This window comes from Jannaschia sp. R86511, from assembly GCF_042466345.1.
GTDB lineage: Bacteria > Actinomycetota > Actinomycetes > Actinomycetales > JBBAYJ01 > Aquipuribacter.
On sequence record NZ_JAXHCD010000001.1, the window covers coordinates 4,575,858 to 4,682,146 of the forward strand.

Consider the following 106,289-nt stretch of genomic DNA (forward strand, 5'->3'; position numbering starts at 1 on the left):
GATGCCGTTCTCGGCGAAGTACGCCGTCAGGGCCTCGATGACGAAGCTGTCGGCCTCGCCGAAGGGCGCGAGCGGGCCGGTCTGCGGGGTGACGTAGCCGATCTTGATGGTGCGGGCCTCGGCGGTGGGCTCGCCCGAGGCGGCCGGAGCGGCGGAGGCCCCGGCGTCGCCGCCGGTGTCGTCGGTGCGGAGCTGGTCGGCGCAGCCGGCCAGGCCGAGCGCTCCCACCGCGGCGACCGCGGTGGTGCCGTGCAGGACCGCGCGACGCGGCGGGCCGGCGGGCGAGGACGGGGATGCGGGGGTGGTCGAGCGCATGGGTTGCCTCCATTGGCAACGGTTCGCTGAGCGAACGTGTGTGCGGCTGAAGAACAGCAGACACCTCGCCTGCTTCACCTGTCAACCACTCCGGGGCGATCAGGTCCCGTTCCGCCCCCGGCTACCGCCCCGAACCACCACGGATGCGTCGACAACCGCGGTGATCAAGACGCCATCGACGCATCCAGCCCCGACGACGTCGACAACCACGGCGATCAAGGCGCTGTCGACCGCTGACGCCGGATCCTGCGTCCGCCCTCTGGCGCAGGAGCCCGCAGGACCGCCTGCTCCCCGGCTCCGACCAGCCAATTCGTCGGGGCGGGTGGGTGATCTCACTCACCGTGACGGGGGTCTCATCCACGGCCCGGGGGCGGTCGGACGGACCTAGCGTCGGCACACCCCGGCCACCACCCAGGGCCCGGCACGACCCACCGGCACGGCCGACCAGGAGGACGAGAGCGATGACCGTCGACACCCCCACCACGCCCGCCACCACCACCGGCGGGACCACCGCCCACCCCGACCGCGCCTCGGCCTCCCCGCGCTGGAGCCGCCACGAGCGGCTGCAGGCCTGGATCGAGGAGGTCGTCGCCCTCACCACCCCCGACGCCGTCCGGGTCTGCGACGGCAGCGACTCCGAGTGGACCGAGCTCACCGACTCGATGGTCGACGCCGGCACGCTCACGCGGCTGCAGGCGACACCCAACAGCTTCCTCGCCGCCTCCGACCCGACCGACGTCGCCCGCGTGGAGGACCGGACGTTCATCTGTTCCGTCGACCCCGCCGACGCCGGCCCGACCAACAACTGGATGGCCCCGGCCGAGATGAAGGCCGTCCTCACCGAGCTCTACGACGGCTGCATGCAGGGCCGGACGATGTACGTCGTCCCGTTCGTCATGGGTCGGCTCGACATGCAGCCGACCATGTTCGGGGTCGAGATCACCGACTCCCCCTACGTCGTGGCCTCGATGCGGATCATGACGCGGATGGGGGCGGAGGTGCTCGCGGCGCTGGAGGAGCGCGAGGCCGAGTTCGTGCCGTGCCTGCACTCGGTCGGCATGCCGCTGGGCGAGGGCGAGACCGACGTCGCGTGGCCCAGCAACGAGACCAAGTACATCGTCCAGTTCCCCGAGGAGCGGATGGTCTGGTCCTTCGGCTCCGGCTACGGCGGCAACGCCCTGCTGGGCAAGAAGTGCTACTCGCTGCGGATCGCTTCGGTGATGGCCCGCGACGAGGGCTGGCTCGCCGAGCACATGCTCATCCTCAAGCTGACCAGCCCGCAGCAGGAGACCCACTACGTCGCGGCCGCGTTCCCCAGCGCCTGCGGCAAGACCAACCTGGCCATGCTCGAGCCCACGATCCCGGGCTGGACGGTGCAGACCCTGGGCGACGACATCGCCTGGATGCGGTTCGGCGAGGACGGCCGGCTGTGGGCGAGCAACCCCGAGTTCGGCCTGTTCGGCGTGGCGCCGGGCACCGGCTGGCACACCAACCCCAACGCGATGCGGACCATCGCCAAGGGCAACTCGCTGTTCACCAACGTGGCCCTGACCGACGACGGCGACGTGTGGTGGGAGGGGATGACCGAGCAGCCGCCGGCGCACCTCGTCGACTGGCACGGCCAGGACTGGACGCCGGCGAGCGGCACCCCCTCCTCGCACCCCAACAGCCGGTTCTGCACGCCGATCAGCCAGTGCCCCGTGCTGGCGGACGAGTACGAGGACCCCCGCGGGGTGCCGATCTCGGCCATCCTGTTCGGCGGCCGCCGGCGGACCACGATCCCCCTGGTCACCGAGGCCCGGGACTGGGCGCACGGCGTGTTCTTGGGGGCCACGCTGTCGAGCGAGACGACCGCCGCCGCGACGGGCAAGGTCGGCGTCGTACGACGTGACCCGATGGCGATGCTGCCGTTCATCGGCTACGACGCGGGCGACTACTTCGGGCACTGGCTGGACATGGCCAAGAACGCCGACGCCGAGAAGATGCCGCGGATCTTCTACGTCAACTGGTTCCGGCGCGGGGCGGACGGGTCGTTCCTGTGGCCGGGCTTCGGCGAGAACGGCCGCGTGCTCAAGTGGGTCGTCGACCGGCTCGAGGGCCGGGCCGCCGCCAAGGACACCCCGATCGGCCGGGTGCCCGCCTACGGCACCCTCGACACCACCGGCCTCGACCTGGACGACGAGACCCTGGCCGCCGCGCTGCGGGTCGACGTCGACGAGTGGGCCCGCGAGCTGCCCGAGATCCAGCGCTGGTTCGACACCTTCGGCGACACCCTGCCCACCACCCTGCGCACCGAGCTCGACACCCTGCGCCAGCGCCTCACCGGCTGACTGCACGCCGCCTGTCGCGGCCCCGTGGCAGCATCGCCCGCGTGATGGGGTCTCGGGGCTGGGTGTGGTGGGTCGTCGGCGTGGTCGTGATCCTGGCGGGCGGGGCGGTGGCGGCGTACGCGGTCGCGGTCGTGCCCGGCCAGCGGGAGGACAACCGGGACGCCGCGGCCCGGCAGGCCCTGGGGGGGCTGGCTCGGGCCTGGCAGGGCCAGGACCTGGCCGGGCTCGGCGACGAGGTCGACTACACCGCCCTGACCACCGGGCTGACCGAGGTGGTGGGGTCGCAGGACGAGGCCGCACGCGCGGGCGGGGCGAGCGAGCCGACGGGTGAGGCGTCCGCGTCCGCCGGGCCGGGCGAGTCGGGTGGGTCGGAGGACGAGGTCGAGGCCCCGGCCGAGGACTCCGACGAGCCGCGGCCCGTCTGGCCGACCTCGGTCGAGGTCGTCGAGGTCGTCCGGACCGACGACACCGCCACGGCGACGCTGACCGTCACCTGGCCGTTCGGGTGGGCCTACGACACCACGGTCGAGGCCCGGCAGATGGGGAACACCGACGCGGGCAGCGTGCGGGGCGCGTTCGACACCTCGGGCGGGCAGTGGGCCACGACGTTCACCGCGGCCCAGGTCGCTCCCGGCCTGACCGACGACGCGGTGCTGGCCGCCGAGCGCGAGACCGCCGAGCGCGGCACCGTCCTGGGTCGCGACGGCGAGCCCCTGGTCGAGGAGCGCGCCGTCGTCGACATCGGGATCCAGCCGTCGCGGGTGGCCGACCTCGGCGACCTCACCGCGACGCTGGCCGACGTGCTCGGCGTCGACGGGGCCGGGCTGGCCGAGCGGGTGCAGGCGGCCGGCGAGGACGAGTTCGTGCCGGTCATCACGCTGCGCCGAGAGGCCTACGACCGGGTCCGGGACGACGTCCGGACCCAGGAGGGCGTCGTGTTCCAGGAGGGCACCCTGCCGCTGGCCCCGACGACGGAGTTCGCCCGCGCCACCCTGGGCCGCAGCGGGCAGGCCACGGCCGAGATCGTCGAGGCGAGCGAGGGCCGGGTGCTGCCCGGTGACGTCGTGGGCCTGTCGGGCCTGCAGCGCCGCTACGACGAGCACCTGGCCGGGCAGGCCGGGTTCACGGTCGTCGCCGTGGTCGGCGAGCAGACGACCGGGCTGTTCACCGCCGAGCCGACCGCCGGGGCCGACCTCGCCCTGACCCTGGACGAGGACGTCCAGGTCGCCGCCGACCAGGCGCTGAGCAGCGTGAGCGACGGCAACGGCAACGCCGCGCTGGTCGCGCTCGACGTGCCCAGCGGTGACGTCCTCGCCGTGGCCAACACCCCCGCCACCGGTACCGACCGGGCCCTGACCGGCACCTACCCGCCGGGCTCGACGTTCAAGTCGGTGAGCACGCTCGCCCTGCTGGGCACCGGTCTGACCCCCGACGAGGTGGTCCCCTGCCCGCAGACCGCCACCGTGCAGGGCCGCGCCTTCGGCAACGTCGAGGACAGCCAGCTGGGCGACGTGCCGTTCTCGACCGACTTCGCCCGCTCCTGCAACACCGCGTTCGTCGGGCTCTCGGACCGGCTGCAGCCGGGCGACCTGGGCGCGGCGGCCGCGACCGTCGGGCTGGGGGGCGAGTGGTCCGTCGGGACGCCCGTGGCCACCGGCGACGTGCCGGACGAGGAGTCCGCCGTCGACCTGGCCGCGGCCAGCATTGGCCAGGGTCGCGTCCTGGCCAGCCCGATGGCCATGGCGCAGGTGGCGGCCTCGTTCGCCGACGGCACCTGGACGGCACCGCGGCTGGTGCTCGAGCCGGCCCCCCAGCCCGCCGCCGAGCCCCCGGCCCTGGACGCCGAGCGGGCCGCGACCGTGCGCGAGCTGATGCGCGCCGTGGTCACCGACGGCACCGCCTCGGCCCTGGCCGACGTGCCCGGTGACCCGGTCCACGCCAAGACGGGCACCGCCGAGTACGGCACCGAGGTCCCGCCGGGCACGCACGCCTGGGTGATCGGGTTCCAGGGCGACGTAGCCTTCGCGGTGCTGGTGGAGGACGGCGGCTCCGGCAGCCGGGTCGCGGTCCCCGTGGCCGAGACGTTCCTGCGGCTGCTGCAGTGACCGACGTGACCGACGCGGTACCGCCGGGCGAGCGGGTGCGCCGCGCGGCCGTCCGGCTGGCGGCGCTGGCCCAGGACGGCCTGACCTTCGCCGTCAGCGACTACGACACCGACCGGTACCGCGCGATGGGCGGGCTCGCGGCCGAGCTGCTGGCCGCCGTGTCGGGCCGCGACGCCGACGACCTGGCGGTCGAGCTCGGCCGGGACAGCGGGTACGCCACCCCCAAGGTGGACGTCCGCGCGGCCTGCTTCGACACCGACGAGCGGGTGCTGCTGATGCGTGAGCGCGTCGACGGGTTGTGGTCGCTGCCCGGCGGCTGGGCCGACCCCGGTGACAGCCCCACCGACGCGGTCCTGCGCGAGCTGCGCGAGGAGGCCGGCGCGGTGGGCGAGGTCGTCAAGCTGGTGGCCTGCTGGGACCGCGACCGGCAGGGCAACGTCCCGCCGCTGCCCGTGGCGGTGGTCAAGCTGTTCGTCCTGTGCCGGGTGGTCGAGCTGGGCGAACCGGACGCGCTGGAGACCCTGGACGTCGGCTGGTTCGACCTGGACGACCTGCCGCCGCTGTCGCTCGGGCGGGTGAACGAGCGGCAGCTGCGCCGCTGCCTGGCCCACCACCGCGACCCGACGCTGCCGACGGAGCTCGACTAAGCCGTCCTGCGTCCTGCCGGGACGAGGTCCCGGCGAACAGGGTCCGGCCCGGCCCCCGTGACGGGGACCGGGCCGGACCTTCGGTGCGGAGGCGGCGGGATTTGAACCCGCGAGAGGGCTTATACCCTCAACCCGCTTAGCAGGCGGGCGCCATAGGCCACTAGGCGACGCCTCCTCGGGGAGCAGCCTAACGGGTGCGGAGGGGTGCCCCCACCGGCGTCAGCCGCAGATGTCCTCGTCGGCGGCCCGCACCTCGATGCTGGGGGTCGGGGCCTCGGGCAGGGTCCGCTCGGGCAGCGGCACGGTGCCCAGCCGGTTCTCGACCTCCTGCACGAAGCCGGCCCCGTCACCCAGCTGCACGGTGATGGTGGCGACGTCGCCGTCGCGGACCAGCTCGGCGTCGGGGAACGCCGCGGCGACGGTGCGGGCGGCCTCGTCCTGGCCGGTCGGCACGAGGACGCGGATGCCGTCGACGTCCTCCTCGCCGTTCAGGACGGCACCGACCTGGAAGCCCTGCGTGCGCAGGTCGGTGGCGGTGTCGGTGGCCCAGCCGCCGGGAGCGCCGGCGTTGACCACGTCGACCACGAACTCGTCGGGCGAGACCGTGAGCGGCTCCTCCGGGGCGGCGCTGGTCGCGGCCGGGCTCGGCTCGGGCTCGGGCTCCTCCTCGCCGGGCAGCGGCGTGTCGTTGCGGAGGGCCTCCCACACCAGGTCGGCGTCGGGGGTCCAGACCACGCGGTTCTCGTCCTCGGGCCAGGGCTCGTTGGGGATGGTCAGGAACGACACGTCCTCCGGCGGCAGCGCCTGCACCGACCGGGCGATGCCGGCCAGCTCCGTCACGCTGGCGAGCTCCGGGTCGGTGGTCAGGGACTTGGTGCCGGCGTCCAGCACCCCGATGAGCCGGTCGGGGCGGGTCAGCAGCCCGGTGCTGGTGACCTCCTGGATCATGGAGGACAGGAACGCCTGCTGGCGCTCGATGCGGCCGAGGTCGGAGCCGTCACCGACGTTGCGGAGCCGGACGTAGGCCAGGGCCTGCTCACCGGCCACGACCTGCTCACCGGCCGGCAGCGCCAGCCCCGACTTCGAGTCCTCCACGGCCTCCGGCAGGCAGACCCTGACCCCACCCACGGCGTCGACGATGGCCATGAAGCCGTCGTAATCCACGACCACGTAGTGGTTGATGCGGACGTCGGTGACGGCCTCGACGGTGGCGATGGTGCAGGCGGCGCCGCCGGTCGCGAACGCCGAGTTGAACTGCACCAGCCCGCCCGGCGACGTGGTGCCGTCGGCCAGGTCGCAGTCCGGCCGGGTGACCATCGAGTCGCGGGGGATGCTCACCAGGTTGGCCCGGCTGCGGTCGGCCGCCAGGTGCAGCAGGATCGTGGTGTCGGCCCGCCGGTCCTGCGCGCCCTGGCCCAGCTCGTCGGTCTCCTGACCCGCGCGGTCGGCGCCCATGACGAGGATGTTCAGGGCCTTCTCGGCCTCGGCCACCGGCGTGGGGCGGTTCTCGCCGATCAGGTCGGTCACGTCCGCGGCCTGGATGTTGCCGTCGAGCTGGCGCATCAGCACGGCCCCGGCGGTCACCCCGACGACGAGCACCGCGGCCAGACCCGTGGCGACCCCACGGACCAGCACGGTCACGACGGGGTGCCGCGGGTCACGGACGTGCCGTCCGCGCGCGATCGTGCTCATCTCACCGCCGTATCCCTGCCTCGCCGGGACCTCCGGGAGGCTGCTCGTGCTGGTCGCTGGCCGGGCCGTCCGCGCCCCGACCGGTGATCACGGTAACAACCCCGCGACCGTCCCCCGGTACGACGAGCCAGGACCGCGCCCGGTTCCCGCGCGCCCCGGTCTCGTTCCGACGCAACGGCACACGGCGTCGGTCGGGTTGCGACGCAACGGCACACGGCGTCGGTCTATCCGACGCAACGGCACATGGCGTCGGGCGGGATCCGGCGCGGGCAGCCGGCGGGCACCTGGCACCGGGCGGTGCAGCTCGACGTGGAGAGGGTGCCGTCCATCTCGTCCCGCCCGGTCGGGGGCGAGGTCACCCCCCTGCTGCGGCTGCTGCTGGACCGCCTCGGCGAGCCCGGCCTGGTGAAGGCCTCGCGGGCCGCCACCGAGGCCGTGCTGGACCTCCTTCGGCACGGCCTTCCGCCGGGTCACCGGCCTGACCCGGGCCAGCTCCGCGCCTGAGACCCGCCCCGGCTGTTCGTTCCGCGACAGCCGGTGTCGCCCGGGCACGCTTGCGCCCCGACGAACTGGGCCCCTAGTTTGGTTAGGCACGCCTAACTGACATCCGTCCCGCCCGTGGGATCGAACCGCGGCGGCCCCGGCTCCCCGAGAGGACACCATGTCCCCCGCACCACGTCTGCTCGTCCTGTCCACCGCGGCGCTGCTGGCCACCGGCCTCGCGGCGTGCGGCTCGTCCACGGCCACGGGCTCGGACGCCGCGAGCCCCGCGGCCGCCGCGAGCCCCGCAGCCGCCGGCGCCACAGAAGCCGCCACCGACACCGACACCGCCGCGACCGGTTCCGCTGCGGCCGGGGAGTGGGCGCCGGTGACCATCGAGCACGCCCTGGGCACGACCACGATCGACGAGCGTCCCGAGCGCGTCGCCACCGTCAACTGGGCCAACCACGAGGTCCCGCTGGCGCTGGGTGTCGTCCCGGTCGGCATGGCCGCCGCCAACTTCGGCGACGACGACGGCGACGGCGTCCTTCCCTGGGTCGACGAGGCCCTCACCGACCTGGGCGCGCAGACGCCGGTGCTGTTCGACGAGACCGACGGCATCGACTTCGAGGGCGTCGCCGACACGGATCCCGACGTGATCCTGGCCGCCTACTCCGGCCTGACGCAGGAGGACTACGACACCCTGAGCCAGATCGCTCCCGTGGTCGCCTACCCCGAGACCGCCTGGGGCACGCCGTGGCGCGAGATGATCCAGCTCAACAGCGAGGCCATCGGCATGGCCGCCGAGGGCGAGGAGCTGATCGCGGGCATCGAGGCCGAGATCGACGAGGCCGTCGCGGCTCACCCGCAGATCGAGGGGGCCGCGGTGGCGTTCCTGACCCACGTGGACACCACCGACCTGAGCGAGGTCAGCTTCTACACCACGCACGACACGCGCACCATGTTCTTCGAGGACCTGGGCATGACGATGCCGGACAGCATCGCCACCGCGTCCGAGACCACCGAGGCGTTCTCGCTGAGCCAGAGCGCCGAGCAGGCCGACGCGTTCTCCGACGTGGAGGTGATAGTCACCTACGGCGGCGAGGAGCTGGTGCCGGCGCTCGAGGGCGACCCCCTGCTGGCGCAGATGCCGGCCGTGGCCAGCGGCGCGGTGGTCAGCCTGCCGGGCAGCGACCCGCTCGGCACCGCGGCCAACCCGACCCCCCTGGCCATCTCGTGGGTGCTGGACGACTACGTGCAGCTGCTGGCGGACGCGGTCGACAAGGCCGAGTGACCGACCACCGGATGAGCTCCACCACCGCCGTCGAGGCACCGACCACCGGGGGCGCCGCCGCGCTACGGCGCCCCCGGCGCGTGCTCGCCCTGTGGCTGGTCGTGGTCCTGCTCGTGACGGTCGGCGTCGCGCTCGCTTCGGTGCTGGTGGGCTCCCGCGACGTCGCCTGGGCCGACGTGGTCGCCGCGCTGGGCGGGTCGACCGACGGCTTCGCGGAGGCCGCGGTGGCCAAGCGGATACCCCGCACCCTGCTGGCCCTGCTGGTGGGGGCCGCGCTGGGCGTGTCCGGCGCCGTGATGCAGGGCGTCACCCGCAACCCGCTGGCCGACCCCGGCATCCTGGGTGTCAGCACCGGCGCGTCCCTCGGCGTCGTGGTCGGGCTGGCCTTCTTCGGGATGGCCACCGCGGCCACCGTGGTCTGGGTCGCGATCGTCAGCGCCGGGGTGACCGCCGTCCTCGTCTACGTCGTGGGGTCCCTGGGCCGCGGCGGGGCCACGCCCCTCAAGCTGGCGCTGGCCGGGGCGACGACGTCCGCGGCGTTGTCGTCGCTGGTCAGCGCCGTCGTGCTGCCGCGCAACGACATCGCGGGCGGGGTCCGGTCCTGGCTGGTGGGCGGGGTCGGCGGCGGGACCTACGCGAGCATCCGGCAGGTGCTGCCGTTCCTGCTGGTCGGTGTCGTCGTGTGCCTGCTGTCGGCGCGTGGGCTGAACTCCCTGGCCCTGGGCGACGACCTGGCCGCCGGGCTGGGCGAGAACGTCGCGCTGACGCGGGGGACGGCCGCCGTCGGGGCCGTCGTGCTGTGCGGTGCGTCCGTCGCCGTCACCGGTCCCATCGGGTTCGTCGGGCTGGTCGTGCCGCACGCCTGCCGCCTGCTGGTCGGCGTGGACCACCGCTGGCTGCTGCCGTTCTCCGCGCTGGTGGGCGCCGCCCTGCTCACCGCCGCGGACGTGCTGGGCCGGGTCGTGGCCCGGCCGGCCGAGGTCGACGTCGGCATCATCACCGCGCTGGTCGGGGCGCCGTTCTTCATCTACCTGGTCCGCCGGCGGAAGCTGCGCGAGCTGTGACCGCGCTGGCCGGCACCGGGGAGCGCGGTGCGGCCCCGGCCACCGTCGAGGCCGTCCGGCGCGGGCGCGCCCGCCGCTCGGCCCGCCGCCGGGTGGTGGTCGCCGTCCTGGCGGGCGTCGTGGTCGTCGGGTTCTGCGTCACGCTGGTGCTCGGCCAGACCACGTACCCGCCCGCCGAGGTGCTGCGGGTGCTGCTCGGCCAGGACGTGCCGGGGGCGTCGTTCACCGTGGGCACGCTGCGGCTGCCGCGGGCGGTGCTCGCCGTCGCGGCGGGGCTGTGCTTCGGCCTGGCCGGCGTGACGTTCCAGACCATGCTGCGCAACCCGCTGGCCAGCCCCGACGTCATCGGGATCAGCTCCGGCGCCAGCGCGGCCGCGGCGTTCGCGATCGTCGTGCTGCGGCTCGGCCCGACGGCGGTGTCCGTGGTCGCCATCGGGGCCGGCCTGGCCGTCGCGCTGCTGGTGTACGCCCTGTCGTCGCGGGGCGGCGTGGCCGGGACCCGGCTGATCCTGGTCGGCATCGGCGTCGCGGCCATGCTCGACAGCCTCACCGCCTACGTGCTGTCGCAGGCGGCCGAGTGGGACCTGCAGGTGGCGATGCGCTGGCTGACGGGCAGCCTGAACGGCGCCCGCTGGGAGCAGGTCGTCCCCGTGCTGGTCGCGCTCGCGGTCCTGGGTCCGCTGCTGCTTGCGCAGTCGCGCGACCTGGCTGCGACCCGGCTCGGCGACGACACCGCCTCGGCCCTGGGCGTGCGGGTCGAGCGCAACCGGCTGCTGCTGATCGTCGCCGCGGTGGGCCTGATCTGCTTCGCGACCGCCGCCGCGGGCCCGGTCGCGTTCGTCGCGTTCCTGGCCGGGCCGATCGCCGCCCGCCTGGTCGGACCGGGCGCCTCGCTGCTCGTGCCGGCCGCGCTCGTGGGCGCCGTGCTCGTCCTGCTGGGTGACTTCGCGGGGCAGTTCCTGCTCGGCGCCCGCTACCCCGTCGGGGTCGTCACCGGGGTGCTCGGCGCCCCGTACCTCGTCTACCTGATCGTCCGCACCAACCGCGCCGGAGGCTCCCTGTGACGTCCACCCACACCCTCTCCGTGCAGGACCTGACCCTGGGCTACGGCGACCGCACGGTCATCCAGGGCCTGGACCTGACGCTGCTGCCGGGCAAGGTCACCGCCGTGGTCGGGGCCAACGCCTGCGGCAAGTCCACCCTGCTGCGCTCCATGTCGCGGCTGCTGGCCCCGCGCCACGGCCGGGTCGTGCTGGACGGGCGCGAGGTGCACCGCACCCCGGCCAGACAGCTGGCCCGCACGCTCGGCCTGCTGCCGCAGTCCCCCGTCGCCCCGGACGGCATCACGGTCGCCGACCTGGTCGGCCGGGGCCGCCACCCGCACCAGGGGTTCCTGTCGCGCTGGAGCGAGGCCGACGACGTCGCCGTGGCCGCGGCCCTGGACGCCACCGACACCGCCGCCCTGGCCGACCGGCCCGTCGACGAGCTGTCCGGCGGGCAGCGGCAGCGGGTGTGGATCGCCATGGCGCTGGCCCAGCAGACCGACCTGCTGCTGCTCGACGAGCCGACGACGTTCCTGGACGTCAGCCACCAGGTCGAGGTGCTGGACCTGCTGACGGACCTCAACCACGTCCGCGGCACAACCGTGGTCATGGTGCTGCACGACCTGAACATGGCGGCGCGCTACGCCGACCACCTGGTCGCGCTGGCCGACGGCCGGCTGCACGCGGCCGGCCCGCCGGAGCAGGTGCTGACCGAGGACACGGTCCGCGCCGTCTTCGGCCTGGACAGCCGGGTGGTCACCGACCCGACGTCGGGACGGCCGATCATGCTGCCGCTGGGCCGTCACCACGTGGCCGCCGGCGCGGCCGGAGGAGTCCGGCCGGTCAGGCCGGCGGGGGGCCACTGACGGCCGGCGCCCGGTCCGCCCGCCCCGGGACCGGGGCGGACGGTCCTAGCATCGAGCGGTGGGGCACAAGCACTCCCGGGACGGGGTCCTGGACGCGGCGGTGGCCGTCGCGGGACGCGTCGGCCTCGGCGGCCTGTCGTACCGGCTGGTCGCGCAGGAGGCCGGCACCAGCGACCGCATGGTCGTCTACTACTTCGCGGACAAGACGGCCCTGCTCGGCGGGGTCCTCGCCCGGGTGGGCGACGAGCTGCGGGCCATCCTCGAGCAGTCGCTGCCGGCCGCCGGCCCGGACGGCCTGACCCGGGCGCAGGTGCTGCGGGCGTCCCGGTCGGTGTTCACCGACCCGGACCGGCAGCCCGTGCTGCGGCTGCTGGTCGAGGCCGTCGGCCTCGGCGCGGCGGGCCGGGAGCCGTTCGCGACCGTGGTGCCGCAGCTGCTGCAGGGCTGGGTGGTGTGGCTGGAGGGGCGCATGGGACCGGCCGGGCCGGGCGAGGCCGTGGCCACCGTCGCCACGGTCGAGGGCCTGGTCATCGTGGGCGGCCTGCTGGGCCCCGACGCCCGCGCGGCGGCGTGGGACGCGCTCACGAGGGACGGCACCACGCGGGCCGGCACCGGTTGAGGACACCCTTGTCCACCGAGGCTCCCCGGACTATTTTGTAGCGACCACTACAAACAGTCCTGGAGGCAGTCATGAGGTCGCACCGCGCGCACAAGGCCTGGCTCGTCGTCTCGGCCCTCGTCATCGGCGGGTTCGGCCCGGTCTTCGCCCTGGGCAGCACCGAGGCCACCTCGGGAGCTGCGGCCTGGACCCTGGACCTGCTGGCCTGGCCCGTGGACGGGTCCCAGGACCTCACGGCCGGGACCACGCGCTTCCTGTCCGCGCTGACCGGGGGGTTCCTGCTCGGCTGGGGCGTCATGGTGCTGGCCCTGCGGTCCTGGGTGTACGACCAGGCCCCCGAGGGCGTCCGGCGGTCGCTGCTGGCCGGGGCGCTGGCCTGGTTCGTGCTGGACAGCCTCGGGTCGATCGCCTCGGGCACCCCGTCCAACGCCGGGTTCAACGTCGCCGTCCTGCTGCTGGTCGTGGGCCCGCTCTGGTGGCCGGCGACGAGCCGGGCCGCCGAGCCCACCGGCTCGCTACCGTGATGTCGATCGAGCCGGTCCTCGGGTGTCGGGAGGGGTAGAGGCCCGACCGCCGGGTCCCCAGCCACGAGGAGCGAACATGTCGAAGTACCTGATCCTGATCTACGAGGCCGAGGCCTCCTACGCGACCGCGACGCCCGACGTGATGGCCGACGTCATGCGCGAGCACGACGTGTTCACGTCGGGTGTGCCGGCGCTCGGCGCCAGCATCGTCGGCGGCGAGGCCCTGCACCCCACGTCGACGGCGACCAGCGTCCGCGGCGGGTCGGAGGTGACCGACGGCCCCTTCGCGGAGACCAAGGAGGCCCTGGGCGGCTTCTACGTGGTGGAGGCCCCGGATCTCGACACGGCCCTGGCCGTGGCCCGGACCGTGCCGGCCCGCTTCGGCGGCGTCGAGGTGCGGCCGGTCATGTCGTTCGACGGCTGAGCCACCGCGACCGGGCATGGGCAGCACCGACCCGGCCGCCGTCGCGGCGGCCGTGGCCGACGCGCACCGCCGCGAGTGGGCCTTCGTGCTCGCCGCGACGGTGCGCGTCACCCGCGACCTGGACCTGGCGCAGGAGTGCGCGCAGGACGCCTTCGCCGCCGCGCTCACCAACTGGCGTCGCAGCGGGGTGCCCACGCGGCCCGGCGCCTGGCTGACCACGGCCGCCCGGCGCCGCGCGCTCAACGCCGTCCGGCACCGCGGGGTCGAGGCCAGGTACCTGCCCCTGCTGGTCGAGGACGACGCGCAGCCCGGCCCGGAGGACCTGGTCCTCGACCGGGACGGCGTCATCCCGGACGACCGGCTGCGCCTGGTCGCCACCTGCTGCCACCCCGCGCTCGACCGACCGGCGCAGGTGGCCCTGACGCTGCGGCTGGTGTGCGGGCTGTCGACCGCCGAGGTGGCCCGGGCCTTCCTGGTCGGCGAGTCGACCATGGCGGCCCGGATCACCCGGGCCAAGAAGAAGATCGCCCTCGCCCGCATCCCCTACCGGGTCCCGGCGGCCGCCGAGCTGCCCGAGCGGGTGGAGGCGGTGCTCATGGTCGTGCACACCCTGTTCACCACCGGGCACACGGCACCGTCCGGGGACGAGCTGGTGCGCCGCGACCTGGTGGAACGGTCGTTCGAGCTGTGCCGGCTGCTGCGGCGGCTGCTGCCCCGGGACCCGGCGGTCGCCGGTCTGCTCGCGCTGCTGCTGCTGACCGACGCCCGCCGCGAGACCCGCACCGGTCCCGACGGCCGCCTGCTGCTGCTGCAGGAGCAGGACCGGTCCCGCTGGGACCGGGCGGCCGTCGCCGAGGGCGTGGCGCTGGTCCGTGAGGCGCTGCGGGCGCGGCCACCGTCGCGGTACGCGCTGCAGGCCGCCATCGCCGCCGTCCACGCCGAGGCGCCGCGCTGGCAGGACACCGACTGGCGCGAGGTGCTCGCGCTCTACGACGTGCTCGTCCGGGTGTGGCCCTCACCCGTGGTGCGGCTCAACCGGGCCGCGGCCGTGGGGTTCGCCGAGGGCCCGGCCGCCGGGCTGGCCGAGCTCGACGCGCTGGCCACCGAGCCGCAGCTGGCCGGCTACGGGTACCTGCCCGCCGCCCGGGCCGAGCTGCTGCACCGGCTGGGGCGGGCGGACGAGGCCCGGCAGGCCTGGACCGAGGCGCTGCTGCTGACCGAGAACACGGTCGAGCGGGGCTTCCTCGACCAGCGGCTGACGGCCCTGGACGACCCCGCCGGGGCCGGCGGTGGGGCAGGCTGACGGGGTGCGCTCCCACGCCTACGGGCTGACGGCGGTCTGGACGGGCAACACGGGCACCGGCACGTCCGGCTACCGCGACTACGCCCGATCCGTCGACGTGACGGCCGACGGGGTCCCCGACCTCGCGCTGTCGGCCGACCGGGCGTTCCGGGGGGACCGGACGCGCTGGAACCCCGAGCTGCTGCTGCTGGCCGCGCTGAGCGAGTGCCACCTGCTGTCGTACCTGCACGTGTGCGTCGAGGCCGGCGTGGTGGTGACGGCCTACCGCGACACCGCGAGCGGCACGATGGTGCAGGACACCGCCGGCGGTGGGCGGTTCACCGAGGCGCTGCTGCGTCCCCGGGTCACCGTCACGCAGCCGGGGATGGTCGAGGCGGCCACGGTCGCGCACGCCGAGGCGTCGCGGCGCTGCTTCATCGCGGCGTCGGTCGCGTTCCCCGTCCGGCACGAACCGCAGGTGTCCGTCGGCTCCTCCTAGGCGTCCTCGGCGGGGGCGACCACCCGGTTGCGGCCGGACCGCTTGGCCTCGTACATCCTGGCGTCGGCCTCGCTCAGCAACCGCGGCAGCGGGTCGTCGCCCCCGGCCCCCGGCCAGGTCCAGCTCCAGCCGACGCTCACCGTGACCTGCCACCGCGCGGCGTCCTGCTCGACCCGGGTCCGGACCGTCTCTGCCAGCCGTCGGACCTCGTCCGTCGACCCCACCACCACCACGGCCAGCTCCTCACCACCCAGCCTCACCACGAGCGAGCCGCTGCTGACCGCCCGCACGGTGTCGGCCACCAGCTGCAGGACCTCGTCCCCGACGACGTGGCCCAGCTGGTCGTTGACCTGCTTGAAGTGGTCGATGTCGACCATGAGCAGAGCCAGCGGCGAACGGGTCCGGCGGGCCCGCGCCAGCAGGTCCGGCACGGCCGCCACCAGACCGCGCCGGTTCAGCAGTCCGGTCAGCGGGTCGGTGAGGACGGCCCGGTCGAGGTGGGCGCGAAGCAGGGCGACGATGACGGCCGGGCACATGCAGGCGACTACGAGCACGCTGGTTCGGATGAGCAGCACCAGGGGTGGCGCGGGCACCAGGGCCACCACGACCCACGCGCAGCCGGCCGCCAGCAGACCCTGGACCGGCAGCCAGCGCCGGGGCAGGAACGTCGCCGTGAACAGGACCGGCAGGCTGAGCAGCGCGCCGGCGGTCGTTCCGACGCGGTCGGAGGAGGCGTAGGCGGACAGGACGATGGCCCCGTGGCCGTAGAGGACGACGGCGGCCATGCCGGGGGCGCTCAGGCCCCGGCGCACCAGGAGGACCGCCGGGACGACCAGGCACGGGACCCCGCTGAGGGCGAAGGCCGTCGACCAGCCGGGGCGGATGTACCCCGACACCATCAGCGAGAGGTAGATGAGACTCGCCGAGGACAACAGGAACGCGGCCGCGGCCAGGGCCGCCACCTCCTCGCGCTCGACGGGCCGACGCAGCAGCGCCCCGACGCGGGCACGGCCCAGCGCCTCCGTGGTCATGGCCAGGACATCGGCGTTGGCACCGCGGCGCTTGAGGTGGACGACGCCGGAGGGCGGCGGCGTCCGGGCCGACGGGCCGCGGCCTCAGCCCTGAGGCCGCGGCTGCCAGTCCGGGTCGTCCTCCGGCCCCCGCGGCCGCTCGCTCTCGGGGAAGCCGCCGCCGATCCGCCAGGTGGATCGTGGGCGCGGCTCGCGGCCCTTCATGACCAGCCAGGCGACCCCGCCGACCACCGGGAAGAACAGCACGATGACGGCCCACAGCGCCTTGGGCAGACCCCGCGGGTCGTCCGACGGGTGCAGCAGCACGTCGAGGAAGCAGTACAGCGAGAACCCCAGGACCAGGATCGTCGGCAGCATGCGGAGCACGGTGGACCCCCAACCGGTGGGCGTCCCTCGCCCCCGACCGACGAGGGTGCCAGTGGGCGGGCGTCGCCGGAGGGTGTTTCGCCTGCTTTCAGCAGGCGACGTCGCCCGTCAGGCGTACCGGCGCGCCACCCGACCCCCGGCTCAGGCCGGCTCGACCCGGTCGGCCTGCGGGCCGCGGTCGCTCTGCCGCACCTTGTACCGGACCCGGTCGCCCTCGAGCAGCGCGTCGGCGCCGTTCAGGGACGACACGTGGACGAACAGGTCGGCGCCACCCGCGTCGGGGGTGATGAACCCGAACCCGCGCTCGGCGTCGTAGCGCGCGACCACGCCCTCGCCGCCCCGCACCGGCGCCCCCCGGTCCGGGACGTCCCGGCCCGACGGCCGCGAGGGCCGACCCCGCTCCGGGGCGCCCCGCCCGCCCGCGCCCCGTCCGCCTGCGTCCCGCCCGGCCGCGTCCCGACCGGCCGCACCGCGCAGAGGCTGCACGTCGCGGGCCTGCGGCCCGCGGTCGCCCTGGACGACGTCGAAGCGCACGCGGTCACCCTCGGCGAGCAGCGCCACCCCGCCGGCCAGGGACCGGACGTGGACGAACACGTCCTCGCTGCCGACGTCCGGGGTGATGAACCCGAAGCCCTTGTCCTCGTCGTACCAGGACACGGTGCCGTCGGCCCCGTCCGCCGCGGCGACCGGGGCGGTGGCGGCGGCGGCGGCGGCCAGCGGCAGCACGTGCTCGGCCTGGGGCCCCTTCTCGCCGGGGACGACCAGGAACGCGACGCGCTGCCCCTCGGTGACCACGGCCCCGGCCACGACGGCCGAGCTGTGCACGAAGACCTCGGGCCCGCCGTCGTCCGGCGTGACGAACCCGTAGCCCTTGCCCGGCTCGTACCAGGCGACGGTCCCGAGCACGCCGAGCGGGGCGTCGGGGGCCGTGTCGGCGGTGACCCGGACGCGGCGCGCCTGCGGCCCGCGGTCGTTCTCGCCGACCTCGAACTCGACCGCCTGCCCCTCCCGGAGCAGCCGGGCCCCACCGTCACCGACGATCTCGGAGGCGTGGACGAACAGGTCCTCGCTGCCGTCCTGCGGCGCGAGGAACCCGAAGCCCCGGTCGGCGTCGAACCAGCGGACAGTCCCCTGGGGCACGTGAAACTCCAAGTCGGGTGGGTGGGTGGTGCGCCTAGTCTCGCTGACGCAGCGGCCACCGCGCTCCGGCGGACCGACGACGAGGGGACAGACATGTTCGTGGACGAGCTCCGAGCGGACCTGACCGCGGCCCTGCGGGCGGGGCGGACGCAGCAGGTCGGCACGATCCGGATGGTCCTCACCGCGATCCGGGAGGCCGAGGTGGCCGGCAAGGTGCAGCGCACGCTGACCGACGACGAGGCCCGCGCGGTGCTGGCCAAGGAGGCCAAGAAGCGTCGGGAGTCCGCCCGGGTCTACGCCGACGCCGGGCGGGCCGAGCTCGCCGGCGCCGAGGACGCGGAGGCGGAGATCCTCGAGGCCTACCTGCCCCGGCCGCTGACCGAGGAGGAGCTCACCGCCCTGGTCGAGGAGGTCCTGGCCGCGGAGGGGCTGACGGAGCGGTCGCAGATGGGCGCCGCGATGAAGGCGGTCAACGGTCGCGTCGCCGGCCGCGCCGACGGCGGGGCGGTGGCGGCGCTGGTGCGGGCCCGGCTGGCCTGACCCGGCTCAGCCGTCGAAGCGGTCCCGGGCGGCCTCCACCTCGGCCAGGTGCGTCTCGCTCCAGCGCAGCAGGACGTCGACCGGTTCGCGCAGGGTCTTGCCCAGCGCGCTGATCCGGTACTCCACGGCCACGGGCCGCGAGCTGATGACCGCGCGGGTCACGATGCCGTTGCGCTCCAGCCGACGCAGCGTCGCCGCCAGGGACTTGCCGGTGACCGCCGGGACGGCACGACGCAGCTCGTTGAACCGGCAGGGCCGCTCGCACAGCTCCTCCAGGACCTGCAGCGACCACTTGTCGAGGACCTGGTCCAGCAGCTCCCGGTGCGGTGCGGCGAGGTCGAGGGTGGTGGGGGTGGTTTCCGGCACGACACCTAGTCTCGTTGAAGTTCCTTCTCGACACCAGGTATCACTGGCATACCACTCCGGGGAGACGGTGGTCGCCGACCGACCCGCTGCCCGGACCTACCGAGGAGTGCCATGACCGTCCAGCTGCTGAGCCCGCCCGAGCTGATGCAACCCGTGCCGTACCACCACGTGGCGATCGGGACCGGGACCCGTCAGGTCCACGTCGCCGGTCAGATCGCCCGCGACGCCGCATCCCGACCGACGTCCCCCGGCGACCTCGCCGGCCAGGTGGCCGACGCCCTGCGCAGCACCGCCGTCGGGCTGCGGGCCGCCGGCGCCGGGTTCGCCGACGTGGTGCGGCTGACGTTCTACGTCGTCGACTGGACCCCGGAGGCCATCGGGCCGTTCATGGCCGGCGTCGAGCGGGTCACCGAGGAGCTCGGGTTGCCCCGACCGATGCCGCCGGCCTCGCTCATCGGCGTGGCGTACCTGTTCGAGCCCGACGTGCTCGTCGAGGTCGAGGCCACCGCGGTGCTCGACTGAGGGCACGAGCGGACGACGCCTGCGCCCGGGCCTTGCCCCTGACACGGTGTCAGGTCCTACCGTTCGGAGGTGCCCGCGCCCACCGACCTCACCGTGGGTGAGGTGGCGCGGGCGACGGGTCTGTCGGTCCGGGTGCTGCGCCACTGGGAGGCGGTCGGGCTCGTCAGCCCGTCCCGGTCCGGCTCGGGCCACCGCCGCTACACCGGTGACGACGTGACCCGGGTCGCACGGGCGGTCGCGCTGCGCCGCACCGGTCTGTCGCTGGCCGAGGTCGCGACGCTCCTGGACGGTGACAGCGGCGCGACGCAGCGGCTGCTCGCCGAGCACCTGCGGCTGCTGGACGCGGACCTGAGGCGCCGCTCGGCCCTGCGCGACCGGCTGGCGGCCGCGCTCGACCAGGTCGGCTCGGACGAGGCGGGCCCGGCCGGGCCCGCCCTGATGGAGGTGGTCAGGGCCATGGTCCTGCGAGACGACTACGTGCACGGCTACCACGAGACGGAGGGGCACCGGCTGGGCGACCAGGCCCGGACCCTCGCCGACCTGCTGCACCACGACACGAGCTTCGCCCCCGACACCTCGGTGCTCGAGCTCGGCTGCGGTGTCGGGGCCCAGAGCCTCGAGCTGCTGCGCCGCAGCCCCGGCGTCCGGCTGACCTGCGTGGACCGCTCGGCGGACTCGCTGCGCACCGCCGGGGAGCGGCTGCACGCGGCGGGCCACCGGTCGGTGAGCCTCGTCGAGGCCGACCTGTTCGACCTGCCCCGCCCCGACGGACCGCTGGCCGCGGGCCGCCACGACCACGTCGTCGTCTGCTTCGTGCTGGAGCACCTGACCGCGCCCGACGACGCCCTGCGGCGCGCCCGCCGCCTGCTGCGGCCGGGCGGCACGCTCACCGTCATCGAGGGCGACCACGGCTCGACGGCGTTCCACCCCGACAGCCCCGCCGCCCACGAGGCCATCGCGTGCCAGACCCGGTTGCAGCGCTCGGCCGGTGGCGACCCCGACATCGGCCGCCGGCTCTACCCGCTGCTTACCGCCGCCGGCTTCGCCGACGTCGAGGTGACCCCCCGGCAGGTGTACGTGGACGGCAGCCGTCCCGACCTGGCCGAGGGGTTCGTCCGCCGGACCTTCACCGCGATGGTCGCCGGCGTCCGCACCCCGGCCCTCGCCGCCGGTCTCACCAGCCCCCACCGGTTCGACGCCGGGATCTCCGACCTGCTGCGCACCGCCGAGCCCGACGGCGTGTTCAGCTACACCTTCTACAAGGCGACGGCCACGGCCGCGTGAGCCGGCCCGCAGCGGCCGGACGGGGCCTCAGCCGACGCTGACGTGGACGTGGTCGTAGTGGTTGGCCGTGGCGCCGCCACGGTCCTCCATCTGCTCCCACGACCCGCTGCCGGCCATCCAGAATCTTCTGCTCGTAGATCAGGTAGGTGATGCCGAGCTCGCCCGCGCGGTCCTGCAGGAACCGGGAGATCTCCCAGCCGGCCTCGCCGGAGACCATGACGTCGACCGCGCGGCCGCTGCCGTGGTCGCCGCCGTCGCCGGGACGCAGGCCGCCGAAGCCGGAGACCGAGCCGCCGTAGGCGGCGCAGACGGCGCGGTAGACGGCGCGGGCGTTGCCGGTCAGACCCGACTCGATCCCCGGGTTGATGGCGCAGGGCTCGTCGGACGTGCCGGCCGCCGTGGCGGCGCCCGCCTCCGGGTCCGGGTCGGCGGCGGGCTCCGGCTCGGGCTCGCTGTCCGACAGGTAGGCGTCGTTGACCCAGCCGACGGCGTCCTCGAGCACGACCTGGGTCCAGCCGTCCTCGGTCGTGCCGGTGACGTCGACCTGGTCCAGCGCCGTGAGGTAGCCGACGCGCTCGGAGTCGGCCGACGCCTCGGCCCGGACGTTGACGTCGCTGGTCGCCCACAGCTGGCCGACCACCTCGGGCGGCGCGGCGGGCTCGGGCGTCTCGGAAGGCTCCGGCTCCGGCTCCGCGGACGCGGGTGCCGACGGCTCGGCGGACGGCTCGGCGGACGGCGCGACGGACGGCTCGGCCTCGACGGTGGGCGGGGTCGAGCGGACCTGGCCGCGGCTGGCCTGCGCCTCGTCGCGCGCCGCCACGGCGGACAGCTGCAGGGCCTCGGCCAGCCCGGCCGTGCTGGGCGCCGCCACCGTCGGGGCGGTGTCCGGGGCGGGCGGGACCATGGCCAGCAGAGCGGGTCCGGACAGCATCGTCGCGGCGACGGCGACGGCCACGACCGGGCGGGCGACGGGTCGCCGAACGGGCGCGACGCGGTGACGGCCTCGGCTCACGAGTACTCCGGGATGGGCGGCAGGGGAACGGGTCATGGTAACCAGACCACCCCCGGTGGTGTCGTCCCTGCAGGTCGGAGCCGGTCCGCAGCGCTAGGTTGCCACCGTGGCCGACCGATCAGCGAGGCACGGCCGAGCGCCGGAGCGCCGGGGTCGCGGCGGGTTCTCCGCCGACGTCCTGACGGTGGGCGTCGACATCGGCGGCACCAAGATCGCGGCCGGCTGCGTGACCGCGGCCGGGGTGGTCGTGGACCGCACCCGCCGGGACACCCCCGGGCGCAGCACGGCGGCCTCGGTGGTGGAGGACACCATCCTGGACGCGGTCGCCGAGCTCGCCGGTCGGCACCGGGTCCACGCCGTGGGGGTGGCCGCCGCCGGCTTCGTCGCGGCCGACCGTCGCACCGTGCTGTTCGCGCCGCACCTGTCGTGGCGGCGGGAGCCGCTGCGCGACGCGCTCTACCGGCGCCTGCGCCTGCCCGTCGTGGTCGAGAACGACGCCAACGCGTCGGCCTGGGGCGAGTGGCGCTTCGGCGCCGGACGCGGGGAGGACCACCTGGTCGTCGTCAACCTCGGCACGGGCATCGGCGGGGCGGTCCTGCAGGGCGGCGTCCTGCAGCGGGGCCGGTTCGGCCTGGCCGGGGAGTTCGGGCACATGCAGGTGGTCTCCGGCGGCCGGCGGTGCGAGTGCGGCAACCGGGGGTGCTGGGAGCAGTACGCCAGCGGCAACGCGCTGGTGCGCGAGGCCCGGTCGCTGGCCGCCAGCGGCTCCCCCATGGCCCACGCCCTGCTGAGCGCCGCGGGGGGTGACGTCGACGGCATCACGGGACCGCTGGTGACCGACGTCGCCGGTTCGGGTGACCCGGCCGCGGCCGAGCTGTTCGCCGAGGTCGGGCAGTGGCTGGGGGTCGGGGTGGCGAACCTCGTCGCGGCCTACGACCCGGGGCGGGTGGTGATCGGCGGGGGCGTCTCGGAGGCCGGCGACCTGCTGCTCGCCCCGACCCGGCGGGCGTTCCGCGCGGCGCTGACCGGTCGCGGCTTCCGACCCGAGGCCGAGCTCGTCGCGGCGAGCCTGGGCAACGACGCCGGGGTGGTCGGGGTGGCCGACCTGGCCCGCCCGTTCGCCCGGCGGCTGGCCCGGGCGAGGTACCGCCGCGAGCAGGCCCGCGCCGCCGACCCCCGAGGGCCGTCCTGACAACCCCGGAGCCGAGCGCGGTGTCATGAAGGGCGTGGGTGACGATGGGCAGCCGTGAGCGCGGCGCCGACTTCGACCGGTTCGTCGCCGGGTCGGGGTCGCGGCTGCTGCGCACCGCGTACCTGCTCACCGGCGACCGCAGCGCGGCCGAGGACCTGCTCCAGGACGTGCTGGAGCGCATGTTCGTGGCCTGGCCCCGCGTGCAGGACCCGCTCCCCTACGCCCGGCGGGCGCTGGTGCACGGCGCCGGGAACCGCTGGCGCAACCGGTCACGGCGACCGGAGGCCCGCCTGACCGGTGAGCACGACGCCGTGGTGGTCGACGCCGGCGACGCCCACGCCGAGCGTGACCGGCTCGTGCGCGCGCTGGCCAAGCTGCCCGCCCGGCAACGGGCGGTCGTGGTTGAGTCGCGATGCACCGGCTGCGCGAGCTCCTGCGCGAGCCGGACCCGACCCACCCGAGGGGGACGCGATGACCACGGACGGCGAGCAGCTCGCAGCCCGGCTGCGACGGGCCGGAGCCGACCTGGCCGCACCCCCCGAGCTGCTGGCCGAGGTGCGCGCCGGTGGCCGCCGGAGGCTGCGGCGACGGCGCGCGGCGAGCGCGGCCGCGGCGGCCGCGCTGGTCGCCGTGGTCCTGGGCGTCCCCGCGCTGTGGCCGTCGGTCCCGGACCGGCTGCTGCAGGTCGCGGGCTGGTCCGGGAGCGACAGCGCCACCGAGCAGCCGTCGCCCCGGGCGGTCGTACCGGCCCGCATGGCCGGGTACTCCTACCTCACCGGCTCCGTCCGGGCCTCGCCTCCCGGCCCCGCGCTGGCCCTGTACCAGCAGGGGTTCGGGGTCGAGCTCATCGACTTCCCGCAGGCGCTGGTGATGTCGGTCGACGGTGAGACCTACCGGCGGGTCGACCTGGCCGAGCGCCGCGCCGGGGGCGAGAGCCAGGGCGACCCGGCCCCCATGCTGCTGTCACCGGACGGCCGGCAGGTCGCCGTCGGCCGCTACAGCGCCCGGGACGCCGACGTGGCCCTGCTCGACCTCACCACGGGGGCGGTGGTGCGTCACGCGGTCCCCGACGCCCGCAGCGTCCTGCCGGTGGCCTGGTCCGCCGACGGCCGCTGGCTGGCCTACCTGGCGGACGAGCAGCCCACCAACCCCCACAGCGGACGCGCCGCCTCCGGGGAACCGGGACTGCTGGACCTGACGACAGGACAGGTGCGGACGCTGCCCGGACGCGGGTCGGCCCAGGTGATGGCGTTCGCGCCGGACGGCTCGGAGGTCCTGGTGCAGCGCCCGGGCGGTGGGTCGCAGGTGGTGGGCACGACCACGTCACGGACCCGCGACCTGGGCACCTCCCGCCCGGCCGCCGGCCCGGCCGCCTGGTCCCCGGACGGCCGGCGCCTGGTGGTGACGAGGACCGACGGCGGGCTGGACCTGCTGGACGTCACCGGGCGGGAGCCGGAGGTGGTCCGGACCGTGCCCGCCGACGCGGGCCTGCAGCAGGACGTGCTCGGCTGGACCGCGCCCGACCGGCTGGTGCTGGCGGCGACCGTCACGGACGAGGGCGAGGGCGACTTCCGGGTGGTGGAGGTCGACCTGGCCGACGGGCAGCAGCGACGGCTCACCACGGTGCCCACCGACGGCAACTTCGCCGTCAGCCGGTTCCAGCTGGCGACGGCCCTGCTGCCCGAGCTGCAGGTGCAGCCCGGCGGACAGGTCGACCGCGGGCCGTGGCCGGTCTGGTTGCAGCTCTGCACCGCGCTGGCCGTCCTCCTCGTGCCGGCCCTCGCCCTCCGGTGGCGTCGGCGGCGCCAGGAGGGACCGGCCGCCGGGCCCTCGTCACCGCACCCCTCGTCGTCGTGAGCACCGTCGGGTGGTCCGGTCGGCCGTGCGGCACCCGGGTGAGCGCTCTCAAGTGCGTCGCCGGCGAGGCCGACCAGCGCGTGTGACCGCTCGAGAGATGGACGCCGACGCCGCCGCCTGGGCCCGCAGCCTCGCTGACGCCGGGTGCGTCAGCGAGGCGCTGTCCCTCGACCGGGACGACTCGGCGGCCGCGGACCTCGACCGCGCCCTGCTCGCCCTCTCCGGAGGCCGAGCCGAGGAGGCGACCCCGTCGCTGACGCGCCTGCGCGAGGACCCCGGGCCCGTCGACCCCGACCTGGTGGCGTGGCTGTCCTCGGTGCTCGCGGCCGTGCACGGGATCGGCACCGCCCTGCCGAAGGTCATCGAGGGCGCCGGCACGCTGAGCGCCTCCGCCGCGGTGGACCGCCTCGTCGTCCGGGCCGCCGCCGGCGTCGGCGCCCTCGACGTCGTGGGGTCCGCGGGGTCGTCCCTGCCCTCGGCCTACCCGCTGGACACCGACCTGCTGACCGTCGTGGCGGCGGGACTCGCCGGCGTGGGTGACCCGGCCGACGCCTACGCCCTGTGCCGGCACTGCGAGTCGCTCGGTGACGCCGAGGCGGGCGCGAGGGCCGTCGGCCTGCTGCTGGCCGCGGGTCGACGCGACGCGGCGGTCCAGCTCGCCGTCGTCGGCAGCCACCTGGCGACGCCCGGGTCCGACCGCAGACGCTGGCGCGCCCTGGCCAAGGGTGTCGTCCCCCCGCGGGACGCCCGCGACTGGGCGGAGCTCGGCGGCGCCGTCGTCCTCACCGTCACGCTGGTCGCCCTGTTCGCCCTGCCCGGCGCGCTGGTGGCGGCCGGGACGTCCTGGCTCTACCACCGCTTCGTGCGCCGCCCCGACCGGGACCCGGTGACCGCCGACCTGCTGCGCGCCCACCGGTCCGGCACGGCCGCCCAGGTCCGCATCCCCGCCGTCGACGGCCTGCTGGCCACGGTCGGGGGAGTCCTGGGGCTCGGGGCCGGGATCGCCCTCACGGGCAGCGGCGAGCCGACGGGCGTCGAGTACGCCGGCGTCGCCGCGGCCACCCTGCTGGTGCCCGCGGCCCTGGTGGGTGCGAGGCGGTGGGTGGCACGACGGCTGGGCGCAGCGGCCGACGAACGGAACCGGGCGGTCGTGGACCGGACCTGCCGCTGCTACGGGACGGTCGGTTTCCGCGGCCCGTCCGCACGCCGCTACCTGACCGCGCACCTGCACCCGGCCGGGAACGTCCACGGCTGCGGCGACGTCGTCACGCTGTTCCGGTGCCCGTCCACCGGTAGGCACTTCCTCGACGCCGCGCGGCCCGGCGTGACGGTGGCCGTGCCGCCGCGGACGGTGCCGGAGCCGGCGGACGACGTGCCGGTCGGCCAGTACCTGTAGGTGTCCGCGCCGCCCGCCGCCCTCAGGCGTCCTCGGGCAGGGGCGGGCCCAGCACCTCCAGCCCGTAGCGGCCGGCGACGGCGTTCCAGCGGGGGACCTCCTCCGCCGCGCTCGGCCCGTCGGGGCCCGGGGGCCGGCGCTCCGCGGCGGGCACCCCGACCTCCTCGTACAGGTGGAAGAGGCGACCGGGCGCGGCCAGCCCCAGGAACCGGACGGGCTCGGAGCCGGTGACGCGGAAGGCGTGGGGCATGCCCTGCGGCAGGTGGACGAAGTCCCCCTCACCCAGGTGCAGCACGTCGTCACCGGCCCGGTACGTCATGGTCCCGGAGAGCACGAAGAACACCTCCGACTCGCGGCTGTGCCGGTGCAGCGGGGACGCGACCCCCGGCGGCTGCGTGACCAGGGCGACGCCCAGGCGACCGGCGCTGTCCTCGTCGTGCAGCAGGTGCTCGAACAGCGAGCCCATCGCCCACGTCGACGGGGCGGTCCCGGCCCGGTGGTGGACGAGGCGGCCGGTGACCGGGGCGGAGGGGGTGTGGGTGTCGGTGGTCGGCATGGCGCCTCAGTTCACCAGAATGCGTTTCGGATGAATGTAGGCTAGACCGGGTGACGACACCGGTCAACGGCGATCCGGCGCCGCGGGCGTACCGCTCCACCGTCCGGTCGCAGCGGGCGGCCGCCACGCGCAGCGCCGTCCTGCGGGCCGCGCGCGAGCTGTTCACAGGGCAGGGCTACGCCGCGACCACGGTCACCGACGTCGCCCGCCGGGCGGGGGTCGCCGTCGACACCGTCTACGCCGCAGTCGGCCGCAAGCCCGAGCTGGCCCGCGCCGTGGTGGACATGGTCCTGGCCAGCGGGGACGAGCCCCTGCCGGCCGAGCAGCGCGACTACGTCCGACGGATCCGGTCCACCCCCGGGGCCCGGGCCAAGCTGGCCGTCTACGCCGAGGCGCTCGGGCACCTGCTGCCCGTGTTCGCGCCGCTGCAGGAGGCGCTGCGCGAGGCCGCCGCCACCGACCCCGGGTGCGCGACCGCCTGGCGGGGCCTTGTGGAACGCCGGGCGGCCAACATGCTGCTGCTCGCCCACGACCTGCGTGCCACCGGCGAGCTGCGGGACGACCTGGACGACCGCACGGTGGCCGACATCGTCTGGGCGACCAACAGCGCCGAGTACTACGGCCTGCTCCGGCAGCGCGGCTGGGACGACGCCGCGGTCGCGGCCCACCTGGTCGACCTGTGGTCGCGCGTCCTGCTCCGGTGGCCCTGAGCGTCGGCCGACGCCGCCGCGGTCCCAGCTGACCAGACGCCCACCCCCGGGGCCGGCCCCCTCCCGCTGCTGCCGGAGGGGAGCCGTTCCCGCGGGTCGGCGTCGGACTCAGGACAGCGAGACGATGACCTCCTGGAGGCGTCGGGCCAGGTCCGCCCGCGCCTCCGGGGTCACCTGGTCGCCCTTCGCCCCCGCCAGGCTGTCCGCCGCCTTCTGCAGCGGCGTCACGGCCCGGTCCGGACGACCGCCGGTCACGTGACGCTCCGCCACTCGGAGCTCGGTGTCGATGCGCTGGCCGACCGGCCTGGACACCTCGCCGGAGTCCATGTGCGCCTCGAGGGCGTCGCGCAGCAGGCCGAGCTGCTCGCGCGCGTCGGGCTCCTCGACCGGCGCCTCGACCGCCGTGAACGTCGCGACCGCGGACCGGTCGACGGCACCGTGCACGTCGCTCGTCAGCACGTACCAGGAGTGCTCGCCGACACCGACGTCGGTCCAGGTGCCGCTCATCTCGGTGCCGCTGGCCACGTCGGAGGACGCGACGATGGTCCGGTCGGTCAGCACCTCGACGCTCAGGGCGTCGGTGGCCAGCACCTTGGTCCGCGGGGTGATGCCCAGGTCGGCGTAGGAGACGTCGAACTCCTGGTGCACCAGGTCCAGCGCCGGGTCCTCGGAGTTGTACCGGTCGAGGTACGGCGAGAACGTCCGGACCATCATCCGGCCGCCCTCGTTGTCGAAGTGCAGCAGGCGCAGGAACGCCTGACCGCCCTCCGGCAGGCCCTGGTAGTCGAAGAGCATCTGCGTGACGGTGCGGTCCGGCGTCCCGTCGCCGTCGTCGTCGAAGTCGTCGGTCCGGGTGAAGGCGTCGTGGTAGTGCCCGCCCGTGACCATCATGACGTTGGGGTTGGTGGCGACGACCTCGTCCTGGATCTGCTGCGGGATCGGCCCGAGCCCACCGTTGGTCAGCATGTACTCGTGCAGGTTGACGATCGCCTTGCGCTCGGGGAAGCGGGCCAGGACGTCGTTCATCCAGGCGATCTCCTCGTCACCGGCGCCCCAGCCCTGGTACAGCAGGACCAGGTCGACCCCACCCGCGGTGACCAGGTCGTAGTGGCCGCGGTTGTCCTGGTACGACTCGCCGTACCAGGGGTTGGCCGCGAACCGGTCGGCGCCGAACCACCGCGAGTAGGGCCCGTAGTCCTCCTGCGCCCCGCCGACGTCGTGGTTGCCCGCCAGCACGCCGTACGGCAGGCCCGCGTCGTCGAACGCGGCGTACGCCGGGTCGGCGTTGAGCCACTGGTACTCCTGGTCCCAGTCGTCGACGATGTCACCGGTGTGGATGACGTACTGGAGGTTGAGCTCGTCCCGGCGGTCCAGGAAGTAGTCGTGGATGTCGAGCTGCCGCTGGTAGAACGTCTCGTTGTAGTACTGCGTGTCCGACTCCCAGCCGATCGTGAAGTCGTAGTCCGAGCGGGGGACGTCGTCCACGTGCGCGGGCTCGACGTCGCTGTCGCGGTCGCTCAGGTCGGTCCCCGCGAAGCCCTCGGAGTGCTGCACGAGGACCGTCATCACACCGTCGGCGCTGTGGTCGGCCACCGGGACGGTGGCCTCCAGGGTGATGTCCGTCGGACGGTCACCGGTGGTGAGCTCCCGGTCGACCTCCTGCCACGACCCGGTCGCCACATCGAGCACGTGCAGCAGGACCTTGGCGTCGGGGTTCGCCCGGCCGTCCCAACCGATCCGGACCTGCGTCCCCGCGCCGGCGCCCTCCGGCACAGCCACCTCGAAGAGCTGGTACGGGAACGCGTCGTCCGAGGCGACCTCGGTGTCCACGCCGTCGTCGGTGACCATGGCCGCCAGGTCGGCCTCGGTGAGCAGCACCTTGTCCCCGCGGTCCGTGCCGGCCGCGACGTCCGTCTCGCCGCTGTAGGCCGTGACCTCGGCGTCGGTGACGTCGTAGCGGTACCCCTCACGCAGCTCGACGTCGAGCACGTCGCCCACCGGGTCCTCCACCAGCGCCCGGAGCTCGACGTCGCCGGCCTCGACGGTGGCCCCGTCGGCCGGACTCAGCACGGTGCCGGTCGGCTGCTCCTCCGGCGTGGTGAAGACGACCTCGCGGGTGCTGGAGTTGCCCACCTCGTCCCGGGCGGTCAGCACGACGCGGTGCTCGCCCGCCGGCAGGTCCAGCGACGACGTGGTGTGGGGCAGCGCCACGTCCTCCCCGTCCAGCTGTGCGGTCAGCGACGCGACCCCGGCGCCGGCGTCCGTGGCCTGGGCGTCGACGACGATCTCGCCCTGGTACCGACGCCCGTCCTCCAGCGCGGTGGTGATGGCGGGTGCGGTGTTGTCCACCCGGGCGGTCCGGCTGACCGTGGTGCTGCCGTCGGTCGCGGTGACGACGTGCTCACCGTCGGGCAGCGCGGTGGTGTCCCAGTCGTGGGCGATCGCGGTGAAGGCGTCCGCGGGCAGCTCGAACACCGCGTCGACGAAGTCGAGCTTGCCGGCGCTGTCGCCCATGGCGAGCCACTGGGTGGGGTCCACGCCGCCGGCACCGGACGGGCGCAGCGTGCGCCCGTCCGGCAGGACCAGGCGCAGGTTGCGCACCTGGAAGTCGTCGTTGTTCTCCACCGGGTCGATCTGCGGCCACGCCTTGGTGCCGGCGTAGATGCTCACGACGGTGTCCTGCCCCTGCTCCACGAGCCGCAGCGGGACCTCGGTGGCCACGGTCACCTCCTCGGCGTAGAAGCCCTCGTCGAAGACGTGGAGCACCTCCTCGCCCACGAGGACCCCGTTGCGGAAGAACGCGTCGGTGGCGGTGGCCTCGAAGGCGAACACCGGTGCCGCCTCCAGCGACGGGGTGGTCGGACCGACCACGGCACCGTCCACGCTCAGCTCGAGCGCGACCGGGTGGTCGTCCCCCGCGGCGGACAGCCGCGTCGTGCCGGCCACGAACTGGCCCTCCTGCAGGTCCAGGCGCACGGGGCTGGCGTCGACACCGGCGACGGAGACGCGGCGCACCTCGGTCGCCGTGGTGCGTGTGCCGTCCGAGGCGACGACCCGGTACTCCAGCCACCGCTTGCCGGTGAGGTCGACGACGGGGACGACGTACCGGTAGCGGTCACCGTCCTCGGCCTCGAGGTTGAACGACTGCGTCTCGTCGTCGGCGCTGCTGCCGAGCTCGAGGGTCACGGTGCGCACCTGGACGTCGTCGGTGACGGTGACGTCGACCGCGAAGTCCTGCGCCGGGTCGATCTGGTCCGCGGTGCGGTCCTCGACCACCGGCGCGTCGGGTCCCGCGGGCGGGACCACGGGTGCCGTGGGCACCTGGTCCGCGGTGACGGAGCCGGGGGACGCCGGGGCCAGGCCGAGCAGGCGCTGCCGGCCCGGGTTCTCGACGTCGAGGCCGTACCGGATGCCCTGGTCCGCCGCGGTGTCGTCGGCGCCGTCGAGGTTGTAGTAGGCCGTGCTGACCGCGAAGCCGGTGTTGGTGACGACCTGCAGGCCGCGCGGGCTGCCGTTGGCCATGCCGGCGGTGAACACCTCGACGAGGTCGGTGCCCATGGTCAGCTCGGTGCCGAACTGGGCGTTGAAGTCCGCGTCGGTGAGGGCGTCGTTCTGCCCGTTCTTGACCCAGAGCACCAGCGTCCCGGACGGCGGGACGACCACGGAGCGGGGACTGCTCGGCCACTGCACGACGTTGGTGTTGGTCAGGTCGGCGGCCGGGTAGAGGTAGTCGAGGGTGAAGTCGCCGAAGTCGACCGGCTCGGTGCTCGCGTTGTGGACCTCGATGAACTCGTAGCCATCCGCCGTCCCCACGTTGGTGCTGTCCGGCAGGAGCTCGGTCACCTGCAGCAGCGGGGTGCCGGCCGGCGCGGGCTCCGCGCTCGGCTCCGGGCTCGGCTCGGGCTCCGGGCTCGGCTCGGGCTCCGGGCTGGGCTCCGGGTCCGGGCTCGGCTCGGGGGTCTGCGCCTCCGGGGAGACCGCCCCCGGCGTGGGCCGGCCCTGGCCCTGCAGCAAGGTGGTCGCGGCGGCACCGTCGGCGCCGACGCGGAAGTGCGCGGTGGCGTCCACCGCGACCGACCCGGCGGGGTAGTACGACCAGCTCGTGGCCCCGGTTCCGTCACCGACGCGGATGCCACGACCGCCGCCGTTCGCCATCCCCGGTTGACCGGTCACGCGCACCAGCGGGTAGTCGGCCGCGGGCTCCCCCACGCCGGCCCAGTGGTCGCGGAACTCCTGCTCGGAACGCGCGAAGCTGTCCACCGTCGAGCTGGTGTAGGACAGCCAGAACACCGTCGTGCCGCCGGCCGGCACCACGGTCCCCGCCGGGACGTCGAGGGGCACGTCGCGCGTCCGGTCGTCGGAGTCCACGTAGGTGTACGCCAGCCCGGCCGGGTCGGCCGACACGTCGACGTCGACCGTGCCGGTGTTGGTGACCTCGACGAACTCGAAGTCGTCGTAGCCGGCGTTGTCGGGGGCGATCTCGGTGACCACCAGCAGGGGCGGCGCCACGGCGGCCTGGGCGCCGACCGCCCCCGCCCCGGTACCCAGGGCCGCCACGGCCACGGTGGTGAGGACGGCCGACGTGGACCTCCGCTGACGAGATCCGGTATGGAACGGCATAGGGCACCTTCGGAACGCTGGGTGGCTGGTCGCCCCCACGCAACACGGCCCGGGTACGCCCAGGTGAACAGAACGCGTCCGGCGGGCGGCGCGCACCCGAACGTTGGCCCGCGCCACACCGGTCCGGTCGCAGACGGCCGGGACGATCCCGCGGCAGCGGCCGAGCTGGTCGACCTAGGTCTGGCTGGACGCGGTGGTCCGGAGCGGCTCCAGCGCGGTCAGGACGAGGTCGAGGCCGAAGTCGAACTCCTGCGCCGGGTCGTAGCCGGCGGCGACCAACCCGGCGGCGGACTCGTTGAGGTAGGGGAACTCGTCCGGCGGCAGCTGGGGCAGGTAGACGTCCTCGGCCATGGCGGCGAGCTCGTCGGCGGTGTCGAACGGCAGGGCGGCCTCCTGCAGGGCGTACCCGTAGACGTAGACGTCGAGCAGCCAGTTGGCGTGCGTCGCCATCACGACCGAGAAGCCGGCCCGGCGCAGGCAGGCGGTGACCGCCTCGCGGTGGCGCAGGTTCGCGGGCCCCGGCGAGGTCCGGGACTCCATCAGACCGATCGCCCACGGGTGGCGGGCGAGGACCCGCCGGGCGGACTCCGAGCGCCGTCGCATCGCGGACTGCCAGTCGGTGCCCTCGGCCGGCAGCTCGATCTCCTCGAACACCACGTCGATCATGGCGTCGAGCAGCTCGTCCTTGTTCGCCACGTAGTGGTAGAGCGACATCGCGCCGGCGTCCAGCTCACCGGCCAGCCGGCGCATGCTCAGCCCGTCGACGCCGTCGCGGTCGGCGAGCCGGATGGCCTCGGCCACCAGTCGCTGCTTGCTCAGCCCTCCCCCGGACGCGGGCTGACGTCGCTCCCTCGCGGACACGGATCTCCTGACTTCGGCGGAACGGCTTGACGATCGTACGGCGTACGCTCATAGTACGGCGTACGGGTACAGCGTACGAACCGACGCGGCACGAGGAGAACTCATGACGGACGACGATCGACCGGGCGCCGGAGCGCACCCCGTACCGGGGGTGGAGCCGACCACGCCGGCGTGGATGCGGGCCGCCGTCCAGCACCGCTACGGCCCGCCCTCCGTCGTCGAGACGGCCCAGGTCGCGACGCCGCGTCCCGGTCGGGGCCGGGTGCTCGTCCGGGTGGCCGCGGCCTCGGTGCACCCCGGTGACCACTTCGTCATGACCGGGCAGCCGTACCTGGCGCGACTGGCGTTCGGGCTGCGCCGACCGCGCCACGGCACCCCCGGCATGGACCTCGCCGGCGTGGTGGCGCAGGTCGGGGAGGGCGTCTCCGCCCTGGCCCCCGGTGAGGAGGTGTTCGGCTGGGCCACCGCCGGGGCCCTGGCGGAGTACGCGTCCGTCCGGGCCGACCACCTGGTGCCCGTGCCGGCCGGGGTCTCGGCCGAGGCCGCGGCCGCGGTGCCCACGTCGGCCATGACGGCGCTGCAGGCGTTGCGCGACGTCGCGCAGGTCCGAGCGGGCCAGACGGTGCTGGTGACCGGCGCTTCGGGTGGCGTGGGCTCCTTCGCCGTGCAGATCGCCAAGGCGTTCGGCGCCGAGGTGACGGGGGTGTGCAGCACCGGCAACGTCGACCTGGTCCGGTCGCTCGGCGCCGACCACGTCGTCGACTACACGAGCACCGACTTCACCCGGACCGGCGAGCGCTACGACGTCGTCCTCGACAACGTCGAGGCGCAACCCCTTGCGGACGTGCGCCGAGCGCTGACCCCCACCGGCACCCTGGTCCCCAACAGCGGGCACGGCGGCCGCTGGCTCGGACCCGTCCCCCGGATCTTCACGGCGCGCCTGCTGTCCGGGTTCTCCCGCCAGACGCTCAGGCCCTTCGTGTCGCTGGGCCGGCGCCAGGACCTGCTCGTCCTCGCCGACCTGGTCGCCACCGGTCAGGTCACGCCGGTCGTCGACCGCACGTACCCGCTCGAGGAGGCCGCCGAGGCGCTGCGCCACGTCGGGACCGGCCACACCCGGGGGAAGGTCGTCGTCACCGTCTGAGGCGGCGGATGACCGTGAGGCACGGGTCGCGACGGTCGCGGCTCGGACGAGAGGAGGCTCAGATGTCCAGCAGGCAGCAACCGGGGGCGGCGACCCACCCGGCCGCCGGGACCGCCACGGCGGGGGTGGCGACGATGCGGGTCGTCGGCGCCACGGCGGTCGCACTGGCCACGTCGATGGCGGTCCAGAACGTGCTCTTCGCCTGGTCGGGAGCTCCCGGCTACGGGGACCCGATCGAGGACGTGCTGGCCTGGCACGCGCAGAACCGGACCGTCGTCGCGATCGCGGTCGCTCAGGAGGCGCTGCACGTACCGCTGCTGCTCGGGTTCCTGGCCGGTCTGCACGGGCTGGTCGGGCGGCGGCGCGGCGGCGCGGGGGCGGACTGGTCGCGCCTGGCGCTGGCCGCGGGCGCGACGCTCTCGGCCGTCTGGGCGCTCTACGCCGTGCTGTGGGTCGGAGCCGTGCTGCCCGCCGCGGGGCTGACCGAGCCGACCCCGGTGTTCGAGCTCGCCTGGCAGCTGCACGCGGCCGCCTTCGCGCTCGCCCTGCCGGCGCTGGGCACGACCTTCGTCGGGGCCGCGCTCGCGGCGTGGTCGAGTCGGCTGACGCCGCCGTGGCAGGGCGTGCTCGGCGTGGTCGGGGGAGGCCTGCTGCTGGCCGCCGGGACGGCCGGTCTCGCGATCGCAGACGGTTCCGCGCTCCTCTTGGTCGGGCTTCCCGGACTCGCCGCCTGGCTCGTCTGGTTGCTCGCCACGGGCGCCCGGCTGCTGCGCGCCCGGACGACCGACCGAGCGGTCGAAGGACGCCGGTCATGAGCGACGAGCACTCCGACGACGCGACCGCCGTCCGCACCGACGGCCGGGCCGGCGAGGCCGGCGCGGGTGGTCCGCTCCCCGCCTCACGCCGGTCGTGGGCGCCGGACCTGGCCCGCGGCGGGGTGCTGCTCGGCATCGCCCTGGCCAACGTGGGGCTGTACCTGCACGGCACCGAGATCGGTCCGGGTCTGCGGCCCGTCGACGGGAGCCCGCTGGACCGGGCGCTCGACCTCGTGGTCACGCTGCTGGTCAACGACCGCTCGCGACCGATGTTCGCCCTGCTGTTCGGCTTCGGCCTCGTCACGATGGCGCGGCGGCTGACCGAGTCGGGCACGGCGCCGCGCCGGTCGCGCTCCGTCCTGCGCAGGCGCCAGCTGCTGCTGATCGCCTTCGGCGCGGTCCACGCGGCGCTGCTGTTCGAGGGCGACATCCTCGGCATCTACGGCGCGACGGGTCTGGTCCTGCTGCTGCTGATGAACCGTCGGCCCCGTGTGCTCGTCGCCTGGGGGACGGTCAGCCTGCTGCTGCTGGGCGTCGTGTACGCCGTGATCGACGTGGCGGCGGACTCCGCGGCGGCACCGGCGGGATACCTCGACTCGGTCGTCGAGCGCCTGTCCGTGTGGGTCCTCGGCATCACCGTCGGCACGGTCCTGATGATCGTGCTGGCCCCGATGCTCGTCGGGGTGGCGATGGCGCGGGCGGGGCTGCTGGACCGGCCGTGGGAGCACGTCCCGGTGCTCCGGCGCGTCGCGGTCCTGGGGTCGGTGGTCGGCGTCGTCGGCGGCCTGCCGTACGCGCTCGTGGTGGCCCGCGTCTGGGAGCCGGGGGCCGTGACCTCGGGGGTGCTGTCCGCCGTCCACGCGGTGACGGGCACGGCCATGGGCGCGGCCTACGTCTGCCTGTTCGCGCTCTGGGCGGCCCGGCTCCACGGGCGCCGCGCGCCCCGTCGCGGCGCCCCGGCGGTCCTGGCGGCCGTGGGCGAGCGGTCGCTCACCTGCTACCTGCTGCAGTCGGTGGTCCTGGCCCCGCTGCTGTCGCCGTGGGGGCTGGGTCTGGGCGACGGCATGGGCACGGCGACCGCGTACGGGATCGCGGTCGCGGTGTGGCTGCTGACCGTCGCCGTCGCGTGGGCGATGGCGGCGACCGGGCGCCGGGGGCCGTTCGAGGTCCTGCTGCGGCGGTTGACCTACGGCCGTGGCGCCACGCCGGCTCCGGTCGCGGGGTAGGGCCGGTCAGCGCGAGACCTCTCCCCGTGCCCCCGGTGCGTTCGCGCGCACGAGCAGCGGCCCGGGCGGGCCTCAGGCCCGACCGAGGATCTCCCGCAGCCGACGGGCCTCGGTCGCGAGGCGCGTGCGCCCGGTCCCGGCGATCTGGTCGAGACCGTCGATGGCACCCCGGGCTCCGGTCTGCTGGGCCAGGTCGGCGGCGAGGACCACGAGGTCGAGGGTGCCTCGACGGCCCGAGCTGATGAGCGCCGGGAGCGCCGCGGCCACGATCTGCCACACCAGCCGCTGCGCGGCGGGGTCGGCCCGCGCGGCGTCCGTGAGAGTGCGGGCCACCCGCACGGGCGAGACGGTCGGCCAGGCGAGCAGCCCGCCGATGGTGGCGCCGGCAGCGTCACCGTCCAGGCCCCCGGCCCGGGCGAACCCACGGATGGCGTCGGCCGAGGCGGTCGCCACCTCGGCGTCGGCCGCGGCGGCCGACCAGCCGATCGCGAGAGCGGTACCGACACCGGTCGGGCCGCCGGCGAGCGGCAGGAGCGGCAGCGTCTGCGTCACGCCGGGTACTCCTACGGCGGTGGTCTCCAGCAGGCGGACCACCAGGTGGGCGGCGACGACGTCCCGGTGCTGGGGCAGCGCGAGCAGCAGCTCGAGCGGGCGCGCCAGGCCGTCACGTTCCCAGTAGCTCCCCACGTCGCCGACGCGTCCGGGGAGGGTGGTCGCGTGTCCCCCGGAACGCGACCCGACCGTGACGGTACCCGCGCGGGCGAGCAGCTCGGGGGCTCCAGCGCCTGGTCGGAGCACGTCGGCCACCGGGGCGTCACCGCACCCGCTCTCGCCGGGATGCGTGCTCCACGGGTGGCACCGACGCCTGACCGTGGCCGGGACGACCTCGATGACCGGCCGGCCGTGCTCGACCGCAACCGCGAGCCACTGCGACGCAGCGCTCCCGACGGCCCGGAGGTCCTGGGCGAGACCGTCGCTCCCGGGCGGCAGTCGCAGCCACAGCTGCTGAAGGTCCAGCGGACCGGGGTCGAGACCCCTGTCCGCCCACGCGCGCAGCCGGTCGAGCGCAGCGCCGGGGTCCACGGCGCCCGTGACGCGGGTGGGCGAGGCCAGCAGCGCACCGGAGACGGCGCCCTTGATCAGGGCCCCCAGCTCCAGCACCCGGGCCCCCGTGCAGCCGTCGATGCCCCCCGGTGGTGCCCACCCCCACAGCCCTTCCGCGATGTGCCCCCGCCCCGCGGCCTCGGCCGGCGTCAGCACCTCCCGGAGCAGACGCTCGACGGGGCCGCGTTCGCTGCGGTCCCACTCGAAGCCGGCCGGGCGCCACGGTGCCGACTCGTAGCCGAGGCGTCGTCGCAGCGGCCGCAGCGCGGTGCGGACGCCCTCGCGGTCGGCCGCGGCGAACCGCGACAGCGCGTCCAGCACCCGTTCGCCCGCGAGGGGGTCATGGGTCTCGACGTGCTCGGCGGCCGCCTCGACGAGGTCGCGCAGGTCCCGGACCGGGGCCACCAGGTCGGCCTCGACCGCGAGGTCGCCGGGGAGCCCGCCGGCGTCGGCGGGCGCAGCGGGTGCGGCGAGGCCGGGCCCGTCGTCGGGTACGCCGAGCACCTCGGCCACCCGCGCCTGCAGCACGGGTGCGGTGTCCTCCGCGGCCTCGCGCAGCTGCCTGACCGTGTCAGCGCGGCACCGGGGCACGAGCTTGGCCAGCGCGGCCAGGGCGTTCTCCTGCACGTCGCGGCGCTCGTGCTGCAGCGCGACGCCGGCAGCCACCGCCACATCGTCCACGCGGTCGGGCGAGCGGCGGGCGAGACGCTGCAGCCAGGTCAGCGTGGCCGTCGCCATGCCCTTCTCCGGACGGGACAGCGCCGCCCGGGCGACGTCCAGCGCGGTGGCCAGGTCCACCCGGCCGGCGTCGTCGGCCTCGCGGAGCAGCCGGAGAGCGACGGACGCGGCCGTCCCGGGCCCGTCGGCCACCAGCGCGACGTAGGCGCCCAGGTGGCGCACGGCGTCCTCGGTCGTGGGGCCGAGGGCCTCGTGGACGGCCAGCACCCCACCGACGTGCCCGCGCGTACCGCCCTGCAGCAGGGCGTCGAGCGCCGCCCCCACCAGGTGGTCGCGGTCCAGCGCACCCTCGGCGACCAGCAGGGCGACCGCGCCGGGCCAGGTCTGCTCGCGCAGCGCCGGGCGCGTGCTGACGCCTCCATGCCCGTCCAGCTCGTGGACGGTCTGACGCCACGACATGAGGGTGCCGACGTCGCCGGTGGCGAGCATCTCGGGCAGGAGCCCGCGCAGCTCGTCGTCCTCCCGCAGCAGCCGCGGCAGGTCGGTGCCCGGAGAACCGCCGATGTGGGCGACGACCCCGGTGAGGTAGGCCGCGCCGGTCGGCCGGGGCAGGCCCGCGGCGCGCCTGATCGCCTCCACCACGTCGACCGGTATCCCGTCGTACCCCCGCCACGCGACGTGCTCGGCGAGCCGCTGGACCAGGTCCGGCAGCCACGGGGGTCGACGGTCCAGCACGGCGCCCACGACCGGCCAGCCCTCTCTGGGTTCGCCCCGCGGAGGACCCAGGACCGAGCCGTCCTCCCGGTACCAGCTCCAGACGTCGCGGCGCAGCGCGTCGGCCAGCGCGGCTGAGGGCAGCGTCCCGGCCTGGGCCACCGCGAGCGCAGCCCGCAGCTCGGACCGGAGGTGGTCGCTCCGGCTCGGCCGCGTGAACTCCGCCACCGCAGGGGCGATCGCCCGGCGAGCCGGCTCGTCCAGCGGGGCCATGTACCGCCGGACCTCGTCGGCGCCACGCAGGAGCAGCTCGCAGAGCTCGTCCTCCTTCATGCCGGCCGTCCTGCGGGCAGCAGGTCGGCCAGCTGTGCGGCCAGGACGTGCGAGCACGGACCGCGTCCGCCCCGGTGCCGGGCCCACCAGTGGCAGGTGCACGACGGGGGGCCGGCGTCGACACCGCCTCGGACGTGGTGCTGGTTGCCGGCGACCTGGACCACCACGAGGTCCCCGTCGGTGCGCAGACGGCGCTCGGCCACGAGCCGGCGCGCGGAACGGAGCCGGGGGTTGAGCGCCTCGGCGTCCCCGGTGTCGTACGGCAGGTCCCGGGCGAACCAGGAGCCGTCGGACGTGTCGTACCCGACCCGGCCGGCCGTCCCCAGCACGGCCAGGGCCTGTCCCGCCCGTTCCTGGCTCAACGAAGCGGCGGCGGCGACCTCGAGGAGCGTCATCGCCGGCAGCCAGCCCATCACGTCGGCCACGAGGTCGGCGTCGGTGACCGCGGTGTCGTCGGCCAGCGCGTCGAGCACGCCGCCCTCCCCGGAGAAGCCCCGCGACACCTCCGGGGACAGGGTGAGCACCAGGCGGGAGCCCGGCAGCTCGAGCTCCCACGCGCTCGGGGCCGGCCCGCCGTCCGTCGCCGGGCCGTAGACCCTCATCCTGCTGGCGAAGCGGAGAAGCGGCGCCAGGGTCAGCAGCCGTTGCGGTCCGGACAGGGAGACGGCGTCACGACCTGCCCGCGTGCTGAGCGTGAGTGAACGGCCGCTGACCGACGCCCACAGCGAGGACCGTGCGTCCGAGCGCGGCAGCGACCGCAGGAAGCGACGGGCCTCCGTGGCGGTCACCTCACCGCGGGGCGTCATGCGCGCGAGGGCCACGGGAGCCTCGGCGAAACCCCGCAGCCACCGCTGCGGAAGGGGCACCTTCTGCTCCACGACGGACCGGTCCAGCGTCGTCACCTCCAGGGCCTCTGGGCCGACGGACAGGTGCAGCGGCTCACGGCCACGGACCCGGGACAGGGCGGCCTGCAGGGGCGGGTTGACGTCGACGTTGGTGGTCCCGCGGTCGAGGACCTCCCCGTCCAGGCCCCTCTCGGAGACGTCGAAGCGGGCGTACACCCCGCAGCACGCCGAGAAGGACTCGAAGCGCAGGCCCGCGCCGTCGCTGGTCACCACCGGGTCGAGGATCGACGCCATCCGGGAGGCCGTCATCGGCACGTGGTAGCGGGCCCGGGCGACGGCCGCCACGGCGAGCAGCCCCTGGGCCGCCTGCTCGGGGTCGGTGAGGAACCCGGCGAAGAAGCGTGGGTTGTCGAGCGAGCCCGAGTTCCAGCCGCCCGAGGTCTGCAGGCCCAGTCGGTCGCCCGACAGGACGGACGACGCCCGGTAGCGGAGGACGTTGGTAGCGCCGCTGGCAGTCACGCCCTCACATCGGTCACCAGAGGTCGGCCTTGAGACTGCACTCCGGGACGACCACCCGAGCGCAGCCGTCCGGTTCACCCTCCCCGGTTGCTTCGCCTCGGCGGCCCAGGCGCCAGGACCCTGCTCGCGAGGTGCGTGCGCAGGTGGGGCGCCGGGCCGGGTCGCGCACGAGGTCCTCACGGCGGCGTTCACGCTCGCCTGACGCCGACTGGACGAGGTCCCCCCGCGGGTACGGGTGGGGACCACCGAGCGTCGCGCTCGGCGGTCCCCACCCGCGGGCTCAGCGCTCGACGCTGATGACCGGGCAGTTGACGATGACGTCGATCGCCCCCCACGGCGCACCACCGGGGCCGGTGACGAGCCCGTCGTCCACCAGGTCGCGGACGTCGTCGACGTCGGTCTGCAGGGTGTTCGTGCCGGCCCGGACGGCGGCGGGCGTCCACTCGGCCGCGTGGACGTCCCACAGGGGGCTGTAGTCGTCGCTGCCGCCCCGCACCGGGAGCGAGTCGATGACGTTGAGCGGGTCACCCTCGCCCAGCAACGCGCTGGACAGGCCCTGCCGCTGCGGGTTGCCGGTCCCCGTCTGCCCGTTCACGAAGGGCACGATGGCCGAGCGGGCGCTGTCGTCGTCGTCCGACCCGGCCTCGGGAGCCGCGGCGAGCGCCGGTGCGTAGGTGGCGTTCTCCAGCGCGGCGATGACCGGGTCCGTCGCGTCGAAGGAGACGTAGTAGACCTCCTCGCCCTCGTAGAAGCCCTCGGACTCCCGGAACACGCCGCGCTCGGCACCCCGGCGACCGGGCTCGGTCCGGAGCAGCTTGTCGTGGGTGCCCGTGGCGTTGGCGACGTGGGGGGCGTTGAGCACCGTGCCGTCGGGCAGGCGCACCAGCGGGGAGTAGCCGGCCTCACCGACCGACCCGGGCCGGGCCACCGCCGGGGGGAAGCCGCCCGGCCCGGCCTGCACGACGAGCTCGGGCGCGAAGTCGACCGTGGCGGGGAAGACCACCACCCCGTCGACCAGCTCGACGTCCTGCACGGCGGCCGTCCCGGCGGCGGCCGCGAGCCGGGGGGCGTGGTTGACACCCCGGCGTGCGGCGTCGGAGCGCCTCGAGGTCTCGGTCACGACGTAGCGCACGGTCGGGCCGTCGACCGAACCCACGCGCCCGGTCTGCAGCGGCAGGGACGCCGTGTCGAGCTCGACGTCCTCCTGCGCCGAGCGCAGCAGGACCCTGCGGTCCTCGTCGTCGGAGGAGCCGGCCAGGGCCGGCGACGGCAGGGCCACCAGCGTCGCGGCGGTGAGGAGCCCGACGAGCGCGGGTCCCGAGGGGTGGTTCCGTACACGCGTGATGGTCCGCATGGCTGCTCCTGGTGGCTGGGATGGGACCGCCGCACCGGCGGTGAAACCACTCCAGCAGCCGGGCCCCCACCGGGACGAGAACGGCAGGAGGACGAAGCGGTGACGAGACCGTGACACCGGCGGCCCGGCACTCGGCCGGACCGTCAGTCCGTCGCCGACGCCAGGGCCAGCAGCAGCACCGCGACCGTCGCGAGCACCGTGCGCACCCGGTTCCAGCGGTTCCAGCGCGGCTCGAAGCCGGCCCGCAGCCGGGCGAGGGCAGGGCCGTCGAGACCCGCCACGTCGACGGCCTGCAACCGGTTGTTGGCCGGGACGTTGACGACGACCGTCGGCAGGTGCACGCCGAGCAGCATGAGCGCAGCCGCCGCCCCGAGCAGCCGGACGTCCGGGCCTTCGGTCGCCAGCAACCGGGTGACGACGGCGAACAGCGGGAGCACGGCCGACCCCGCCCACACGAGGCCGAAGACCGGGGCGCCGCGCTGGATGACGCCGTCGACGGCCTGGAACGACCGGACGAAGTCGGCGTCGCCCAGGCCACGCAGGCCGGGCATCACGACCACGGCGAAACCGAGCAGCAGGCCCGCCACGAGGCCGCAGGTGACGACGGCACCGACGGACGAGGCCGTCACGGCGAGCATCACGGGTCGATCGTCCTTGTCCCCCACCGCGAGGTCAACGGCCCGTCGTCTCCACCCCGGCGGAGCGGCGGGTGTCGGCGACGCCCGACACCTCGCCGGTGTCCCAGTCGACGGCCAGGGCCTGGACGGACCCGAACCTCGTCCGGGCGGACCCGGGCAGGACCTCCACCGTCCACCCGAGCGCGGCGAGCGGGTCGGTCAGGTCCGACGACTCCAGGCTGAGGACGCCGTCGTCGTAGAAGAAGCGGTCCGCGGGCACGACGTCGGCGAGGTCCTCGCCGTGCAGGGCCCACCGCGTGACCACGGAGGCGATGACGTTGGGGATCTGCTGCCCGCCGGGCGTGCCGAGCACGAGCACCGGTCGGCTCCGGTCGTCGAGCAGCATCGTGGGCGCGCTCCAGGTCACGGACCGCCGGCCGGGCGCCGGGGCGTTGGTGTCGGAGTCGCCGATGTCGTCGAAGCGCTCGAGCGAGTCGTTGACGAAGAAGCCCAGCACCTCGCGACCGGACCCCCAGTAGTTCGTGACGGTGTTGGTCATGGACACGGCCCGGCCGTCGGCGTCCACGACCGAGATGTGGGTGGTGTTCTCCGCCGAGGACCCGGACGGCCCGGCCGCCAGGGCCTGCGGGGCACCGTCGAGATCCGCCGCGATCGCCGCGTTGCGCTCGGGGTCGGTGAGCTCTGCCACGGGGACGTCGACGAACGCGGGGTCGCCGATGCTCTCCTCGACCGAGGACTGCGCGACCCGCCAGGCCCGCGTCTGCAGGTCGACGAAGGCCGCCGAGCCGGGGTCGGTGCCGGCGATCCCACCGGCCTCGGCGACCTGCACCATCTGGATGATCGCCGCCCCCGGGTGAGGGGGTGAGGCCGAGACCATCGTGTAGTCGCCCACCGGGCCCGCGGCCGCCTCGGCGACCTCCACCTCGTACGCGGCGAGGGACTCGGCGTCCAGGCCGGGCACCTCGGCCAGCGCCGTCGTCAGCGAGCCGTCGTACACCGCGGCCGGCCCCTCCTCGGCGATGACGGCCATGGTCTCGGCCAGGTCCTCCTGCACCAGGAGGTCACCCTCGCCGAGCGTGCCGCCGGACTCGCGTCGGAACTGCGGCAGGTCGCCGGTGGCCCGCTGCCCGCTGCCCGTGGCGATGGCCCCGGCGAGGAACCCGGACACGGGGACGCCCTCACGGGCCAGGCGGGTCGCAGGCTCCAGCAGGTCCTGCCACGGCAGGGACCCGTGGTCGGCATGCAGGCGCCCCATACCGGCCACGAACCCGGGGACCCCCAGGCCGTCGTCGGGGACGGTGCCGGACTCGTTCACCACGTCGCGGTAGTCGTAGTTGGCCGTGACCCCGTCCGCCGCGACCAGGGCCACCCCGCCGCCACCGATGCCGGAAGCCGACGGGGTGAGCACGGCGTCGGCGAACGCGGTCGCCACCGCGGCGTCGACCGCGTTGCCGCCCTGCTCCAGGACCTCCATCCCGGCGCGGCTCGCCAGCGGGTGCCCGGAGGCCACGCCGCGGGACTCGAGCGCCGCTGCGGCCGGCGTGGCGCTCGGTGCCGGCTCGACCGTCGGCGGCGGCGTGGGCGTCGGCGTGGTGGCAGGCGGGGGCGAGCCGGCGTCGGAGGGCGCGGCGGCATCGTCCGGCGCCGCCCGCTGCTCCGCTCCCGAGCAGGCGGCCAGCAGCAGGCACAGCACCAGCAGCAGCGCCACCGGGGTCAGGTGTCGTGGTCGCACGGACGGCTCCGTTCGGATCATCGGGGGTCGGCGGGCGAGGGCGGGACCCGCAGACGCCGCCTCCTCGAGGCGCGGTCCGCGAGCCAGGGTGGCCGGGTCAGGCGTTCGAGGGGCCCGGGCCCGCCGACACGGGCCCACAGCAGCGGGACGAGGGCCGAGCAGAGGACCAAGGCCGCACTGACGGCCATGCCCTGCCGGAACGTCAGCTCACCCGGGACGAGCACCACCAGCACGAGGATGTGCAGCACGTACACCGTCAGGGACAGCCGGCCGTAGGCGGCCAGGGGCTCGACCAGGCGTGGCCGTGACTGCCCGACGCGGACGACGAGGCCGACCAGGGCGGCGGCCCCGCCCACGCTGCTGATCAGCCACAACGGCATCTGGCCGTGGGCCACACCGGTGAGCAGCCGGGCCGGACCGTCGTCCGCGACCGGCCCCAGCAGGGTCCGTGACACCGTCGACGCGCCGAGGCCGCCGAGCGCCGCGACCGTCCCCCACACCATCAGACGGCGCTGCGTGCGGCGCGCGGTGAGGTCGGCCCGCGCCAGCAGCAGACCGACGAGGAACGGCACGACCCAGGTCACCAGGGGGTACCGCCCGGCCACCAGGAGGCCGAGCAGCAGGTCCAGCGGCGGGTCGTCGACCTGGACCGGGGCGGTGCCGGGGACCGGGGGCAGGGCGAGGAGGTCGTGGACGACGACGAGGACAGGCCCGACGACGAGCATGACGGCGGTGATTCCGACCAGCCCGGGGGTCGACAGGCGCGCCGGCACCGGGGCCAGCAGGAAGAGGATGGCGTACAGGGGGAGGATTACGCCGATGTCGTCGGTGAGCGACTGCAGCGCCAGACCGCCCGCTGCCAGCACCGCTGCCCGCCACAGCACAACGCTGCGGGCACCCGCCCGTGACGAGGCGTCCCGCGCGGTCCTCGCGGCGAGGAGACCGATGCCGATGCCGGCGATCACGACGAACAGGACCGACGCCCGGCCGTAGGGCAGCAGGTACAGCCGGTGCCACGGCGACGTCGCCGTCGTCGGCCCGACGTTGATGATGATCATGCCGATGATGGCCAGTCCCCGGGCGGCGTCCAGCCCGGTGAGCCGGCCCGGGCCGGGCCCACCCGACGACGTCCCGGGCCGCGACACCGCGGGGACGGTCATCTCCGGCCGACCGCCGTGCCCCGCCGACGGCGGAGGCCACCGCGGGGCGGGCCCGCGGGCCCGGCGAGCCCGGCGCGAATGTCCACGACCATCACGATATGTCCCCTCGAGCGGTCCGTCGCGGGAGCGCGCGCGGGACACCCACGGGCCCGTGGCCCGGCCCCTGACGTCGAGCGGTGCCCGTGCCAGCCAGGTCGGCGGGGATCTCCGCGCGGGTCGAGATCGAGAGCTTGCCTGAACGCGTGGGTCAGGTGGGTCCGGCTGGCAGGAGGCGTCGGGCTCTCGCCGGCCCTCACCCTCGGACCGACCCACTCCGTGAACGGGGACAAGGTGCTCCCGATCCCGCCCCTCTCGGGGTCGCCGAGCGTCACGCTGACGTGGCGGTGCCGGATGGGCGCCGGGCTGGGATCGCTGGTCCTGAGCTGTGCGCCGGCTGTCGCCGTTCGTCAACCGGGGGCGTGGGACTCGGACCCACGAGACGGTTGGTGACGCGCCCGGTTCTCGTGCCGCACCTCGGGACGCCCTCTCGGTCGGCGCCGCTCCTGGGGCCGCTCCTTCGCAGAGGTCCCTCCGGTGTGCGCGATCACCAGCCTGACGGTCGCCCACAGGACCCCGGTGACGGCGCCGGAGATCAGCAGCAGGCCCAGGTCGGGTTGGAACAGCCGCAGCGTGCCGAGCGGCGCACCGACGAGGTCCGGCACCAGGCGCAGCATGACCCACGCGGCGACGCTGGTGCTCACCAGCGGGAACCACAGGCTGAACAGTCCGGGGAAGCCAGCCTTGGCGCGGATCGCGTCGCGGTGCCGCCAGGCCCAGACGATGCTCAGCAGGTAGGCGAGAGGCAGCAGCACCAGACCGACGAACAGGGCCTGCTGCGTCCAGCGGGAGCCGTCGTCGGGGCCGTCGAGGCCGAGGGCCGTGCCGGTGACGCCCTCGCGGAGGGCGGTCGTCTCCCCGAAGCCGATGCCGCTGCCGCCGTTGACCAGGACGACGGCCGCCGTGCCTTCCGACGGCCGCATCACGGCCAGCGACTCCGCCCCGGGGACCGAGCCGGAGTGCCAGACGCTGCCGTCGCCGTCGTCCACGAACCAGCCGAGGCCGTAGAAGGACGAGGCCGGCCCGGCCGGGCGCATCATGAGGGCCTTGCCCTCGGCGCTCAGCACGTCGTCCTCGCCGTTCATCATGGCTAGCAGGTAGCTGGCCAGGTCGGGTGCGCTGGCGACGAGCCCACCCGCCGGGGCCATCCCGCGCTCGGTCCGGTCCTCCGGCAGCGGCCGCTTCGTGCCGAACCAGGGCCGGTGGCCCGTCGCCATGTCCTCGTGGACCTCGCCGTCGGCGACAAAGCTGTCGGCCATGGCGAGCGGCTGCAGGATCTCGCGCTGGACGTAGGTGTCGTAGTCCTCGCCGCTCACCACCTCGACGAGGCGCCCGAGGACGAGGTAGTTGGCGTTGGAGTACTCCCAGGTCACGCCGGGCGTGCGCGAGAGGGTAAGCCCGGCCAGCCGGTCGACCCGCCGCGCGAGCTCGTCGCCGTCACCGGTCGCATCGGTGTGTGAGGTGTTGCCCTGCCGGGTGGAGAAGCCGCTGGTGTGGCTGAGCAGCTGGCGGACGGTGACCCCGGCAGCGGGACCTCCCGCGAAGCCGTCCAGGTACTCCGCGACCGCGGAGTCCAGGTCGACCCTTCCCGCCTCGACGAGCTGCATCACGGCCAGCGCCGTCACGCTCTTGGTGATCGATCCGGCCGGGAACGGGGTGTCCGGCGTGACGTCATCGCCGGTCCCGGCCCGGACGACGCCGCGCACCCCCACGTTGGTGACCTGCCCGTCGGCCACGACGGCGTAGGCCACGCCAGGCACCCCCGAGGACGGCATCCGGCGGTCGAGCACCGCCTCGACCGCCTCGTCCGGCCCGGGGGTGGCGGGCGTGTCGTCCGCCACGGCCGGGGCGGCCGCACCGAGGCCCAGCGCGACACAGGCGATGAGCACCACCACCAGCCGCATCGGCAGACCTCTCCCGCTCAGGCGCGGGCCCATCGCTCGCCGCGTCCGGCCCGGAGCAGGAGCCACAGCGTGAGCCACAGCTCCCCCACGACGGAGGGTACGGCGACGACCGCGAGGAGCACACCCGCCCAGCGGTCGTAGTCGGCGAGCACCACGTGAGCCGCCGTGTCGACGGTGTAGGCCGTGCCGGCGATCACCAGCAGCCACCCCAGCGGCCTCGGGGCGATCCGCGAGCGGATGACGGTGGCTCCCACCACGACCAGGTGCAGACCGAACACGGCCAGCCCGACGAGCCAGGTGAGGTCGAACGCCTCGACAGCTACCGCGACCCCGGCCTCGCGCGTGGCCGGGTCCACTCCGGCGTACGTCGGGTCGCTCGCCAGCCGGAGCGCGAGGACCAGCGGCACCAGGGCGACGCCGAGGAACGCGGTGTAGGTGAGCCGCGACCACGCCGCCAGCAGCGACCGGTCTCGCCCCGCCGGGCGGAGCACCACGAACAGCGCCCAGGCGATGACGACGTCGAGGACGAACACGACCCCGAAGGCCAGCACCGCCGCCCGGACCAGCGGCGCCTCGGCCGCCAGGGCGGCGGCCGTCCCCGCCGGGTCGCCCGGGTCCACCAACCGGGTGACGACGGCGAAGTTGGCGAAGACGGCGAGGAAGAAGAGGGCGGCGTAGCTGCCGCCGGCCCACAGGGCGGCGGCACGGGGCCGGGTGTCACCCGACGTCCTGCTGAGCGGGTCGGCGGGCGACGTCGACGTGGTCCTGGTGGCGCTCATCGCTCGTCTCCCGCGACCACGATCACGGACTTGCCTCGAGCGCGGCCGGCTGCCACGTCGCTCAGTGCCGTGCCGGCGTCCTCCAGCCGGTACCGGCGGCCGACGGCAGGGCGCAGGCGGCCGTCGGCCAGCAGCTCGGCGAGCCGGTCGCTGCTCGAGTGGTGCTCCTTCGCGACGAAGGTCGTCAGCCGTTGCCCGACGAACGGCGACAGGGCGAGGGCCCGCAGCTGCCGGTCGACGCCGCCACCGAGGCGGTCACCACCCTCACCGCCGACGATGACGAGCGTTCCGGTCGGCGTCAGCGCGCGCCGCAGCGCCCGCAGCGGCCGGCGGCCGCCGATGTCGAGGACCAGGTCGTAGCGGGTGCGACCGTCGACCGGGTCGTTGGTCGCGTAGTCCACGACCTCGTCGGCACCGAGCGAGCGGACCAGGTCGGCCTTGGCCGCGCTGGCCACGCCGGTCACGTGGACGCCGGCGGCCCGGGCGATCTGCACGGCGTGGCTGCCGACGCCGCCGGAGGCACCGATCACGAGCACCCGCTGCCCCGGCTGCACGCGGCCGACGTCGTGCAGCGCCTGCAGGGCCGTACCACCGCTGATGGCCACGGTGGCGGCGCCCACCAGGTCGACCCCGTCCGGGACGACGCTCAGCTTGTCCTCGCGGGCCACGGCGTACTCCGCCCACGTCCCCGTGCCGATGCCGAAGACCCGCTGGCCGAGGTCGACGCGCGTGACCCCCTCACCCCGTGCCACGACCACCCCGGCGAGGTCGAGGCCCGGCACGGGCTGGCGCGGGCCCCGCAGGCCGAACCCCAACCGCACGGCGAACGGCAGCCCCGTGACGAGGTGCCATACCCCCCGGTCGACGCCCGCGGCCTCGACGGCGACGAGCACCTCACCCCGACCGGGACGCGGGACCGGGCGCTCGGTCAGGCCCAGCCCCTCGGGCGGCCCGTACGCCTCCTGCGCCACGGCGCGCATCTGCGTCGGTACCGGGGACGTGGCGCCGGGGTGGTCTGCTTCTCGGGCTGTGGTCATGACATCTCCTGATAGACGCGAACCGTACTTAGTACTGGATCGGTTCACCACGGTAGCCGTACTATGTATGGCAGTCAACGCCCGAACCGGAGGACCCGTGAAGCAGACCGTCAGCAGCCAGCCGCACCGGCGTGGCTCGCTCAGCCGCGAGCGGGTGCTGGCCGCCGCGCTCGACCTCGCCGACCGGGAGGGGGTGGAGGGCCTGACGATCCGCGCCCTGGCGGTGGAGCTGTCGGTGAAACCGATGTCGCTGTACCACCACGTCGCCGGCAAGGAGGCGATCCTCGACGGCCTCGTGGGGCAGGTGTTCAGCGAGATCGACCCGCCGCCCGTCGACCTGCCCTGGCAGGACGCGATCCGGGTGCGGTGCCGTTCCGCCCGAGCGGTGCTGGCCCGGCACCCGTGGGCCACGCCGCTGCTGGAGTCCCGCACCACACCGGGCGAGGAGATCCTCGCCCACCACGAGGCCGTGCTGGCCTGCCTGCGCCGGGGCCGGCTCTCGCTGCCGCTGACCGCGCACGCCTACGCCGTCATCGACAGCTTCGTCTACGGCTTCGCCCTGCAGGAGGCGAGCCTGCCCGCCCACGGCGAGGCCGAGATCGCCGACGTCGCCGAGCAGATCGTCGGCGCGATGGACGCCGACGCGTATCCGCACCTGGTGGAGCTCACGCGGGAGCACGTCCTGCGCCCGGGGTACAGCTTCGGGTCGTCGTTCGAGGTCGGGCTCGACCTGCTGCTGGACGGGTTGACCGCGCTGGCCGAGCAGGAGCGGCGGCAGACCGACGTGGCGTGACCTGCCGCTGGTCAGGCCGACGGCAACAGCCCCCGCTGATCGACCCGACCTGAACGAGGGCCGTGGACGGCGCGACGCGGTCGACCGGTGACCGTGGCCTGACAGACTGCTGCGGTCGCAGACCGGACCTGCCGACACACCTGAGGGGGGAGATCGCACGCCAGCCCGCAGGAGGCCCGCATGACCGGTAGCGCCGGACCCGCAGCGACGACGCCCCGGAGCCGAGGTCTGGGTCGCCCCGTCCCGCCGCTGCTCGTCTCACTGGTCGGGACGGTCGTCTACGCCGGCGCGGTGCACCTCGGTCGGTCCACCGTCGTGGCGGGCTCGGAGCTGGCCCTCATCTGGCCGGCGGCCGGTGTCGCCGTGCTGTGGGTCGCCGTGTCCTGGGGGCGTCCCCGGTGGCGGGCTGTGGACCTGCTGCTCCTGACCTGCGTGGCCGCGGCCGGCAACCTGTGGACCGGCGCGTCGCCGGGGCTGGCTGCCACCCTCGGGCTGGCGAACGCGGTCCAGGCCGGAGTGGCGCTGACCGTCCTCGTCCGCTGGTCGCCCACACGGCGGGTCGCCACGGTCGCCGACCTCGGCGGTCTCGCGGTGGCAGCCTCGCTCGGGGCGGCGGTGAGCTCGCTCGTCGCGACACCTGTTGTCGCCCGGGTCACGGGGCAGGACTGGCTCGGTCTGCTGGGCCCTGGGTGCTCCGCAACGCCGTGGGGACCTTCGTCATCGCCGCGGCGGGCCTCGTCCTCGCGCACGTGTGGCGCTCGTACCGGTCGGCAGGTCGCTGGCCCGCCTGGTCCTGGCCCCGCACCACCGAGCTGGTCGCCTTGGGGATCACCACCGTGGTCGTGTACGGCAGCGTCTTCGCCTCGCAGGACGCCGTCCCGGCCACCTTCGCGGTCGTCCCGCTCGCCGTGTGGGCCGGCCTGCGCGCCTCCCTGCCCGTGGTTGTCGGCTACGGGCTGGCCACCGGGACAGCGGTGATGGCCCTCACGTTGGGCGGCAGCGGACCGTTCTCGACCATCGAGCCCTCGGGACGGGTCATGCTCGCCCAGGCCCTGGTCGCCGTGCTGTTCCTCGTGTCCCTGCCCCTGGCCCTGTCGCGCGACGAGAACACGTCGCTGGTCGGACAGCTCTCCGAGTCCCGCGACCGGTCGGCGGAGCAGTCCCGGCTGCTGCACACCGTGATCACCAGCATCGTCGACAGGGTGGCCGTCGTGGACAGCGACGGGCGTTTCGTGCTCACCAACCCGGCGTCCAGAGACCTGCTCGGCATGACCGTGGACGGTGTGGCCGACCGTGCCGAGTGGTCCAGGCGCTTCGGGCTCTTCCACCCGGACGGGCGACCGATCCCCGCCGACGAGCTGCCGCTGGCCCGCGCCCTCGCCGGTCGGGACGACGTCGAGGCCGACGTGCTCGTTCGGAACGCCGCCGTCCCGGAGGGCAGGGTGCTGGACGTGCGGGCCCGGCGGCTCGTCGGGGCCCACGGCACCCGCGGTGCAGTGGCCGTGTTCCGCGACGTGACGTCGGACCGGCTGCGCGCTCGGGAGACCACCCAGGCTCGGGACCTCTTCGCCGGAGTGCTCGCCAGCGCCACCGAGCAGGCCATCGTCGCGACCGACCCGCAGGGTCGGATCACCGTCTTCAACGTCGGGGCTCAGCGGATGCTCGGCTGGTCGGAGCAGGAGATGCTCGGCCGGACACCGGAGACGTTCCACGACTACGACGAGGTGGTGTCCCGTGCGGCCGAGCTCGGAGTACGACCGGGCTTCCTGGTCTTCGTCCAGGCCGCCGCACGGGGCGAGGCGGAGACCCGACGGTGGACCTACCGCCGACGCGACGGCAGCAGCCTGCAGGTGCGGCTGACCGTCACCGCCATGCCCGGGGCGGACGGCGAGCCCGTGGGCTACATCGGAGTGGCCAGCGACATCAGCAGCCAGCTCGCGGCGCAGGCCGCGCTGGAGAGCAGCGAGCAGCGCTTCCGGACCGCGTTCACGACCGCCCCGATGGGCATGTTCATCGCCTCCACGCCCTCGCCGACCGGGCGGTGGCGGATGCTGTCGGTCAATCCCGCGTTCTGCCGGCTGCTCGCTCGCACGACGGAGGACGTCCTCAGCCGTGGCCTCTCCCCGTCCGTGGGCGCCGGGCACGAGCAGGCCGTGGAGGACGCCCTGGGCGCGTTCCAGCACGGAGATCCCGGTGTGGTGACCGTCGAGGTGGGCCTGGTCCGCCCCGACGGCGGAGAGGTCCGGGCCGTGCTGTCGACGTCGCTCGTGCCGGCCACCGACGCCGACCCGCCGCACGTCATCGCGCTCGTGGAGGACGTCACCGCCCGCAGGGCGGCGGAGACAACCCTGCGTCACCAGGCGCTGCACGACCCGCTCACCTCGCTGGCCAACCGGGCGCTGCTCCACGAGCACCTCACGCAGGCGCTGGAGGTCGGCGCCCGGTCGGGTGGCCTCGTCGGGCTCCTCTACCTGGACCTCGACGGCTTCAAGCAGGTGAACGACACCGCTGGGCACGAAGCAGGCGACGAGGTCCTGCGGAGGATCGCCGCCGTCCTCACCGACGCCGTCCGCCCCGGCGACACCGTGGCACGGCTCGGGGGCGACGAGTTCGCCGTCGTCTGCGCCGACCTGACCGGGACCACCGGCGCCCGCGCCGTCGCCGACCGGATCCTCGCCGCTCTGGACCACCCCGTCACGGTCTCGGCCGGCACCTTCACCGTCGGCGCCAGCATCGGCCTCGCCGTGAGCGACGGAGACGCGTCCGCCGAGCAGCTGCTGCTCGACGCCGACCAGGCGATGTACGCCGCCAAGCGGGACGGCAGGCACCGGGTCCGTGTCCACACCGGACGCCCCACCCGCGCTGACCCAGCCGCTGCGGGGACCGCCGGCGACGGACCACTCCCTCGACGGTAGGGGGCGCCACGCCGGCACCGCGGTCGAGGCCCTGCGGCCCCGGCACGCCCGACGGTGGGCGCGCCGGTCAGCCGCTGCTCGCCGCGGTTCGCCGTCCCCTCGCGATCTGGTCGAGAACGGACCTCAGCTGCTCGGCGTTCCACGGCTTGGGCAGCACGCCGTCCATCCCGGCCGTCAGGCAGGCGTCCCGGTCCGTGGCCAGGACGCTCGCCGTCATGGCGAACACGGGTAGCCGGACGCCTCCCTGCTCGGCCTCCGACGCCCGTATCGCCTCCACGGTGCGGATGCCGTCGAGGACGGGCATCTGCAGGTCCAGCAGGAGTCCGTCGTAGCCACCGGCGTCCAGGGCGTCCAGCGCCTGCCGACCGTCGCCCACGACGTCGACCTCGACGCCCGCCCGCTGCAGCGTCATCCGGGCCACGAGCTGGTTGACCTCGTTGTCCTCCGCGACCAGCACGCGCAGGCCGCTCTCGACCCGCTCGGGGGCCTCGCCCGCTCGGCGGGCCGGCCCGGTGGCGGCCGGACGGGGGCCCGGGACGCCCACCTGCGCGCGCACCGGGGTCGGCTGCGCGTCCTCGGCCAGCGCGAGGGGGACGTCGACGCGGAACGTCGATCCCCGTCCTGGGGCGCTGGTGACAGTGATCGTGCCGCCCATCCGCTCGACCAGTCCGCCGGCGATGGCCAGCCCGAGACCGGTGCCACCGAACCGGCGGGTGACCGAGGCGTCGGCCTGGGTGAACGGTTGGAACAGCCTTGCCTGCTGCTCCTCGGTCATCCCCACGCCCGTGTCAGCGACCTGCAGCCACACCTGCTCGTCGTCCCCACCGACCGTGACGACGACCGAGCCCTGCTCGGTGAACTTGACCGCGTTCGAGGCCAGGTTCGTGATCACCTGCCGCAACCGTGAGGGGTCCCCGACCCGGTCCTGCCGCAACGCGGACCGCACCGCCACGACCAGGGCGACACCCGCCTCGTCGGCGGCCATCCTCACCGGAAGCATCGCGTCCTCGACGACGTCGGCGATCCCGAAGCGCACCGACTCCAGCTCGACCGCACCAGCCTCGACCTTGGACAGGTCGAGCACGTCGTTGACGATCGTCAGCAGGGCGCGGCCGGACCGACTGGCCTGGCGGGCCCAGCCGGCCTGCTCCTCGGGCAGACCGGATCCGGACAGCAGGTCGGTGAGACCGAGCACCCCGTTGAGCGGGGTGCGGATCTCGTGGCTCATCGTGGCCAGGAAGGCGGTCTTGGCCCGCGAGGCCCGGTCCCGCTCCTCGGCCAGCTCGTGCGCCTGCCGCGTGGTCTCCTCCAGCCGCGCCACGAGCCGCCGACGGTCGTCACGCTGCAGGGCGAGGACGAGGGTCACCAGGCCGACGACCGACACGCACGCCTGGGCGAGCAGGACCCTGTTGACCGGCGTCGCGTCGCCGAAAGGACCGAGACCCTGCAGGGTCGTCACCACCATCAGGACACCGACGAGCAGGACGTGGACCGCGGCGAACGTGGTGTGGAAGCGCAGCGCGATCCACATGCTCAGGGGGACCGGCAAGAAGGCCAGCGGAAGGTTCGACTGCAGGGCGAAGACAGCCAGGTAGCCGACGGAGATGATGACACTCGCGACCGCCAGCTCGGCCCACACCTGCCAGCCCTGCCGGGGGTAGCGCACCCGAGGGTCGACGAGCCGCAGCGCCGGGGCGGCGAACACGAACACGCTGGCGGCGTTGCGCAGCATCCACGCCCCCGCGGTCGGCAGCAGGTCGGCGTCCTGGAGCAGCCACAGCCCGACGGGACCGATGAACGCCGCGGCGAGCGAGCCCGCCGTGGAGGCGATGACGAGGGCGGCGAGGTCCTGGGTGTGCCGCAGCCGGAACGGCTCGTTGCTCCAGGCCCGCTGGAGCCGGTCGAGGACCGCGCAGACGGCGAGCGACTGCACGACGTTGGCGAGGGCGAACACGACCGCCATCTCCCAGCGCACCCCGGTCACGTGGTTGATGAGGCCCGCCACCAGGGCCAGCAGGGCGCCGGCGAGCAGCACCCGTCGGGCGCTGCCCCACGACGCCGCGATCCACAGCACCCCCACGGCCGCAGCAGGCCACACCAGCGCGAGCTGGGTGTCCTCCACCCGCGTGGTGCGCCCCAGGGCCACCGCGAGGGCGTAGAGGACCAGGAAGGAGGCCGTGGTCAGGACCGGCCGCCGCGAACGCAGGGCGACGAGCCGGGCCGCGACACCGACGCCCGGGGCCTCCACGGTTTCCATCGCCCTCGCCATCCTCTGGTTGTCGACTCCGCCTCGACCGGACGCGAGCGCCCGTACGGGTGACGGCGGGGACGACGGCGCCCCCAGAGCGCGGCGCCTGGACCCCCGTGTCCGCGATCTGGGGGGAGCAGCGTGCGGAACACGAACCGGTCATCCCTGGCGAGGTGCGCGCAGCAGGCTGACCCCGGTCCAGACGAACCACGCCACGAAGCCGAGGCCGAACAGCGAGGCGGCGACGTCGGCGGCGGCGGGCAGAAGGGTCCACACGCCGGCGACGCCGACCGCGAGGCCGAGGCCCGCGAGCCCGAGCGAGAACGTGCGCGTGCGGAGCGCGGCGAGGCTGACCAGCAGCACCCACACCGCGCCGACGAGCTCGACGCCCCCACCAAGGGCGTCCTGCACGACGCCCACCGACGTCCACACGGTGGCCGCGGTCGTGCTGTCGTCGGCGGCGAGCGCGACGACGGCCTGCTGGCCGATGAGGTGGACCATGCCGCTGGCGAGCAGGAGGCCGGCCCAGATGTGTCCGAAGACCTCGGCGGTGCGGGCCAGGGCGGACGCCCCGTGCAGCCGATCACGCACCCCGAGCACGAGGCTGACCAGCGCGATGCCGCCGACGAGGTAGAGCACGAGGTACCACGCGTACAGGACGGTCTGGTTGTCGAGGAGGAACTGCAGGGACGCTGCTGGGTCTCCCTGGGCGTCGAGGAGGCCGCGTGGGGCCAGGTAGGCGCCTATGACGCCGAAGCCGACGAGGTAGGTGGCCGCCTTGACGAGCGCGGCGATGCCGGCGCCGCGCTGCAACCCCGCCGAGGAGCCGGTACGGGTGAGAGGGGACGAGGGCTGGGTGGTGGTCGTGGTCGTCATGGCGGACACGCTCACGCCCGCGGCGCACCAGGCACATCGGTATCGAGGCCGGAGCCGGCTGGCCGAAGGTCCACCGTCCGGATGGCCGTCAGGCCGATGACGGACGCGCTCACGGTCCATACCCTCGGTCCATGGTCGGACGGCTGCTACGGGCGCTGTGGCGCGAGCCGCGCGTCCCGTCGCCCGCCCGTGACGGCTGGTGGCGCCTGGACGTGGCCGTCGTCGCCGTGGGCACGGCCACCGCGGTGGTGGAGGTCCTGGCCCGCGACGACGTCCCGTGGCCGCCGTTCACGCTGGCCCTGACGCTGGTGTGCGTCGGGGCCGCGCTGTGGCGGAGTCGGTTCCCGCTGGCGATGGTGGTGCTGGCCTACGGCGCGCAGACCGTGGCCGGGCTCGGTCCGGCACTGGCCGGGCTGCCCCACGGGGTGCCGAACACGACCGCGGTCGTGCTCCTGATGCCGTACTCCTTGGGCCGCTGGGCGTCGGGTCGGCACGTCGCCGTCGGCGTGGCGTTCCTGATGGTCGCCCACTTCGGCCGTGAACCTCTCTACGGCAGCTCGGCGCAGGACAACCTCATCGGCGCCGGGTTCCTGCTGCTTCCGGTCGTCCTCGGCGTCGCGGTCCGGCTGGCGGTGGCCGACCGCCGGCGCGCGCAGGAGCAGGTGCGGGACCGGGAGCGGGAGCGGCTGGCCCGGGACCTGCACAACACCGTCGCCCACCACGTCTCGGGCATCGTCCTCCAGGCCCAGGGAGGGCGAGCAGTCGCCGCCACCGATCCCGCGCGGGCGGCCGACGTGCTCCGGGTGATCGAGGAGGCGGCCACGCTGTCACTGGCTGAGATGCGGTCGGTGGTCGGCGTGCTGAGGGACGGTGACACCGACGGTCGCGCCCCGGTGCGGGGGGTCGCCGACCTGTCGGGGCTCGCCGGCCTCCCCCAGCACTCCGAGGCGGGACGGGCCGGTCGGCCCGCGGTGCACGTGGACGTCACGGGCGAGGCCCGTGACCTGCCCGGCGCCGTGGACGCAGCCGTCTACCGGGTCGTCCAGGAGTCGGTGACCAACGCCCGCTGGCACGCCCGAGGGGCGACACGGGTGGACGTCAGCGTGCGCGCCACCGAGGACGCCGTGCAGGTGCTCGTGAAGGACGACGGCGCCGGGACCACGAGCGCCCGCGGGACCGGGTCGGGACTGGGCATCGTCGGGATGCGCGAACGGGTCGAGCTGCTGGGCGGCCGGCTCGAGGCCGGCCCCTCACCCGACGGCGGGTGGGCCGTGCACGCCACCCTGCCCAGGTCTCGTCGGCGATGAACGTGCCGGGCACGAGCGGGGCGACGGACCCGGAGGCCGCTCCGGTGCGCGTCCTCGTCGCCGACGACCACGACCTCGTCCGGGTCGGTCTGGTCATGGTCCTCGACGCCCAGCCCGGCATCGAGGGCGTGGCCGAGGCCCGGGACGGTGTGGAGGCGGTGTCCGCGGCCCGCCGGCTGCGCCCTGACGTCTGCCTGTTCGACGTCCGGATGCCCGGGCTGGACGGCATCGAGGCCGCCCGCACGCTGGCCGGGCCCGACGTCGACGACCCGCTGCCCGTGGTGGTCATCACCACCTTCGACCTGGACGAGTACGTCCACGACGCGCTGCGAGCAGGCGCACGGGGATTCCTGCTCAAAGACGCCGGACCCGACCTGCTCGTGCAGGCCGTGCACGCGGCCGCACGGGGGGACGCCCTCATCGCCCCGAGCGTGACCGCACGGCTGCTGTCGACGTTCGCCGCGCGGTCCGCGGCCACGCCGACCGAGCCCGTGGTGCCGTTGAGCGACCGGGAGGAAGAGGTGCTGCTGGCTGTCGCGCGCGGGCGGACGAACGCCGAGGTCGCCGCCGACCTCTACGTCTCCCTGAGCACCGTCAAGGCGCACCTCACCAGCCTCATGACCAAACTGGGCGCTCGCAACCGCGTCGAAGTCGCGATGTGGGCCCACGAGACCGGACGGGTGGACGGCTGAGGACGTGGCTGGCGATGGGCTGCTGGTGACGCCACGGCCCGACGCCGACCCCACGACCCCGGCGCTCGGCCTCAGTCCCACGAGCAGTTCCGGGGCGGTCCCACACCTCCCGCAGCGGTGCTCGGGTCTGCTGCACCATCGGGCCGGGGCGCTCTGTAGTGTCGGTCACGCCCCCAGAAAGTGGCCCGGCGCGTCTGCTTGGAGGCTTCGTGAGCGCGAAAGACCTGCACCTCGACGAGGGCATGGAGGGCGTCGTCCGCGAGCACCGCGACCGGGTCGTGGTGCACTGCTACCAGTTCCTGGGTTCGTTCCACGAGGCGGAGGAGGCCGCGCAGGAGGTCTTTCTTCGAGCGTGGCGGAGTCGGGCCGGTTTCCGGGGGGACTCCTCGATGCGGACCTGGCTGCTGAAGATCGCGACGCGGGTGTGTCTGGACCTGCTGAGAAGTCGCAGACGTCGGGTGGTCCCAGCGACACGGGGACCGGCGTCCGACCCGGTCCGTCCCGTCGGCGAGCCCGAGCCTGAGGTGGCGTGGCTCGAGCCGATCCCGTCCCGCTACATCGGCGACTCCTCCCAGGACCCGGCCAGCGTCTACTCCATGAAGGAGAGCGTCCGGTTGGCCTTCCTGGCCGCGGTGCAGACCCTGCCTGCTCGGCAGCGTGCCGTGCTCATCCTCCGCGACGTCCTCTCGTGGAGCGCAGCGGAGACGGCGGCCACGCTCGAGTGCAGCGTCCCGTCCGTCACCAGCGCGCTGCACCGAGCCCGGACCCAGATGCGGGAGACCTACCACCAGTCAGGGGTGGAGTCGATGCCTGGGCACCCGATCCAGGACCCGGATGTGCGCCGCACCCTGGACGCCTTCGTCACGGCGTGGGAACGAGCCGACGTCGAGAGCCTCGTCGAGACGCTGCGCGAGGACGTCCGGATGGCGATGCCGCCGATCCCGTCGTGGTACGACGGGCGGGCTGACGTCGTCACCGCCTTCGCGACGCTGATCGTGCCGCTCGGGCGGTACCTGCTGCTGCCGGCCTTCTTCAACGCCCAGCCGTCCTACACGGTCCACCTGGTCGACCCCGACGGGGAGTCGACGCAGATCGCCGACATGGTGCTGAGCGTCGACGCCTCAGGCATCGGGGCGATCGACGTCTTCGCCGGTCACTGACCGCGCCGGCGGTCGCTGACCACCGGAGTGTTCCGACCAGGCGGACACCGGTCGGGACCGAACAGTCTCGCCGTGAGCTGTCGTCTGGAGGGGTGAGCAGGGGCCGCCGGTCGCCCGACCGGGGTCGTGACGGTCGGGCGACCCCGTCCGTCGCTCGAGCCCCCGCCAGCCACCCTGAAGCGAGGTCCAGCCGTGCTGTCCCCCTACGTGATCGTCGCCATCCAGTCCAGCCTCGGTCTGGTCATGTTCGCCACGCTGTTCCGGCAGCACGTCCTGGGACGGTTGCAGCGAGCAGACGCGTACACGGCGCTGGCTGTCGTCCTGATGGTCCACGGCCTGCGGTTCCTCGGGCTGACGATGCTGGCCCCGGGCCAGGTCGACCCGGGCCAGGACATGGACGCGCTGCGGGTGATCGCGTTCGGTGACCTGTCCGCCGCCACCGTCGGCATCGTGGCGGCGCTGGCCGCATACCGTCGCTCACCTCTGACGGTGCCGTTGGCCTGGCTGCTCACGGTGGTGGGCCTGGGCGACATCGTCCTCGTGTCCGTCACCGTCGCCGGCGCCGGTGTCCTGGAGTCGGGCATCGGCGTCATGTGGATCACCTTCGGGCTCGTGGTCCCGCTGCTCGTCCTCAGCCACGGCTACGTCGTCTACGCCCTGCTGCGTCGCAGGGACGAGCTGTCACCGGCCGTCGTGAAGACGTCGCTGCCTCCCGCCGTGCGGCAGACCCGATGAGCCGCCCGGCACGGTCCCTCCCCTTGGCCGGAGCAAGGGTCATCGTCACGGGAGGTAGCTCGGGCATCGGCCGCGCGCTCGCCCGCGCCATGGCCGACGAGGGGGCGACGGTCGTCATCACCGGCCGCGACCGGGAGCGACTCCACGAGGCGGCCCGCAACCACCAGTCGATCCGGACGGTCGTCTGCGACGTCACAGACGCGGAGCAGATCGAGGCCCTCCACGATCAGGTCCTGGCCTCCGGAGGTGTCGACATCCTCGTCAACTGCGCCGGGGTCATGCACTTCTTCGACGTCACGTCCGGCTTTCCGCTCCAGCGGCAGCTGCAGGAGATCGACATCGACGTAGCCGGCCCGGTCCGGCTGGTCCACGCGTTCCTGCCGCACCTGCTGCAGCGCAGGTCGGTGATCGTCAACGTCAGCTCGGGACTCGCGTGGGTGCCCTACGCGTCGGCACCGGTCTACTCCGGAGCCAAGGCCTTCGTCCACGCCTGGACGGTTGCCCTGCGGGAGCAGCTCAAAGGCACGTCGGTCCGGGTGGTCGAGCTGCTTCCCCCGGTCACCGACACGCCACTAGCCGACGGTCTCAACCCGAGCTTCGCTCGCATGCCGACCGACGACCTCGTCCAGGCCTTCCTCCAGGGGCTGCGTCGGGGCCAGGACGAGATCGCGCCCGGGCAGTCGGTGCAGCTGAAGTGGCTCAGCCGGCTCGCGCCCGGCCTGATCTTCGCCCGGCTCAACGCGACCAGCAGGCCGTCTGCCGTTCACGCCTCGAAGGAGCACTACGAATGAACTACGTCATCCTCTTCGCCCAGGTGACCGTGGCCACCGTCGTGTACGCGCTGATCTACCTCTGGTACGTGGCGCCCCGGCTGTCCGGCCTGCCTCTGACGGCGGCCTTGCAGCCTCTCCTGCTGGTCCAGGCGTTCCGGTTCACCGGACTCACGCTGGCCGCCGAGGGCCAGGTCGATCCCGCGGTGCCCAGGGACCTGCTGCTGCAGGCCGGGCTCGGTGACATGGCTACCGGTCTGCTCGCGATCGTGGCGCTGGTCCTGGCCCGACGCGGCTCCAGCGCCACCGTCGCCGTGACGTGGCTCGTGACGGTGGTGGGCCTGCTCGACTTCGTCAACGTCGGACGGATCGTCGCCCAGACCGACCTGATCAGCTACGACATCGGCGGCATGTGGCTCGCCCTGATCTGGTACGTGCCGCTGGTGCTGATCTCCCACCTCGCGATCATCGGCGTCCTGCTGCGCCGCGACGCATGAGCCGACCCGACGCAGAAGTCCCGCCCCACTCCGATCGAAAGGAACGAGCCATGGGCACCGGATACCCCGACGGCAGCACCGCGCTGCTGTTCGTCGACCCCTACAACGACTTCCTGGCCGAGGAGGGCAAGATGTGGCCCCTCGTCCGCGAGGTGGCCCAGTCGGTGGACCTCCACTCCAACATCGCGTCCATCCGAACGGCGGCGCGTGAGGCCGGTATCCCCGTCGTCATCCTGCCCCACCACCGGTACGAGCCCACGGACTTCCAGGGATGGGTGAACCCGACACCCTTCCAGCTGGGTGCCCACGCCAACCAGCTGTTCGCCCGCGACGGCTGGGGCGGTGAGTGGTACCCGGGCTTCGGCCCCGAGCCCGGAGATCTGGTCGTCAGGGAGCACTGGAGCGGGTCCAGCTTCGCCAACACCGACCTCGACGTGCAGCTGCGCCAGCGCGGCATCACCCACGTCATCCTGATCGGCCTGATCGCGAACACCTGCATCGAGACCAGCGGCCGCTACGCCTCCGAGCTCGGCTACCACGTGACGCTGGTACGCGACGCCACCGCCGCCTTCTCCGCCGAGGCGATGCACGCCGCCCACGAGATCAACGGCCCCACCTACGCCCACCTCATCCTCACCACGGCCCAGCTCGTCCACACCCTGACGTCCGAGGACACCCCCACACAGCGAAGGGAACGACGATGATGACGATCGACGACGTGATCGCCAAGCAGGAGATCGCCGAGCTGCACTACCGGTATGCGAGAGGGATCAACACCCAGGACTGGGCGATGTTCCGCTCGGTGTTCCACGCCACGCTCGTCGGGGACTTCTCGAAGTGGGGCATGGGCGCCCGGATGCAGCTGCCTGGCGATGCCTTCACCGACCTGGTGCGGTCCCTCTTCTCGACCGAGGGGCTCGTCACCCAGCACTACATGACCAACTCCCTGGTCGAGGTGGACGGCGAGACCGCCCACGGCGACACCTACGTCTTCGCCCGCCACAAGCTCGGCGAGGAGGTGATGAGCCTCAACGCGGTCTACACCTGCGACTACGTGCACGGTGGCGAGGGATGGAGGATCTCGGCCATCACGATGACGCCGACCTGGGACGAGGGCGGCGACGTCATCAAGTTCTTCCAGCTGCCCGACCCTGCACCGACCGGCAGGCACCACCTCTTCGTCACGGCCACCCCGGTGCTCGCCGAACACGCCGCCCTCGAGCGCTACGTCGGCGGCGTGGTCCCGATGCTGATGCAGGCCGGTGGTTCCCAACCCATGATCATCAAGCAGGACGAGTCAGTCGTCGGCCACACCGACACGTTCATGTCGATGATCGTCACCTTCGCCGACGCCGACTCGGCCCGTGCCGGCCGAGCGGTCTTCGACAGCGACGCGTACGCGGCGCTCGTCCCCGACCGCGACGCCGCGTTCAGCCAGATGAACATCGCGTTCTACTCCGACATGCCGCAGACCTGATCGACCGAACAGTCTCGTCGTGGGCTGTCGTCTGGAGAGGTGAGCAGGGCCGCCCCGCTCCGAAGGAGAGGACGCTGATGACCGACACCGGTCTCCACGGTCTGGAGCTGCCAGACCACCCGGCGATGCGCTTCGAGCACGCCGTCGTGGGTGGTCACCGCCTTCGCTTCGCCGCGGCGCGGCGGCCAGGCGCACCACAGATGTTGATGACGTCGCCACAGCCGATGAGCGTGCTGACGTACCGGAACATGTGGAGCCGCCTGGCCGAGCGGTTCGACCTCGTCGCCGTCGACCTGCCCAACCACGGCGGGTCGGACGCAGCGTCGGACGTCACGACGGTGGATGAGCACGCTGCGTTCCTCGGCAGGATCCTCGACCACTTCGAGCTCGAGCGTCCCCACTTCGTCGGGCCGGACGTCGGGACGCCCACGGTCCTGCGGTTCGTGGCCGACCACCCGGAGCGCATCGCATCGGTCGTCGGCGGCGACGCCGGGACGGTCTCGCCGGTCCAGGGCGACCTGACCTTCCGGCTGCTGGTCAACTCCCGCCTGTTCGGGCTGGCCGTGCGCTCACTCGGTCGAAGGCTGGGTGGCCGCATCTACGTACGCGCGGCGAACCGCATCGGATTCCACCAGGAGCGGCCCCCGAAGGCGGTGCTGGACGATTTCCGCGACGGCTCGACCGGGCCGGGCAAGCTCCGTGGCCAGGTGGGCTTCCTCGGCAGCTACCCCGGCATCGTGCCCCGCATGATGGAGTCCTACGCGTCGATCCGGACGCCGGTCCTGGTGCTCCACGGCGAGCACGACACCTTCGTCGCGATGAGCAACTCGACGCGCCTGAGCGAGCTGCTGCCCAACAGCGAGTTCGCCGTCATCCCCGACGCGGCGCACTACTCGTGGGAGGACGGCACCGAGGTCTACCTGCAACACATCCTCGACTGGACCGACAGGATCGAAGCAGCACGCTGAGCGCACTGCCCGCCCGGAACCCCCGACGTGACGGCTATGGCCTGGGCGTTCATCCCTTCCTCCCGGCGGCTGTGGCTGTGCTCCGGCATCGATCTGAAGCCGGCGTTCCGCGCAGGCTGCGCCGCTCTCGGATGGGCGTGCCCCCGAGCGGGTGACCAACCGGGGTCGGTGGGTCCCCCTTCGATCAGAGCGCCATCGGTTGTCCCGATGCGGGTCGAGGCGTCACAGGAATCGCATCGGGTCGACGGGGGTGCCGGCGACCCGGGTCTCCAGGTGCAGGTGGCAGCCGGTCGACGTGCCGGTGGTGCCGACGTACCCGATGACCTGCCCGCGGCTGACCTGCTGGCCTGCGCTCACGGCAAGCCGGCTCTGGTGGGCGTAGGCCGTGGACAGGGAGCGGCCCCCGACGTCGCCGTGCGCGATGACGACGAGGTTGCCGTACCCGCCACCCCAGCCGGCGCTGACGACCGTGCCGTCGGCGGCGGCCGTGATCGGCGTGCCGCACGGCGCCGCGAAGTCCGTGCCGGTGTGCAGCTTCCGGTACCCGTGGACCGGGTGGATGCGGTACCCGTACTGCGAGGAGGTGCGAGCGCCCTCGACGGGCGACGACAACCAGCCCGCGAAGGCCGGGGTGTCTGCCGGCAGCCCGGCGTCGCCGACGACCGCAGCCCGGGCGGCTGCAGCCCGGTCGGCCTCCGCCCGGGCGGCCTCGGCCAGGGCCTGCCTCAGGGCGACCCGTTCGGCCTCCCGTTGCTCCCGCTCGACCGCCGCCGCGAGGGCCTCGTCGGCGGAGTCCAGCAGGTCTCGGCGGGCCGCGAGCGCGGCCTCCGCGTCGCGGTGACGGGTCTCGGCCTCGGTCTCCAGCTCGGCGCGCAGCCGGCGGAGCTCCTGCACCTGGGCGGAGGAGTCGACGGCCACGTCGACCCGCTCGCGCGCCCGCTCGACGGTGGCGGCGTCGGAGTCGAGGACGACCCGCGCGGCCTGGAAGCCGGACGCGGCCTCGCCGAAGCCGGAACCCGTCGAGGCGAGGGCGGTCCAGGCCAGCCCGACCGTGCCACCGGTCCGGTACAGCGCGCGCACCCGGCGGGTGGCAGCGGCGCGGTCGGTCTGCAGCTCGCGGCCGGCGTCGTCCAGCGAGACCTGCGCCTGGACCTCGTGGGCGCTCAGCGCGTCGAGCTCGGCGCGGACCACGTCCCAGTCCTCGAGGGCGACCTCCGCCCGGACGTCGAGCTCGTCGACCTGGGCGGCGAGCGCGTCGACCTGGGCCCGCAGCGCCTCGCTGCCGGCGGCGGCGGCCGTGGCTTCCGCCGCCGGTGGGGTGGGCGCTGCGGGGGCGAGCGGCAGCATGCCGACGGCGCGAGACGGCTGGGCGACGGGGCCGGGTACCGCCGCCTCCGCGGGGGCGGCGCCGAGCGCCACCACGGCGGCGAGCAGCACGGCGCCGGTCCTGCCTCGCCCGACAACTCGCACACCTCTGCCTCGGCTGGTCGCCGCGCCTCCTCAAGGACCTGACACCCGCTCGGGCGAACCCTGCCGCCCCTCGTGGCCCGCGGGACGCCGACGCCCGCGCGGTCTCGCTCGACCCGAACCGCGTTCCGGGGGCCCGGCCCCCCGGTTCGCAGCGAGTCGGGCGGGCCGGCCTCGCCGGGAGCTCGCCTCAGCGATCCTGGCCCGAGGGGTGGAGCGAGGGGAGCTCCCTGGGGGACCTCGCCGTCGAGATGGCGCTCGACGTCATCGCTTGCCCCTTGTACTGGCGCCTGTCCGCACGACGGGTTCCTGTCGACGGCGCGCACCTCGACAACCTGTGCGTGTGGCTGCGGCGAGCCCACGGAGCGTCCGAGCGGTAGCGTCCCGGCGCAGGATCAGGCCTGTGCGAGCGGCATGACCTTCGCTCGGGCGACGGCGTCCGGCACCGTCAGCCGGACCACCTCCCCGTTCTCCTTGTTGACCAGCCGAGGACCGTTGGCGATGGGCGCACCGTCCGGACGCGTCCCCCGACTCGTGTCCAGGACGAGGAGGAGGAAGTGCGAGGCGTCCTCCCGCGCCAGCGCACGGTCCACTCGCAGCTGGGCCGAGTCGAGAGTGGCTTCGACCAGGGTCACGGCGTCGGACAGGGTCATGCTCGACATGGTGGCAGCACCCCTGCGTGGACATCGCAGACCCGCCCTCGGCGGCGACCTGCTCGTGGCTCAGGCCTTGCCGGTGGACCGCGCCCGCAGGCACACTCGAAGGCTCCCGCTCCCGCTCGGTCGCCTCGCCCGGCGGCGGGTGGTAGCGGTTCGATCAGCCGCAGCACAGACCCTGGGGAGGACCGGATGCTGTCGTTCCGATCGCGGAACTCGTTCCTGTCCATCTGCTCCGACGGGTCGGTCCTGTCGGTGGGCTCGATCGGGTCGGTCTGCTCGGTCGGGTCGATAGGTGCCCTGTTCTCGATCGGCTCGATCGGGTCGTTCCTGTCCGTGGGGTCGATGCTCTCCGCTGCCAGCAACTGCTCGATCCTCAGCCACCGCAGCAACTGCTCGATCCTCAGCCGTGAGACCTCCACCTCGAACCTGAGCCACCACAGCACGGGCGCCGTCCTGGACCGACCGGGAGCGTGGCGCACATGAGCGTGGAGCGAGTGGTCCCGGATCTGCTCAGCCGGTCGCTGGAGGACGCCACGGCCTTCTACGGCCGGAGCCTCGGCCTCGAGCCGGTGATGAACCTCGGGTGGATCGTCACCCTGGCGGACCCGAGCCGGCCGGGGACGCAGATCAGCGTGATGACCCATGACGAGACCGCGCCGGTGGTGCCCAGCGTCTCCGTGCAGGTCGACGACGTCGACGCCGTGTACGAGGCAGCGGTCCGCGGGGGGGCGGAGATCGTGCACCCCCTCACGGACGAGCCCTGGGGGGTGCGGCGGTTCTTCGTCCGCGATCCCGACGGCAACGTCGTCAACGTCCTCGGCCACCGCTGACCTGGACGAACCACCCCAGCGCAGGTACTTCCGGTCCCCGCCGGCCCGATCGGCCGGTCGCTGCGCTGGCGCCACCCTCAGACAGGCACACGTAGCTCCGTGCGCCGGGAGCCGACGGGACTATCGACTTCCTGCAGCGGAGGGCGTGGGATTCGAACCCACGAGACGGGTGGTGACCCGCCCAACGGTTTTCGAGACCGGTCGCTGCATGTTCTTGGACCTGCTGGTCTTCCCCGCTGCGACGACAACACCGAGGCACTGCCCAGGCACGGCGTCACGAACGCGCCCCTCGCGAGAGCGTCATCTTGACCGGCCTAGCAGCTACAGCAAAAAGGCATCGTCGGCCATGGGCCAGCACCGAACCCCTGGGGTTGGAACAGGCGGGGGCAGCAAAGCCGGGGTCGTGCACACGGGGTCAGCGCCCGGGAAGGCTGCCGTCGGTTGCGAACGCGATCTCCCTTGAGCCAAGGGGACGGGCACCACAGGAACCCGCCCCCTTCGTCACCCCCGCTCGTGTCGAGCGACATCCCGGACAACCGCGCATCCTCGATGACTCAGTTATCTGAACTGGAGGTCGTCCGTTCATGCCGTAACGTCTCGGCGCTTCAGCTCACTTACCGCTATCCCAGCGCCCAGAACGCCCGCTCCGATTCCATGGACAGGAAGTTCTCCAGAATGATCGCGCCGCCCTCGACCTGGGTCGACGGCATCAGGATGCAGAAGTTGCCTGTCCAATTTCCGTCGGGGAACGTCTCCCCAATGTCGAACATGGTGTCTAGCGTGCAGGAGGGGAAGAAGTCGGACGGAGCGTCATCCGGCGTCCACGAAGAATCGAATGTGTTGTTGTCCGACCCAAGAATCTTCCAAGACAGGTCGAAGCCAGGATCACCAGAGTCGCTACCGACGTACGTCCCTTCCATGGACACCAGTACGTACTGCGTGCCCTCCGGGGGAGCCTCATTAAACTCGTTATCGTCCAAGTTCTGCTGAGTAGCGTCCTTGTTGACCTCAGTGATGGCGACTTCATAGTCACCCATCGTGATACGAGTGCCCACACTCAACGGGGTTTCCCTCGTTCCAACGGCGCTCTCACTCGGTTCCGCTGCAGCTTCCTCCGAGAGGGTGCCCTCGGTCGCCTGCGTTTCCTCCACAGGCGCCGCAGTTGTCTCTTCCGTGGCGGGTGATGCAACTGCCGCAGAAGTCTCTTCCACGACGTTGGCGCCTTCGCCGTCAGGGTTGGCCGACGCGCAAGCCGTCAAGGCAAGAGCAGTCGCAACACCCAGGGTCGCGGCTCGGAATGTCTTCAAGATCGTCTCCTGTACTTACGCAGTTGAGAGTGCGGGCATGACTGAGAGGGCCTTTGGCGAAGTCGCGAGACCCCACCCTGGCCGCCCGAGGTGTCCTGAAGCGACGCTACTGGCAGGAGGGCGCCCGGGAGGCCCGCTTTCGCAGATTGTCCCTGTTTCGGGTGTAGTCGGGGCCTGACTCCGTGCATGAAGGGTGCCAGCCACGGAGACGTTGCGAACGAAGGTTTCCTGCGACCGGTCCAGCCTTAGCCCACGGGCCGTCTGCTTGCTCCCACGCAGCGACTGGAGCTCAGCACGGCCGATGGCGACCATCCCTGCCTTCAGACGGACAGGCGCCTGGCCATGGGCCGCCTAGCCGATCAGGCCAGCGGCAAGAGAGGTCCACGACGCCTGGAACGAGGACCCCTACCGCATGCCGGCCACTGTCGCCGCCTAGACCTCATCGAACCTGCGGTACTCCTTGCGTCGCAACCCGGGGTGCGTTGTCTCGCCCCGGGATTGATGGAGGCTCTCAATCCACGGAGGATGAGAGCCATGGCAGCACCACGGAAGTACCCCGACGAGCTGCGGGAGCGGGCCATCAGGCTGACCGTCGACGCCCGGAAGGACCCGGCGAGCAGGCCGGGTGCGTGCAGGCGGATCGGCGAGCAGCTGGGCATCAACCCGGAGACGCTGCGGGGCTGGGTCACCCAGGTCGAGGTCGACGAGGGCGCCCGCGCGGGCACGACGACGACCGACGCGCAACGGCTGAGCGAGCTGGAGCGTGAGGTCAAGGAGCTGCGCCGGACGAACGCGATCCTGCGCAGCGCGTCGGCTTTCTTCGCGGCGGAGCTCGACCGCCCACAGCGGTGATCGTCGACTACATCGACGCCCACAAGACCGAGCACGGGGTCGAGCCGATCTGCACCGCCCTGACCGAGGCCGGCGTCACGATCGCCCCGAGCACCTACTACGCCGCCAAGGTCCGGCCACCCTCGCAGCGCAGCCGTCAGGACGCGGTCACGACCGAGGCCATCCGCACGCTGCACGCGCTCAACTACGGCGTCTACGGAGCGAAGAAGGTGCATGCGGAGCTGCGTCGGGAAGGTCACGTCGTCGACCGCGGCGACGGGCCCCGACCGGTCGCCCGCTGCACCGTCGAACGGCTCATGCGCGCCGCTGGGCTGCGCGGGATCACGCGCGCCAAGGGTCCGCGCACGACCGTCCCCGGCGACGGCCCGGACACCCGACCAGACCTCGTGCAGCGGGCGTTCACCGCGACGGCCCCGAACCAGCTCTGGGTCGCCGACATCACGTACTGCCGCACCTTCACCGGCTGGGTCTACGCAGCGTTCGTCATCGATGTCTTCAGTCGCCGGGTCGTGGGCTGGCAGCTGTCGAAGAACCTTCGCACCGACCTCGCCCTGGACGCCTTGGAGATGGGGATCTGGACACGCCAGCACGCCGGCCAGGACGTCACCGGCCTGACCCACCACAGCGACAAGGGCGTCCAGTACGTCGCTGTTCGCTACACCCAGCGCCTCGCCGAGGCCGGCGCCGTCGCCTCGGTCGGGTCCACTGGGGACTCGTATGACAATGCCCTGGCCGAGGCGTTCAACTCCCTCTTCAAGGCCGAGCTGGTCCGGAACAAGGGCCCCTGGAAGTCCATCGACGACCTCGAGATCGCCGTCGCGGAGTACATCGACTGGTTCAACCACCGGCGCCTGCACGGCGAGATCGGCCTCGTCCCACCCGCCGAGCTCGAGGCACAGCACGAGGCCGCCCATGGGTCTCAGATCGACACGCAGGACCGTCCCAACCTCGCCCCGACTACCGTCGAGGCGTCAGTTCCGAGCCTCCACTGAACCCGGGGCGAGACAGCGTAGACGAAACGGTGCCCGACCAGTTTCTTGTTTGCGCACGCACCGTGAGGCCGCCGCCGGCCCCTGTAGGTCGTGATTGGTGCGCTCTCGCCTCGTCTCGTCGACCTATGGACGACCAACTTGAGGGTCGACGTTGCTCCTCAGGGAGCGCAAGGTCTTTCAAGCGGAGGGCGTGGGATTCGAACCCACGAGACGGGTGGTGACCCGCCCAACGGTTTTCAAGACCGTCCGCTGTACCGACTCTGACCTGAGGGTTCGATCCCGGTTCAGGCCGCGAGGGCACTGCTCAGGCGCAGCGCCAGCGCCCACCGCCGACAACGGCCATCTGCAGTCGATGACCACCGGACACCGCCGTTCTGCGTCGAAGGACCCGGCCGAACGACGCCGGCTGCCGTGTCCGCGTGGGGGGTGCTGCCGACGGCATGGACACGACAGGGCGCCAGCGACGGCTGCTCCGCAGTCGCCAGCGGTTGGCTTCAGCGGCGGACGACTCGCGACCAATCAGCCCGGAGCTGGGCTGGCCCCGTCATGCTCGGGCGCGTTGCGCGTCGCGGCAGTGGACGACGTCCAGCACGGTCACCGCGCGCAGCTGCTTGTAGATCCGGCAGGCGACCCGCTAAGTGCCGCGGCGGGCGCCGTGGCAACCGCCCAGCGGCGCCCGCATCTGCGTGCGGGCAGGAGGTCTGTACCTTGCGGCCCCTGCGGTGGGCACGCCTCTTGTCATCCACAGCCGCTACCGACCTGCCGGCTGTTGAAGTCAAGGCACCGCTTGTGACGGTGTTGCTAACCGCCGAGGCACGGCAGAACGGCCAGCGCTACGACAGGTGCCTGTCGGGCTGAGGCGACACGGGGGCGGACCAGGGGACGTGGCCCGGTCTGGGCGGTGGCGGGTTAGTCTCCGCGTCATGCCTTGGGTGGGATGGTGGAACCTTGAGTCCTAGTGCGGAGCGGTCGCTGTCGCTCCTTGCCCTTGAACGCTTCGCCGACGACTGCAGCAACCGCGGGCACACGTTATGCGGCTCCTCTGGCGGTTGCCTCGAGGCGCTCGAAAGCCTTCGAGGCCTGTCCGACGTCGAACAGCAGGCCGACTTCTACGACCTGAGCGCGACGACGGCGCCCTTTCAGGGGCTGCCTCAACATCATTGGCCAGCTTCAGCTCTGATCAGGCTGGTCAAATCGTCGTTGCTCGAAGTGCCTTGGACTGATTCCCTCCGACGCTCGACTCACACAACGCTCGCTCTGGCCCGACTCGGAGAATTGGGTTTTCCGCCTGACGCTTTGGTTCGCACCTATCTCGGCGCCGCCTTGCAGCGACAGGTGCTTCTGACCGCGACAGCGTTCCGGCACGAGATTATGCGCAACGGTCTTGATATCAGAGCGATACCCTCGCAGTTGCAGCCTTGGCTGCCGGTACTTGAAGCGGACTTGTCGGCCGAGACGAGCGCGGACCTTTCATTCCCGGATGCCGCCGCCATCGTCACCACTGGGGCGGCGTCGAAAACTGCGACCGACTGGGTTCGTACGGTTGCAGTTGCTCACCTGATTGACTGGCGAATCGACGCCCCGCTGGTGACGACTCTCCGCCCGCAAGGCACAGTGGTCCCAGCCGGCCGGGACGCAACGGTTTGGGTGTTCGATCGCTTCTCCTGCACATCCCTGGACGAATGGCAGCGGACGTCTCTGGATTGGGAGTTGCTGTGGCTCCACAGTCCCGCCATGGTGGCCGACTCGGTGGGGTTGAGTAGCGAGTTGCTCGCCAGCCGACCGAGTTCCGAGCGGATGGTTATGACGGCCATCCGTCGTCGCCTACTGGAGGGAGCGGGCGACGATCCTTTGGTTGCAGGACTGTCTTCCGTCGAACTCCGCAGCAATGTGGTAGCGCTGCTGCAGCGAGGCCAGCTGGAGCAAGCGCGAACCCTCGCGTCAAGAGCGCACGAGATGGCGCCCGGCGATGACACACTCACTAACGTGCTGGCTTTTTGCACGATCCCCCACGACCCGGCTGCCGCCAAAGAACTTCTTAATAGGACGCGCTTTCGGGGCGGCGAGGAACTGCTCGTCCAAAAGGCTAATCTGGCGACGGTTGATTTCCTGATCGGGGCAAAGCATCAGGCAAGGTTGGCTGTCCTAACGACGCTTCGCACCTGTGGAGAGTGCAAGGCGTGGCTTTGGGACTATACCGATCCGGGGGCCTTGCCGTCGCTGACGTATCGACCGATACGGGATTGGGCGCGTCGACTCCTCGCCCTACTCTAGGCCAGGAGTCAACTTCCCGATCCGAAGTGCTTCCGTACGTCCTTCATGGGAATGAACAACTGCAATTCATCAAGCGGAGATGGCAATACGTCAACGTTGTGCTCGTAGAAGCGTCTGGCGGTCTCGTCACGAGCGTGCACGAGGACTGCAGCGGCGGCGACGCTGTCGCTCAGCATCGCCGCCCGCCGCAGCGCATCCTGCAGTATGTCCACCCCGAGGCCGTGGCCCTGCATACTCTTGTCGACGGCAAGACGGGCCAGGAGCAAACACGGCAGCTGTTCGGGCCGACCTCCCTTCTGCAGCCGACCTGGCACGCTCTTCAACTCTGCCGCCGCCATTGCAATAGCGTAATAGCCAACTACCCGATCATTCTCGAGAGTGACATATGTGATGGCATTGTTTGCGCGGAGGTTGGTGTAGGCGAAGCGCTTCAGCCAATCATCAAGCTCCTGCGCGCCAGACTCAAATTCAGCAGTAGAATCGCTGCTCTTGAGTGTGCGGGGCTGAGACGCCATAGACTTTCGCTTAGACGGTGGAGTCGTCGAAGGAAGTCTTCCGGGCAGCGAGCTTTTCAAGCTTGCTCGTAGGCATCGGCGCCTCAAGGAGTCTGTTGAACTCGTCCCACTGCTCGGGGGTGGCGAAGAACCAACGCCGATCCGCAAGGATGCGCTCAGCCCGCTCAACAGCACTGTCGACTATAAAATCAGTCACAGTTCTGTCCGTTGCCGCAGCCGCACTGCGCAAGACTTGGTCCTGCCGGCTGGTCATCCTGATGTTTGCTCGTTGGTCTTTGGTGGCGGCCTTGGTGGTGGTGGTGGCGGCGGCTGAGGCATCCTGGCTAGGCATGATGACTACTCCCTCTCGTGTACAGACATCGTACGTACGCTATCGGCGGGTCGTCAACCTGACTTGAGCAACCCACTCCAGCGCCGCGCCGGGGTTGTGAACCCTACGGACCGGGGTGTGGGTCCCCGGTCAACGCTCTTCAGACCTCGGCGAAACCGCCTCCGACCAGCATCGATGTGCCCTGTCCCGCCGGCCGGACACCAAGCGGGCACCACGCGGACGCCCCGTTTGCGACACGGGTGACGCCCGCCCGTCGCTCGGACTTGTGGTTCTCATGTCGACCCGGCACCGTCGCTCAAGCCGGCGAGTGCGCGGGGCAGTGACCAGGCGGGCGTCTGAGGCCTCCCCCCGAGCAGAGCGTCGTCGAAGGGCTGCAAGGCGCCCCTGTTCTGTGCCTCCTAGGCCTAGCGGTTGGGCTGAGCCACGTAGCCACCCTCGCCGCCGTGCGCAGCGCTTCCGTCGGGGCCCTCGAGCCTTCGCACGTCCCCCACGGCTTGCAGCCCAAGGTCATCAGCTCCGTCTTGGGCTGGCGAGGCGGTGGCCGGTGACGCCGCCAGGACTCCGGCGGACAGGACCCTGGGACACAGCGCGGCGGCGAGGCATACGAACGTCGCGCACCTCGCCGTCAGCCGGCGTCCGGCTTCGGACCGGCTGGGTCGGCGTCGGGCTGCGGCTTCCGCGATCCCGCTGAACACCCTGCTCGATGCGGCGCGGGCCCGGCCAAGGGTCCCGACCCCGAACCGGCGGGCGTTGTCGACACCGTCCGCACCGGTCTCCAGCACCTCGTCCCGCACGTCTGTCGCGGCATCCCGCCAGCGACGCGCTCCACCTGCTGAAGACCCCGGTCCAGGCCCAGCAGGTCGACCTCGGTGGTTCAGGACCGCGGTGAGGTACTCCTTGTGGGTCCAGCTGACCTCGCAGGCGTGGAGTGACGTGGACGCCTGTGGACAACTGGAGCGACGCGTTGACGACGCCACACCCGGGCGGCATGCTCGTTCTCAGCGGAGGGCGTGGGATTCGAACCCACGAGACGGGTGGTGACCCGCCCAACGGTTTTCAAGACCGTTCGCTGTACCGTCTCTGACCTGCAGGTTCGTCGCCATTCTAGGTCGCCAGGGCACTGTTCAGGCACGAGCCAGCACCCACAGCCGACAACGGCCCGTCTGCAGTCGGTGACCACCGGCCACGGCCGCACTGCCTAGAAGGACCGGGCCGAACGACGTTGGCTGCTGCCACCCGGGCCGCGGTCCTGCCGGAGAGTCAGAAACCGACCGCCGATCTGGTTGTCGAGGGGGTGGCATCTCGCTCGCCAGGCGCAGGCCGTGCCCGAGGGCAAGCGCCGCGCCCGCGCCGGGGCCGCGAAAGAGCACTCGCCGACCTCACCGCTGCGCCATGAGAACTCGCGGTGCGCACACGTGACGGTCGACGGCCAGCACCGACGCACTCGAAGCTCGCCCAGCTCGACCTCGGAACGCGGGTTGGCCCACCGGTGGTGAAGCCAGCGTCGGTGTCACATTGCCGACCTGTTCGGAACGGCTGACCCGGACGGGTTTGCTGGGCCATTGTGGCTGGTTGTTGGAAGGTCGGAACGCTTAACCAGCGGGGTCGCGTTCGGGGGTCGGTTGCTGGGACGGTCTCGCCAACCAGCCCTCACTATTCGTGGGGAGCACCTCGACAATGCGGTCGTGGACCTCCTGCTACATGGTCCGATCCGACGTGGCCGTCAGCCTATTCACGGGGGCAGTCGCAGGGCGGAGTGCTCCAAGCTGTTCGTTGATCCCCTCGCATGTGCGACCCGATGGGCTCACACCACGCCGTCCAGAAGGTCGTCTTCATCGTCGCCCGGGAAGAGGTCCGGCCGGACGCGGCGGGCAATCTCCTCGGCGATTTCGGCAAGAGTGCGGTCACCAGTAGAGCGGGCGAATTTGTCGGCCAGGCTAGGGCTTTGATTGCGTCACAATGCCATCCAACTCGTATTGCGGCCAATCCTTCGCAAAGAACGCCGAGGAAAGGATTACGACGCCAAAGGTGCTGCGAGCTAGACCCTGGTCGATTTTTCTTCTTAGGCTGTCACCGATGCCGAGCTCGAAGGCATCGAACCAAACCTTGACGCCATGCGCAACTAGTGCGTCTCGCAGGGGGCGCGCGACAGCACTCTTGTCCTCGCTGGCGTGAGAGATGAAGACGTCCCACACCTCACCGCTGTCAATCACCACCTGTGGTGGACGTTCGGCGCGGACCTGCGATAGCGGTGATGGAACGTTCGTTACCGTGCGGACTGGGGGAAGGGGGGCGCTGCGAGCCTCCTTCAGGGGCGGCGGCTCGACCGTCACGGCTGCGTTCACTCGGGCGCTGGGCTTCATCCCCATTAAGTCGACAGTCACGTACCAGTGGCCCGTGCGCGGCACCACCATGCGATGCGGGGATCGCTTCACCAGTCCACCGCCGTTGACCTTGTGGCTCCGGCCCGCCCTGAACGCGCTGAGGCCAGACGAGTCGAGAAGGCGAACGTTGGCCGCGCTCCCCTTGAGCGTCACCACCACCGTAGACTTCGCTGTAACCTGCCTAAGGTCGAATACCTGGAAATTGATCTTGGGTGGCACGGCGTCGACTCCCATGGGTAGATGTGCCCGAAATTATACGCTAGTCGTGATCCGACCCGCGGCAGTTGAACGTCTCGGGAAGGACTCGCCTACTTCGAACCCCAGATGTGCCAGACATGTCGAAGTGTCGCTGAAGGCGTGAACACCGCACCCCAACTGAGGAATGGGGTCTCGGAGGACTTGGACGTTAACCCCGTCGAAGTCTTGGGACTCGTGGGCTCGAATCGAGGCCCGCCGCCCGTGCACGTCCAGCGGCGGCAGACCGCGCTTCTCCGGCAACCGCACTGGCCGACGGGTGGGCCAGGAACCTGGGTCCGATGACGTCCGTTGAGGATCCGTTGTGGGACGGCCAGACGCCGGCGACAGGCGGATGCCGGGCCGCCAGCCGGGCCTGTCAGCTGGGGGTCGGCTGAGGGGCCTCCGTCCGGTCGAGCAGCCACGACTTCACCAGACCGTGAAGCGGGCCCACCGCTGGGACGTCTTGCGTAGTGTGTTGACCAAGGGCCAGGAGGCTGAGTGGACAACTTTGATGCGCGTCTGTTCGAGCGCCGCGTCGGATACCTGATCGACGGCGTAGAGGGCACCCCGTATATTCCAGCGACCCTCACCTCGCTCGACGAGCGTCGGTTCCTCCTTCAGATGCAGTTTGAGGGCGAAGCATCCTGGACGCACGAGTGGTTCAAGGAGTGGAGGATGCCGGCGACGCTGGGTTTCGTCGACAACCTTGGCGTGTGCACCCTCGTGGACTGCCGGCTCACGCGGACGACCGGCCCGGGTTCGCCTGGCGCGGCTGGCTTGGCCACGGCGCGAGTTGGCGCTTTGCTCAACGGCGTTACCGAATTGAACGAATCTGCGGTGGAGCAAGCTCACGAGATGCGCTCTTCCATCAGCGGGCTGCACGCTTTTATGGGCTGGCTTGTGTCCAGTAAGGACTTCGAGCAGGACGACGAGGGCCTCATCACATCGATGGCGATTCGCTTCGTCATCCCCGAGCCGATGAAGGTGAAGTTGGGGAACGCCAGCCTCGCGGTAACCGGTCACTGGCGGCCAGCACCTGATGGGGACGGCACGACTGAGACCACGGTAGTACACACCACCTTCGCGGAGGCGGTGCCATGGGAAGCGCACATGGCACGTCATGGAGCAGTCCGGGACCTGGTTTCGCTCTCGTTTTGGCAGGGCTGTGAATTTTTGACCCACGAGGTCAGAAGGCCCGAGTGGCCGTTGCGCAACATCAACTCGGAGCCCCTTGGACCCCACTGGTGGCGAATCATCACGGATCGTTATCGCCGGTCTTCCGCCCCGCCGCGTGAGGTCAACCCGTCGATCGTGCGGGCTGTGTACCTTCGCCACCTCGGTGGCGAGGCGGGTCTGACAAAATGGTTCGAGGTGGCGGAGCGGTACGCCCGTACGGTGGGGCCACTTGTGTCTGTGTTGTACGAGGCGGGATCGGTCGAGGGTAGGTTAATGCAGGTCGGCATTGCCATGGAGGCCTTCGCCTACCAAGGATGTACGGAGGAGGGGATGTCTCCAAGGAAGGCTGACGCGATGACCACGCGTGGGCGGGCCCAATGGGTGGTGGACCACGTCAAGGGTGACAGCGCCTGGGACCTCGGTGCCACTTTTGACTGGCCCGCCATGTTCGCCGACACCTACATCGCCGTTAAGCATGCCGCCAGGCCCCTACCCGGCATCGATGAGACGTTCGCAGCGTACTTCAGCGGTGCGCAACTGCTCAGGCGCGGACTGTTGCAGAAGGTGGGCGCCGAGACGGAGCGGCTGGACCAGCTTTGGAAGGGATACACCTGGGAGAGCATCTGGCCCAAGTCGGCCGACGGCTGACGCCCCACGCCGCCCCTCGAACCGTCCGTCGACAGTTGATCGTTGGCGGGGGCGAGCGTCTGCCTGATGCAGGATCGCCTTCCAAACAATCGTCATGATTCGGCGATGGCTTGCGGTCGGCTCGGGTTCACCCAGGATGTCGGGCCCATTACCGGCCCCGTCGGCTGCGGGGGGCGCGCGCGGCTCAACCTCTCGGTGTCACTCGGTGTGTTGCACACGACCCGTATGCACCTCGAGGGCGCGGGTTCTCTCAATGACGGCCTTCACCATGGCGAGACTTTCGGGCGAGAGGTCCGCCGCTGCTAGAGCGACACCCCGCACGACGGGGTCGGCCATGGCGACTCTGAGCGCGTGATCCGCTTCGACCCGCTCAGCGGTTGCGGCGTCGAAGAAGTAGGCGGGCTCGACCCCGAAGTACCCGGCCAGGGCCTCCAGGTGCTTGAGGGTGGGGTTGTCTTTCAGGCCCGAACGCAGCTGCCAGATGTAGGACGGCGAGACGGTGGGGCCGCCGCCGTCTGCGATCGCGGTAGCTACCTGACGGTAGGTGGGCTCTCGCCCGGTCAGACTGCCCCGGACACTGAACAGGCGGTCGAGCCTTTCAGCGAGCGTCGGCTGTGCACCGTCGTCGTCCAAGCCGTATCGCCCTCCTGAGCTGGTCTCCCCGCCCTCCGCACCATCGGACCTGGCGAACGAGCGGGTTGAGTGTGCCGACAGGCTAGTAGCGGTGGTTCCCCGTCAGAGTCGGCACCTGGACGGGTTGCTACGACGAAGGTGGCGTCGTTCGACGAGGCTCCCTGGGCAGCACGCTTGTTGGCGAAGGCTGCTCACGCATTCATTTGCTCGATGCTCAGAGGACAACGCCCATCGCCGAGAGGGCCACGTTGGGGTCCACGGTCTCGCCGCCACCTTCCACCTCGAAGTGGAGGTGGCATCCGGTGCTGTCGCCATTGCTACCAACGAGCCCGATGACCGCGCCTCCGGCGACAGGGGCACCCACCGTGGCGAGCACCCCGTCGTTCCACATGTGCGCGTACCGGGTTAGCACTCCCCCACCGTGGTCGACGACGACGAGCGTGCCGTAGTTGGCGGCGGGCCCCGCGCGAACGACGACACCTGGGCCAGCGGCGTAGATCGGGTCGCCGCAGGGGGCGCCGATGTCTGTGCCCCGGTGGAGCTTGCGGAGCCCAGTGATGGGGTGAATTCGCCATCCATACGGGCTGGTTATGGGCCCTGCTGCTGGACGCACCCACCCTGCGGCGGGGAGGTCCGCTGGAGGCGCGGTGACACACGCAGCGTCGGCCGCAGGGACGTTGGTGGTGCCGGCGAGGGCGGCGACAACCTCCAGGGCTGCCGGCCAGTAGCGCTCGTAGTGATAGGGATCCGCGTTGCGCTGAGTCTTGTGTGCGGCGAGGGTCGGGGCGAGGCTGTCCCAGCCGTCAATGGCCAGCAAGGCGCGGTAGAAGTTCGTGGCCGAGGTCGTCGGGTCCATGCGATCGGCGTACGAGCCCCAGGCGCCGTTGTCGCGCTGCTGGAACAGGCCACGGCTGTCTGGACCGACGCCGTCTCCGTAGTCCAGAACCCGCAGACCGGACTCACCCATCGCCGTCATGACCGCGATGAGCTGAGCACGGGCCGGTACGCCGAGTGCGCCGCCAGCGTTGATGATTGCGGCTGCGTTGCTCAGCTGCTCGGCGTCGTAGCCGGCGACTTCGCCGACCGGCAGACCCGCACCGTCCAACACCACCGGCGCTCCGCACTCGGCACTCGCCGGCGGCGGCTGAAGTGCGACGCCAGTGACACAGCTGCCGAACAAGAGCACAGCCGCGCTCATCCCGCCGATGAGGCCTCTCACGGGGCGACTTCTAAGGCGGCCCGAACGGACGCAGGGAGGCCGAACCGCTCGACCAACCACGGGGCGTCCGACTCGGTGCGGGAGAGCAGCACCTCGTAGTCGCCGGCGTCGGTGGGAACGAGCACGCGCGCGAGGTAGGCACTACCCGCGTCCAGCACCGTCGATACGTCAAGGACGGTGCTGCCCGGCACCTCGGCGGGATCTGTGGCCACGTACGCCTGCTGGGCGGTGGGTGACAGCAGCGGCGACACCGTGGTCCACCAGACGGCGTCATCAGCGTCAGACGTGAACGCAGCCACCGCGTCCCGGGCGCTGCTGGCGGCCGCGATCAGGGCTGCCTCATCCCAGGTGGGGGCGGGTCCCGGCGTCACGAGGATGTCGTCGTGACCGACGTCCGCGTGGTCTGCGGGGATCGGGCCCGCGCCGAGCGAGCGTTCCACCGTCAAGAGGTTCGACACCCCGTCCACCGAGGTGGACGAACCCGAGCAACCGGACAGAGCTAGGGCCAGCCCGGCCGTAGCCAGCGCCGGCGTCCACCTCCGCCTTGGCGCCGTCACTGACCGCGCGGTCACCGGCGCTCCCCCGCTGCCTGGTTGTGCCGTTGCTCGAGGGCTTCGCAGACCTCGTCGCGCAGGATCACCCAGGTCGCCCCGACCTTATATGCCGGGAGCTCCCCGCTACGCAACCACCGATAGATGGTCGGCTCGCGTACGCCAAGCAGGTCTGCGACCTGTTCTACGGAAAGGCGAAGGGGTAGCGCGCTGAGCAACGTGCGGATGTGTTGCACCAGAAGCCCCCTGTGGATAGGCCCGCACTTGGGACGAGAACGGCGGTGTCGTTCGTAGACTGTGGTGCACAAAGGCTCCTACTGTCTACGTGGTCCGACAGATATCCCCAGCCGCCATCCTCAGACCTGAGAGGCACTCCCCATGACGACACTGACCCAGCGACTCGTACCTCTCGTGCCGGTCCCCACCCCCGGAGCCCCCCCGGGATCCGCGCAATTCCTCACGATCCTCAACTGGGTCTCGTGGGTTGCCCTGGCGGTCTGCGTGGCCGGGGTGATCTTCGCCGGACTGGCGATGATCATCTCGAGCCGCCGTGGTGAGGGCGGCGAGCACATGGGCAAGCTCGGGACGGTGTTGGCAGGCTGCGTGATCGTCGGCGCGGCATCCGGCTTCGTCGGCGCCCTGGTCTGAGAGACCGGGGGACACGCTGATGAAGGGGACCATCACCATGAGCGCACCCGAGGACTCCACCGCCCGCGGCGACGAGAACCAGGTGCCGCCGCCCGGACGCCGCGGCCTCGTGGTTGCTGGCGTGTTCCTGCTGGTGGTCCTCGCGATCGGTCTACTCCTGGCCATCGTGCCTTCGCGTGATCCGGAGCCGGGCGCAGGCGGAAACACCACAACGACTTCTCCCAGCACCTCGTCTACGCCGGCACAGGCGCCGGCGGCCGCAGAGTGCGCGCTACCCGCTGGGGATCAGACGGTGCCGGTGGTTCCGCCGACGGACACGCAGTGGGAACTCGTCGGCCGGGTGGTCGCTCCGACGTCACCGGACGTCTACGGCCCGGCCGTGACCGATCCGGTCCGCTCGTGCTTCGCCAGGAACCCGATCGGCGCCCTGTACGCCGCTGTGAACGCCCTGGCCACGACGACGCTGCCGGACGCCCCGCGCTTGCTCGCCGAAGAGCTGGGCGCCGATGGTCCGGGCCGCGACGCAGCCCTTGCGCAGCTGCCGGCCGACGGGTCGCCCGTGCCCGCCGACGACACCGCCGCTCAGGTCCAGCTCGCGGGCTTTCAGTTCCTCTCCTTCACGGAAGACGAGACCGTGATCGATCTAGCAATCCTTGGCGTCTCTGACGGCCAGACCGGCTACGTGCACTCTGCCTTCACGCTCCGGTGGGAGGACAGCGACTGGCGCATCGTCCACACCCCCGAGGGAGCACCCTTCTCCGGCGTCCAGACCCTGCCCAGCCTTGCGGGGTACGTGCCCTGGAGCGGTACATGACGACGCCTACCCCCGACCAAGGGTGCGAGGTCTGGGAGATCGGGTGCCGCACCTCAGACGCTCTGGCAGGCGTCGTCGGCAACGGGCTGGAGGCCCTGGCCAAGGCCGTGGGGGATGCGGTCGGGTCGGTGCTGACGAACCTGGCGACGGTGTGGGTGGACGTCGGCACCCCGAACCTGACGACGTCGGGCAGCAACCCGTCCGACGCGGTGGCCTTCATCCAGGGCTCGCTGTGGTGGTACATGGCCGCCGCGGCAGTGCTGTCGGTGATGGTGGGTGGCGCGCGGATGGCGTGGACGATGCGGGCGGAGCCCGGCAAGGACGTCCTGCGGTCGCTGATGACCCTTACCGCGGTGTCCGGTGCGGGGCTGGCGGTGGTGGCGCTGGCGGTGGAGGCGGCGGACCGCTTCGCGGAGTGGATCATCGACCGCTCGACGGTGGGGACGAACTTCGGGGAGAACCTCGGGGCGCTGATCCTCGCCCCGCTGGTGACGAACCCTGCCGGAGGAGCCCAGCAGCCGGTGCTGATCGTGATTCTGCTGGGTCTGGTGGCGTTGATCTCTTCGTTCGTGCAGATCGTGCTGATGATCGTGCGCTCGGGGATGCTGGTGATCCTGGCCGGGATCTTCCCGCTGGCGGCGTCGTTCACCACGACCGAGACCGGGCGGACCTGGTTCCGCCGCTGCTGCGCGTGGCTGATCGCGTTCATCCTCTACAAGCCCGCCGCGGCGATCGTCTACGCGACGGCGTTCCGCCTCGCCGGGGCGGACCTGTTCGCCGGCAGCGACGGCAGCGGCGTCCTCGACGTCCTGGTCGGCGTCACGATGATGGTGCTGGCAATCCTCGCGCTGCCCGCCCTGATGCGCTTCGTCACCCCCGCAGTGGCCGTGATGTCCGGCTCCGGCGGGGGTGGGGCCGGGATGGCCGCCGCAGCAGCAGTCCCCACGGGGGCGGCGTTCGCGCGCTCAGGCCGCAACGGCTCCTCGGGGTCGTCAGGCGGGCGTGGTCCTGCAGGTGCGTCGAGCACCGGCGGACCTAGCAGCGGCGGATCGTCCGGGGCGGCGCAGGTCCCGTCCCAGACCGGCGGCACCGGCGCGGCGGCCACCGGCACACGCGCCGCAGGCGGCAGCGCAGCGGGCGCAGGAGCGGGCGCGGGCGCAGGGACCGCCGCCACCGCCGGCGCGGCAGCCACGGGCGTCGGCGCCGCAGTCGCAGCCGGCGCCATGGCCGCACAGGCAACACAGAAGGCCGCGACTGGCGCGGCGACACGAAGCACGGGGGAGGGGTCCTGATGAGCACGGTCGACCAGAGCTTTCAGACGTATGAGCAGCAGGCACGACGGCAGCGGACCTACGGCAACTGGCGCAAGCCAGCCACGCCCGGCCTGCTGGGCATGGGCTCGCTCGGCACGACAATCCTGTTCCTCGGCCTGGTCTCCCTCATCGTCGCCTGGTTCGTCGGCGGGTACCGGGCCGCGATCCCCACCGTCGTCGGTTTCGGGGTGGTGCTGGGGCTGCTGGCGTTCAAGGACCGCCACCAGACCACCACCGCCGAGCGGGTCGGCAAGTGGCTCACCTGGGCCCTCGCGCGCCGGCGCGGGCTGCACCTGTACCGGTCGGGTCCGGTGTCTCACGTGCCGTGGGGCACCCACCAGCTGCCGGGCCTGCTCGCGGCGTCGGAGCTCAGCGAGTGGACCGACTCGTGGGGCCGACCGTTCGCGCTGCTGCGGGTGCCCTCGACGGGCCACTACTCCGTCATCTTCGCCACGGAGCCGGACGGCGCGTCGCTGGTCGACCCCGAACAGGTCGACCAGTGGGTGGCCCAGTGGGGCGCCTGGTTGGCGTCGCTGTCCTCGGAGCCCGGCCTGGTCGGGGCGTCGGTCACGGTGGAGACCGCCCCGGACTCCGGGGCCCGGCTCAAGCAGGAGGTCGAGCTGCAGGTCCACCCCGACGCCCCCGCGGTCGCCTTGGCGATGCTGTCGGAGGTCGTGGCCCGCTACCCAGAGGGCTCGGCCACGATCCGCGCGTGGGTGTCGCTGACGTTCTCCGCGGCCACCCGCCCCGGCGCCCGACGGCGCACCCCGGCCGAGGTCGGCCGCGACCTCGCCTCCCGTCTGACGACCCTGTCGCAGGGGCTGATGGCCACCGGTGCCGGTGGCGCGCGGCCGGTCGCGGCGCAAGAGCTGTGCGAGTTCGTCCGCGTCGCCTACGACCCGGCCGTGGCGCTGACCCTGGACGAGGCCCGCCAGCAGGGCCAGGTCCCCGAGCTGCGCTGGGGCGACGTCGGACCCGTGGCGGCCGAGGCCGGCTGGTCGACCTACCGCCACGACAGCGCCGTGTCCACGACGTGGGGCATGACCGCCGCACCGCGCGGGGAGGTGTTCAGCTCCGTCCTGCACGGCCTGCTGAACCCCCACGCCGACATCGACCGCAAGCGCGTCACCATGCTGTTCCGCCCCCTCGACCCGGCCCGGGCCGCGCGGGTCGTCGACATGGACAAGCGGGCCGCAGACTTCCGCGCCACCGTCAGCGACCGACCCACCGCCCGGGCCATCAACGAGCAGCGCTCCGCCGCAGCCACGGCCGCCGAGGAAGCCCTCGGCGCGGGGCTGCTGGACTTCGCGGTCATGGTCACCGCGACCGTGGCCAGCGAGGACCGGCTGCCCGACGCGGTGTCCGCGATCGACATGCTCGCCGCGTCCTCGCGGCTGCAGCTGCGGCCCATGTACGGCTCGCAGGACGTCGCGTTCACCGGCACCCTCCCGCTCGGCCTCATGCTCCCGTCGCACTCCGCCCTCCCCTCGGCCATCCGGGGTGCCCTGTGAACCGCCGCACCGCCACCTCGAGCCAGAACGACGCGCGCAGCACCAACCAGAGCGGCCCGGTGACGAGGCCTCGGAAGGCGTCGGCGGGGCGGCGGCCTGGGCCGCGGGGGTGGAGCGGTCGCGGTCTGGGTCGGGCCGCGATGGTCGACCCCGCGCCGGAGTTCCGCGGCACGACCGTGCAGGTGTGCGGGCTCTACCCCTTCGCGGCCGGGACCGGGTCACCGATCGTGGGGGTGCCGCTGGGGCAGAACCTCATCAGCGGCGCCACCGTCGGGTGCGACCCGATCTCCTGGTTCCGCCGGGCCAACCTCATCGCCAACCCGTCGGCGTTCATCCTCGGCCTGCCCGGCCTCGGCAAGTCAACCGTGGTCCGGCGGATGGCCCTCGGCCTCGCCGGGTACGGCGTGCACCCCTTCATCCTCGGGGACCTCAAGCCCGACTACCTGGACCTGGTCACCGCCATGGGCGGTGACGTCCTGCCCCTGGGCCGCGGCCGCGGGCACCTGAACGTCCTCGACCCCGGCGAGTCCACCGCCGCCGCCCGCCGCCTCACCGGCAAGGCCCGCTCCGAGGTCCTCGCCGACGCCCACGGGCGCCGCCTCACCATCGTGAGCGCCCTGCTGACCATCGCCCGCGCCGCACCACCCACCGACCGGGAGGAGGCCATCCTCGACCGAGCCCTGCGCGTCCTCGACGACCGCCACGACCGCGGCGTCACCGACAGCGGCGCAGTCCGGGTGCCGGTGCTGAGCGACCTGATCGGGGTCATCCGTTCCGCGCCGGAGGACGTCCGGCAGGTCGCCCTCGACCGTGGTGACATCGACCGCTACCGCGCGATCACCGAGGGCCTGGAGGCGTCGCTGGTGGCGCTGGTGGAGGGGGGCCGGTTCGGGCGGGTGTTCTCCGAGCAGACCACCAACCCGATGCGCCGCGACCGCCCCGTCGCGTTCGACGTGTCCGCGATCGGGGACGGGGAGACCGACCTGCAGGCCGCGATCCTGCTCGCGTGCTGGTCGACCGGCTTCGGGACCATCAACGTCGCCAACGCCCTCGCCGAGGCCGGCCTTGAGCCCAGGCGGCACTACTTCGTCGTCCTCGACGAGCTGTGGCGGGCGCTGCGCGCCGGGCGGGGCATCGTCGACCGGGTCGACGCCCTCACCCGCCTCAACCGACAGCGCGGCGTGGGCATGGCGATGGTCTCCCACACCATGAGCGACCTCCTCGCCCTACCGACCGAGGAGGACCGGATGAAGGCCCGCGGGTTCGTCGAACGCGCCGGCATGGTCATCTGCGGCGGCCTGCCCGCCGCGGAGATCCCCATGCTGACCTCCGCGGTTGGCATGTCCCGTGCGGAGCGGAACCTGGTCACGAGCTGGACCACCCCGCCGGCGTGGGACTCCACCCTCGGTGACGCCGGCGCCCCGCCCGGGCAGGGCAAGTTCCTCATCAAGGTCGGCGGTCGACCCGGCATCCCCGTCCAGGTCGCCCTGACCTCGGTGGAGGGCGACCTGAACGACACCAACAAGAAGTGGCACGACATCGACCCTGCCGACGTCATCGGCGACGCCCTCGACGTCGACGTCGACGTCGCCGGCGGGGCCGGGCGCATCGACCTGGACGCCGTCGACAACCCCATCGTGTCCCCGGAGACCATCGACCTCGCCGCCGGCGACCAGCTCGCGCAGTCCCTGGACGAGCAGGACGCCGAGCCCACCTCGGTCCAGACCCCGGTTCGGCTGTCGCCGGAGGTGACACCGTGAGCGCCTCGACGAAGCGGTCCTCCACCGCCTACGCAGGCGAGACGGCCCTGCTGTGGGTCGGCGTCCTCGGCGCGGGCCTGCTCACCGGGGTGATGGCCGGTGCCGCCCACCTTGGGCACCGTCTCGACGACACCGGGGTGGAGCTACCGCGCAACCCGTTCAGCGTCGTGTTCGGCGTCCTGGGCGGAACGATCCCCTGGACCCCAGCCGCGACGTGGGTCGCGGGCGGCCTGGTGACCCTAATAGTGGTGTTGGTGGCGGTGGGGGCGCTGCTGTGGTGGCGGCGCGGCACCGGACGGGTGGCCGTGGACCGCGCCGCCCCGCACCTCGCGCGGGGCTCCGCGCTACGGCCCGTGGGCCGACAGGGCGCCACGGCGACCGCGGCCCGGTTGGGCGTCGCGGGCTCGCCCGGGCTGCCGCTGGGGGAGTCCCTGACCGGACAGCCGCTCTTCTCCTCCTGGGAGGACAACGCCGTGGACATCTGGGGCCCCCGGACCGGCAAGACGACCGCCCGCGCGATCCCCGCCGTCCTCGCCGCGCCCGGCGCGGTGCTGGCCACGTCGAACAAGCGGGACCTGGTCGACGCCACCCGTGATCCTCGCGCCGAGCAAGGGCCGGTGTGGGTGTTCGACCCCCAGGGCATCGCCGAGGAGCAGCCGACCTGGTGGTGGAACCCCCTGACGTACGTCACCGACGAGGTGAAGGCCTCGATCCTGGCCGACCTGTTCGCCACCGCCTCCCGCGACCCCGGCGCCCGGACCGACGCGTACTTCGACGCCGCGGCCCGTGAGCTCATGGCCGGCCTGCTCCTGGCGGCCGCGGTCGCCTGCCGGCCGCTGACGCAGGTCTACCTGTGGCTGACCGACCCCACCGACGACGAGCCCGTCGTCCTGCTCCGCGAGGCCGGCTACCCGCTACCCGCCGCGGCGGTCTCCGGTGTCGTGAACGCGCCCGACAAGCAGCGGGCCGGGGTCTACGGCACCGCCCAGCAGCAGGCCTCGTTCATGACCAACCGCCAAGCCATGGCCTGGGTCACCGACGACGCCTGCAGCCTTGCCGGTGCGGACCTCAGCGGGGCACTGAGCGCACGGGCCAGGACCCAGTTCTCGCCGGAGGAGTTCGTGCGGACCTCCGGCACGCTGTACTCGCTGTCCAAGGAAGGCCGCGGCTCCGCCGGCCCCCTAGTCACCGCGCTCACCGTGGCGGTGACCGAGGCCGCCGAGCAGCTGGCCATCCGCTCCGCCGGCGGACGCCTCGCGGTGCCGCTGGTCGCGGTCCTGGACGAGGCCGCCAACGTCTGCAGGTGGCGCGAGCTGCCCAACCTCTACAGCCACTACGGCTCCCGGGGGATCGTGATGATGACGATTCTGCAGTCCTGGTCCCAAGGGGTCGAGGTGTGGGGCCGCGACGGCATGCGCAAGCTCTGGTCCTCCGCCAACGTCAAGGTCTACGGCGGGGGCGTCAGCGAGGTCGAGTTCCTCTCCGAGCTGTCCCAGCTGATCGGGGAGTACGACGTCCACCAGGTCTCCACCTCCTACGGCAAGGGCGGACGGTCCACCAGCCGCTCCGTCCGCCGCGAACGTGTCCTCGACGTCTCCGACCTCGGCTCCCTACCCCGCGGCCGCGCCCTGCTCATCGCCTCCGGCGTCGCCCCCACCCTCATCAAGACCCAGCCCTGGATGAGCGGACCCCACGCCGCCGAGGTCCGGGCGTCGATCGCCGCGCACGACCCGGCCGAACGCGCCCACCTCCAGGCGAGCAGCTGATGCCGACGACCCCTGACCTCAACGTCGACGACGTCGACGCCGTCGGCGCGGTCGAGCTCCCGGACGACGAGTGGGACGACGTCGACCTCGAGGACGACCCGACGGGCACTCACGAGGGCACCGGCGAGGAGGCACAGGAGCCGTACTTCCCGAACGTCGACGTCTTCGTGCATGAGTTCCTGGCCCCGACGTACCGCCGATCGCTAGAAGGCAACCACCGGGTGTGGTGCGCCGAGTGGTGGCGTCACGCCGAGGCGATCAACCGCCTCGAGTCTCTCTGGCGGGCCTGGGAGCACCTCCGTCTAGACCCCGCCACCGGCATGAGCATCTGGTGGCGCGACCACGCCGACCACCACATGCCCGCCCTCCTCGCACCAGACGGCCCCTTCAAGGGCTGCGGCAGCGACCGAGGACACCAACCACGCGCCACCGCACTGCCGGTGTCATCCGCCCCACCGGGGCTGTTCCAGTGACCCGCTTGCCACAAGCCACCTAGGACCGGAGCGTGACCGTGAGGTGCAACCACCCAAGTCCCAACGCGATCTTCGCGTTGATGGCGGCGGTCTTGCTGATCGCCCTCGTACCGAGCGCCCTGACCATGCTCGGTCTGAAGGCCCTCCTTCCCTGGGCCTTGTTCGTGTGCGGGGCCAGCTTCGTGCTCGGGGGTGTTCGGTACCTGGTCCTTGGCCTTCGCCGTGGCAACCGCCGGCCCGCTTGACCCTCCGCGCGTAAGCGCCTGTGAACTGTGAGCGGGCAGTCACCCCGCCCGCGGAACCACCCAGATATCAGCGCGCAGCCGAGACGGACTCTCAACTCGGCGATAACGACAAGTTGGTTGAGGTAGGGAGCGTAGGCGTCGGTGTCGACCTCGACGTCGTAGACCTCCTCGATGGATTCTGCGTCGAGGCTGAGGATCGTCCCGGTGACGCGGACCGAGTCGCCTGCCCGATGTCCAGGTGTGCGCCAAAATCAGCACGAGAGCTTCCGCCGGTCGGTGCCGTAGCCAGCTCCTCGTCGCCGACGACGAACGCGTCCAGGGCCAGCTGGTCCAGGTCGGTGTATTTCGGGTGAGGCACCGGGGGCTCGGCGGGGTCAGGTCTTCAGGGACCCCGGGGGGGTAACGCCGATCGTCGACCGGCCCGCCCATGCCAGGAGCTGCCTGCTGCCCCTGGCCCACCGTGTGCCGTGCGTTATAGACCGCCGACGAAACCGCCTATGTCGACGTCCAGCCAGGTTGTGTGCCCGCTGGCGCGAAGGACCCCTTGCCAGGTGGCCGGCAGCACGGCGATCCCTCCGGCAGTCATCGGCCGGGGCAGGCCGTCCAGGTCTAGCCGGCCCCCGACGACGACCACGACGCGGGGGCCCGGACGTTCGTGGACGTCGACCTCACCCTCGCTCGTGGTCCGGCGGCTGATGCGGTAGTGCTCGGTACCCACCAGCAGCCCGTCGCCGGCACGGCTGGGTGGTGGGTCGACGTTGACCGCCCACTCCGCCCGCAGGCAAAGCATGGCCTCCTGTCGGTGCAGTGGGCGCGGCGCCCGCCCGTACTCGTGGGCCCAGTCGTAGATGCGGTAGGTGGTGTCGGAGGGGGTTTGCGGCTCGGCGACCACAACGCCCGCCCCCAGGGCGTGGAGCAGGCCCGCGGGTACGTGGTGGACGTCGCCGACTCTTGCGGGGACCCGACGCAGCAGGGGGACCACCTTGGTCGTGCCGAACGCACGGTCGACGTCCTCCGCCGTCACGCCACTGGCGACGCCGAGCATCAGCCCCGCGCCCGGTTTGGCGGCGATGACCACCCAGGACTCCGTCTTGAGGTGGGCGCCGGGCAACCGATGCAGGACGCGCTGCGACGGGTGCACCTGCACCGACAGGTCCTGCCGGGCATCCAAGTGCTTGAGCAGCAGGGGGAACCGTCCACCGGGTGCCGGTGGGGTGGTGCCAAGCAGCTGCGAACCGTGGGTGGAGATCAGCTCCGCGAGGGTGCGCCCAGCGTGCGGCCCGTGGGCCACACGCGTGACGGGGTCGGGCACGGAGGTCGTCGACACGTCCAGGTCGGCCACGTCCCAGGACTCACCGACGGGCACGTCGGCGGGGAGGTCACGGCCGAGGGCAGCAAGCCGACGTCCACCCCAGGGCTTCGGCACGAGACGAGGGGTCAGGACGAGGGGACCGAGGGAGGTTGTCATGGTGCGAAGTCCTCACGGTTGGGCCGGGATGCACGGCTCGCCCTCGCACGGACGGCGTCCGTGCGGGGGCGAGCGGTCGCGCGTCGCTGTCGGTCTATGAGCGGGTGCGCCTCAGCGGAGCACCACCTGGTCAATGAGGTGGGTGCCCGAGTTGAGGAACACGTTCATCTTCCGGATGTCGGCGAGGTCTTCGACCGGGCACGACATGTCGGTGGCCAGATCGATTGTCCGGGTTGTGCTCGTGCCCGCCGGGAAGTACTGGAACGTCGACTGGCACCAGCGGAAGTCGGGGCCGACCTGCAGGGAGACCGCGACCGAGGACCCGGTCCCGCCGACCCGCACGTCCAGGCTGAGCGACTGCCGCCGCGAGGCGTCGACCGGCGCGGGGAACGGGCCACCGACCCAACCGCTGGTCCCCTCGGGCAGCGTCACCTGCAGCGACCGGGTCCCGTCGGTCGACCAGGTGTCCGTCGTGGCCGTCGTCATGCCCGCCGACCCCCAGCCCTGGGTGCCGTCCTCGAAGGAGAACAGCGTGATCGGCGCGTCCGGTGCGGGGCGGACCCGGATGGTGATCTCGGCCAGGTCGCTGAGGCGACCCGACCGGTCGGCAACCGTGTAGGACGCCCGCGCGAAGCCGGCGAAGCCGTCGGCCGGGACGAAGTCGACGACACCCGCGCGGCCGATCGTGAACCGTCCGCCGTCCACCGCGACGGTGGTCTGCCGGCCGGACGCGGTCGGGTCGAGGTCGATGGTCCCCGGGACGAGCCGGACCAGGTAGGAGATGTCGTTGGCAAGGACGTTGACCGTCGTCGGTGCGCCGTAGTCGGTCTGGACGAAGTCGACGTCGGCGATGGGTGGGAAGACGGGGCGGTTGGTCCGCACCCGCTGGGCGTTGTTGCTGATGGTGGTGCAGATGGCGCTCGGGCAGTAGACGGTGAAGCCGTCGTAGTCCGGGTAGGGCGTGCCGTCGGCGAGATCGCTGGACAGGATCCAGTAGAGGGTTCCGTCGACGCCGCTGCGGTAGGCCGTGTCCAACCAGGACTGGTACACCACGTTGCGGTGCACACCGGCATCAGGGTTCGGCTCGATGCCGAACTCGCCCAGCACGACGGGCTTGCCGACCCGCTTGCCGAGCTCACCGTGCGCGGCGATCCACTCATCGCCCCAGGCTGCGTCGTAGCCCCAGTGGTCGGGGTACAGGTGCATGCCAACAACGTCGATCGTGGGCAGGGCGGCCAGCGCCTCGCCGTCGACCCCGTTGGTGCACGCCCAGCCCTCGCCGATGTCGTCCGTGGACGGGTCGCAGAACCAGCCCTCGTCGCCGACGCCGACGAGATGGTTGGCGTCGATGGACTTGATGTGACGGCTCATCTCGTCTGCCCAGGCCGTGATGTCGCCGGTCATGCCCTCGTCGCATGCGCCAGGGCTGGAGGGAAGGGCGCTGCCGCGGCAGCGCGGCTCGTTGCCGAGCTCCCACATGAGCACGGTCGGGTCGTCCTTGTAGGCGACACCGGTGTAGACGTTCTCGCGGTTGAGCAGGTAGGTGATCCAGTCCTTGTACCAGCCCTTGATGACCGGGTCGGTGTAGAAGTCGTCGTGGTACCAGACCCGATCGGAGTCGTCGGCCAGGTCACGCCAGCGCACGTACTGGTCCATGCCCCCGAAGCTGCTCCAGTTGCCGGTGAAGGGCAGCACAGCACGGATGCCTCGTTCGCCCGCCTCGGCGACGGCGTAGTCCAGCTGGGACAGTCCGAACGGCCCCTCGTTGTACATCGGCGCCTCGCTGTCCTCGTCCCACGCCTGGAACCACGTGGGCGAGTTGCCGGCGCCGTGGATCGAGCTGGTCCGGCCGGGCTCGTCCGGATCCTGCACGTCGAAGAACGCCCACATTCGCATCGCGTCGAACCCGGCAGCCTGCGCGTTGTCCAGCACATTGGTGACGTTGACCTGGTTGCCCCGACCGTCGGCGCCGTACATCAGGTAGTAGTTGTTGGTCCCCGCGAACACGTAGGGCCGCCCGTCCAGGGTGAGCCGGTCGCCCTGGGCTTCGACGAACCCTTCGACTGGCCCCTGGATCGGCTCCGTAGCTCGAACCACAGGCCCAAGGGCGGCTCGGGTGCCGTCCCTGGCCGCGCTGGCCGTGGCCGGCAGGCCTAGCAGCCCCACCGATACAACTGCGGTCACCAGCACCGCGAGAGCAGTCCGTCCCCGTCTGTTTCGATCCGTCATCGTCGACCTCTCGTTTCGCCGGGCTGCACCGCCCGTTCAAGAACGTTCTATCGCCGCGTGTGGTCTGTGTCAACGATGTCAGCGTGGGAGCAGGCTTACCCGAATTGACCGCACTGACCTGGCGAGACCCACGTGCCACTGGCCTGTCGGTCGATGACATGACCTGGCGTGGCTCCCAGACAACCGGTCGGCGCAACCCGGAAACGTGGTCGCCGCGAGGTCACAGGCCCCCCAACGTCAAAGAACCCGCCTCAATGCGCCGCTCGACCCCGGGGCTAAACGGCCCGCCCGGCGAGCGTCGGTTCGCCGTGCGGCGCCTCAGCCGGGCGGGGGCTGCTCGCCCGAGCCTCGCGGCACGAGCCGCGTGGGTAGCACGAGCTGCTCCGCCGGAGCGCCTAGGTCGTCCTGACGGGCGAGGGCCAGCAATGCGGCTTGGCGGCCCATCTCTTCGGGCTCATGAGCGACGACGGTAATTCCGAGCGCGTCGGCCAGGTCGAAGTCGTCGAAACCGATGAGGGCCGGGGGCGCCTGCAGGCCCCGCCAGGCCCGAAGCACACCGGTACTTGCCCGGTTGTTTCCTGCGAGCACGGCGGTGGGTGGCTCATCGAGGTCGAGAAGCTCCCGAGCAGCCTTCTCGGCTGATCCGGAGTCAGCGGCGTCGGTGCGCTCGTACGTCGGGGTGATGGCTATGCCGGCCGAGGTCAGCGCCGCGCGGTAGCCCTCGAGGCGCTGGCCGTGGGTGTAGAGCGTGGGTGAACTGCCGATGAAGGCCACTCGACGGTGACCGACCGCCAGCAGCGAGCTGACCGCCTCGGCGGCACCGTCCCGGTTGGCGAACACGACGCTGTCCGCGATCAGGTTGGACGCGGGGCGGTCCACGGTCACGACCGGGGTGCCCAGCTGTCGCTCGCCTTCGAGGTAGCCCTGATCATCGGCGATGGGCACGAGGATCAGGCTGCGCACACGCCGCTCGAGCAGGGCCTGCACGACCGCGGCCTCGCGTGCGGGGTTGTCGTCGGTGGCGGCCAGCACCATGGTGAGGTCCTGCTCAGCGAGGGTGCGCTCGATCCCGGCAGCAACGCGCGAGTAGAACGGGTTGGTCAGGTCGCCGATAACGAAGGCCACGGTCGTCGAGATCGCGCCCCGTCGCAGGTCGCGGGCCAAATGGTTCGGCCGAAAACGTAGGCGGCGGGCCGCCTGCATGACGTGCTCCCGGGTCTCTGGTCGGACGTTAGTTTCGCCCGACACCACGCGCGAGACCGTCTTGACACTCACTCCGGCCAGGCGGGCCACGTCCGCCAGCGTGGCCCGCGGGATGGCTGCGCGGGGCGCGTCTGGCGTCACCCGGCAACGGTAGCAGCGGGGCACACACGGTTCGCGTCCGTCGATGTCACCGACCATGCACGCTAGCGACTGGCGGCGCGGGTCGTGGACCGGCGGGTCTCGTTATCCGGTCGATGTCTGTCAGCCCTTGACGGCTCCTGCGGTGAGCGCCTCCTGCATGCGTCGCTGCAGTAGCACGTACACCAGGTAGACCGGGACCAGGCTGATGAGCGTGCCAGCCGCCAGCACACCGAAGTCGGTGTTCTCGGAGATGAGTGCGATGGGCAGAGCCACCTGGATGGTGCGCTCTGTCGGGGCCGTGCCGACGATGACGAGGGAGTAGAAGAACTCGTTCCAGAACCCCAGGGACTGGAGGATCACGACCGTGATGATCCCTGGCATCGATAGCGGGACGTAGAGCCGGGTCAGGACGGTCCAGTGCCCGGCCCCGTCCATGATGGCCGCCTCCGCCATCTCCTTGGGGATGGTGCGCATGAAAGCGGTGAGCAGGATGACCGACAACGGCAGGGCCGTGGCCGGCAGGAAGGCGATGAGGAACTCGGCGCGCTGATACAGGTTCAGTTCGATGCCGAGGAAGACGGTGGGGATGAGTGCGGCGAAGGGAGGAATGAGGAACCCAGCCGCGAACGTCGCGTAGGCGACCCTGGCGAACCGTCCGTCGCTTCGAGCGAGTGCGTAGCTGGCGGGAACGGCCAGGAGAAGAGTGACAGCCACCGAGGCCGCTGTGACGTACACCGACGTGCTCAGGGCGGGGCCGAGCCGGGCCGTTGTCCACGCCTCGACGTAGTTGCCCCACTGCGGGTCCGATGGCAGGGAGTAGGGCGAGGTGAAGATGGCGAGGTTCCCCTTGAGTGAGGACACCACGAGGTAGAGCAGGGGCACAACGAGCGCCGCCGCGTACAGCCACGCAAGCGTGTGGGCGACGACCGTCCCGGGGGTGCGTTCGAATTTCATCGTATCTCCGTCGGTTCTCAGTAGGCCTGGCGGAATGCGCGCCTGATGGCGACAAGACCGAGCACGCCGACGAGGAACAGCACAATCCCCACGACCTGGCTGTAGCCGATCTGCTGCTGCTGGAAGGCTTTCTGGTACACCAGGAAGGACAGGGTCGTGGTGGCCGTCCCGGGGCCGCCACCGGTGAGGATGTACACGATGGGGGCGCTGTTGAAGAGGGTCCACAGGAACTGCAGCATCACCATTGTGCCGAAGTAGCCCTTGATCACCCCGTAGGCGACGCCCCACATCCGCCGCCACTCGCTGGCGCCGTCGACGGCGGCTGCCTCGTAGAGCTCCACCGGTACGGCCGACAGCCGGGCCGCGAACAGCACCCCGGTCCATCCGATCCCCTGCCAGAGATCAACGAAGATGATGACCCCGAGGGCAGTCATGGGATTGGCGTACCAGGCGGTGGTGAGATCTACCGCACCGCCGTCTCCCAGACCGACAGCGTCGAGGATCCCGTTCAGCCCACCGTTGGGGGAGAGCATCGCGTAGAAGATGGTCCCCTTGATCGAGATGGAGATAAGCCCCGGGGTGAAGAAGAACACCGAGAGGACCCGCCAGCCGACAGGACGCCGGTCCAGGTAGTAGCCCAGCATGAACGCGAGCGGGATCATGAGTGGTACGGCCACACCGACCTGGATGGCCGTGTTGACCAGCGCCTGGACAAAGACCTCGTCGGCGAAAACGAGCCGGAAGTTCTCCAGACCTGAGAAGCGGTCGACGTCGACAATCGAGTCCGAGGCGACGAAGTCCAGGATGCCTCGGTAGTCGAAGAACGCGAACACGAAGACGAAGACGATCGGCACGACCGTCCAGAAGAGGTAGAGCGCGAGGGCTGGGACGGTCAGCAGGGGCAAGGACCGGCCGCCCCCAGTCGCGTTCATGCGTCGCAGCCGCTGCGTCCGACGCGTGGCGGGGTCAGGCGCAGAGGCGGTCGCGGCCGTCTGCACCGATCGAGCCCCAGGCGCTGTGCCTGCCTCGTCGCCGGCTGCAACTCGGTCCGGAGCTGCCATGTCGGTCTCCTTGTCGTCGTCGACGGAGGCGGGACGGCCGTAACCGCCCCGCCTCCTTAACCGTCGGGTCGTTCAAGCGGGAGGCCGTGACCTCAGGTGGTTGCGCTGTCGAGACCGCTGCAGATGGCCTGCGGATCGGCGTCTCCGTAGGCGAGGGTCGTCACCTGCGTGACGGGGTCGGAGTTCACCCCGAGCCAGACGTCCGGCAGGACCGCCGGCGCCACGCCCTCCAGAGTCAGGGCCTGACCGAGAAGAGGATTCGTCGCGTCGTCGGCATAGTCACCCTCGATGGGTGTGAGGAAGTTCGCCTCGGCGACGAACTGGCTGACGACGTCCTCCTGCATGAACGCCTCGATGAAGGACCGGCTTGCCCCGATGCGGTCCTCAGCGGTCCCGTCAGGAGTCAGCATGAATCCCACGCCGGTGAACCCCTGGTAGATGGTGGGGGCGTCGAAGGCCCCTTCGCCCGCGGGTACAGGGAACCCGGCCAGCACGGTGCTGTCCACGACCGTCCCCCCGGTCTCCTCATCAGCAGCGACAGCGGGGGCGAAGGCCCACGAGCCCGCAGGCATCATGGCCGCGCCGCCGCTGAAGTACGTGTTGTTCATGTTGTCGGCGGTCAGGCCGGCGACGTTGTCGACGAACAGGCCCGCGTCTCGGAGCTGCACGAACAGCTCGATGCCCTCTACAGCTGCTTCGCTGTCGCAGTAGCCGCCCTCACTGAAGAGCGTCTGAGCCTCCTCTGCGTCCGTGTAGGTCTGGATTACCTGGAAGAAGAGCTTCTGCCCGGACCAGTCGCTGCCTCCCACGATCATCGGCGGAGTACCGGCGGCACTCAGAGTCTCGGCCGCAGCGAGCAGCTCGTCGACCGTTTCAGGCACCTCATCGATCCCCGCTGCCGAGAGGAGCTCGGTGTTGTACCAGACCGGCCAGCTCAAGCCCGAGTACGGGAAGCCCTGGAGGGCGCCGTCGGGCGACTGCCCGACACGCCACTCCTCGATGGCCTGATCGGATATCTGGTCGTCGAGCCCCCACTCCGTCAGGTAGTCGTCCACGGGCACGGTCACCCCGGCGTCGAGCCAGCCCAGCGACTTGTCGAAGAGATTGACGAGGACGACGTCCGGGGCTTCACCCGCGGCGACCGCTGTCTCGAAGGTGACGTCGATGTCCTCGCCGCCGTCGATCACCTCGACCGCCGTGCCCGTCTCCTCGGTGTACGTCTCGATCACGGACTGGAGCAGGTCGTACTCCGGCGTCCCGGCGGTCCACCGGGACATGACGCTGAGCGTGTCGACGCTGCCGCCGCTCTCTGCGCCGCCGGCCTCGTCGTCTCCGTCCGAACCGCAGGCCGTCGCGGTCAGGGCGACGGCCACCGCCGCTGCTGCAGCCGCCCGGTGCGACCTCGGTGAGCGAATCATCGTTGACTCCAATCTCTTCCGTACGTGGACTCCGGACACTGGACCCAAAGTCCGACGTTGTCAACCAGGTGACGGACGGCCTAAAACCGTCGCTTGCCTGCAACGTCGCCTTGCTGGTACTCAAGTCCTGTGACATCGAAGGTCAAGTCTCAGTCCCTCGACGGGCCGGCTCCGGACGTCCTGCTGATTCACACGGACCAGTGGCGCTGGGATGCGCTCGGCTGTCTCGGCTCGCCGGCCCTCACGCCGAACGTTGACCGGCTCGTCGCTGAGGGCGTGCACTTCGACCACGCCGTGGTGCAGTCGCCGGTGTCCATGCCGAGTCGGGTCTCCCTACTCACCGGCCGGTACCCCTCGGCGCTAGGGATCACTGCGATGGGCGTGCCCGTTCCCGCGGACACGCAGACGCTTGCCTCGATGCTCGGCCGGCGTGGCTGGCGCACGGCGAACATCGGCAAACTGCACTTCCACCCGCATGCCAACCGAGACCACAGATCCCCGCATCCCTCCTACGGATTCGACGTGCTCAGGTTGTGCGACGAGCCCGGCGTCTACGAGGACGACTACCGCGCCTGGGTCCGGTCAGTGGACGCGGACGCGGTCGACCGGATCTCCATCGGGCTACCCCCTGCCGCGGCGCAGTTCCAGGCGCTGATGGGCCTCGACCCGGGTGTCATGCACCCCGACGACGGACCCAGGGACGACTTCGACGGCCCTCACGAATTCGGCGCCGACGACTCGCTCACCCACAGCGCCTGGGTCGCCACCAGCGTCCTGGGTCACCTGGCGTCCCTGCCCCCCGAGCAGCCGTCGTTCTGCGTCGCCAACTTCTTCGCCCCGCACCCGCCGTTCTACGTCCCGCGTCGCTTCCTCGAGCTCTACGACCGAGACGCCCTGCCGCTGCCACTACTGGACGCCGACGAGCGGCAGCGCCAGCCCGAGACACGACTGAACGATGCCCGGCTACGGGCCATCCGTCACGGCTACTTCGCCGCGATCAGCGAGCTGGACCACCACATCGGGCGGATCCTGGACGGTCTCCACGCCATCGGACGCGCTGAACGCACCGTGGTCGTGCTCCTCTCCGACCACGGTGAGTGGCTGGGAGACCACCTCAGGCTCGCGAAGGGGTACCCCGCCGACGACCCCGTGTCACGGGTCCCGCTGATCGTGCGGTGGCCGTCCGGCTCGGGCCGCCAGGGGACGGCGGTGGACACCGTGGTGGAGCTCCTCGACGTGGTCCCCACCGTGCTCGAACTGGTCGGGGTGCCAGTTCCTGCTGAGGTGCAGGGGCGATCGCTGGTCGCGGCACTGCGTGGTGGCGGGCTCGACCGCCTCGAGATTGCGCTGACCGAGCACGAGCACTGGACCTCGGTCCGGTCCTCGACGCATCACTACGTCGTCCACGCCGACGGCACCGAGCGGCTCTGGGACGTGATCCAAGACCCGACCGAGCACCGCGACCTCGTCCAGGTCGGTGGCCCCGGCGTAGACCAACAGCTGGCCCGGCACCGGCACCAACTGCTGCAACGCCAGCTCGAGGCGCGACGCGGCCTGCCCCGCACGTTCCCGTATTGAGCCTCGTGGTGACAGAACGCCTCTCCACCGCACCTCAACGTCGTCATGATCAGGAGATGGTTCAGGTGGACATCCGCACGACGGAATCACCTCGGTCGCCCGGAAGAGAGGGGCGGGTGACCTCGCTCGGGGCCGCGACGAGCAGCCCACGGCCCGTGGCCGCCGGCATCGAGGCAGGCGGGACCAAGTTCGTCTGCGCCATCGGCACCGGGCCCGACGACGTCGTCGACTCGGTCGTCGTCCCGACCACCACGCCGCGGGAGACCCTCGCCCGCGTCCGCGCGTTCTTCGACGCCCCGCGTCAGGACGTCCGGGTCCAGCGCGCCGGCATCGCCTCGTTCGGGCCGCTCGATCTGCGCCCCACGTCCCCCACCTACGGGCGCATCACGACGACTCCCAAGCCGGGCTGGGCAGGTACGGACCTCCTGGGGTCCGTCCGCTCCTGGTTCGAGGTACCCACGCGTCTGGACACCGACGTCAACGGTGCCGCATACGGCGAGCACTGCTGGGGCGCAGCCCGCGACGTCGACTCCAGCGCCTACCTCACGGTCGGTACCGGGGTCGGTGGGGGAGCGGTCGTCCACGGCCGGGTCCTCGGGGGGCAGCTGCACCCGGAGATGGGCCACCTGCACGTCACCCGGCACCCGGACGACGACTTCGCCGGTTCCTGCCCGTTCCACGGGGACTGCCTCGAGGGGCTCGCGTCCGGCCCGGCCATCCGGGCCCGCACGGGACGCGCCGCCCACGACCTGGGCGACCAGGTCGACCACGTCGTGGCCCTTGAGGCCTGGTATCTGGCCCAGCTGGTCACCGCCGTCGCCCTCGTCGTCGCCCCCGAGCGCGTCGTCATCGGGGGCGGTGTCCTGGGACTGCCCGGCCTGCTGCCGGCGATCCGGCGCGGCGTCCTGGACCGGCTCGACGGCGCACTGGACGGCACCCCCGTCGCGGAGGACGTCGACGCCTACCTCGTCGCACCCCAGCTGGGATCGATGTCGGGCGTACTGGGCGCCATCGCCATGACACGACCGGACGCCCCCGCACCGAGCCCCCGCACCGACGCGTCCCCTGGCGGTGGCTTCACCGCCGCCTACGACGGCGTCCCCGCGACGCTCAACGGCGCTCTGGGCCGCGTCGACCACCGGCTCGGCTGAGCCCCCAGCACACCACCCCATCCCGGGCTTTGCAGCCCGGACGATCGATCTGACGAGAGGCTCCTGCATGTCTGTCACCACTCGGTCCCTGCACGACGGCTGGACCCTTCGCCCCGCCGACGGCCCGGTCCCCGACCACGTCCGCGACGCTGGCCCCGTGCCTGCGTCGGTGCCAGGCGTCGTCCACACCGGCCTGCTCGCCGCCGGGCTGATCCCGAACCCCTACCTGGACGACAACGAGTCGCTGCTGGCCTGGATCGGCCTCACCGATTGGGTCTACGAGGCCATGTTCGACTGGACCCCCGGGGCGGGTGACCGTCGTTCGCTGGTGTGGCACGGGCTGGACACCGTGGCGAGCGTGGAGCTGAACGGCGCGCTACTGCTGGAGGCGGCGAACCAGCACCGCACCCACGTCGTGGACGTCACGGACCGGCTCGTCGCCGGGGCCAACACCCTGACGGTTCGGTTCGCCAGCGCCGTCCGGTACGCCGATGCGCAGTCCCTGGCGCTGGGTACCCGCCCGCACGTCAACCACCACCCGTACAACGCCGTCCGCAAGATGGCCTGCAACTTCGGCTGGGACTGGGGCCCGGACCTGGTGACGGCGGGGATCTGGAAGCCCGTCGAGCTCGTCGAGTGGTCGACGGCCCGGCTGTCGGGCGTGCGGCCGACGGCGTCGCTGGCCGACGAGGGCGGCCGGCTGCAGGTGGCCGTCGACCTGGAGCATGCGCCCGGGGCCGACGAGGACCTGACGGTGCGGGTGTCGGTCACCGGACCCGGTTCGACCGGTTCCGCCCAGGTGTCGGTGCCCACCGACGCCACCAGCGTCGACCTCGACGTCGACGTGCCCGACGCGCAGCCCTGGTGGCCGCGCAGCCACGGCGACCAGCCGCTGTCCGACGTCGTCGTCGAGGTCGTCGGCGGCCGCGGTGAGGTGCTTGCGGACTGGCGGGGCCGCGTCGGGTTCCGAGACGTGGAGTGGCGCAGCACCCCCGACGAGGCCGGCACGGGCTTCACCCTGCTGGTCAACGGCGAACCGGTCTTCGTGCGCGGCGTCAACTGGATCCCCGACGACGCGTTCCCGCACCGCGTCGACCGGGCCCGCTACGCGCGTCGCCTCGAGCAGGCCGCGGACGCCGGGGTCAACCTCGTTCGCGTCTGGGGCGGCGGGATCTACGAGGCGGACGACTTCTACGACGAGTGCGACGAGCGCGGCCTGCTCGTGTGGCAGGACTTCCTGTTCGCGTGCGCCTGCTACGCGGAGGAGGAGCCGCTGCGCAGCGAGGTGGTCGCCGAGGTCCGCGACAACGTCACCCGGCTCTCGCCTCACCCGAGCCTGGTGCTGTGGAACGGCGGCAACGAGAACCTGTGGGGATTCGTGGACTGGGAGTGGGAGGTCCGCCTCGACGGCAGGACCTGGGGCGAGGGGTACTACTCGCAGCTGCTGCCGGAGCTGCTGGCCGAGCTCGACCCGGGCCGGCCCTACGTGCCCGGCAGCCCGTTCTCCCCGGTCGGCCCGGACGGCGAGGTGCGCCACCCCAACGACGACGCCCACGGCCTCACGCACGTCTGGGACGTGTGGAACGAGCGCGACTACCTGGCCTACCGGGCGCACCGACCGCGGTTCGCGTCGGAGTTCGGCTGGCAGGGCCCGCCGGCCTGGTCGACGTTGCGCCGGTCGGTGTCCGACGAGCCGCTGACGCCGGAGTCGCCGGGCATGCTCGTGCACCAGAAGGCCATGGAGGGCCAGCGCAAGCTGGAGCGGGGCCTGGTCCGGCACCTGCCCGTGCCCGACGACATGCGCGACTGGCACTGGGCGATGTCGCTCAACCAGGCCCGCGCTGTCCGGACCGCCGTGGAGCACCTGCGCGCGCTGAGCCCGCACTGCTCCGGCAGCATCGTCTGGCAGCTCAACGACTGCTGGCCGGTGACCTCGTGGTCGGCCGTGGACGGCGACGGGCGGGCCAAGCCCACGCTGTTCGCGTTGCGCCACGCCCACGCGGACCGGCTGGTCACCGTGCAGCCCCGCGGTGACGACCTGGTCGTGGTCGTCGTCAACGACGACGCCGACGGCGTGCAGGCCGACCTGGTCGTGCGTCGGCTCGCTCTGGACGGCAACGAGCTCGCGTCGGCGAGGCTGCCGGTCCGGACCGGGGCCCGCTCCACCTGGGAGGGCGCGGTCCCGAGCGACGTGGCGGGCGCGGGGGATCCGCGCGGTGAGCTGCTGGTGGCCACCCTGGAGGCGGCCGACGGCACCGCGGGCCCGCGGGGGTTCTGGTGGTTCACCGAGGACCGCGACCTGAGCCTGCCCACCACCCCGTTCACGGCGACCGTGACGGCGGTGGAGGGCGGCTACCGGGTGGACGTCACCGCCACGGGCCTCGTGAAGGACCTCGCGCTGCTGGCCGACGGGGTGGACCCGGCTGCGGTGGTCGACGACATGCTCCTCACCCTCCTGCCGGGTGAGCAGGTGGCCCTGCAGGTGAGGTGCGGCCGGCTCGACGACGCGGGCGCGCTGCTCGGCGGTGACGTGCTTCGCTGCGCGAACGACCTGCTGGTCGGCGCAACTCATCGAGCACTACGTAACTAGGGCACGGGCGGCGTGGACCGCTTGGCGCGGGGTCGCGTCACCTCGGTAATGCTCACTCGAGTCCAGCGCCTTGGGCCCACCCGGCCGCTTCATGGCGGAATGCCGGGAGTTCTTGCATTAGATGCAACTCCCGGTTATTCACCGCCGATAACCGGCATTATGTCAGGAAATCCTGACGTCACCTATGATTAAGCAGGAACACCTGCCATAGTAGCGGCGTGGGCATGGTGAGCGACGACGGGCTCCACGAGGGCTGGCTAGCCCCGGTCTTTCAGGACGGCCAACGGGGGTACGGCGTCAGCGGGGGTGGGATCCCCCACGACCACATCGCTGTGGGCCCGGAGGTGCAGGGCCCCGACGGGACCTGGCGCTACCCGAGCCGCCCGGCCGGTGAGGTGACCAGCTGGATCCTTGTCTGCCACTGCAGCTCTTCCAGCGGCTCGACGGCCACGTGGCTGGGACCGGAGTTCGTCAGGGTGCCCTCCGCTGCACTGGAGGACCTGCAGACCCGCCGCATCCACGCCGTCGACGCCGACGTCCAGGACGTCTTTCACCGGGAGGACGTCGAGGCCGTGGTGGCCGACCTGTGGCGCACGGAGCACCTGTTCACCGTCGGGACCCTCGACGACGTCGCCGCGGCCGCGGCAGGGGTCGCCGCAGCGCGGGCGCGTCTGGACGGTGCGGTGGCCATGGCCCGCCACGGCGGGGCCAGCTGGGCCGACATCGGCCGCGCCACCGGCATGAGCCGGCAGTCCGCCCAGGAACGCTGGCGGACACCGCCACCGGGGCCTCGTTCCTAGGGTGTGGTGTGCCGACACGCAGACGATGGGTCGTGGACGGGCTGGGAAGCGCTGACCCCACGACCGGGCGGCCCACCGAGCCGATGGCCCTGCAGGAGGCCCTGAACGCTGCGCAGCACCTGGCCGACCGCTCCGGAGCGGACGTCATTGTCAGGCTGGTCACCGGCACTCCCTCGGCGTCCGCGGGCAGCCCCTCCGAGCCTGACGTCGCGACCGGAGACGTCGTCGTCCGACCCCAGGGACACCGCACCGACGCACCCCGACCAGTCCCGCAGCCGCCGGCGTCACCGACCGACCGGGCGGGCGCCTGGACAGTGACGCTCGTGGCCGTGCTGAACGCCGAACTGGCCCACGACGACGCCTCCGCCGTCGACCAGGCCGTGTCAGCACTGTTCTCCAACGGGCCCCCCGCTGACCTGCAGGCTGCCCTGACCCGCCCAGACGGGACACACCGCCGGGTCGCGCTCAGGCCACTCGACGAACCACGACCACCCGACGACGCACCCAACGCCGCGGGAGAGCCCGGTGGGGTGACGCGGCGGGGACTCATGGACGAAGGCGGGAAAGATTGAGGACCCTCTAGGGATGCAGGTCACGATCGGCACGTCGGATCGCTGGGGTCGAAACGGGGAAGCCCCGACGCATCTCGTGGTGGACATCGCCAACCGTCAGGTCCTGGCCTGCACCGGAGGCGCGGGTGCTCGAGTGCACGGGGTGCCCTTCGACGCCGTGCACGAGGAGCTGACGTGCGGGCCCTGCCGGGCGTTCTGGAAGCGAACCATGAAGGCGCCGAACGCCTGATCCCGTCCCTCGGAGACCGTCCGGCGGCCATGCCAGCTCGGGGCAGCGCGCCCCCTGCTCGACCGGGCGCGTCACCGGCTGAGGATCGGCAACCGGGACAGGCCCCCCTCACGGGGACAACGTCCTTCTGAGCGCCCCGTTGGAGGCCCTCAGGTTAGGGACGCGTCTCCCGGTCCCTGCGGTGGACCGGGGACCAGGACGGACTGGCCGGCTCTGCTCGACAGCCCGTGGGTGGCTGCGCTGGGAACGTGCCAGGTGGCGCACCTCGGCCGGCTACTGCGGTCTGGCGGTTGCCCGGGTGAACAGCTCGACGACCGTTGCGAGGTAGGTCGCGTCGTCGGCGTGTCCTGGGGGGCGGCCGGTCACGAACTCCAAGACCGCGCGTACCTGGAGGGCGCCGAGGAACGCGAGGGCGACGGCCTCGCAGTCGACGTCTTGCCTGATGTGGCCGGCCGTGGTGCAGCGTTCGAGCCACGCAGTGACCTGCCGGACGGCGACGACGGGCGCTGGTTCGGTGCCGGGGGGCATGAGGGACTCCCTGATCTCTACCGGGGTCCATCGGAGGATGGCGAAGTCCTGGGCTTGGGTCGCGAACAGCCCGGTCAAGTCGCGGGCCAGGTCGTGGAGCTGGGTGGCGAAGGGTCGGTCGTCGGGGCCGTCGTCGATCGTGCTGAGGAACGCTGGCATCGGCGGAGGTTGGAAGGCGTGGATGAGGAGTGCGTTCCTGGAACCGAACCGCTTCAGGACGGCCTGGCCGGACACGCCGACCTCCGCGGCAATCGCCTCGACCGAGACCTGCGGGCCACCGGCGCGGATGAGCCGACGGGTGGCGTCGGTGATCTGCTCGTCGGACACCGTGCGGGGACGCGCCATCAGGTGGGCAGCCGTCGCGGGTGCGCGTGGCTGTCCCGCGCCGGGGGCAGGGATGCGTCGGTCACCGCCCGAAGGAGCGGCAGGCCCGACGGGGCGAGGGGGCCTCGCCAGCCGATGACCCCGTCGGGGCGCACGAGCACCATGACCGGTCTCGAGGCGCCGTACGTGTCGTGCAGTCGGCCGGTGGGGTCCAGCACCTCGGTGATCTCCTCGGGCGAGAGTCCAGACTGCTCGTTCTTGCCGTGGCCTCGGTAACGCCGCACAACGACGACGTGGATCTCGCTGACGAGGTCGTGCCCGGTCCGGATCTCAGGGAGAAGGTCCGCGAGGCTGTTGTCGTGGTCGGCCCGGCCGGCGTCGAACGACACCAGGGCGTGCCCGTGCGGGGCGAGCAGCCCCAGCAGGCGAGCGGGGCAGCCGCGCAGGCTCACGTCCCCGTCGGGGGCGCGGTGGCCGGGCCCGGGGGCCCAACGTGGCCGGGACCCCGTGGGTGCAGGGCGACCTGGCAGGACGCTGGCCGGGTAGGACACCGCCAGCATCGTCAGGCCGGCCAGGAAGCGGCGCCGGACCGGGCCCACGCGGGTCACCGTCCGCAACGCCAGCGATCGACCCGCCTTGGCCAGGGGCGAGGTGGCCGACGCCATCACCGCGTTGCGGCGGGAGTCGTGCAGGACGTCTTCGGCCACGGGCCGGCGTTCCGCCTCGTAGGTGTCCAGGAGCCCCTCGGGAGCGCCTTCGAGCACGGCGGCGAGCTTCCAGGTGAGGTTGACCGCGTCCTGGATGCCGGTGTTCATGCCTTGTCCGCCGACCGGTGAGTGGACGTGGGCGGCGTCCCCGGCCAGGAACACCCGACCGGAGCGGTAGGAAGCGGCGATCCGGCTGTTGAACTGGAACGGGGAGATCCAGCGAGGGTCTGACAGGCGGGCCGGACGCCCGACGCGTCGCTGCCACAGCTGCTCCAAGGCGGCCAGGTCGACCGTCGGCGCACCCCTGTCGCCTCCGCCACCCCTGCTTTCGTCGTCGTCGATCGCGGGGACGGCGTCCTGCGGCAGGGCGGTCGCGAGGCGGTAGAGGCCCGGTTCGGGTAGCGGGAACACCGCGGTGGCGCCCTCGTCGGAGAAGAACATGTTGGTCCGCGAGCGGCCGGCCTCCCCGGCCGTCACCGGGCTGTCGACCTGGAGGTCGGCGACGAGGAACCACTGCGGGAACGGTTCGCCCTCGAACGCGATGCCGCTCGACCGTCGCACCGTCGACGATCCGCCGTCGCAGCCGATGACCCATGAGGCGCGAGCCTCGTGGCGACGCTCGCCCTGCTCCAGCGTGAGACGCACGGTGCCGTCCTCCTGCTCCAGCTGGACCAGCCGTGTCCCCCACTCGACCTCCACCCCCGCTTCCTGCAGCCGGTCCCGGAGCACCTTCTCGGTGACGTCCTGGCCCAGGGACAGGGCGAACGGGAAGGCGGACGGCACCTCGGCGAAGGGCAGCTCGGCGATGGCGCGGCGCTGGTCGTGGATCCGGAAGCTGTGCAACGGCAGACCGAGGCCGACCAGGCGGTCGCTCACGCCCGTGCGCTGCAGGACCTCAAGCGTCCGCGCGTGGATGCCCATGGCCTTGGACGTCGTCGACGGCCCTGCCCCCGCGCTGACTACCCGGACCGAGACCCCACGGCGAGCAAGCTCGATAGCCGCCGTCACACCGACGGGGCCTGCGCCTACAACCACTACCGGGTCACTCGGATCCATCACTTCTCCCGAAGGCTTCATAGTTGGTAGGCTACTACTAACTAACTGAGGGAGTCCAGATGCTCGCCCCACTGACCACCCCGTCCGACTCCACCCCCCATATGCCGGACCGCGCGCTGACCTACGGTGTTGCCGCCGTGCTGCTGCTCATCGGTGTCTTCATGACCCTGTCCAACCGCACAGCGACGGTGTTCGGCGCCGGCCCGAACGTGTCCGAGGCCGTCCTGTTCCGACGCGTCGCCGGGCTCAGGACCGCCTGGCTCGGCGCTGCCGTCATCGCTCTGCACCGTGCGGGGCAGCGCCGCAGCCTCGGGTGGGTGCTGCTGCTGATGTCCGCCAACCCGGCAGCGGACCTGGCCCTCTCCTGGTCAAGCGGGGGGCGCTGGCGGGCCCTGGCCCATGTGCCCGGCGTCGCCGCGACGACCGGCCTCGGTCTGCACCTGCTCCGCCGAACCACGTCGTCGAAAGCTTGACCCCAAAGACGCGATCCCGCACCGGACGGGACAAGAACCGGTCCGCAGG

The 106,289-nt window shown here is 72.4% G+C and carries 91 protein-coding genes, 1 tRNA gene, 2 pseudogenes and 1 other annotated feature (1 of these 95 only partly in view); of the genes and pseudogenes, 53 read left to right on the forward strand and 41 right to left on the reverse strand.

Annotation, left to right across the window (positions count from 1 at the left end; all coding sequences use genetic code 11):
* Positions 1–315: the beginning of an ABC transporter substrate-binding protein gene (locus SJY06_RS21475; protein WP_380169569.1), read on the reverse strand. The gene continues 1,062 nt to the left of window position 1, outside the view; only the first 315 of its 1,377 coding nucleotides appear in the window; its start codon is at positions 313–315; its stop codon lies off the left edge, out of view.
* A 461-nt stretch (positions 316–776) separates the two neighbouring features.
* Between SJY06_RS21475 and SJY06_RS21480 the strand changes: the two genes are divergently transcribed.
* From SJY06_RS21480 to SJY06_RS21490, 3 genes are read left to right on the forward strand one after another with little or no spacing between them, the layout of a single operon-like run.
* Positions 777–2,645: a phosphoenolpyruvate carboxykinase (GTP) gene (locus SJY06_RS21480; protein WP_380169570.1), complete on the forward strand. Its 1,869-nt coding sequence runs from the start codon at positions 777–779 to the stop codon at positions 2,643–2,645.
* Positions 2,646–2,689: 44 nt separating this feature from the next.
* The gene (locus SJY06_RS21485; protein WP_380169744.1) at positions 2,690–4,750 is read left to right on the forward strand and encodes a penicillin-binding transpeptidase domain-containing protein; all 2,061 of its coding nucleotides are present in this window, start codon (positions 2,690–2,692) and stop codon (positions 4,748–4,750) included.
* The gene (locus SJY06_RS21490) at positions 4,747–5,397 is read left to right on the forward strand and encodes an NUDIX hydrolase N-terminal domain-containing protein (protein ID WP_380169571.1); all 651 of its coding nucleotides are present in this window, start codon (positions 4,747–4,749) and stop codon (positions 5,395–5,397) included. Before SJY06_RS21485 ends, SJY06_RS21490 begins: the two co-directional genes overlap by 4 nt.
* Positions 5,398–5,483: 86 nt before the next feature.
* On the opposite strand, the gene SJY06_RS21495 is transcribed toward SJY06_RS21490, so the two are convergent.
* Together SJY06_RS21495 and SJY06_RS21500 are read right to left on the reverse strand one after the other, a co-directional pair.
* Positions 5,484–5,572: transfer RNA gene (locus SJY06_RS21495), tRNA-Ser, on the reverse strand.
* A 44-nt stretch (positions 5,573–5,616) separates the two neighbouring features.
* The gene (locus SJY06_RS21500; protein ID WP_380169572.1) at positions 5,617–7,089 is read right to left on the reverse strand and encodes an LCP family protein; all 1,473 of its coding nucleotides are present in this window, start codon (positions 7,087–7,089) and stop codon (positions 5,617–5,619) included.
* A 243-nt stretch (positions 7,090–7,332) separates the two neighbouring features.
* On the opposite strand from SJY06_RS21500, the gene SJY06_RS21505 reads away from it, so the two are divergent.
* The 10 genes from SJY06_RS21505 to SJY06_RS21550 all read left to right on the forward strand — a co-directional run bounded on the left by SJY06_RS21505 (position 7,333) and on the right by SJY06_RS21550 (position 15,184).
* On the forward strand, positions 7,333–7,593 hold the full coding sequence (locus tag SJY06_RS21505) for a hypothetical protein (protein ID WP_380169573.1): 261 nt from the start codon (positions 7,333–7,335) through the stop codon (positions 7,591–7,593).
* 157 nt (positions 7,594–7,750) lie between these two features.
* Positions 7,751–8,863, forward strand: coding sequence for an iron-siderophore ABC transporter substrate-binding protein (locus SJY06_RS21510; protein ID WP_380169574.1), 1,113 nt, complete (start codon positions 7,751–7,753; stop codon positions 8,861–8,863).
* A gap of 11 nt (positions 8,864–8,874) precedes the next feature.
* The gene (locus SJY06_RS21515) at positions 8,875–9,927 is read left to right on the forward strand and encodes a FecCD family ABC transporter permease (protein WP_380169575.1); all 1,053 of its coding nucleotides are present in this window, start codon (positions 8,875–8,877) and stop codon (positions 9,925–9,927) included.
* Positions 9,924–10,991 (forward strand): FecCD family ABC transporter permease, encoded by a 1,068-nt coding sequence (locus SJY06_RS21520; protein ID WP_380169576.1) that lies wholly within the window; start codon positions 9,924–9,926, stop codon positions 10,989–10,991. Before SJY06_RS21515 ends, SJY06_RS21520 begins: the two co-directional genes overlap by 4 nt.
* Positions 10,988–11,836: an ABC transporter ATP-binding protein gene (locus SJY06_RS21525; RefSeq protein WP_380169577.1), complete on the forward strand. Its 849-nt coding sequence runs from the start codon at positions 10,988–10,990 to the stop codon at positions 11,834–11,836. Before SJY06_RS21520 ends, SJY06_RS21525 begins: the two co-directional genes overlap by 4 nt.
* A gap of 58 nt (positions 11,837–11,894) precedes the next feature.
* Positions 11,895–12,455 carry a TetR/AcrR family transcriptional regulator gene (locus SJY06_RS21530; protein ID WP_380169578.1) on the forward strand — a complete coding sequence of 187 codons (561 nt, stop codon included), beginning with the start codon at positions 11,895–11,897 and terminating at the stop codon, positions 12,453–12,455.
* Positions 12,456–12,526: 71 nt separating this feature from the next.
* On the forward strand, positions 12,527–12,979 hold the full coding sequence (locus SJY06_RS21535; RefSeq protein WP_380169579.1) for a hypothetical protein: 453 nt from the start codon (positions 12,527–12,529) through the stop codon (positions 12,977–12,979).
* A 76-nt stretch (positions 12,980–13,055) separates the two neighbouring features.
* On the forward strand, positions 13,056–13,403 hold the full coding sequence (locus tag SJY06_RS21540) for a YciI family protein (protein WP_380169580.1): 348 nt from the start codon (positions 13,056–13,058) through the stop codon (positions 13,401–13,403).
* Positions 13,404–13,419: 16 nt separating this feature from the next.
* Positions 13,420–14,706 carry an RNA polymerase sigma factor gene (locus tag SJY06_RS21545; protein WP_380169581.1) on the forward strand — a complete coding sequence of 429 codons (1,287 nt, stop codon included), beginning with the start codon at positions 13,420–13,422 and terminating at the stop codon, positions 14,704–14,706.
* Between the two features lie 4 nt (positions 14,707–14,710).
* Positions 14,711–15,184, forward strand: a complete 474-nt coding sequence (locus tag SJY06_RS21550) for an OsmC family protein (RefSeq protein ID WP_380169582.1) — start codon at positions 14,711–14,713, stop codon at positions 15,182–15,184.
* Here the strand turns inward: SJY06_RS21550 and SJY06_RS21555 are convergent.
* The 4 genes and pseudogenes from SJY06_RS21555 to SJY06_RS21570 form a co-directional block, all read right to left on the reverse strand.
* Positions 15,181–16,215, reverse strand: a complete 1,035-nt coding sequence (locus tag SJY06_RS21555) for a diguanylate cyclase (RefSeq protein WP_380169583.1) — start codon at positions 16,213–16,215, stop codon at positions 15,181–15,183. The two genes, SJY06_RS21550 and SJY06_RS21555, sit on opposite strands and share 4 nt — an antisense overlap.
* Positions 16,216–16,299: 84 nt before the next feature.
* The gene (locus tag SJY06_RS21560; protein WP_380169584.1) at positions 16,300–16,572 is read right to left on the reverse strand and encodes a PLD nuclease N-terminal domain-containing protein; all 273 of its coding nucleotides are present in this window, start codon (positions 16,570–16,572) and stop codon (positions 16,300–16,302) included.
* Positions 16,573–16,722: 150 nt separating this feature from the next.
* Positions 16,723–17,487, reverse strand: coding sequence for a cold-shock protein (locus tag SJY06_RS21565; RefSeq protein ID WP_380169745.1), 765 nt, complete (start codon positions 17,485–17,487; stop codon positions 16,723–16,725).
* Positions 17,488–17,523: 36 nt separating this feature from the next.
* A pseudogene (locus tag SJY06_RS21570) lies at positions 17,524–17,721 on the reverse strand (cold-shock protein); the annotation flags it as partial.
* Positions 17,722–17,814: 93 nt separating this feature from the next.
* On the opposite strand from SJY06_RS21570, the gene SJY06_RS21575 reads away from it, so the two are divergent.
* Positions 17,815–18,261 carry a GatB/YqeY domain-containing protein gene (locus SJY06_RS21575; RefSeq protein ID WP_380169585.1) on the forward strand — a complete coding sequence of 149 codons (447 nt, stop codon included), beginning with the start codon at positions 17,815–17,817 and terminating at the stop codon, positions 18,259–18,261.
* Between the two features lie 6 nt (positions 18,262–18,267).
* Here SJY06_RS21575 and SJY06_RS21580 read toward each other — a convergent pair whose 3' ends face one another.
* Positions 18,268–18,627, reverse strand: coding sequence for a winged helix-turn-helix transcriptional regulator (locus SJY06_RS21580; RefSeq protein WP_380169586.1), 360 nt, complete (start codon positions 18,625–18,627; stop codon positions 18,268–18,270).
* A gap of 111 nt (positions 18,628–18,738) precedes the next feature.
* On the opposite strand from SJY06_RS21580, the gene SJY06_RS21585 reads away from it, so the two are divergent.
* Together SJY06_RS21585 and SJY06_RS21590 are read left to right on the forward strand one after the other, a co-directional pair.
* Positions 18,739–19,149 carry a RidA family protein gene (locus tag SJY06_RS21585; protein WP_380169587.1) on the forward strand — a complete coding sequence of 137 codons (411 nt, stop codon included), beginning with the start codon at positions 18,739–18,741 and terminating at the stop codon, positions 19,147–19,149.
* 69 nt (positions 19,150–19,218) lie between these two features.
* Positions 19,219–20,433, forward strand: coding sequence for a methyltransferase (locus tag SJY06_RS21590; RefSeq protein ID WP_380169588.1), 1,215 nt, complete (start codon positions 19,219–19,221; stop codon positions 20,431–20,433).
* On the opposite strand, the gene SJY06_RS21595 is transcribed toward SJY06_RS21590, so the two are convergent.
* Positions 20,393–21,445 carry an SH3 domain-containing protein gene (locus SJY06_RS21595; RefSeq protein WP_380169589.1) on the reverse strand — a complete coding sequence of 351 codons (1,053 nt, stop codon included), beginning with the start codon at positions 21,443–21,445 and terminating at the stop codon, positions 20,393–20,395. The two genes, SJY06_RS21590 and SJY06_RS21595, sit on opposite strands and share 41 nt — an antisense overlap.
* Positions 21,446–21,551: 106 nt before the next feature.
* Here SJY06_RS21595 and SJY06_RS21600 point away from each other — a divergent pair, with 106 nt between their 5' ends.
* The 4 genes and pseudogenes from SJY06_RS21600 (at position 21,552) to SJY06_RS21615 (ending at position 25,890) form a co-directional block, all read left to right on the forward strand.
* Positions 21,552–22,637, forward strand: coding sequence for an ROK family glucokinase (locus tag SJY06_RS21600; protein WP_380169590.1), 1,086 nt, complete (start codon positions 21,552–21,554; stop codon positions 22,635–22,637).
* Between the two features lie 44 nt (positions 22,638–22,681).
* A pseudogene (locus tag SJY06_RS21605) lies at positions 22,682–22,903 on the forward strand (sigma factor); the annotation flags it as partial.
* Between the two features lie 205 nt (positions 22,904–23,108).
* Positions 23,109–24,494, forward strand: coding sequence for a TolB family protein (locus SJY06_RS21610; RefSeq protein WP_380169753.1), 1,386 nt, complete (start codon positions 23,109–23,111; stop codon positions 24,492–24,494).
* 82 nt (positions 24,495–24,576) lie between these two features.
* Positions 24,577–25,890 carry a hypothetical protein gene (locus SJY06_RS21615; RefSeq protein ID WP_380169591.1) on the forward strand — a complete coding sequence of 438 codons (1,314 nt, stop codon included), beginning with the start codon at positions 24,577–24,579 and terminating at the stop codon, positions 25,888–25,890.
* A 22-nt stretch (positions 25,891–25,912) separates the two neighbouring features.
* Here the strand turns inward: SJY06_RS21615 and SJY06_RS21620 are convergent, their stop codons facing one another.
* The gene (locus tag SJY06_RS21620) at positions 25,913–26,446 is read right to left on the reverse strand and encodes a dimethylsulfonioproprionate lyase family protein (RefSeq protein ID WP_380169592.1); all 534 of its coding nucleotides are present in this window, start codon (positions 26,444–26,446) and stop codon (positions 25,913–25,915) included.
* Positions 26,447–26,496: 50 nt separating this feature from the next.
* Here SJY06_RS21620 and SJY06_RS21625 point away from each other — a divergent pair, with 50 nt between their 5' ends.
* Positions 26,497–27,156 (forward strand): TetR/AcrR family transcriptional regulator, encoded by a 660-nt coding sequence (locus SJY06_RS21625; protein WP_380169593.1) that lies wholly within the window; start codon positions 26,497–26,499, stop codon positions 27,154–27,156.
* Positions 27,157–27,264: 108 nt separating this feature from the next.
* On the opposite strand, the gene SJY06_RS21630 is transcribed toward SJY06_RS21625, so the two are convergent.
* Both SJY06_RS21630 and SJY06_RS21635 read right to left on the reverse strand, forming a co-directional pair.
* Positions 27,265–31,713 carry an FIMAH domain-containing protein gene (locus tag SJY06_RS21630; RefSeq protein WP_380169594.1) on the reverse strand — a complete coding sequence of 1,483 codons (4,449 nt, stop codon included), beginning with the start codon at positions 31,711–31,713 and terminating at the stop codon, positions 27,265–27,267.
* 237 nt (positions 31,714–31,950) lie between these two features.
* Positions 31,951–32,577 carry a TetR/AcrR family transcriptional regulator gene (locus SJY06_RS21635; RefSeq protein WP_380169595.1) on the reverse strand — a complete coding sequence of 209 codons (627 nt, stop codon included), beginning with the start codon at positions 32,575–32,577 and terminating at the stop codon, positions 31,951–31,953.
* A 163-nt stretch (positions 32,578–32,740) separates the two neighbouring features.
* Here SJY06_RS21635 and SJY06_RS21640 point away from each other — a divergent pair, with 163 nt between their 5' ends.
* From SJY06_RS21640 to SJY06_RS21650, 3 genes are all read left to right on the forward strand, one after another.
* Positions 32,741–33,781, forward strand: coding sequence for an NAD(P)-dependent alcohol dehydrogenase (locus SJY06_RS21640; RefSeq protein ID WP_380169596.1), 1,041 nt, complete (start codon positions 32,741–32,743; stop codon positions 33,779–33,781).
* Positions 33,782–33,843: 62 nt separating this feature from the next.
* Entirely contained in the window at positions 33,844–34,596 is a 753-nt protein-coding gene (locus SJY06_RS21645; RefSeq protein ID WP_380169597.1) for a hypothetical protein, read from the forward strand.
* Positions 34,593–35,822, forward strand: a complete 1,230-nt coding sequence (locus SJY06_RS21650) for a DUF418 domain-containing protein (RefSeq protein WP_380169598.1) — start codon at positions 34,593–34,595, stop codon at positions 35,820–35,822. Before SJY06_RS21645 ends, SJY06_RS21650 begins: the two co-directional genes overlap by 4 nt.
* Positions 35,823–35,894: 72 nt before the next feature.
* Here SJY06_RS21650 and SJY06_RS21655 read toward each other — a convergent pair whose 3' ends face one another.
* The 9 genes from SJY06_RS21655 to SJY06_RS21695 all read right to left on the reverse strand — a co-directional run bounded on the left by SJY06_RS21655 (position 35,895) and on the right by SJY06_RS21695 (position 48,715).
* Complete coding sequence (locus SJY06_RS21655) at positions 35,895–38,651, reverse strand: DUF6493 family protein (RefSeq protein WP_380169599.1); 2,757 nt, start codon at positions 38,649–38,651, stop codon at positions 35,895–35,897.
* Positions 38,648–40,015 (reverse strand): SWIM zinc finger family protein, encoded by a 1,368-nt coding sequence (locus SJY06_RS21660; RefSeq protein WP_380169600.1) that lies wholly within the window; start codon positions 40,013–40,015, stop codon positions 38,648–38,650. Before SJY06_RS21660 ends, SJY06_RS21655 begins: the two co-directional genes overlap by 4 nt.
* 280 nt (positions 40,016–40,295) lie before the next feature.
* The gene (locus SJY06_RS21665) at positions 40,296–41,369 is read right to left on the reverse strand and encodes a hypothetical protein (protein WP_380169601.1); all 1,074 of its coding nucleotides are present in this window, start codon (positions 41,367–41,369) and stop codon (positions 40,296–40,298) included.
* Positions 41,370–41,512: 143 nt separating this feature from the next.
* Positions 41,513–42,007, reverse strand: coding sequence for a DUF1772 domain-containing protein (locus tag SJY06_RS21670; RefSeq protein ID WP_380169746.1), 495 nt, complete (start codon positions 42,005–42,007; stop codon positions 41,513–41,515).
* A gap of 34 nt (positions 42,008–42,041) precedes the next feature.
* Entirely contained in the window at positions 42,042–43,739 is a 1,698-nt protein-coding gene (locus SJY06_RS21675) for a gamma-glutamyltransferase (protein ID WP_380169602.1), read from the reverse strand.
* Positions 43,740–43,756: 17 nt separating this feature from the next.
* On the reverse strand, positions 43,757–44,884 hold the full coding sequence (locus SJY06_RS21680; RefSeq protein ID WP_380169603.1) for a DUF418 domain-containing protein: 1,128 nt from the start codon (positions 44,882–44,884) through the stop codon (positions 43,757–43,759).
* Between the two features lie 461 nt (positions 44,885–45,345).
* Positions 45,346–46,899, reverse strand: coding sequence for a serine hydrolase domain-containing protein (locus SJY06_RS21685; protein ID WP_380169604.1), 1,554 nt, complete (start codon positions 46,897–46,899; stop codon positions 45,346–45,348).
* A gap of 17 nt (positions 46,900–46,916) precedes the next feature.
* Entirely contained in the window at positions 46,917–47,678 is a 762-nt protein-coding gene (locus SJY06_RS21690; protein WP_380169605.1) for a DUF4386 domain-containing protein, read from the reverse strand.
* Positions 47,675–48,715, reverse strand: a complete 1,041-nt coding sequence (locus SJY06_RS21695; protein WP_380169606.1) for an NAD(P)-dependent alcohol dehydrogenase — start codon at positions 48,713–48,715, stop codon at positions 47,675–47,677. The genes SJY06_RS21690 and SJY06_RS21695 overlap by 4 nt, the downstream gene beginning before the upstream one ends.
* 97 nt (positions 48,716–48,812) lie before the next feature.
* On the opposite strand from SJY06_RS21695, the gene SJY06_RS21700 reads away from it, so the two are divergent.
* Positions 48,813–49,508 carry a TetR/AcrR family transcriptional regulator gene (locus tag SJY06_RS21700; protein ID WP_380169607.1) on the forward strand — a complete coding sequence of 232 codons (696 nt, stop codon included), beginning with the start codon at positions 48,813–48,815 and terminating at the stop codon, positions 49,506–49,508.
* A 689-nt stretch (positions 49,509–50,197) separates the two neighbouring features.
* Positions 50,198–52,423 carry a diguanylate cyclase domain-containing protein gene (locus tag SJY06_RS21705; RefSeq protein ID WP_380169608.1) on the forward strand — a complete coding sequence of 742 codons (2,226 nt, stop codon included), beginning with the start codon at positions 50,198–50,200 and terminating at the stop codon, positions 52,421–52,423.
* Between the two features lie 67 nt (positions 52,424–52,490).
* On the opposite strand, the gene SJY06_RS21710 is transcribed toward SJY06_RS21705, so the two are convergent.
* Both SJY06_RS21710 and SJY06_RS21715 read right to left on the reverse strand, forming a co-directional pair.
* Positions 52,491–54,680: an ATP-binding protein gene (locus SJY06_RS21710; protein WP_380169609.1), complete on the reverse strand. Its 2,190-nt coding sequence runs from the start codon at positions 54,678–54,680 to the stop codon at positions 52,491–52,493.
* Between the two features lie 150 nt (positions 54,681–54,830).
* On the reverse strand, positions 54,831–55,547 hold the full coding sequence (locus SJY06_RS21715) for a hypothetical protein (RefSeq protein WP_380169610.1): 717 nt from the start codon (positions 55,545–55,547) through the stop codon (positions 54,831–54,833).
* 131 nt (positions 55,548–55,678) lie between these two features.
* Here SJY06_RS21715 and SJY06_RS21720 point away from each other — a divergent pair, with 131 nt between their 5' ends.
* The 9 genes from SJY06_RS21720 to SJY06_RS21760 all read left to right on the forward strand — a co-directional run bounded on the left by SJY06_RS21720 (position 55,679) and on the right by SJY06_RS21760 (position 63,153).
* A complete protein-coding gene (locus SJY06_RS21720) occupies positions 55,679–56,854 on the forward strand; it encodes a sensor histidine kinase (protein ID WP_380169611.1) in 1,176 nt (391 codons plus the stop codon).
* Between the two features lie 44 nt (positions 56,855–56,898).
* On the forward strand, positions 56,899–57,546 hold the full coding sequence (locus tag SJY06_RS21725) for a response regulator (protein ID WP_380169612.1): 648 nt from the start codon (positions 56,899–56,901) through the stop codon (positions 57,544–57,546).
* Between the two features lie 209 nt (positions 57,547–57,755).
* Positions 57,756–58,706 carry an RNA polymerase subunit sigma-70 gene (locus SJY06_RS21730; protein ID WP_380169613.1) on the forward strand — a complete coding sequence of 317 codons (951 nt, stop codon included), beginning with the start codon at positions 57,756–57,758 and terminating at the stop codon, positions 58,704–58,706.
* A 192-nt stretch (positions 58,707–58,898) separates the two neighbouring features.
* Positions 58,899–59,441, forward strand: a complete 543-nt coding sequence (locus SJY06_RS21735; RefSeq protein WP_380169614.1) for a hypothetical protein — start codon at positions 58,899–58,901, stop codon at positions 59,439–59,441.
* Between the two features lie 23 nt (positions 59,442–59,464).
* A complete protein-coding gene (locus SJY06_RS21740) occupies positions 59,465–60,232 on the forward strand; it encodes an SDR family oxidoreductase (protein ID WP_380169615.1) in 768 nt (255 codons plus the stop codon).
* A complete protein-coding gene (locus SJY06_RS21745; protein WP_380169616.1) occupies positions 60,229–60,708 on the forward strand; it encodes a hypothetical protein in 480 nt (159 codons plus the stop codon). Before SJY06_RS21740 ends, SJY06_RS21745 begins: the two co-directional genes overlap by 4 nt.
* A 50-nt stretch (positions 60,709–60,758) precedes the next feature.
* Positions 60,759–61,412: an isochorismatase family cysteine hydrolase gene (locus SJY06_RS21750; protein WP_380169617.1), complete on the forward strand. Its 654-nt coding sequence runs from the start codon at positions 60,759–60,761 to the stop codon at positions 61,410–61,412.
* Positions 61,409–62,185, forward strand: a complete 777-nt coding sequence (locus SJY06_RS21755) for a nuclear transport factor 2 family protein (protein ID WP_380169618.1) — start codon at positions 61,409–61,411, stop codon at positions 62,183–62,185. Before SJY06_RS21750 ends, SJY06_RS21755 begins: the two co-directional genes overlap by 4 nt.
* A gap of 224 nt (positions 62,186–62,409) precedes the next feature.
* Positions 62,410–63,153, forward strand: coding sequence for an alpha/beta fold hydrolase (locus tag SJY06_RS21760; protein ID WP_380169619.1), 744 nt, complete (start codon positions 62,410–62,412; stop codon positions 63,151–63,153).
* Between the two features lie 222 nt (positions 63,154–63,375).
* Here the strand turns inward: SJY06_RS21760 and SJY06_RS21765 are convergent, their stop codons facing one another.
* Entirely contained in the window at positions 63,376–64,590 is a 1,215-nt protein-coding gene (locus SJY06_RS21765) for a peptidoglycan DD-metalloendopeptidase family protein (RefSeq protein WP_380169620.1), read from the reverse strand.
* Positions 64,591–65,015: 425 nt separating this feature from the next.
* Complete coding sequence (locus tag SJY06_RS21770) at positions 65,016–65,273, reverse strand: hypothetical protein (RefSeq protein WP_380169621.1); 258 nt, start codon at positions 65,271–65,273, stop codon at positions 65,016–65,018.
* A gap of 195 nt (positions 65,274–65,468) precedes the next feature.
* Between SJY06_RS21770 and SJY06_RS21775 the strand changes: the two genes are divergently transcribed.
* The gene (locus SJY06_RS21775; RefSeq protein WP_380169622.1) at positions 65,469–65,762 is read left to right on the forward strand and encodes a hypothetical protein; all 294 of its coding nucleotides are present in this window, start codon (positions 65,469–65,471) and stop codon (positions 65,760–65,762) included.
* Positions 65,759–66,109: a VOC family protein gene (locus SJY06_RS21780; RefSeq protein WP_380169623.1), complete on the forward strand. Its 351-nt coding sequence runs from the start codon at positions 65,759–65,761 to the stop codon at positions 66,107–66,109. Before SJY06_RS21775 ends, SJY06_RS21780 begins: the two co-directional genes overlap by 4 nt.
* Before the next feature lie 620 nt (positions 66,110–66,729).
* On the opposite strand, the gene SJY06_RS21785 is transcribed toward SJY06_RS21780, so the two are convergent.
* Complete coding sequence (locus SJY06_RS21785) at positions 66,730–67,416, reverse strand: hypothetical protein (RefSeq protein WP_380169624.1); 687 nt, start codon at positions 67,414–67,416, stop codon at positions 66,730–66,732.
* A 534-nt stretch (positions 67,417–67,950) separates the two neighbouring features.
* On the opposite strand from SJY06_RS21785, the gene SJY06_RS21790 reads away from it, so the two are divergent.
* Both SJY06_RS21790 and SJY06_RS21795 read left to right on the forward strand, forming a co-directional pair.
* A protein-coding gene (locus tag SJY06_RS21790; RefSeq protein ID WP_380163351.1) for an IS3 family transposase occupies positions 67,951–69,260 on the forward strand; the annotation gives its coding sequence in 2 pieces (ribosomal slippage) (positions 67,951–68,230 and positions 68,230–69,260; 1,311 coding nt in all).
* Positions 68,229–68,357 (forward strand) — a sequence feature (AL1L pseudoknot). Its footprint overlaps the gene before it by 129 nt.
* A gap of 948 nt (positions 69,261–70,208) precedes the next feature.
* Positions 70,209–71,534: a hypothetical protein gene (locus tag SJY06_RS21795; RefSeq protein WP_380169625.1), complete on the forward strand. Its 1,326-nt coding sequence runs from the start codon at positions 70,209–70,211 to the stop codon at positions 71,532–71,534.
* A gap of 8 nt (positions 71,535–71,542) precedes the next feature.
* Here SJY06_RS21795 and SJY06_RS21800 read toward each other — a convergent pair whose 3' ends face one another.
* The 3 genes from SJY06_RS21800 to SJY06_RS21810 form a co-directional block, all read right to left on the reverse strand.
* Positions 71,543–72,049, reverse strand: a complete 507-nt coding sequence (locus SJY06_RS21800) for a GNAT family N-acetyltransferase (protein WP_380169626.1) — start codon at positions 72,047–72,049, stop codon at positions 71,543–71,545.
* Positions 72,050–72,059: 10 nt separating this feature from the next.
* Entirely contained in the window at positions 72,060–72,380 is a 321-nt protein-coding gene (locus SJY06_RS21805; protein ID WP_380169627.1) for a DUF1778 domain-containing protein, read from the reverse strand.
* Positions 72,381–74,317: 1,937 nt separating this feature from the next.
* Positions 74,318–74,983, reverse strand: coding sequence for a DUF1883 domain-containing protein (locus SJY06_RS21810; RefSeq protein WP_380169628.1), 666 nt, complete (start codon positions 74,981–74,983; stop codon positions 74,318–74,320).
* A 516-nt stretch (positions 74,984–75,499) separates the two neighbouring features.
* Here SJY06_RS21810 and SJY06_RS21815 point away from each other — a divergent pair.
* On the forward strand, positions 75,500–76,825 hold the full coding sequence (locus tag SJY06_RS21815) for a hypothetical protein (RefSeq protein WP_380169629.1): 1,326 nt from the start codon (positions 75,500–75,502) through the stop codon (positions 76,823–76,825).
* 198 nt (positions 76,826–77,023) lie between these two features.
* On the opposite strand, the gene SJY06_RS21820 is transcribed toward SJY06_RS21815, so the two are convergent.
* From SJY06_RS21820 to SJY06_RS21835, 4 genes are all read right to left on the reverse strand, one after another.
* On the reverse strand, positions 77,024–77,458 hold the full coding sequence (locus SJY06_RS21820) for a hypothetical protein (RefSeq protein ID WP_380169630.1): 435 nt from the start codon (positions 77,456–77,458) through the stop codon (positions 77,024–77,026).
* A 214-nt stretch (positions 77,459–77,672) separates the two neighbouring features.
* The gene (locus SJY06_RS21825) at positions 77,673–78,677 is read right to left on the reverse strand and encodes a M23 family metallopeptidase (protein ID WP_380169631.1); all 1,005 of its coding nucleotides are present in this window, start codon (positions 78,675–78,677) and stop codon (positions 77,673–77,675) included.
* Entirely contained in the window at positions 78,674–79,135 is a 462-nt protein-coding gene (locus SJY06_RS21830) for a hypothetical protein (protein WP_380169632.1), read from the reverse strand. Before SJY06_RS21830 ends, SJY06_RS21825 begins: the two co-directional genes overlap by 4 nt.
* Before the next feature lie 110 nt (positions 79,136–79,245).
* Positions 79,246–79,464: a helix-turn-helix domain-containing protein gene (locus SJY06_RS21835; RefSeq protein WP_380169633.1), complete on the reverse strand. Its 219-nt coding sequence runs from the start codon at positions 79,462–79,464 to the stop codon at positions 79,246–79,248.
* A 142-nt stretch (positions 79,465–79,606) separates the two neighbouring features.
* On the opposite strand from SJY06_RS21835, the gene SJY06_RS21840 reads away from it, so the two are divergent.
* The 7 genes from SJY06_RS21840 (at position 79,607) to SJY06_RS21870 (ending at position 87,513) form a co-directional block, all read left to right on the forward strand.
* Positions 79,607–79,876, forward strand: coding sequence for a hypothetical protein (locus SJY06_RS21840; protein WP_380169634.1), 270 nt, complete (start codon positions 79,607–79,609; stop codon positions 79,874–79,876).
* A 19-nt stretch (positions 79,877–79,895) separates the two neighbouring features.
* On the forward strand, positions 79,896–80,690 hold the full coding sequence (locus SJY06_RS21845) for a hypothetical protein (protein ID WP_380169635.1): 795 nt from the start codon (positions 79,896–79,898) through the stop codon (positions 80,688–80,690).
* Positions 80,687–81,982 (forward strand): hypothetical protein, encoded by a 1,296-nt coding sequence (locus SJY06_RS21850; protein ID WP_380169636.1) that lies wholly within the window; start codon positions 80,687–80,689, stop codon positions 81,980–81,982. The genes SJY06_RS21845 and SJY06_RS21850 overlap by 4 nt, the downstream gene beginning before the upstream one ends.
* Positions 81,982–83,514: an SCO6880 family protein gene (locus SJY06_RS21855; protein WP_380169637.1), complete on the forward strand. Its 1,533-nt coding sequence runs from the start codon at positions 81,982–81,984 to the stop codon at positions 83,512–83,514. Before SJY06_RS21850 ends, SJY06_RS21855 begins: the two co-directional genes overlap by 1 nt.
* A 140-nt stretch (positions 83,515–83,654) precedes the next feature.
* Positions 83,655–85,274, forward strand: a complete 1,620-nt coding sequence (locus tag SJY06_RS21860; protein WP_380169638.1) for a hypothetical protein — start codon at positions 83,655–83,657, stop codon at positions 85,272–85,274.
* Positions 85,271–87,040 carry a type IV secretory system conjugative DNA transfer family protein gene (locus SJY06_RS21865; protein WP_380169639.1) on the forward strand — a complete coding sequence of 590 codons (1,770 nt, stop codon included), beginning with the start codon at positions 85,271–85,273 and terminating at the stop codon, positions 87,038–87,040. Before SJY06_RS21860 ends, SJY06_RS21865 begins: the two co-directional genes overlap by 4 nt.
* Entirely contained in the window at positions 87,040–87,513 is a 474-nt protein-coding gene (locus SJY06_RS21870) for a DUF4913 domain-containing protein (RefSeq protein WP_380169640.1), read from the forward strand. Before SJY06_RS21865 ends, SJY06_RS21870 begins: the two co-directional genes overlap by 1 nt.
* A 717-nt stretch (positions 87,514–88,230) precedes the next feature.
* Here the strand turns inward: SJY06_RS21870 and SJY06_RS21875 are convergent.
* The 6 genes from SJY06_RS21875 to SJY06_RS21900 form a co-directional block, all read right to left on the reverse strand.
* Entirely contained in the window at positions 88,231–89,226 is a 996-nt protein-coding gene (locus SJY06_RS21875) for a type I phosphomannose isomerase catalytic subunit (RefSeq protein WP_380169641.1), read from the reverse strand.
* A 111-nt stretch (positions 89,227–89,337) separates the two neighbouring features.
* Positions 89,338–91,323, reverse strand: a complete 1,986-nt coding sequence (locus tag SJY06_RS21880; RefSeq protein ID WP_380169642.1) for a cellulase family glycosylhydrolase — start codon at positions 91,321–91,323, stop codon at positions 89,338–89,340.
* Between the two features lie 450 nt (positions 91,324–91,773).
* Entirely contained in the window at positions 91,774–92,799 is a 1,026-nt protein-coding gene (locus SJY06_RS21885; protein WP_380169643.1) for a LacI family DNA-binding transcriptional regulator, read from the reverse strand.
* A 120-nt stretch (positions 92,800–92,919) separates the two neighbouring features.
* Positions 92,920–93,753 carry a carbohydrate ABC transporter permease gene (locus tag SJY06_RS21890; RefSeq protein ID WP_380169644.1) on the reverse strand — a complete coding sequence of 278 codons (834 nt, stop codon included), beginning with the start codon at positions 93,751–93,753 and terminating at the stop codon, positions 92,920–92,922.
* A 17-nt stretch (positions 93,754–93,770) separates the two neighbouring features.
* On the reverse strand, positions 93,771–94,814 hold the full coding sequence (locus SJY06_RS21895) for a carbohydrate ABC transporter permease (protein WP_380169645.1): 1,044 nt from the start codon (positions 94,812–94,814) through the stop codon (positions 93,771–93,773).
* A 92-nt stretch (positions 94,815–94,906) separates the two neighbouring features.
* Positions 94,907–96,187 carry an ABC transporter substrate-binding protein gene (locus tag SJY06_RS21900; RefSeq protein ID WP_380169646.1) on the reverse strand — a complete coding sequence of 427 codons (1,281 nt, stop codon included), beginning with the start codon at positions 96,185–96,187 and terminating at the stop codon, positions 94,907–94,909.
* Positions 96,188–96,361: 174 nt separating this feature from the next.
* Here SJY06_RS21900 and SJY06_RS21905 point away from each other — a divergent pair, with 174 nt between their 5' ends.
* From SJY06_RS21905 to SJY06_RS21925, 5 genes are all read left to right on the forward strand, one after another.
* Complete coding sequence (locus tag SJY06_RS21905) at positions 96,362–97,810, forward strand: sulfatase (protein ID WP_380169647.1); 1,449 nt, start codon at positions 96,362–96,364, stop codon at positions 97,808–97,810.
* Positions 97,811–97,926: 116 nt separating this feature from the next.
* Entirely contained in the window at positions 97,927–98,961 is a 1,035-nt protein-coding gene (locus tag SJY06_RS21910; protein ID WP_380169648.1) for an ROK family protein, read from the forward strand.
* 157 nt (positions 98,962–99,118) lie between these two features.
* Complete coding sequence (locus SJY06_RS21915; RefSeq protein ID WP_380169649.1) at positions 99,119–101,551, forward strand: glycoside hydrolase family 2 protein; 2,433 nt, start codon at positions 99,119–99,121, stop codon at positions 101,549–101,551.
* Positions 101,552–101,769: 218 nt separating this feature from the next.
* Positions 101,770–102,351 carry a hypothetical protein gene (locus SJY06_RS21920; protein ID WP_380169650.1) on the forward strand — a complete coding sequence of 194 codons (582 nt, stop codon included), beginning with the start codon at positions 101,770–101,772 and terminating at the stop codon, positions 102,349–102,351.
* A gap of 585 nt (positions 102,352–102,936) precedes the next feature.
* On the forward strand, positions 102,937–103,152 hold the full coding sequence (locus tag SJY06_RS21925; protein WP_380169651.1) for a hypothetical protein: 216 nt from the start codon (positions 102,937–102,939) through the stop codon (positions 103,150–103,152).
* Between the two features lie 273 nt (positions 103,153–103,425).
* On the opposite strand, the gene SJY06_RS21930 is transcribed toward SJY06_RS21925, so the two are convergent.
* Together SJY06_RS21930 and SJY06_RS21935 are read right to left on the reverse strand one after the other, a co-directional pair.
* The gene (locus tag SJY06_RS21930; protein ID WP_380169652.1) at positions 103,426–104,007 is read right to left on the reverse strand and encodes a TetR/AcrR family transcriptional regulator; all 582 of its coding nucleotides are present in this window, start codon (positions 104,005–104,007) and stop codon (positions 103,426–103,428) included.
* A 17-nt stretch (positions 104,008–104,024) separates the two neighbouring features.
* Complete coding sequence (locus SJY06_RS21935) at positions 104,025–105,788, reverse strand: FAD-dependent oxidoreductase (RefSeq protein ID WP_380169653.1); 1,764 nt, start codon at positions 105,786–105,788, stop codon at positions 104,025–104,027.
* A 116-nt stretch (positions 105,789–105,904) separates the two neighbouring features.
* Between SJY06_RS21935 and SJY06_RS21940 the strand changes: the two genes are divergently transcribed.
* On the forward strand, positions 105,905–106,240 hold the full coding sequence (locus tag SJY06_RS21940) for a DUF4267 domain-containing protein (RefSeq protein WP_380169654.1): 336 nt from the start codon (positions 105,905–105,907) through the stop codon (positions 106,238–106,240).
* Positions 106,241–106,289 lie beyond the last annotated feature (49 nt).

Coding starts and splice junctions, on each gene's coding strand:
- SJY06_RS21500 (WP_380169572.1), bottom strand. CDS start 7,089: ATGAGCACGATCGCGCGCGGACGGCACGTCCGTGACCCGCGGCACCCC.
- SJY06_RS21710 (WP_380169609.1), bottom strand. CDS start 54,680: ATGGAAACCGTGGAGGCCCCGGGCGTCGGTGTCGCGGCCCGGCTCGTC.
- SJY06_RS21870 (WP_380169640.1), top strand. CDS start 87,040: ATGCCGACGACCCCTGACCTCAACGTCGACGACGTCGACGCCGTCGGC.
- SJY06_RS21715 (WP_380169610.1), bottom strand. CDS start 55,547: ATGACGACCACGACCACCACCCAGCCCTCGTCCCCTCTCACCCGTACC.
- SJY06_RS21585 (WP_380169587.1), top strand. CDS start 18,739: ATGACCGTCCAGCTGCTGAGCCCGCCCGAGCTGATGCAACCCGTGCCG.
- SJY06_RS21650 (WP_380169598.1), top strand. CDS start 34,593: ATGAGCGACGAGCACTCCGACGACGCGACCGCCGTCCGCACCGACGGC.
- SJY06_RS21895 (WP_380169645.1), bottom strand. CDS start 94,814: ATGGCAGCTCCGGACCGAGTTGCAGCCGGCGACGAGGCAGGCACAGCG.
- SJY06_RS21655 (WP_380169599.1), bottom strand. CDS start 38,651: ATGAAGGAGGACGAGCTCTGCGAGCTGCTCCTGCGTGGCGCCGACGAG.
- SJY06_RS21515 (WP_380169575.1), top strand. CDS start 8,875: ATGAGCTCCACCACCGCCGTCGAGGCACCGACCACCGGGGGCGCCGCC.
- SJY06_RS21695 (WP_380169606.1), bottom strand. CDS start 48,715: ATGACCACAGCCCGAGAAGCAGACCACCCCGGCGCCACGTCCCCGGTA.
- SJY06_RS21545 (WP_380169581.1), top strand. CDS start 13,420: ATGGGCAGCACCGACCCGGCCGCCGTCGCGGCGGCCGTGGCCGACGCG.
- SJY06_RS21485 (WP_380169744.1), top strand. CDS start 2,690: ATGGGGTCTCGGGGCTGGGTGTGGTGGGTCGTCGGCGTGGTCGTGATC.
- SJY06_RS21610 (WP_380169753.1), top strand. CDS start 23,109: ATGACCACGGACGGCGAGCAGCTCGCAGCCCGGCTGCGACGGGCCGGA.
- SJY06_RS21775 (WP_380169622.1), top strand. CDS start 65,469: ATGCTGTCGTTCCGATCGCGGAACTCGTTCCTGTCCATCTGCTCCGAC.
- SJY06_RS21540 (WP_380169580.1), top strand. CDS start 13,056: ATGTCGAAGTACCTGATCCTGATCTACGAGGCCGAGGCCTCCTACGCG.
- SJY06_RS21760 (WP_380169619.1), top strand. CDS start 62,410: ATGAGCGTGCTGACGTACCGGAACATGTGGAGCCGCCTGGCCGAGCGG.
- SJY06_RS21750 (WP_380169617.1), top strand. CDS start 60,759: ATGGGCACCGGATACCCCGACGGCAGCACCGCGCTGCTGTTCGTCGAC.
- SJY06_RS21800 (WP_380169626.1), bottom strand. CDS start 72,049: ATGGCGTCTCAGCCCCGCACACTCAAGAGCAGCGATTCTACTGCTGAA.
- SJY06_RS21780 (WP_380169623.1), top strand. CDS start 65,759: ATGAGCGTGGAGCGAGTGGTCCCGGATCTGCTCAGCCGGTCGCTGGAG.
- SJY06_RS21535 (WP_380169579.1), top strand. CDS start 12,527: ATGAGGTCGCACCGCGCGCACAAGGCCTGGCTCGTCGTCTCGGCCCTC.
- SJY06_RS21665 (WP_380169601.1), bottom strand. CDS start 41,369: ATGCGGACCATCACGCGTGTACGGAACCACCCCTCGGGACCCGCGCTC.
- SJY06_RS21855 (WP_380169637.1), top strand. CDS start 81,982: ATGAGCACGGTCGACCAGAGCTTTCAGACGTATGAGCAGCAGGCACGA.
- SJY06_RS21850 (WP_380169636.1), top strand. CDS start 80,687: ATGACGACGCCTACCCCCGACCAAGGGTGCGAGGTCTGGGAGATCGGG.
- SJY06_RS21685 (WP_380169604.1), bottom strand. CDS start 46,899: ATGCGGCTGGTGGTGGTGCTCATCGCCTGTGTCGCGCTGGGCCTCGGT.
- SJY06_RS21875 (WP_380169641.1), bottom strand. CDS start 89,226: ATGACAACCTCCCTCGGTCCCCTCGTCCTGACCCCTCGTCTCGTGCCG.
- SJY06_RS21645 (WP_380169597.1), top strand. CDS start 33,844: ATGTCCAGCAGGCAGCAACCGGGGGCGGCGACCCACCCGGCCGCCGGG.
- SJY06_RS21560 (WP_380169584.1), bottom strand. CDS start 16,572: ATGCTGCCGACGATCCTGGTCCTGGGGTTCTCGCTGTACTGCTTCCTC.
- SJY06_RS21890 (WP_380169644.1), bottom strand. CDS start 93,753: ATGAAATTCGAACGCACCCCCGGGACGGTCGTCGCCCACACGCTTGCG.
- SJY06_RS21805 (WP_380169627.1), bottom strand. CDS start 72,380: ATGCCTAGCCAGGATGCCTCAGCCGCCGCCACCACCACCACCAAGGCC.
- SJY06_RS21620 (WP_380169592.1), bottom strand. CDS start 26,446: ATGCCGACCACCGACACCCACACCCCCTCCGCCCCGGTCACCGGCCGC.
- SJY06_RS21720 (WP_380169611.1), top strand. CDS start 55,679: ATGGTCGGACGGCTGCTACGGGCGCTGTGGCGCGAGCCGCGCGTCCCG.
- SJY06_RS21840 (WP_380169634.1), top strand. CDS start 79,607: ATGACGACACTGACCCAGCGACTCGTACCTCTCGTGCCGGTCCCCACC.
- SJY06_RS21770 (WP_380169621.1), bottom strand. CDS start 65,273: ATGACCCTGTCCGACGCCGTGACCCTGGTCGAAGCCACTCTCGACTCG.
- SJY06_RS21640 (WP_380169596.1), top strand. CDS start 32,741: ATGACGGACGACGATCGACCGGGCGCCGGAGCGCACCCCGTACCGGGG.
- SJY06_RS21555 (WP_380169583.1), bottom strand. CDS start 16,215: ATGACCACGGAGGCGCTGGGCCGTGCCCGCGTCGGGGCGCTGCTGCGT.
- SJY06_RS21480 (WP_380169570.1), top strand. CDS start 777: ATGACCGTCGACACCCCCACCACGCCCGCCACCACCACCGGCGGGACC.
- SJY06_RS21690 (WP_380169605.1), bottom strand. CDS start 47,678: ATGAGCGCCACCAGGACCACGTCGACGTCGCCCGCCGACCCGCTCAGC.
- SJY06_RS21755 (WP_380169618.1), top strand. CDS start 61,409: ATGATGACGATCGACGACGTGATCGCCAAGCAGGAGATCGCCGAGCTG.
- SJY06_RS21860 (WP_380169638.1), top strand. CDS start 83,655: ATGGTCGACCCCGCGCCGGAGTTCCGCGGCACGACCGTGCAGGTGTGC.
- SJY06_RS21845 (WP_380169635.1), top strand. CDS start 79,896: ATGAAGGGGACCATCACCATGAGCGCACCCGAGGACTCCACCGCCCGC.
- SJY06_RS21505 (WP_380169573.1), top strand. CDS start 7,333: ATGGCGTCGGGCGGGATCCGGCGCGGGCAGCCGGCGGGCACCTGGCAC.
- SJY06_RS21575 (WP_380169585.1), top strand. CDS start 17,815: ATGTTCGTGGACGAGCTCCGAGCGGACCTGACCGCGGCCCTGCGGGCG.
- SJY06_RS21935 (WP_380169653.1), bottom strand. CDS start 105,788: ATGAAGCCTTCGGGAGAAGTGATGGATCCGAGTGACCCGGTAGTGGTT.
- SJY06_RS21670 (WP_380169746.1), bottom strand. CDS start 42,007: ATGCTCGCCGTGACGGCCTCGTCCGTCGGTGCCGTCGTCACCTGCGGC.
- SJY06_RS21510 (WP_380169574.1), top strand. CDS start 7,751: ATGTCCCCCGCACCACGTCTGCTCGTCCTGTCCACCGCGGCGCTGCTG.
- SJY06_RS21745 (WP_380169616.1), top strand. CDS start 60,229: ATGAACTACGTCATCCTCTTCGCCCAGGTGACCGTGGCCACCGTCGTG.
- SJY06_RS21925 (WP_380169651.1), top strand. CDS start 102,937: ATGCAGGTCACGATCGGCACGTCGGATCGCTGGGGTCGAAACGGGGAA.